The sequence below is a fragment of the Legionella shakespearei DSM 23087 genome (assembly GCF_000373765.1).
In the GTDB taxonomy this organism is placed as follows: domain Bacteria; phylum Pseudomonadota; class Gammaproteobacteria; order Legionellales; family Legionellaceae; genus Legionella; species Legionella shakespearei.
On sequence record NZ_KB892393.1, the window covers coordinates 1 to 115,343 of the forward strand.

Here is a 115,343-nt window from a genome sequence, read left to right on the forward strand (position 1 = left end):
TCCCGTATTACGGCTGGCGCCTAATACGGGCTACAAATTGGCACCATGCCACATTCAGGAGATCCTTCGCGCAAAAAGACGCGCTCAGGACGACGGGGCTCGGGTGGGCTGCATTACATCTATACATTATCACTCCATTTTTTTAGCTTTTTATGAGATAATGAACAATCTGCGGTTAGTTTTTGCACTTTAAATGATGCGGTGTATTTTTTATGAAGGCTAAAGTTATTATTGGTATGTCTGGCGGAGTGGATTCATCCGTTGCTGCCTGGTTGCTTAAAGAACAAGGCTATCAGGTTGAAGGTTTGTTCATGAAAAACTGGGAACAGGATGATGTGGATGGGTTTTGCCCCGCCGCCCAGGATCTTGCGGATGCCCAGGCAGTTTGTAATCAGTTACACATTCCTTTGCACAGCGTTAATTTTTCAGAACAATATTGGGATAGAGTCTTTGCCCACTTCCTCAGTGAATATGAAAAAGGCCGTACTCCTAATCCTGATGTGCTCTGTAATAAGGAAATTAAATTTAATGCCTTTTTAAATCATGCTTTAGAACTTGGAGCAGATTATATTGCTACAGGACATTATGCTAAAAACAAGATTGAAGGCAATGTGGGTCGTCTTTATAAAGCCAAAGACCGAGATAAAGATCAAACCTATTTTTTACATGCTGTAGAACCTGCCGCATTAGGTAAAACACTGTTCCCCATCGGTGATTACACAAAACCACAGATACGAGAGTTTGCCAGAGATTTGGGATTGGTTACCCAAGCCAAGAAAGACTCAACCGGCATTTGTTTTATTGGTGAAAAACGTTTCAAATCCTTTTTAAAGGAGTTCATTCTTGCCAAACCCGGAGATATTAAAAATACATCAGGTGAAATCATCGGCAAACATGATGGATTAATGTTTTACACCATCGGACAGCGTCAGGGATTAGGTATAGGTGGTTTACAAAACTCCTCTGACGAACCCTGGTATGTAGTAGATAAAGAGGTAGCAACCAATACTCTGGTTATAGCACAGGGAAGCCAGCATCCCATGTTGTATGCCCAGGGATTAATTTGTGGTCCAATACATTGGCTGGCTGATTGCCAGGATAATTTGCCTCTGACGTGTTATGCAAAAACACGTTACAGGCAAATGGAACAAGGCTGTATGATTTCGCCTGAAGATAAAAATCAGCATTATGTTATGTTCTCAAGCCCCCAAAGAGCAGTGACTCCAGGGCAATATGTGGTTTTTTATGATAAAAACCAATGTATAGGTGGCGCAACAATAGAACATATAATCAGATAATTGTTATACTATAAGAATAAAGTAAGTAAATATAACCCGGAGTTTAAAATGGCTGCAGTTGATATACTACCAACTACCAATGACATTTATTTTTCTGTAAGTGCTGCAGATAAAGTATCTGAGCTGATCAAAGAAGAAGATAATTTAAATCTGAATTTACGTGTATCCATCACCGGCGGTGGTTGTTCCGGATTTCAGTATGGTTTTAGCTTTGATGAAGAGATTAATGAAGATGACACTATAATTGAACAAAAGTGTTCCGATGGCAGTTCTACAGTCAAGTTACTGGTTGACTCCATGAGTTATCAATATCTTCATGATGCAGAAATAGATTACATCCAGGGAATACAAGGTGAACAATTTGTTATTCGTAACCCCAATGCCAAAACAACCTGTGGTTGTGGCTCTTCGTTTAGTATGGATGATGAGGATGATTTATAATGTGAATCAAATGAAGCCTGTAAAATGATATCGTTTCTTGCATGTGATTTCTTTTTATAAAAACACAACGGCCTGTTACCAGGCCGTTGTGTTTTTTCTACGGACTTCTGCGGGATAGAGAGTTAGTAAGGTTTAATAATCACTTTTGTTCCAACTCTAATAAAATTCTTACTCAACCAATTGGCATCGCCTGGTGTTACCCGGACGCAACCATGACTGGCATTGTAGTTTGGAACATCATAGGAACCGTGTATTGCATAATATTTACTGAAAAACATGCAATAAGGCATTGGAGCACCGCCCCTGCCTAATGGATAGCGGCTTGAACGACAGCCAGGCCCACCTTTACTGATTATTCTATAGACACCAGAGGGGGTTTTGCATCCTCTACGGACATCAGCACAATAGTGCTTCCCTCCTGAACCTCTTCCGGTACGAACTACTTTGCCATGCTCATTTATCGCTTTCCAGGACAAAGTATTGGGGTTGAAAATAAAGGTATTCCCCGCGGCATAGCCTGTATTAAAAAAGAAAGTGACCAATGAAATAAACAAAAGACGGACGACAAAATTAAAGCGAAAGTTGGACTTTTCCATAATTTTTCCTATTTCATTTCCATTACATTCATAGTCTAGACCAAAAAATGAACAAAGCAAAAAGTGGGTGATGAAATAGGAGCAGATTCGCTACGGGATTAGCTCATTGCTACTTCGATCCCGTATTACGGCTGACGCCTAATACGGGCTACGCACTGTGCTATTCCGGAGCAATTTCACCCCAATCCACGTCGTCCTGAGCGCGTCTTTTTGCGCGAAGGATCTCCTGAAAGTGGCATGGTGCCAATATTTGGAGATCCTTCGCGCAAAAAGACGCGCTCAGGACGACGTAAATCGGGTAATGGCAAGACGTACTACGGCATTTGGTTGAAAAGTCCATATCAAATTGCCCATTTATTCATCAGTTTCAAAACATTATGATTTTTTTAGAGGCAAATTAAATATTTATGTCCTACTATAATAATTGAGAACTCAAAAAAAGGATAACTCATCATGTCAAGGAAATTGCTTATTGCAACTATTGTTTTTGGTAGTACGTGTATTCCTTTTGCAGCAAATGCTGAAGCTGCTGCTAATAATCCTGCTGAAATGCCAAAGGATAGTTGGCTGAGCTCAATGACTCCTTTATTGCCTGAATTAATATGCAAAGGATTCATTCAGGATGCAGACTTGAAAAAGCGATTTGATGAAATAAAAATGACCTATGAGCAATGTGTTACTTTAATTCCTGAAAGTACCACAAAATGTCAAAATGAACTTTATGCCAATATTCCAGCAACGATTAATGCTGAAAGTGCAGCAACCTGGGGTAGATCCCTTGGCGAATGTATTGGTCGTGATTTTGCCGAAAAATATCTGGTTCCCAAGCAGTAATCAAACTCTTGGCATGAATTTTTATCTGTACAAACGTAATCCTTTGTAACCCGTATTAACGAAGCGCGTGATACGGGCTACAAATTCTGAAACCCGCATAGTACAATTATTTGAATATCCTCCCCACGATATTGCTTTATTTTAAGGCAGAAAACTCAAGCTTGCTCCTTACCATCATTAATTAAAGAAAACCGAGCCGCGACCGTGAGGAAGCGGAACAGTTACACTGACACGTACTTGATTTCCTGCACCTTACACATAGTTCTGGTTATACTGAGCTCTGTACCTCAACAAAATTTCCGCTCCTTTACAGTCGCGGCTCGGATTTGCTCTTATGAATCATTTTCGTGGAAATCCTTCGGCTCAGGATAACATGCTATGAATCTACGCTTCTTCTTTCCAATAATTAACGCCCGACTTTTTCTCAAGAAAGGCCACAAAACTTTGGTGTTGGTTTAATTCTTCTTCATCAGGTCTTAAAATTACCGGATTAGCTAAATGCAGTGCTGCAATTTCTTTGACGGTTATATTGTCTTTATTCGTAACAGTTTCAACTTCTGAAAACAGACTCGCCTGACCGCCAGTCATTGCCAAATAGACAAAGGCCAGAATTTCGGCGTCAAGAAGAGCGCCGTGTAACTGTCTGTTGGAATTGTCTATATCATAGCGCTTACATAAAGCATCCAGGCTATTACGTTGCCCTGGATGCTTGTCTCTGGCCATAACCAGGGTATCAAGAATATCACAATATTCTTCCAGCTTTTTCTGCCATTTGACGTGTTTTAATTCTGAATTAAGAAAGCCCACATCGAAGGGAGCATTATGGATGATTAATTCAGCACCACCAACAAATTGTAAAAACTCGGAAACAACATCAGCAAATAGTGGCTTATCTTTTAAAAATTCGGTACTGATGCCATGAACACGAAAAGCACCCTCATCGACTTCGCGCTGGGGATTAAGATAAACATGATAATGGTTGCCAGTTAACTTTCGGTCAATTAACTCAACACAGCCAATTTCAATAACCCTATGGCCTTGTTCGGGTCCAATACCCGTAGTTTCAGTATCTAATATAATTTGTCGCATAAATAAACCTGTATTATTCTATCATAACTCTGCTATACCCTGATTGGCCAAAGCATCAACCAAATCATTTTCAGCGTGCCCTGAGTGTCCTTTAACCCAATGCCAGCGAATTTGATGATTTGATGCCAGTTGGTCTAGTAACATCCACAGATCAGCATTTTTTACGGGTTCTTTTTTAGAGTTACGCCACCCATTTTTTTTCCAGCCTTTTAGCCAATCCATCATGCCCTGGCGCAAATATTGGGAGTCCGTATACAAATCTACTTCACAGGAGCGCTTGAGAGACTCTAGCCCCTTAATTGCCGCCATTAACTCCATTCTGTTATTCGTGGTATGCGATTCGCCGCCATGTAAGGTTTTTTCTGTGCCATTATAACGGAGCAAGACCCCCCAACCACCTGGTCCGGGGTTACCTTTACATGCTCCATCGGTGTAAATTTCAACTGTCATAAGAATAAATCGGTACAAAGTTCAACTTCAGGATCCATAGCATAACCGGAAAAGTCTGTTACGCCACCACGTTTTAACGCATCTTCATCAATAAAGAAATTACCGGTAACTTCCCTTGAGGGTTGATTGATAATCCAATGCGCTGCATCAGCCATTATTTGCGCTTTTCTGCTCGCCATGTACATTTCCCGGGGAAAATGGACTCTGATGGCATCAGTTGCAATAGTTGTTCGCGGCCATAAAGAGTTCACCGCAATCCCTGCTTCTTTAAATTCCTGTGCCAAACCTAAAGTACACATACTCATTCCGTATTTACTCATAGTGTATGCCAGATGAGGGGCAAACCAGTTTTTATCCATGTTCAGAGGTGGGGATAAGGTTAAAATATGAGGGTTGTCACTGTGCAACAGATGAGGAATTGCCGCTTGAGAGCAGGCAAAGGTAGCACGTGCATTCACTTCCTGCATCAAATCATAACGTTTCATAGGTGTATGAAGCGTATCTGTCAGATTAATTGCACTTGCATTATTAACCAGCACATCAAGCCGTCCAAAGGTTTCAATGGTCTGTGCCATGGCATTTTGAATTTGCGTCTCATCGCGCACATCAACCATTAAGGGAAGTGCTTTGCCACCTAAATTTTCAATTTCTTTCGCAACAGAGTAAATAGTTCCTTCCAGCTTTGGGTGTGGCTCGGCCGTTTTTGCAGCGATGACGATACTTGCTTTTTCAGCCGCAAATTTCAGGGCAATTTCACGCCCTATTCCCCGGCTCCCGCCAGTGATAAATAATACTTTAGTCATTTGCTCTCCTTTTGTATTGCGACAGGCACTCTGTTATTTCCTGATTTTTATTCCACCTATTTTTGATAAAAACAGGTGCATTAGTTTTCCGTATGGTGGGTAAAGCCAGGTTACAGATGATAATCGCTTTTGTACCATTACTGGTTTTAATTTTGAGAAAGTATCAAATCCTTCCTGGCCATGATATTGCCCCATGCCACTATAACCAACGCCACCAAAGGGTAAATCATCAATAGCTATATGCATCACCGTTTCATTTACAGTAAAGGCACCCGATAAAGTTCTGCTCTGTATAAAACGCTTTTCAGCCCGGTCTTCTCCAAAATAATACAAAGCCAGTGGATTGGGTCTTGAATTAATGTATTCGACAGCTTCAACCAAGGTTTTATAGGTTAGCACAGGCAAAATTGGCCCAAATAACTCTTCCTGCATTACCCTCATGTCATCCGTCACCGCAAACAGCAGATAAACCGGCAATTTTCTATTATCAGCCTCTTCTACACCATACTGGACAACTCGTGCGCCCTTATTGCGAGCATCCTGAACCATCTCAAGCAATCGTTCTCTGTGGGCAGGGGAAATAATGCTGGAATAATTATCGTTATTCATCAATTGCGGATAAAAAGTTTCAATAAAAGATTTAAACTCGGATTCAATCTTATTACCCCATCCCTCAGGAATTAATAAATAATCAGGGGCGATACACGTCTGTGCCGCATTCAGTAATTTACCCATGAATAGACGTTTGAAGTAATTGCTATTCATTGAAGAAGTTAATATTGCTGGTGATTTACCACCCAGCTCCAAAGTAACCGGAGTCAGATTCTCACTAGCTGCTTTCATGACCAACTTTCCAACAGCTGTAGATCCGGTAAACATAAGGTGCGCAAAAGGCAGAGCAGCGAATTGTTTTGAAACGTCTACATCACCATTAATAACGCAAATAAAACGCTCTAATCCCAGCGATTGGATGAATTTCTGTAATGCCAGGCCTGTATTGGTGGATAGTTCGGACATTTTAATCATGACTCGGTTGCCCGCAGCCAAAGCATAAATTGCAGGAACCAGGGCCAGATAAACAGGATAGTTCCATGGAACCATATTGCCAACAACCCCTAAAGGCTGTGGCATGACATAAGCGCTGGCTGGAAAGAATAACCAGGATACACTTCTACGTCTCCTTTTCATCCATTTTTTTGTATTTTTCAGGCAAAATCCAATTGCTTTTATCGTAGGAAAAATTTCCAGGAATAAAGTTTCATCTACTGAACGATGGGAAAAATCCTCGTTGATTGCTTCTGCAAGGTCGTAAGCTCGAGTTTGGAGCCCCTTTTTCAGAGTCTGCAAGACCTTTTTCCTGTCGCTCAAGGAAGGACAAGGATTTATTTGATATTCAATTTGCAATGCCTTAAATGGTGAATTCAGCTCCATAATCAAATCCTTATGCGGTTATCTCTTTTTCTATCTTAGACAGAGAAAATTCCTCGGCTAAAATTCCTTTTTTAACTATAGCTATGTCTGGTGCAAAATATCTGTCCTTGTCATAGGGTAAAACTTTATCCCTTAATTTGCTATAAATGGCATGTAACTTTGGTGATGTTCGCAGGGGCTGATGAAATTCCAGACCCTGGCAGGCTGCCAATAATTCAATCGCCAGGATGGTCGCTGTGTTGTCTATCATTTCATGTAAACGCCGCGCCGCATTGGTTGCCATAGAAACATGATCTTCCTGATTTGCAGAAGTAGGAAGGCTGTCTACAGAATGAGGATGAGACAGAGCTTTATTGTCGCTGGCACAAGAAGCAGCCGTTACATGGGCAATCATAAAGCCCGAATTCAAACCACCTTCTTTAACCAGAAATGCAGGCAAACCACTAAAATTCTTATCGATGAGTAAAGCAATTCGTCGCTCTGCATTGGCTCCCATTTCAGCAATCGCCAAAGCCAGATTATCTGCGGCCATGGCAATAATCTCGCCATGGAAATTTCCGCCCGATAAAATATCGCCATCCTCAGCAAAAACCAGGGGATTATCAGAAACAGCATTGGCCTCGACCTCAAGCGTTTGAGCTACAAATTGCATCTGGTGAAAAACAGCTCCCATAATTTGTGGCTGGCAGCGCAAAGCATAGGGATCCTGAACCCGGGTGCACTCACGGTGAGATTCTCTGATATCACTCTCAGCCAGCAATTCCCGGTACATTGCCGCAACCTGGGTTTGCGCGTCATGGCCGCGTGCGTGATGGATACGATGGTCAAAGGGTACATCGCTTCCGCGAGCTGCATCCACAGATAAAGATCCTGCGATAACAGCCGTCTCAAATAAATGTTCCGTAGTAAATAAAGCAGTTAACGCTAAAGCGGCTGAAACTTGTAATCCATTCAGAAGAGCAAGACCTTCTTTGGCTTCCAGTTCTACTGGCGACAAACCGGCGATAGTCAAGCCTTCATCAGCACTGATAAGTTTGCCCTGGTAACGTACCTCTCCTACCCCAAGGAGTGGTAAAGACATATGGGCTAGTGGCACCAAATCGCCAGAAGCTCCCACAGAGCCTTTGCACGGGATGCAGGGATAAACTCTGTGATTGTACAGTGCAATTAAAGCGTCAATTAATTCGAGCCTTACTCCTGAATAACCTTGAGCCAAATTATTAATTTTAAGCAATAATATTAATGCAACCACTTCATCTGAAAGCAAATCACCAGTGCCACAGGCATGAGAAAGAACAATGTTTCGCTGCAATTGCTGCAAATGCTCCGCTGAAATGGTTTGATTGGCCAGAGAGCCAAAACCGGTATTAATACCGTAAACCGTCCTTTTCTCCTGAATCACTTTCTTTACGGTCTGATGCGATGCATCAATCAAGGCAAAAGCATCATCTGAAAGTTTCAAAGGGAGTTGGCTCTTTAAAGCATATTTGATTGATTGCAGGGTCAATTGACCTGGTTCAAGTATAAAATACTCAGACATTTGTTTGCTCCTCTCCTGATTCCATTGGCAACCAAAGTGAATTCTCGGCAGCACATTGCCGAGCCAAGGCATATCCTGCGTCAGCATGACGCATTACACCTGTTGCAGGATCATTATGTAATACTCGTGATAATCGTTGTGCTGCTTTGTCAGTACCATCAGCCACAATGACTACTCCAGCGTGCTGAGAAAAGCCCATTCCAACCCCACCCCCGTGATGGATACTCACCCACGTGGCGCCGCTGGCGCAATTTAATAAGGCATTCAGTAGTGGCCAATCTGAAACCGCGTCACTGCCATCAAGCATTCCCTCCGTTTCACGGTTAGGACTGGCTACAGACCCTGAGTCCAGATGATCGCGACCAATGACTATAGGCGCTTTCACTTTGCCTTGTTTCACCATTTCATTAAAGGCCAGTGCCAGACGCGCCCTGTCTTTTAAACCTACCCAACAGATTCGTGCAGGTAAGCCCTGAAAGGCGATCTTTTCACGCGCCATATCCAGCCAGTGGTGCAGGTGTTTATCATCAGGAATAAGCTTTTTAACCATTTCATCGGTTGCATAAATGTCCTCAGGATCACCTGACAAAGCAACCCAGCGGAAAGGACCAACCCCTTCACAAAATAAAGGCCTGATGTAAGCGGGGACAAATCCTTCAAAGTCAAAGGCATTCTGTTCACCTGCTTCAAAAGCCATTTGCCTGATGTTATTGCCATAGTCAAAAACTGGAATTCCTCTCTTTTGAAATTCAAGCATAGCCTGTACCTGCACTGCCATGGATTTTTTAGCAGCTTCAACTACTTTAAGGGGAGCACTCTCTCTCATTTCTGCAGCGTGTTGCAAACTCCAGCCCAGCGGGAGGTAACCATTCAAAGGGTCGTGTGCACTGGTCTGATCTGTAACCAGCGATGGGTTTGCGCCGCGTTGAACCAACTGTGGGAAGATTTCTGCTGCATTGCCCAGAATTGCCACTGATAAAGGCTGCTTGTTTTGGCAGGACTCATCGATCCATTCTAACGCCTCATCAAGATTATCGGTATATCTATCCAGATATTTAGTGCGCAGACGCTTTTCTATACGGGTTAAATCACATTCAACAGCCAAAACGCTGGCTCCAGCCATGGTTCCCGCTAAAGTTTGGGCGCCGCCCATACCGCCTAAACCTCCGGTTAAAATCCAGCGTCCAGACAAATCACCGTTATAATGCTTTTTCGCAGCAGCAATGAAGGTTTCATAAGTACCCTGGACTATGCCTTGTGAACCAATATAAATCCAGCTCCCGGCAGTCATCTGACCGTACATCATCAAGCCTTTTTTATCCAGTTCATTGAAATGTTCCCAATTAGCCCAGCGGGGAACCAGATTTGAATTGGCAATCAAAACTCTTGGTGCGTCTTCATGAGTGGTAAAAACCCCTACCGGTTTTCCTGACTGGATTAGTAAAGTCTGATCCGCATCAAGGACTTTTAACACGTCAACGATTTTATCAAAACACTGCCAGTTTCTTGCCGCTTTGCCCAGACCACCATAAACAATCAGTGCATCGGGATCTTCAGCAACATCAGGGTTTAAATTATTACAAAGCATACGTAAAGCAGCTTCGGTCAACCAGCTTTTGGCTTGTTTTTCCGTTCCTGTATTTGCAGTAATAATGCGCTTACTCTTGTTATTATTCATCAGGAATGCTCCATGGCTAACAAATTTGGAAACATGATACACGAGAGCTGTTTCTGCGGGAATGATTATGGCCTGTGCTGGCTAATAAAAATTTAATGCATAATAAATGGGCAACGTGATATACTTAACGTAATTTGCCCCATTAACTTTCAATAAAGTGTAAAAAAACATGGATAAACATCCTAAGTCCTTGAGTATATTTTTCGCCACTGAAATGTGGGAGCGATACGGTTTTTATGTTGTTCAATCCCTATTAGCCCTTTATCTGGCCAAACATTTTGAATGGCCTGACAAGCAAATCTATGCATTGGTTGGTTCTTTTACAGCACTCACTTACCTTTCACCTCTTGTAGGTGGGTTGGTGGCAGATAAGCTCATTGGCCAGAAGCGCGCCATACTTTCTGGTGCTGTGGTCTTATTTATCAGCTATTGTTTTGTCGCATTACTGGATGGTACGTATGCATTAACTGCTGCATTGGCAGGTATAGCAGTAGGCACGGGTTTATTAAAACCTAATATCTCATCTCTATTGGGTAATGAGTATCTTACGGGATCCGCTCGCAGAGAAAGTGGCTTTACTATTTTTTACATGGGGATTACTTCGGGTATTATTTTAGGTACCACTGTACCCAGTATTTTGGGTTCTCATTTTGGCTGGGCAATATCATTCGCCAGTGCCGCAGTCGGAATGATTGTTGCATTTCTGGTCTTTTCTTATGGAATTGTCCAATTCAAAATAAAAGACTATAACCCCTTTGTTTTTCAATTTAAAAAAGTCGCTCTGGCCTTCGCCATGATTGCTTTTCTCTGGTTACTGTCCTTTTATATTCTTAATTCTCCAGGATTAGCCAACCTGATGTTCGGACTTGTAGTTCTTTTTTCAACCAGCTACATTCTCTATGCGGTTAATAAGGAAAACGCAAATCAGGCACGTCAAACGCTGGTTATTGGATTATTGTGCATTATCTCGGTAATGTTCTGGTCCTTTTACTTTCAAATGTTTATGTCGATAACGCTGTTTATTTCGAGAGTGGTGCAACCCGTATTCTACGGAATACAGTTTCCGCCCCCTTATTACATTACCATTCAAAGTATAGGAATGTTGATCATTGGCGTTATTCTGGCACGCAGAAGCTACCAACTCAATTTGGTTGAGCGCGGTCTAAGCACCGGAAAAAAATTCCTTTTATCCATGATATGCATGACGATTGCCTATGCAATTATCGCGTTTGTCAGCAGCTTTATTGATAAATCCCTTTTGCTTTCACCTTTGCTTATCATTCCTGCCTTCCTGATGATTTCATTGGCTGAACTCCTGTTGTCACCTGTAGGTTTGGCGGCAATCACTGTTCTTGCAGATAAAGACAAAGTCAGTACGATGATGGGAATATTTTTCGTTTCATTGGGTATAGGCGGATTTCTTGCCGGTAAATTGGCGGGATTAACCGCTATTCCTGAGGGTGAAACCAATATTGTGGCCTTAAAAACCCTTTATGCTACTGCTTTTACTCAACAATTAGGTATTCTCTTTATCGCCACTTTATGCTGTCTTGTTCTTTTTGCAGTAATTAAATTTTTATTGACTACGATTCCAAAGGCCGAAGAATAATATGCTTAGGCCTTTTTATATAAACCATTTGCTGATATCATTCGGCGCTTTTTGATAGAAGATTACGATACTCATGCCAGATACAAATCCAATGCTAGACAAGCTGTTAAAATCCCTCGATGATTCGCAGGCAATTGACTTGAAAGTTATTGATGTCCATAAGCAAACGACAATCACTGACTTCATGATCATAGCCTCAGGCCGTGCTTCACGTCACGTAAAAGCCATAGCACAGAAACTCATGGAAGACATGAAGTCTGCTGGCCTTGCTTCAATAAGTTCTACAGGCCTTGAAACAGGTGACTGGGCGCTTATTGATTTTGGCGATTTCATCGTCCACATCATGCTTCCTGAAAGCAGACAATTTTATAATCTGGAAGGATTGTGGGAAGAACACCTTTCTTCTTGATGAATTATGCTAAAAATTACACTCATTACTCTTGGTAATAAAATGCCCGACTGGGTTGTTCAGGGTTCGAACGATTATGCCAAGAGATTTAATGACGGCATCCAATTGAAAATAATTGAGATCCCGCTGATAAAACGTAGCAAATCATCCGATCTTAGCCGCATCATGGAAAAGGAATCCTCACTGATCAAAGAAGCCCTTCCTAACGGTGCAAGGCTTATTGCGCTGGAGATAGAAGGAAAGACCTTCAGCAGTGAACAGCTAGCAGTCAAAATCACCCAGTTGCAACAAATTTCAAGCCATCTGTGTTTTCTGATTGGCGGCCCCGAAGGCTTATCAAACGATGTACTACAACTCTGTGATGAACGCTGGTCATTATCCAAACTAACGCTTCCCCATCCTTTAGTGCGTATTATTTTATTAGAAACCTTATACAGGGCTTGGTCGATTATTAATAATCATCCGTATCATAAGTAAAAATAACTTATGTACCTTAGCCTTTCTTAAGCATCTAATCGGTTAGTAATAGGCCACCCCTACCGTCACTGCCATTAAGCTAAACTAACATGAGTTTCGGATAAGAAAGTTGTTTGAGCCAGTGTTTACCTCGAAGCCTTAGCACCATGCCAAGGCTTCGAGACAGCGCTATCGCGCTTCCTCAGCCCGAACGGCATCGAAGTAACGACAAGATCAAACAAGCTTCTTATCCGAAACTCACGTTAACTTAATGGTAGTGCCCCCTGCCTATTACATCGGCTAACGCTCACGTTTTAAGAATGCTTTGATTATATCCGGCTTACGATTTAGACCAAATTTAAATTTAATGTTATTAATGTGATTTTCAATGGTTCTCGGAGAAAGACCGAATTTTATTGCTACTTCCTTGGCAGTGTACCCAGATGAAAGCAGATGCAGACAGTCCATTTCGCGCTTTGTAAATTTAATCGACTTGCCCAGGTAATGGATAATCTGAGATTGGTTTTTTATCGTTGAGAGGTCAGGCTGAGAATCATTTAATTTTATCGAATCGCTGCTCCCTAATCTTAGCTGCATGTTTTCAGGTAAAATTATTTTATTACACTCGCCTTGAGTGATAAGTTTGTTAGCTTTGTTTTTGAAGTCAAATGAGAATTGCTCCAATATATCTATTTGATTTAGATAGAAATTTATAATTTTATGTTATAAAGAGATGAACTAAATATAAAATAGTCTATATAATTTTTATTGCCTTTTATAAGAAAAATAAAATTATCTAACCCAAAAAGATTTTTATAGTCCTTCAGTGCATGACTATAGACTTCATCATGAGCCTCCATTGCCAAATGATAATGATATTTCTCTTGCTCTAATTCATCATGTCTATAGGGAAAATTTGGAGCAACTTTATAACCGCACTTGAAATGGTGCTGATACAAGTTTTTATTGCTAATTAAAACAGATATTGATCCATCAATAAAATAACGAATTACGTCTACTCCCCATCTACAGCGTACGTAGGATATCCATAGACACAACTTCATTTCAGTAATTGTTAATTATTTATTTTGCTCAAGCCAACGGCGTAATTCTTCGTTAGTTTTGTCATGTACCGAGAGTATCTGTTCGTAAAGGGGTTCAAGCAATGTTCGATGTCCCGCTTTATAATATCGTTCCAAGTATTGGCAGGCAAAGCGCATTTTTTGAGCTCCGAGATAAGCCAGACCGCCTTTTATTTTATGTGCAATTTTTTCGACTTGCTCCCAATTATGACTTGAATATTCCTGTCTTAACTGGATAAAGTCTTGTTGCATAGACTCAGAAAGGTAACTTTCCACCAGTGTCATCAGAAATTGCTTGTCGGGGATTTGTTTCAAAGCGAGTTCTTCATCAAACAAGGGAAATGGTTCAAGAATAAAAAGTTCCTCTTCTGTGTCTGGTAAATCAGCCCCTAGTGCCACTTTGCCAGGACTGTTTCTGGTTGTGGTTTCTTCTATTATTTTTTGTATATGATCATGCAGCGTGTCAATTGGAGTTGGTTTACTTAAGACTTCATCCATTCCACTCTTGGTACATTCTTCAAGAGCAGCTTCTCTGGCGTGTCCAGTGAGTCCAATAATGGGTAATCTCGGCTTTCCAAGTTGCTGTTCCTGTTTGCGAATTCGTTGACTTAATTCATTTCCAGAAATACCGGACAAGCCAATATCGGTAATCATTAAATCAAAATTTTGACTGTGCAATAATGCCCATGCTTCCTCTCCCGTTGTAGCTGATGCAAAAGTGTAATTCTTTTGCGATAAGAGAATGCCTAAGGTTTTTAATGCAATTATATTGTCTTCAACCAATAGAAGATGAAAGGCTTTGCCAGTTGCAGCGGATGGAATATCAGATGGGTGATGTTTCCCTTCGTCTCTTGATGCTATAGGGCACACCAAATCAAAATGAAAAGTACTCCCAACTCCCTCCTTACTCATTAAGGTAATCTGACCACCTAACAGTTCCACGTAGGATTGTGCAATATGAAGTCCTAATCCGAATCCTTTGGAAATACTCTTGTATGATGGGTTTACTTTAAAAAATCGACTAAATACTTGTGATTGAACCGATTCCGGGATACCGATACCGGTGTCGGATACACTAAATTTTAGATGCGCCTGTTTCTCATCACAATGTAACGCTTCAATTTTTAAAGTGATACGACCAGATTGAGTAAATTTAATCGCATTACCCATTAAATTTAATAAAATGCGATGGATTTTATTGCGATCACTTTTAATATAACGAGGGACGTCAGGTGTAATATCTACTTTAAGTTCCAATTGTTTTAATATGGCCGCAGGTGATTCCAGGCGAATTAAATCATTAATGCATTGGTGTATATCGAAGCTTTCTGTCTTAACACCGGTTTCTCGAGGGCTTTCTACACGAATATCTTCCAAAATTTCATTAAGCATATGTAATAATTCTTCACCACTATCATGCAGCATATGTGCTTTTTCTCTGTCCTGAGCATTTTGCAGCGTTTTTTCCAAAATTTCTGATAATCCAATAACTCCTGTTAGTGGTGTTCGGATATCGTGACTCATATTGGCGATAAATTCCGTTTTTGCCTGATTTGCTGCCTCAGCCAGTTCTTTAGCTTTTTGCAATGCCTTTTCGACAGATTTCATTTGAGTAATATCTATTGTATTTCCAATAATCCCAATAAGTTTTCGATGTTCATCATATAAAGGCCTTTTTGTCGAATGGAGAAAAACCTCTTGACCGTCTGATAATTGAGCTTTTTCTTCAACTATTATTTCCTTTTGATTATTAATGACGCTTAAATCATTAATCCTGTAGCTGTCTGCAGCAGCTTTGCTAAACAATTCATAATCCGTTTTTCCAACTACCTCTTGTTCCTTTGGTGTTTTTATGACGCCCATTCTAGTCAAGCTCTCTAAACAATGCGTATTCAACCCCAGCCACACTCCATCCTTATCTTTCCAATAAACATCACTGGGGAAATTATCAAGAATACTTTTTAATTGAAAAATCATCTCAGACTGAGCCTTAATAATTTTTTCCAATTCTGAAACATCATGTTTGGAGTCCTTGTTGCCACGCATTTCGTTCATGCCTTGTTTTTTGATTCTGACTATAATTAGATTATAGAGCTATTTCCTGTCATTTTGTAAACGACAAAAAATACCACATGAGAGGGATCACATGTTAACGCCAGATGGACAATCAGCCAGAAAAATAGAAAAGGTTATGCTTCTTTCTTTATGGGCCAATGAACTGAATGAACGTTTCACTCCTAAAGATAAAAAAATGATTTTTGCAGGGTTGGGAAGGCCGACCTACCCTATCAATCAACGAACTATAAAGTCTTATTTAAATTATTGGCAGCGTTTAAATGATATATCCACTCAATGGCACTCTAATCCTGAGGCGGTATTAGATAATCCTGCTATAGACTATGGTGATCCGCGGGGAGACAAAGAACCACGAAAAATTATGGCGGAAAGAATGTCTCAATGGTATGAGACTGAAATAAAACCCGAGCATATTCTATTCACAGTTGGAGGAATCGGCGGACTCAGAGCAATTTTTGATACCTTCAATAGTCATTTTGAGGACATTCCCGGTTACAGAATCATCACGCCATTTCCTCACTACAGTGTGTATTCGAACGATCCTATGCATCAACTTCATCCTGTTCATGTCATGAATAATCCCGGATACAAACTAACTGCTCAATCAATGCGAGAAAGCATAGAGCAAGCTTATGAATTGGCCGAAGAAGACAAAGGTTACCCTCAAGCCATATTATTGTGTAACCCTTCCAATCCACTGGGAAATACGATTGATGAGGAAGAATTAGTTAAAATTGCTGCTTTACTGAGAGAATATCCCGATCTCTATCTTATTTTTGATGAGGCTTATTCCGAATTGTCTTTTAAGCCCATACCTTCATTTTTAAAAATCGCACCAGATTTACAAAAGAGAGTCATTATATTGCGCTCGGCAACTAAAGCTTTATCTGCAGCGGGTGAACGTATGGCTATTCTTTTAGTCTTTGATCCTGAAATGATGAATGAATTATTAAATAAAAATATTAATTACTTCATTCATGTTCCCCGTTCAGCACAAATCGCTTATGCAGAAACAATGGCTTCTTTTGATCATCACGAACAAAGCAGATTATCAACTTATTATGAAAAAAAGGTACTTTATGTACTTGAGCGTTTAGAAAAAATGGGAGCCAGCATGCCCGATCCCCACTATAAAGTGGAGGCCACGTTTTATGCATTGGGAGATTTTAGTGATTTATTTGGATTGCCAATGCCAAAAGAAGCACTCCAGGTGTTTCAAAAAACAGACACCGTGAAAACCGATGAGGACATGGCTTATTACTTATTGTTTAACGATGCCCTCATGATTGCACCATTATCTTATTTCGGATTGGAAAGAAACAGTGGCTATATGCGGATTACATGCAGCGCTACCGATGCTGAACTAGAAGAATTAATGAATCGGTTAGAACAACGTTTAGTGATTGCAAGACAGATTAAAAAGGAGAATTTAATCCATGTTATTAATAACCATGCGTCACAAATAAAAGATCAAGATACTCATGTCTATGAATTAGTTATTACTAAAATAGCCCCTTATTTATCATCTGAGTCTAATAGCTTCAAACTAAAAGAACAGATCAAATCTTTGACAGAAATGAGAGACTTTGTTGAGGATTGTATTAAGATTATGAAATAAACTAGTTTTATATAGCACTGTCCTGAATGGCACTTACTCAGGGGGTTTTCTATTCGTAGCCCGGTCTGCTTGCAGCCGGGAACTGACAATAGTTACAAAGCCTGAATTTTAACCAAGTCTCCATTCCCAGCTGCAAGCAGCTGACTCTTGATCACATCTTTGCCATTACCCGATCTACGTCGTCCTGAGCGCGTCTTTTGGCGCGAAGGATCTCCTGAAGCGGCATGGTGCCAATATTTGGAGATCCTTCGCGCCAAAAGACGCGCTCAGGACGACGTAGATCGGGCTGTGTAGAAGAGTTAGCTGCAAGCAAACGGGCTACAAAAGTGCCACTCAACACTGCACACGACCTCATCTTCTTTCTGACTCCAATACACCACGGAATTCTGAGATCGCACTATTAGAATGATTTGCAAGCCAATCTTCATCCAAAAAACAGGTTAAATTTTCTCTATCTATTCTTGGGTCATCCTGATGCTTGAGCCACTCATTAATAACAAAACGCTGATAAGTTGCATCAAGAGCATATACGCCATTAAGTACAGTAGTATTCAAATAGTCCGAAGCCTGTAATACAGCAGCCACCACTAAAGAACGAGTCAACTGAATGTCGTTTGCGGGTACAGACTCTCCTGTGTTATCAAAATTGACAGGAAACCCACCTCGTAACAAATGAACCGATGCGCCAAATTCAGTCTTAAATTCGATGTCATCCATAGGATCAAAAACAGTAGGCATTTGTCGATTAATCATTTGTAGGAATGACAGATACTCTTTATCCTCCGAGGAACAACTAATCAAGGTCTTGTTTCGGGTGGCTAACCTCAATTGTTCCAATTGACCTTCAGAAATATCACGACCACTGCATCCAAATATATAATCCGCAGAAGCAACAAGTGCGCTCATGTCATTTGTGAAGATAATATTTTTTGTCTTACCAATAGAGTGCTGCTGCGATGAATCAATATCATGTACGATTAATCGACATCCCAACTGCTGTAATCGATTAACTACTGCTTTGCCTATCGCCCCAAAACCAACAACACCAAAAACAAAATCATTAATATTCTCCGGTAAATAGGCATCAATTTTATTGACTACAGTCTCAGCAATCAGTGAAGACTCCAAAAATCGCTTTGCTGCACTGTTAGCTACGTCTATCACAGGAATAGGCGGAGTTCCGTGCCTTTCGCTATTGATAAATCCTGCTGTTGTTTTCTCTATTCCTATAACTTTGTAATGTTCCAGGAGCGCCAAGGGTAAATACGTGATGGCATGTCCCCCATGATCCATTACAAGGATTTGCTCTACTTGTGAATCAAGTTTCTCTACCATTTTTGCCCAGAGCCAATTGATATCCCGAATAAAGCTGTGTGAGTATTGACCCAAAGCCGTTTGCATAGAGCAAGGTTGATAGTGAACCCCTTTTTGTACCAAGGTAGAAACAACTGACTCACATTCAGAATAGCGCTTTCCTAAAATAAAAAGATTTTTAGGCTTTGCCCCCAGGTGAATTAATGCATCAACGACATTAATTGAAGTCTGCAGAGGATGATGAACATAAAAAATCGCGGTTTTACCCAATATATTTGCTTTACCTTCTTTATAGGCCCTTTCTAAAAGTGAGTCTAAAACAGGTAGTGAAATATCAGGGTATCCAACCTTACCATTAAAGTGTATAGGGTCTGCATCTTTATCCAATTCATCCTTGTTGAATACTTGCATCAATTGCACTCCAGTTATGTAGACCACTAAAAGAACCCCTATTTTAGTATATTTATTAGACATTAACAACATTTTTTAGACTTCTAATTTGCCTCCTCGGTAATTTTTTCTATAAAAACATGAAGTTGTGAATTTTTGGCCTATTGACTATTCTTAAATTAAACCAATGCCACTTCTTGCGGATTTAATGAATGAAAAAAACAGGACTCAGCGATGAGCTCAAAGAGGCTCTGCTTCAACAAATTAATGAACAAGAAAAAATTATTGAGGAGCAAAAAAATAAGATTAATCAGCTAGATACAGAAAACTTTCAGCTAAAAAATCTTATTGATAATCTCCCAGGCGATATTTATTGGAAAGACAGAGCAGGAATTTGGTCGGGTGTTAATAAAAGAGGGGCTCAAAGCCTGCAGCAAATTGGATTTATTCGTGACCGCTCTGATGTAATTGGCAAATCAGATTATCAATTATTTAGCAAAGAAACAGCCGACGAATACAGAAAGAATGATTTAGAGGTCATGAAATTAAAAACGGAAATGACACATGAAGAAATAAACCAATTACCTAATGGAGAAAAAATAATACAACTTTCTACAAAAAGACCTTTGTGGGATAAAGAAGGAAATATAGTCGGTGTTGTAGGAAATACCATTGATATTTCTTATTTAAAGAAAATTGAAGCAGAGTTAAACTCTGCGATTGCTAAAGCAGAAGCTGCAAGTCAAGCCAAAACAGAGTTTCTGGAGAACATGCGACACGACATACGTACCCCATTAACGGGTATAGTTGGTTTTGCGGATTTACTCAAAATGGAGTCAGATAATCCTCACATTAAAGAATATTCAGAAAATCTTGTAGCATCAAGCCATGCACTATTAAATCTGTTAGATGAAGTACTTGAAGCGATTCGAGTAGGCTCGGGAGAAATCCCCAAATTAAAGAAAAAATTCTGTTTTGAACAGACCTTAAATCAAGTGATTGAGCTGAATCGTGCACGAGCTTTAGAAAAAGGACTATCTTTAACCCTGCATATGGACAAATCTATACCTAAATTCGTTATAGGTGATAAAGTTCGTCTTCATAGAGTAATACTTGAGCTGGTTGCTAATGCGTTAAACTTCACTGATACCGGTTTTGTAACACTAAGCGCAGAACTTGCCAAAAAAGATGAAGGAAAACTTGTATTAAAGCTTGTCGTTGAAGACTCGGGGATTGGCATTCCCAAAGACAAACAGCAAGAAATTTACGTACAATTCAAGCGCCTTACCCCCTCTTATCAAGGTATTTACAAAGGTGCAGGCTTAGGTCTTTCGGTAGTCAAACAATTTATCGATGAGTTGGGAGGCGAGATTTATGTGGACAGTGAAGTACGACGTGGCACTACCTTTATTTGTCTCATCCCTTTACAAGAACCATTGCTTGATGATACTACAGGAATAGATGATGAAATGGATCAATCCGTTGACAGGCCGTTGGAAACAACATATGCCCAAGAAATTAAACCAAGCATTGAACCAAAACAAAGCAGCGCATTTCGTGTTTTGATCGTTGAGGATAATCAGATAGCACAAACAGTAGCGAAATCCATTCTCGCACAACTTCATTGTGATGCCGACATCGCAGACACAGGGAAAAAAGCTGTTGAACTATGGAAACATAACCAATATCAACTCATTTTAATGGATATTGGTTTGCCTGACATGGATGGTTATGAAGTGACTCATCAAATCAGACTTCAGGAATTGATCAAAAAGTCGCATTGTCCCATAATTGCTCTTACTGCTCATGCAGGGGATGAAAATAAGAAACGTTGCATTGATGCTGGAATGAATGCAGTTTTAACGAAACCGCTGACAGCAAAAAGCTGTACTGATATGCTTGAAGCGTTCATTCCAGAATATCATCAGTACCAATCCTTCAAAGCCTCCTCAGGACCTATAGAAGCCCCCTCAAAAGATGAATCTCTCTTTGACTTATCTTCTTATCCCTTACTTGATATAGAAGAAGGCATTAAAACAATGGGAACACCAGAAGTACTTGCTCAAATGCTCCAGTTTATGATTGATGAATCGCTACCTTCAGACATCCAATTAATGAAACAAGCACACGACCAAACTGACTGGGATAAAACCCAGCAACTAGCTCATAAGATAAAAGGCGGAGCTATTTACGTAGGCACTACCAAAATCAAAATGGCTTGTCAGTATTTAGAGAAATATTGGAAATCGGGACAATCTGAGTTACTCGAGCCTCTATATCAACAAATAATCACAGTTATTGATGACAGTGTTCAAGAAATTAATCGTTGGTTAAAATGCCATTAGGTGGACATTGGTTCTGTTTTCCCGGTTGCAAGCAAGCCGGGCTACGCTGAGCGCTGTTCCTCATTCATATTATTTAGGAAAGAAATCAGCGCTAATTTTAAATTTTCTTTTTAATTCAGATATATGATTTTTTCCCAAGTTTCGTTCACCATTAAGGAATTTAGAAACATTTGCTTGACCAACAAATATAGGGGCTAAATCTTTTTGATGAATATGACCAGTGGGTCGAGGATGATAACTGGCATGAACTCGAAGCCGCCTGGATGGCAGTAGGTAAGGCGCAGCGAGATGTCCCAGCTCATGTGGCTCACGAGTATTGTAGGCCGGACCGGTCATTTAACCCTTTACCTTCATTTAATGAAGAAACCCTGCCCAGAGTTCTTACTATTGATAATTACGTGACAAATTTTAAATCTTGGTACCCGCTGCCGGCTTCAACTTCTGGTGTCGGTTTTGATTTTGCATTAATTCGGCGGTGGAGGGCGGGTACGCTTGCGGCGGCGCCGGCGGCCTTGGGCGCATTGCGCGCGGAGGATGATTTGGCGGCGGTCTGCTATCTTGATGAGGTGAGAACCGCAGATCTCACGCAGTCGCGTGAATTTCTAAACTCGGCGGCAAGATCACATGGAATGCAGATGTAAGCCTCTCACTAAGGATAATTTCGGCAATATTTTTTGCCGCTGTATCCCAACCCTGTTAACTTCTTTTAATTCAATGATTGTTGCTTTGATGCCGTATGATTCAAATAAGAGCTTACAATTCGATACGCGTCATACGTATGTAAATACTCCGATGAAGAGCATCATGTTTATAGGCCAATGAAATCAGTAGCAATTGCTAAAAATGAATTTCATTTTATTTCAGCATGCCGTATCATTCAGCAGGAAGCCAGTCCCTGTCCATATCGCACACAGACTGTTTTTTTGGAATAATATGGAGTTTTATTAATGAATAAATTTTTAGCCCCTCTTTGCGCATTGCTTTTTTCGTCTTACAGTTTTGCATTTAGCTTTTCAAACCATCAGCAAGTGCCCACCGCACCTGAACCCGGGCAAATTAACAAAGACTTTTCTGGTACGTGGACAGGACCATGTCACGGAGAAGAACAAGTAACGTTCATCATTAAACAAAATGACACCCAGATTGAATTCATCGAAAATGAAGACAGTAAGTATTTATTTACCATTAACAGCTTAGAGACTCACAGTTCAACCTCTTCAGACACTCACTCTACAAAAGTTACTGATGCAATGTTATTTGATAATCTTCTATATCTGAGGTCTTATGAATTTAAGAAATCAACGATTACATTCCTTTTTAGTCTTAACGTTGCATTCACCATCGAAGACGATACCCTTACAATGATTGATGCTTTTTTGGGACCCAAATGCGTGTTCAAAAAAGCCTAAGATTTTTGCATGCAAAGCAACATTAATGTCGTATTAAAAAGGATGCCATCCACAAAAATGTGGGTGGCACCTTAAATGGAAACCATCCGTCTAGTTTATAGTCATCAAGCAAACGGGGAATAAAAAGGTGCCTATGTAATAATAATTACCTACTTCTCCTCCAGAATTACTTTATTAGGACGCAAGGCAAATCAGACCACCGTGTCGTATAAATAGTTTTGATGGTACGCATTGATCCTTGTTTACGCTCAGGACGACGAATCTGATGCTAATATAGCGGGATATGTAACAGGATTGATTGGTAAAAATATAGAATTTACGATATTATTCATCCTTTCGTATTCTCATCTATAAATTACTGTATCCGATGCGCCCGAATCAGTCGTACACAAATTATCGAGCAGACGCACATCATCAACGTTTCAGACTCAATTTACTGGTCGCAATGCTCATTATTTTGTCTTTAATCCTGATTCTGAGGTTGGCTTATTTACAAATCTCTGAATTCAAACGCTATCAGACCTTGTCGTTAAAGAATCAAATGAGTGTTATTCCTATTGCCCCTCCCCGAGGAGTTATATTGGATAGGAATGGCGTTTTGCTGGCAGAGAACATACCTGTTTATGTTTTGGAAATCATTCCTGAACACGTTAAAGACATGAAACAAACCCTGGCCAAGCTGCAAGAGCTGCTTCCATCCATTACTGATGATGATATAGAAACCTTTAATCGGGCTAAATCGCAAAGTCGTTCTTTCTTGCCTATACCCATCAAATTAAAATTAAACCAGGACGATGTCGCTACTTTTGCCATCAATCAATACCACTTTCCAGGTGTGAGCATTAAGGCACAGCTTATGCGTCATTATCCTCTCGGCGAAATGACCGCTCATGTTCTTGGTTATGTTGGAAGAATTAACATTCAAGAATTAAAACAGGTAAATCCAACCAATTATCGTGCAACTAACTTTATTGGAAAGGCGGGAGTAGAAAAATATTATGAGGATATTCTCCATGGCAAAGTAGGCTACCAAATGGTAGAAACAGACGTGAGAGGACGTACATTACGGGTAATTAACAAGTTAAATCCTCACTCTGGTGCCAAGCTTTATTTAAGTATTGACACAAGGCTTCAGGAGGCTGCTTATAAGGCGCTCGAAGGCAAACGGGGTGCTGTCGTGGTGATTAACTCCCATAACGGTGAAGTACTGGCCATGGTGAGTTCGCCAAGCTTTGACCCTAATCTGTTTGTTAGTGGTGTTAGTTCCAAGGACTATAAAATTTTATCCAATGCCTTGCAAAGGCCTCTGTTTAACCGGGCTGTTCGCGGTGTTTATCCCCCTGCATCAACGATTAAACCCTTTGTAGGTTTAGCTGGACTGGATAAAGGCTTCGTTACAACAGCCACTGAAATTTATGATTCAGGTAAATTCAAATTGCCCACTGCCAGTCACATTTACAGAGACTGGAAAAAAACAGGCCATGGACCAATGAATTTTAAACGCGCCATAACCGTGTCATGCGACATTTATTTTTATCATCTAGGCCATAAAATGGGTATTGCCAACATTGAAGACATGCTGGTTAAATTTGGCCTCGGCCAATTAACTCATGTGGATCTGCATGAAGAAGCGAATGGTGTTGTGCCCAGCGCGCGTTGGAAACGACAAACCAAAGGCGCATCCTGGTATCCTGGAGATACAGTTATATCCTCTATAGGTCAGGGATTCATGTTGGCTACTCCTTTGCAAATGGCTAATGCCACAGCATCATTGAGCCAGAAAGGTCAGCGCTTCAGGCCTCATTTACTGACAAAGACGGTTAACAGTGATAATGGAGAAGTCGAAGAATATAAACCGGTAGAAGAATATCCCGTCACCCTCAGAGATGAAGCCAATTGGGATATCGTTGCCGATGCCATGCATAGTGTACTGACCAGCAATGAAGGGACTGGTTATCGATTTGGTCGCAACCCGCCCTATCCAGTCGCCGGAAAAACCGGTACTGCACAGGTTTATAGTGGCAGACAATATGAAAAAGCACGATACGAAGACATCCCTGAAGCGCTTCGTGATAATTCATTGTTTATAGGTTTTACTCCTGTAGAAAACCCTGATATAGCCATAACTGTAGTGGTAGAAAATGACGTTGTTGCATCCACCGTTGCTCGTAAGGTGTTGGATGCGTATTATCAATTTTATCCATTAAAAGCGAAATCATGAACAGACTGCATTCAAAACCCGTATATCGTTTTACAGCCAAATCGCTTCATGTCGATCCTCCATTGCTGGCCTTATTGCTGACTTTAGTTACTTTTGGCCTGTTAATTTTATACAGTGCGTCAAATGCCAATATGGGAATGATATTCCGTCAATCTATGAGGCTGGTTATCGCTACTCTTATCATGCTGGTTCTGGCCTTTATTCCACCTCATAAATATAAAATATGGACGCCATGGATTTATGGTGCTGGCTTAGGCTTGTTGATTGCTGTAATGCTCATGGGAAAAATCGGTAAAGGAGCGCAACGATGGCTCGAACTGGGTTTGTTTCGCTTTCAACCTTCTGAAATAATGAAACTGGCCGTTCCTATGATGGCAGCGTGGTTTTTTGACCGTCAAGCCAACCCAAGCAGTATGAGATCGATGTTTATCGCTTCGCTTATTATTTTTGTGCCAGCCCTGATAATTGCCAAACAGCCCGATCTTGGGACGGGAATAATGGTAGCTGCCGCAGGTTTATGTGTAGTTTTTTTGGCGGGAATCCGTTTTAAATTTATTCTTTTACTGGTATTACTCATAGGCTTGTCCATTCCAGTGGTATGGCATGTCATGCATGATTATCAAAAGCAACGTGTTTATACTCTTATTGATCCGGAGCAGGATCCTTTAGGTTCGGGTTATCACATCATCCAGTCAAAAATTGCCATTGGTTCAGGAGGATTAATGGGTAAAGGCTGGCTGGAGGGAAGTCAATCTCATTTAAATTTCTTACCGGAACATGCCACTGACTTTATTTTTGCTGTAACTGGAGAAGAGTTTGGCTTTGCTGGTGGTTTTACAATTATAGTATTGATTGTCTTAATTTCTTTAAGGAGTTTGAGTATCGCAAGTAATGCTCAAACTACCTTTACACGATTACTTGCAGCAAGTCTGGCAATGAGTTTCTTTCTTTCGGGTTTTGTTAACATAGGGATGGTGATGGGAATAATTCCCGTAGTGGGAATCCCCCTGCCTCTGGTAAGTTACGGCGGTACGGCTATGGTAACCTTCCTTGCCAGCTTTGGTGTGTTAATGTCTATTAGTTCGCACCGGATTTTGTTTAATAGTTTGCATTAGATTTATTTTAATGTAGCGATTGGCAGGCGGGATTACGAGCGAGATATTCCCGTATTACGGCTTCGCCTAATACGGGCTACGAAGCGGTTAATCAAGTAAAGCGGCTACTGGTGCATAACTTCTTCTGTGAATAGGACATGGTCCCAATTTGATTAATGCATCCCGGTGAGCCACAGTTGGATATCCTTTATGACCCGCAAAACCATAGCCAGGATACATCACATCCATTGCCTCCATTTCTTCATCACGAAGGACTTTGGCAAGTATTGATGCGGCACTGATGGCTGGAATCAAACTGTCGCCCTGAACAATCGCTTTACAAGGAATATCAATCTCGGGAATATGAATTCCATCCACCAAAACACTCTGTGGTTTTACAGGTAAGGCCAGAATAGCTCTACGCATTGCCAACAAGGTAGCATGATGGATATTGAGTGTATCAATTTCCTCTACCTCTGCTCGACCATAAGCATAGGCATAAGCCTGTTCCTTAATCTTTAAAGAAAGCATTTTACGCTTTTTTTCAGTCAGTTTTTTAGAGTCATCAAGCCCCTCTATAGGCTCTTTGAGAATGACTGCTGCCGTAACAACTGCTCCTGCAAGCGGGCCGCGCCCTACTTCATCAACACCTGCTACCCGAATAAAATCATCTATAGCCAACACCCTGCTCCTTGTTATTATAATTTTTACGCTATCTTACAAACTCGGATAATACCTATATAAAATTGATTTATCATCCAGAAAATGCGATCATGCGTGCAAATAATTATCAAATGATACCCTTCTATGAATAAAATCCGCTGCGCAGTGATTGGTATCGGCTATCTTGGTCGATTTCATGCACAAAAATATCAACTATTACCCAATGCAGATCTGGTTGCAGTATGTGACGTGAACCCGGATACTTGTGAGAAAGTGTCACAGGAACTGAATGTCGCAGCCTATTTTGATTACCATGACCTGGTGGGTAAAGTCGATGCCGTAAGTATTGCAGCAACAACAAACAAGCATTATGAAATTGCCAAATTCTGTTTGGAGCATGGTATCCATGTTTTGATAGAGAAGCCAATCACAGAGACAGTCCTTCAGGCAGAAGAGTTAATCATGCTTGCTAAAAAGCATAATGTTAAACTGCAGGTCGGACATCTCGAACGATTTAATTCTGCACGTCTGGCTTTAGACCAATATCTTGAAACCCCTTTGTTTATTGAATCCGAGCGACTTGCGCCTTTTAATCCACGCGGAACAGATGTTAACGTGATTCTCGATTTGATGATTCATGACATAGATATCATTCAGAATATGGTTAAAAGCCCTATTACTTCTATTGAAGCTCAAGGCACGCCAATCCTTACCAAAGCCATTGATATCGCTAATGCCCGCATCACCTTTGCAAACCACTGTGTTGCAAATGTTACAGCAAGTCGCATTAGTTTTAAAACGGAACGCAAAACCAGAATTTTCCAGAATAACTCTTATATTTCAATTGATTACCACAAAAAGCAGCTTGCTGTTTTCCAAAAAGGTGATGGTGAAATGTTCCCTGGAATTCCCGATATAAAAAGAGAACATCAGGAATTTGAAAACGGAGATGCCCTGCTAGAAGAAATTAAGGCATTTTTAAGCTGTATTGAACATAACGCCACGCCGCTTGTTACAGGTGAAGAAGGACGATATGCTCTTGAAACTGCGGAGCGAATCACTTCGTTAATTAACAGTAACCTGACTGAACTCCATGCAGAAAGAATATAAACATGTAGTCATAATTGCTGGTGAAGAGTCTGGTGATATACACGCAGCGTCCCTTATAAAGCAATTAAAGTCAGCCCATCCCGATATTAAAATAAGCGGGATTGGTGGTAAGCATATGGATGCAGCGGGAGCTGAACTCATCTCTGATCTTGCTCGTTACGGGGTCACAGGGCTAACTGAAGTAGTACGCTATTTGAAAATACTTCGTGATGCCTTTCTGGCGATAAAAAAGCATTTAAACGACAGCAAGCCCGACTTACTTATTCTGGTAGATTATCCAGGATTTAACTTAAGGCTTGCAAAATACGCCAAGCAGGAATTAGGCTTAAAAATAATTTACTACATCAGCCCGCAAATCTGGGCCTGGAAGGCAAACCGTATTCATTTGATAAAGAAATGTGTTGATAGAATGGCGGTCATCCTGCCTTTCGAGAAAAACATTTATGATAAAGCAGGAGTCCCTGTCAGTTTTGTTGGCCATCCTCTGGTAGAAAAAATGGCTTCAAGCCCTGATCTTGTGACCAGTAGAAAAGCTCTTGAATTGCCTTTGAATGCGACAATAATAGCCCTTCTTCCCGGAAGCCGTACGCATGAAATTGAACGTCATATGCCAGTACTTCATGATACAGTGAAACTTCTGTTGCAAAAAAAGCCTGAACTTAAGTTCATAATACCTATAGCAGGTACTATTAATCCGCAAAAAATTAAATCGTATTTTTCAGGCACCTCTTTGCCGGTAACTTTTATTTCTGGAAAATCAATAGAATGTATGGCGGCAGCTGATTTTGTTATTGTTGCTTCAGGAACTGCATCGCTGGAATGCGCTTTGTTGGAAAAGCCAATGTGCATTATTTATAAATCATCCTTTCTAACCTATCATGCTGCCATGAAATTGATAAAGGTAAAATTTTTGGGATTATGCAACTTGCTGGTTAATAAAATGATGGTTCCCGAATTTTTGCAATATGATTGTAACGCTATTGAATTATCAAGATATATTTTAAATTTCTATCAGGATTCAACCCAGCCGCGGAAAATGATCGACCAACTCTCCGCTCTGAAAGAGTCTTTGTCATCAAATAAATCTGACTGCTCCTTGTTTGATCTTGTAGAGAGTGAATTGCCCTAAATAAATGCATAGTTTTCGCTTGAAAATCTAGATAATCAATTAACCTTCATGTACAATTAATTTTGCTTTCATTTACAAATGTAGGCAATTGGACTGTACGATTTAATTAATAATAAGGAAGTTAAGATGAATGTCATTGATACACAAGCGACTACTCAATCCACAAAACAAGAACAAGGTTTGCAGGATTTAGTATATAGTTTGGTTACCCGCTTTCTTGCTGAAAATAAAACAAAATCAATTGATGATCTTTATGACATGATATTGTCAGAAGTTGAGCCACCATTGCTACAGGCTGTTATGGAAAAACGCCGTGGCAATCAATTACAAGCAGCTAAAATGCTAGGCATAAGCCGTGGCACAATCAGAAAGAAACTACAAAGATACTTCGGTACCAAATACTTCCGCTTAACTGACGAATAAGGGAAACCTTAAAATAAAAAAGGCTCGATTTCGAGCCTTTTTTATTGAATGCTAAATCATGCTCTGTGCCGCAACAAAAGTTCCGCTTCCTGACGGTCGCGGCTCGGTTTTCGTGTGTTCGTATATACTTCATCGTGCACCGGACACCGAGCCGCGACCGTCAGGAAGCGGAACAGTTATGCTGGCGGGCTCAGGGCAACAATTAAATCTCAATTCCCGGTTACGAGCAACCGGGCTACGTCTTGGTCGGTGGTATCAATCTAATCGTAGCCCGGCCTGCTTGCCGCCGGGATCTTCGATATGAGAACTACGACAAAACCAGCAGTTTATTGACTCGGTTAACGAAATCGGCTGGATTATCCAATTGGCCGCCTTCAGCCAAAACAGCCTGTTCGAAGAGCATAACCACCCATAACTCAAATTGGCTATCATCCTGAATGTCATGCAAACGCTTGATTAGAGCGTGTTCAGGGTTAATTTCAAATATGGGTTTGCTTACTGGAACCTGCTGACCTGCGGCCTGCAGAATTCGTTGCATTTCAAGCCCCATATCCTGCTCATCGGCGATAATACAGGCTGGTGAGTCCGTCAGACGATGGGTAACAAGCACATCTTTAACCCGTTCATCCAAAACTTTTTTAATGTGATTGATCAAAGGCTCTAAAGTCTTTTCCTGCTCTTTAATTTGCTCACTGGATTCATCATCCAAATCAATTTTACCTTTGGAAATAGATTGCAGCTTTTTATCCGCAAATTCATTCATGTAACCAACCAGCCACTCATCAATCTTGTCGCTGAGCAGTAATACTTCGATACCTTTCTTCCTGAATATTTCCAAATGGGGACTGTTTTTAGCCGCGTTATAACTGGAAGCAGTAATGTAATAAATCTTGTCTTGTCCTTCTTTCATACGACTTACGTATTCTTCCAAAGAAACATCCTGCTTTTCTGAACCACTGGCAGTCGTGGCGAAACGCAATAATTTGGCAATTGCTTCTTTGTTGGCAAAATCCTCAACTGGCCCTTCTTTCAACACCAAGCCAAATTCATCCCAGAATTTCTGATAATTTTCTTTATCATCCTTACTCATTTTTTCGAGCATGGATAAAACACGTTTGGTACATGCAGCACGAATACTGTCGACCTGTTTGTTATCCTGTAAGATTTCACGTGACACGTTAAGCGGCAAATCACTGGCATCCACAATACCCTTTACGAAACGCAGGTAGCGAGGTAAAAACTGAGTAGCGTCATCCATAATGAATACGCGTTTCACATACAGTTTCAAACCATGTTTGACTTCCTGTTGCCAAAGATCGTAGGGGGCGTGCGCAGGAATATAGAGTAAAGTTATGTATTCATGCTTGCCTTCTACATGATTATGAGACCAAATCAGTGGGTCACGATAATCATGAGAAATATGCTTGTAAAGCTGTTTGTAGTCTTCATCGGAAATATCAGATTTCTGCATAGTCCATAATGCTGTAGCTTTATTTACTGTTTCAAACTCATCGGATTCTTTGCCTTCTTCTGCCGTCTTTTTCATGACTATAGGCCAGCAAATATGATCCGAGTATTTACTGATAATGCTGCGAATACGCCACTCGCTTAAGAACTCGTCATCATCGGCTTTTAAGTGCAACGTAATTTCTGTGCCGCGTGATGCTTTCTTTTCATAGCCTATAGTAAATTCGCCATCACCATTAGATTCCCAGATTACGCCTTCTTCTGGTTTTAAGCCCGCACGACGGCTTTTTACGGTAACTCTATCAGCAACTATGAAGGCAGAATAAAAGCCGACTCCGAACTGACCAATCAGTTGTGAGTCTTTTGCGCTTTCACCCGTTAGCTGGCTCATGAATTCTTTGGTTCCTGACTTGGCAATGGTTCCTAAGTTTTCTACGACTTCATCCCAACTCATGCCAATTCCATTATCTTTAATAGTAATGGTTTTTAATTTTTCATTGGTTTCAATGGTAATTTTCAAATCAGAATCATTTTCAAAAAGAGAACCATTAGAAAGAGCCAGGAATCGCAATTTATCCAGGGCATCTGAGGCATTTGAAATGAGCTCGCGGAGAAAGATCTCCTTGTTGCTATACAGCGAATGGATCACCAAATGAAGCATTTGCTTCACTTCAGTTTGAAAACCCATAGTTTGTTGCTTACTAGCCATTGACTACTCTCCTATTTCGCATTTACTTGAATATTTAGACCATATTAGGGTGGATTAGGAAATTTCAAGGGGAGAAAATAAATTTAAGTTAGTGCAATCTGACACTGAATTAACCCCCACCCACGTCGTCCTGAGCGCGTCTTTTTGCGCGAAGGACCTCCAAATACTGGCACCATGCCGCTTTCAGGAGATCCTTCGCGCAAAAAGACGCGCTCAGGACGACGTGTATCGGGGAATGTAGAAGAGTCAGCTGCTTGCAACGAGCGTAGCTCGGTCAGCTTGCAGCCGGGATCGAGCCACTACAAATCCCGGTTTGACTATTCTACACATCTCTGAGAACACAATCTGGAGTTGACTCCGACATCCGAGGGTTCCATGGGTTCAGTGTGAAAACACCGTCCCTGCCAGTATAACGGTTCCGCTTCCTGACGGTCGCGGCTCGGTTTTCGTGCGTTCGTATTGACTTCATCGTGCACCGGAAACCGAGCCGCGACCGTGAGGGAGCGGAACTTTTGTTGAGGTACAGCGTCTGATTTAGTATTGATGTACGGCACAGCCAATTCATTCTAAATCGAAGCCGGCCATAGTTAAGGTGCCTCCGGAATGGATTATGAGAACATTTCCACCAAGACCCTCGTCTTCGATATAACGCCTTGACTCATGAAATAATTTTGCTGAGTAAATGGGATCGGCTAAAATCCCCTCTTCAAGTGCCATGCGCCTTATTTCCTGCTTTATTTCCTTATTAACAGAACCGAAGGATTTTGCTGTTTTTGGATAGAAGCTGTGGCTTTGCTCAGGAATTTCACCAATCCAGCTTATTAGTTTTTTTCTATAAGTTTCTTCATCGTCAGCCAATAATAAAACATGGATTTCTGCTTGATGCTTTAAATCGGTCATACCTTTAATCAGTGCCGCAGCACTGAAACCTGTTCCGGCATCAACGAAAATATGCTGGAAGTGTAGTCCTAAATGCCGCTCATTATCTTGTATGTCATGAGCAATACTCATAGCCCCAGTCATGGCTTCTGTCACACTTGCCCCCTCTGTCACCACATATCCGGGCTCATCGAGTGTTTTGAGGTGCTTATAGGCGATTTCTTCAACTTTCGGCCATTCATCTCGATCAATCCAGATGATTTCATCCTCATGAAGAAAAAGCGAGCTTAATCTGAAATTGCCTTGAATAACCTGGTTTCTCGGTTTAAGCAAGAATGCTGTAACCTTTAATTGAAACTCTCTTGCCATTTGCAAAGCTGCAAGCAAATTATTAGATTGCGGTCCGGCAATGATTAATAAATGTTTTACTCCATTTTGCATCAAATAAGGCATCAGACTGGAATACTTACGCAATTTGGAACCGCTGATGCCACATCCCAACTCATCATCCCTTTTTACGTAACACTGTACACCCTTATTTGGGAAATGATTCAGCTTATGGACGCGGCTTGATAAGTTCCACATAAGAAAGCCTATCCGCGGATGAAGTCCAGATGATGTTCTGTAGAAGATTCGCTATTGAAACGATAACCTGATTCAGAGAAGTCTTTAAGTTGTTCAGGCTTATCTATTCTATTTTGCATCATAAATCGAGCCATCATCCCCCTGGCTTTTTTCGCATAAATTCCAATCATTTTAATTTGCTGGTTCTTGCGCTCATAAAAATTAATCGTTAAAACAGGATAATTCAGTTTTTTCTCATCAACCGCTTTAAAATATTCTGTAGAAGCCAAATTGATTAAAACAGGTTTATCATGAGATGCCAATTCTTTATTTAAAGCCTTGGTTATCGTATCTCGCCAATAAGCATATAGAGTATCACCCCTGGGATTTGTCAAATGAACACCCATTTCCAACCGGTATGGCTGAATCATATCCAGCGGTTTGAGCATGCCATACAATCCCGACAAAATAGCTAAATGACTTTGTGAAAAAGCAACATCTTCGCTACTCCATTTAATTGCCTCTAAACCTTGATAGACGTCACCCTGAAATAAAAAAAGCGCAGGATACTCGGTGGGGGCATTACCTGGTTTCAAATGAAAATTCTGATATCTGTCGTAGTTGAGTACTGCAAGGTTATGGGATAAATCCATTAAACCGGCAATCTGTTCCACAGACTTTGTTTTCATAATTTTAACCAGTTCCTCGGTTTCTTTAAGGAACATAGGCTCTGTTGTGTCACAATCCAACGGTTTTGTGTTCGTTAACAGCTTTTTAGCAGGTGATAATAGAGTGAGCATAATTATTTGTTGCCTGTAGTACCAGCAGCATTGCCAGCATTATTATTAACGGGTGTACCCGCCTTGTTACTTCCCCCCATACCAACACGGGGTCGGTGCATAAAAATAGTGATAGGATCGCTGGTAAGAAGCACTTCGCCTGCGGCATTAATCACTTGCACGGCAATGGTATGTTGTCCTCTGTAAATTCCATTTAATTGGAAAAGCGTATTAGGCTGAGGCTCACCCATGGGAGCTCCATCAAAAACCATTTGCAACATATCTCCATCCACCAGAGCAGGCTCCAGTTCTACGGCAACTACTACATAGCCCTGATTATTGCGGATGGTCGCTTCATTCAGCGGTTGCATTATAGAAACTTTAGTGTATTTGGGATCACCAGGAACCGAAGTTTTTTTCGGTTCCTGAGGAGTTACAGGAGTTTGTGATACTGGTGGTGAAAAACTTTGTGCTTCAGGAACCTCGACTTTTTTAGCACCCGAATGCGGATTATCGCTGAAATGAACCACTCCCTGACTATCAGTCCATTTGAAAATCTGCGCCTGCGATGTACTGACTAACGCCATAAGTAAAGCCGCCAACACTCGTATTTTCATCACCTTTATCCTTAAAGACTATAATACAGTTCGAACTCGTAAGGATGAGTCAAACTTCTTATTTTAGATATTTCTTCTTCTTTCATATCAATGTAATTGTTGATGAAATCCCTGCTAAATACATCACCTTGCAACAGGTATTCATGATCCGCTCTTAAATTAGCCATCGCATCTTCCAGAGAAGCACAAACTGTTGGTACATCAACCAGCTCTTCAGGTGGTAAATCGTACAAGTCTTTATCCATAGCCTGACCGGGATGAATTTTCTTCTGAATGCCGTCAAGGCCAGCCATCATCATGGCAGAAAAGGCAAGATATGGGTTAGCGGTAGGATCCGGGAAACGTACCTCTATACGGCGTGCTTTTGGATTATTCACGTGCGGAATACGAATTGCTGCAGAACGGTTACGTGCAGAATAAGCCAGTAATACAGGTGCTTCAAATCCAGGAACCAAACGTTTGTAGCTGTTAGTAGATGGATTGGTAAAGGCGTTTAATGAACGTGCATGCTTAATGATACCGCCTATGTAATATAAGGCTGTTTCAGACAAGCCTGCGTATTGGTCACCTGAGAATAAATTCTTTCCGTCTTTGGTCAGCGACTGATGACAGTGCATGCCACTTCCGTTATCCCCTACCAGTGGCTTAGGCATAAAAGTAGCTGTCTTGCCGTAGTTATGAGCCACGTTATGAATGACGTATTTTAAAATTTGTATCTCATCTGCTTTTTTGGTCAGCGTATTAAAGCGTGTCGCTACTTCACACTGGTTAGCAGTAGCCACTTCATGGTGATGCGCTTCAACAACTGTTCCCAGACTTTCTAAAGTCATGCAGATGGCAGAACGTATGTCATGAGAAGAATCAACTGGAGGAACCGGGAAATAACCGCCTTTTAATGGGGGACGATGACCTATATTTCCGCCTTCCATTTCCTTTCCGGAATTCCAGTGTGCTTCATCCGAGTCTATCTTGTAAAAAGCACCACTGATTCCTGTTTCCCATTGAACGTTGTCAAAGAGGAAAAATTCTGGTTCCGGGCCAAAGTTTACTTCATCAGCCAGGCCTGTAGATTTCAAATATGCTTCTGCGCGCTGAGCAACTGAGCGTGGGCAACGGTCGTATCCCATCATCGTTTGCGGGTCTACTACGTTGCAACGCAAAAATAGGGTATTATCCTGAAAGAACGGGTCAAACTTTAATGTATCCAAATCAGGCATCAATGCTAAATCTGACTGGTGGATTTTTTGCCATCCCTTGAAAGATGAGCCATCAATCATTTTACCATTCTCAATAAAATCATCATCAACAGCTGACACTGGAATGGTAATATGCTGCTCTTTACCGCGGATGTCGGTAAATCTCAGATCTATAAATTTTGCATCATGTTCCTTAATTGCCTCAAGCACTACATTTTTACTCATCTTTAGTCTCCAGGATAGTCCTCAGATAGTTTACCTTAAGTGACAGATGAATCCCAATAGATTACACTCTAGTTTTTAACTCTATTAAAATTAATATGGGCGCCTACCAATATCAAGCGCTAAAAAAAAATGGCAGTACCGATAAAGGAATTATCGAAGCAGATTCCGAACGGCATGCGCGTCAGCTATTACGAGAACAAGGACTGGTACCAACCCAGGTTCAAACCTTAACGCAGCAACGAACCGGTTCCTCTTCTAAAAGTAAAATTTCCGCAGCAGACCTGTCGCTGATGACAAGGCAATTAGCCACTCTTTTAGCCGCGGGCATCCCTGTTGAAGAATCATTACGCGGCGTCAGTGAACAAACCGAAAAAGACAAAGTCAGAGAGCTGATTATGGGAATTCGGGCCAAAGTGCTCGAAGGTTATGGACTTGCACAGGCCATGGCGCAATATCCCAATGCTTTTCCTGAGTTGTACCGCGCAACAGTAGGTGCCGGTGAGCAGACTGGTCGTCTTGATCTGGTATTGGAAAAATTGGCAGATTATACGGAAAATCAGCAACAAACCCGACAAAAAGTTCAGCAGGCACTTATCTACCCTATTTTGATGATTGTTGTATCAACAGCAATTATCAGCTTCCTGCTGACTTTCGTGGTACCTAAAATTATTGAAGTATTTACCAGCAGTGGCCAAACTCTTCCCGCAATGACAGAAATGCTGATTACCTTCAGCCATTTCATTAAGTCTTATGGGCTCTATACTGTAGCAGCCCTGATTCTGGCTATTATTGGCTTTAAGAAAAGTCTCAATAACATAAAGATTAAAACAGCCTGGCACCGTTTCATTCTTAAATTGCCCATAGTTTCCTATCTGGTCAGAACAATCAATGTTGCGCGCTATATACATACCTTTGGTATTTTGTTTGCCGCCGGTGTGAGTGTTCTTGAAACCATGCGGGTTTCTGCAAGTCTTGTCACCAATGTCGTCATGCGCCAGGCCTTTGATACAGCAACGCTCAGAGTGCGTGAAGGAAGCGGCATCAGTGAAGCCTTGAAAGAAACCCGTTATATAAGTCCTATGGCCATTCATTTAATCGCCAGTGGAGAAAAAAGTGGCCAGCTTTCCAGCATGATGGAACGGGCGGCCAGCCATTTGGATAATGAGGTGAAGCGGTTGATCGATACGTCTTTAACCCTGTTAGAACCTTTGGTTATTTTATTTATGGGAGCAGTTGTATTATTTATAGTTTTAGCTACATTATTACCTATCTTTTCTATGGAACAGTTAGTAGCGTAGGTTAGTGGGTTGATTTTAAATAGACGTAGCCTTGATGCAGCGACAGCGTAATCAAGGTGTTCATCCTGAAAGGCTAAAAGGCCATAGGAAAACCTTGATTACGCTGTCGCTGCATCAAGGCTACAGTTTTTTAAGCAATACCCCACTTTATGTTATAATTTATCATTTAGTTTTAAGAGGAATAAAGATGAATCGACAAAAGGGTTTTTCATTAATTGAAATCATGGTGGTTGTGGTTATTCTGGGGATTCTGGCTTCAATCGTGGTACCTAAAATTATGGGGCGTCCTGATGAAGCGCGTAAAGTGAAGGCGAAGCAAGATGTGCTGGCCATACAAAACGCACTTGACTTGTATAAGCTGGATAATGGTTCTTATCCAACCACCGATCAAGGTTTAATGGCTCTGGTTGAAAAACCGTCCAATAACCCCAGCCCCACCAATTGGAAGCAATACCTTAAATCAGTTCCTAAAGATCCTTGGGGAAGAGATTATCTTTATTTAAATCCAGGCCAGCATGGTGAAGTTGATGTGTTTACCCTGGGTGCTGAAGGGCAACCTGGTGGAACAGGAATCAATGCAGAAATTGGTAACTGGGATGACCACTAATCGCGGTTTTACCTTAATTGAAATTCTGATCGTCATTGTTATTATTGGCATAACCGTTGGTTTTGCCTTAATAGCTTTTGGCGATTTTGGTGAAAGCAAGCGTATATTATTTGCTGCTGATCAATTGGGAAATACCCTGAAACTGGCCCAACAGCAAGCGATACTGGAACACGGGACTTTGGGTCTTAAAATCGATAATACCAGCTACCAGATTTTAAAATTACACAATGCTTCAGAATGGAAACCTATATCGAACAAGGGTGTTTTTAAAGTGCATTATTTTCCTCACAATACAGTAATTACCTTGAAAACCAATAACAAGGCAAGTGTTGGAGCACCGTCTATAATCATAGGCTCATCCGGAGATATCACTCCCTTTACCCTGGACTTTGGAATCAACAAAGAAAATACCATCGTCACCCTTACCGGCAGCGCTAACGGTACATTAAACTTTATTACGGCAACTCCGAAATGATCAGAAAGCCCCAATCATCAGGTTTTACCCTAATCGAAGTACTTCTAGCCCTCGCTATTATTGCTATTGCATTGACTGCTCTTTTAAAAGCGACCGCACAAAATATTGAAAACACCCACAGGCTAAAAGAGAAAAATGTCAGCCATTGGATAGCCATACAAGGAGCTACCATGATCCAGTTAGGTCTGGTTCATGTCAATCACAGCCAAGAGTCGACACAAGCGACAACTATGTTGGGACAGCAGTGGTATTGGAGAGCAAAACTCAGTGCCACTCCTGTCAAAAAAATGCAGCAGATTACTATTTCAGTGAGCCCCCAACAATCTGGCCCATTCAGAGAAGAATTAATCGCCTTCAGGTATTTGCTATGAAACGAAGTATTGGCTTTACTTTAATAGAAATTTTGATTGCCTTAACTGTTTTTGCAATTCTGGCAACCATTACCTCCTCTTCGCTTTATTATGCATTTAATACCAGAACACGAGTTAATGCACAGGCCGAACAATTAAATACATTACAACTTGCCGTCAGCATCATTCAGCAGGATATATCGCAAACTGTAGATCGCGCTGTCAGAGGGAATGAAATGCGCTTATTTCCAGTGTTTGTTGGTCAATCTCAATATCTGGAATTTACTCGTGATGGCTCCATTAATCCGCAAAGTCTTGAAAAGCGCAGCACCCTGAAGAGAATTGCGCTGGTATGTGAAGAGGGTAAATTACTGCATCGCACCTGGAACAGTCTTGATCCTGCGAACAGAAATATTTATTCAGACAAGGAGTTAATCGGTAATTTAACGGAGTGTCATTTTAATTTTTTGAACCAGAACCTGGAAGTTCTTAACGAATGGCGTGAACAGGCAGTGACACAAAATCAACGTAAAGAACCCTTCCCTAAAGCCATACAAATTAATATAACCCTGAATGACTGGGGTAAAATGAATATGCTATTTATTATTCCCGAGGCTCTTTATGTTTCCAATTAAACAGCTAAAGGGCGGAGCGCTTCTTACAGCTCTTTTTATTATGACGCTGGTTGCGATTGTAGCCACAGCCATGAGTACCCGCTTGCAACTGGATATTTACCGCACTCGTCTGATTGTTATTCACGATAAATTATATCTTGCTTCTCAAGGAGTTACGTTTTGGGCATTTCATGAATTAAGTGAAAAAAGAAACGCCTTTACCAAAGTTAATGAACAAGGCATGGTGGATGTTTTTCCCAAGGATATGGAAACCATTTATCCGCAGGTCAAACTCTCGGGCGGTCTTTATGACTTACAGTCACGATTCAATTTAAATAATCTTGTGGACAGAAAATTTGCTTCTGTCTTTATTAACCTTATTGGACGAATATACTCTGGAATAACCAATGCGGAAAAAATGGATTTGGCTCAGGCGGTAAAGAACTGGATATCAAACTATGATTTGTCTCAGGGTAAAGACAGTTATACTTCTTATTATCTGGGACAAAATCCTGGTTATTACCCAAGCCATCAGCTCATGAAAAGTGGTTCGGAATTTCGCCTGATTAAAGAAGTTTCAGCCCCCATGTATCTTGCTTTTGAACCCTTTATTACAGCTTTGCCAGAAACGACTCCCATTAATATTAATACGGCTCCCAAGAAGCTTCTTATGTCGCTTGGGAATGGAATGAGTGAAGCCCAAGCCAATGAATTGATAATGGCTCGAGGTGAAAATGGCATTAAAAATATGAGAGATATAGGAGAGTTGATAAAAAAAATCGACTTGCCAAGCGACCAGATTACGATTGAAAGCCAATATTTTCTTAGTGTTGCTCATGCCTCCAGTGACGAGTTTAACCTGACGGTTTATACGCTGATGAAACGCAGCAAGGATAAGAAGGGAAAATTGACAGTGAGTGTTGTCAGGGAAAGTATTAATAGTTTTTAATTTAGCTTTTTTGTTTATGCACAAGCACGAAGGGGTCCGCTTGACAGACACAGACGCAATACGGGCTACAAAATCCCACTGAATCCTGGCAGGGCCTGTAGCCCGGTCTGCTTGCAGCCGGGAGCCAAGTGGCACCATGCCACTTTCAGGAGATCCTTCGCGCAAAAACACGCGCTCAGGACGACGTAGATCGAAGGACAACGTGGATCCGCCGTGAATGGCTAAGATCGCGCTCCATTTTTTGAGCAAAGGGAGTTACCAGAGAAATCCAGAACACTCAATTCCTTCTTAAAAATTGGACTTTTATTGATGTACATGATTAAATGCAACCCCATTTGATTTTACGAGGTTCATTTTGTGAAAAAGGTGATTGCAATCCTGTTAGTATCTTTGTGTGTTAGTACTGGATATGCCAGTAAACTTAGTAAATTTCTCAATAAAATGGATAACGATCAAAAGCAGCAGGCAGCACAACAGCGCCAACTAGAAGCACAGGAAATGCAACGAGATATGAATTTTGCTGATTTTTCCTTCAGATTACAGCAAAGATACACTGATAATCATGGTCAACGCTGCCGGGATTATGAATTCCGGGCACGATCTAATCCGTATAAACATGGTTATTTGACTGTATGTGATGAGCGATAATTTTAGCAATTATCTTGATCGCCTTTAATTGACATAATGTCATTACAAGGAGATCCTTCGCGCAAAAAGACGCGCTCAGGACGACGTGCTTTAATTAGGTAATCAGTGACTAATCATCAAAATCTTGTTTGGCTTCTAAAGTACCCATATCGCGGATCATTTTATCCGCGTCTTTTTTATCTTGTTCGCTTAATTTTCCCTCCAAAGCCTGCAGTTCTTTAGATGCTTCTTCGTTTTTATTTTGGGAAGAAATTTTCAACCAGGCATAGGCTTTCACCAAACTCTTATCAACACCTAATCCGGCCAGATACATGTAGCCCAATTTGGCTTGTCCTAATGCATTGCCCTGAGCTGCAGATTTACCAAACCAGAATGCGGCTTGTTGATAGTCTTTATCCACACCATTTCCGGTTAAAAGTAACTGCCCTATTTGTGCCTGAGCTTCTGGCTGTCCCTTTTCAGCTGCAGCCTGATACCAATATGCTGCTTTTCGTGGATCAGCATCCACTCCATATCCTTTAAGATAATAATAGGCAAGATAGGTTTGCGCGTTCACATGTCCGTGATTGGCAGCCTGAGAAAACCAGTAAAATGCGGCTTTATCATCAGCAGAAACTCCGCCTTGTTGTCCAGTGTACAATAAGGCCAGACTGTACTCACCCTTTTCATCACCCTGCTCTGCTGCTTTTTGATACCACTCCAATGCTTTGCTCGCATCCTTTGGAGTACCTTTACCCATCATGTATTGATAGCCCAGATTGACTTGTGCTTTACTGTAGCCCTGATCTGCGGCTTTTCTAAACCAGATAAAGGCATTTTCTTCACTGGCCTGCACGCCATCACCCGTAGCATACATCAGTCCTATATTACGTTGTGCAATGGGGTTCCCCATTTCGGCTGCTTTCATATACCATTTAAATGCTTCACGGAAGTCTTGGGCAACGCCTTTGCCAGAATCGTACATAAAACCCAAGCTTAACTGCGACATGGCATTCCCTTTTTCAGCAGATTTTAAATACCAGTCGTGTGCGTCTTTCAGATTTTCGGGTACACCGTATCCATATTGATACATACGTCCTAACAGATACATTGCTTCTTCATTACCGTCTTTTGCGGCCTGCATCAGATGCGGGTATGCTGTTGTGTAATCACCATTTTCGAAAGCGGCAAATCCGATTAATTCATCTGCAAAAACGGTATTTCCTGCTAATAATAAAACTCCTAAAATGAAACCGCGCATACCCACTCCAAAAGAGCTTCCTTAATTAAAGAGTAGAATATTAGAACAACAAAGCAAGTATGTGGGTGAATTTTCTTATAAAATCAAGGTGATCGCACTGACTTGGCTTGTATTGACGAGGAGACTTGCATAATGTCAGCTTGTTTCAAACAGGATGAGGTGAGTTCAATCCCGTATTACGCTTCGCTAATACGGGCTACGAATCTGAGTGAGATTAGAATGCAGCATTACCCGGATTAAATTCATGGGAATTAACTTGATGAGATTTGGTACCGGTAACTTGGCCAAAAAGTTTATTTTCCATAATTTTAGCTTGTCGTGTAAAAAACTCTACTTCTCTTAAATAAAAGCAGGTGTTGTGACTTTCGTTATTCAGTTTACCCAATGCTGAAAAGAATGTGCTCATTTCTCTTTTGGCTGAATCAGAACCATTAGATAGTTGTACTTTAACCATGATTGTATAAGATGGTTTTTTGTTATCCTCGGATGCTTCATTTCGTATAGAAGTTATGTCCAAAGATGGGTACTTGGTAGCAATGTCATCAACTCCGAAATTACTTTTTGCATCAGTAATCACTGCTGTAAATGTTTTTTTCTCATCATCTCTGTCTACATAAACACTTTTTATTCTTGTACCATCACCGCCAGTTAAAAATATTTGCATTATTATTCCTCGCTCCAATTAAAGAGCGCGAATTCTATGAATTAAATATGATCATGTCAATGAACAAAAGTACAGTAAGAAAGGAAACTTGGGGGATGAGGATATCAAAAATACTGCCGTAACTATATCCCATAGAAATCAGTCACGGCAAAAGAGATTCACGACAGGTTTTATAAGGCTTCGAATATAGCCGCAGCCCCCATACCTGTACCTATACACATGGTTACCATACCGTATCTGCCCTTAGTTCTTCTCAGTCCATGCAATAAGGTAGCTGTTCTGACAGTACCCGTGGCACCTAAAGGATGTCCTAAGGCAATAGCTCCACCTAATGGATTAATTTTATCTTTAGGTAAATCAAGATCTTTAATTACAGCCAAAGCCTGAGCAGCAAATGCTTCGTTAAGTTCTATCCAGTCCAGTTGGTCCATGGTAATTCCGGCTCGTTTTAGAGCAATGGGAATTGCCTTGATAGGACCTATACCCATGATTTCCGGCGGTACTCCGGCAACTGCAAAACTAAGTAAACGTCCCATGGGCTTTAAATTATATTTCTTTAACGCTTCTTCACTAGCGAGCAATGCAATACCTGCGCCATCACTGGTTTGCGAGCTGTTACCTGCGGTAACTGTTCCTCTGGCAGCAAAAACCGGTTTTAATCGGGAAATGGCTTCATATGAAGTATCTGCCCTTGGGCCTTCATCCATAGTCACCAGCTTTCTCTTTTCTATTACAGAGGAAGTCTGCAAATCAGCCTGTCTCACTGTAATTTCTATAGGACTTATTTCTTCTTTAAAATCACCACGCTCTTGAGCAGCAACTGCTTTTCTGTGACTCTCAATGGCAAATTCATCTTGTTGTTCACGAGTAATTTCCCATTGTTTTGCAACATTCTCAGCAGTTATACCCATTCCATAAGCAATGGCAATGTCTTCGTCATTGAAAATTACCGGGTTAGCTGTGTATTTGTTTCCACCTAAGGGAACCATGGACATGCTTTCAACACCGCCACCCAAGGCCAGATGCATATCCCCATTACGGATGGATGCGGCGGCCGTAGCAATACTCTGTACTCCTGAAGAGCAAAACCGGTTAATTGTCATAGCAGGAACAGATTGCGGTAAATCAGCCAGCAAGGAAGCAATACGTGCCACATTCATGCCCTGCTCTGCTTCGGGCATGGCGCAACCAATGACTACATCGCCAATTTCCTGCCAGTCCACAGACTGGTTCCTGTTAATTAAACAACGCATAGTATGCGCTAATAAATCGTCAGGTAAGGTATTTTTGAAAACACCTCTAGGTGCCTTGCCAACAGGGGTGCGCAACACATCTACAATATATACGTTAGTCATCACTGAATCTCCTCACTTAGTTGCGCAATGGTTTGCCAGTTTCTAACAAAGCATTGATCCTGGCCTGAGTTAATGGGGTGTCTGCCAATTTAATGAACGCTTCCCGTTCTAACTTCAATAACCATTGTTCATCGACCAATGTCCCCTGATTAAGATTACCGCCACACAATACTTTTGCTAATTCATTAGCAAGAAAATAATCATGCTTGGAAATAAATCCGCCTTCCAGCCAATTAACCAGACCAGCCTGCAGACGCGCATGCCCTTCTATACCAGCAATTTTAAAGGTTTTCTTTATAGGAGGCAGATAATTTGCTGCCTGCATCGCCTTCACTTTAGCCAGCGCCGCATACAAAACTTCATCAGCATGCATAATTACCGTATCAGTATGTTTTAAATACCCCATTTGCATTGCTTCGGTTGCACTGCCAGCAACCTGAGCCGTTGCAATCTGTTGAAAATAAGTCTGGATAAACAGCATTAAATCAGCTTGCTGTGCCTGATTTGCAGCTCGTATTGCCATTTCTTTACAACCACCACCAGCAGGGATTAAACCGACGCCAACTTCAACCAGTCCAGGATAAGATTCAAATGCAGCAACAACAGCATCACACTGCATCATCAGCTCGCAACCACCGCCTAGTGCTCTTCCTCGAAGTGCAGCAACCGTTGGAATGGAACTGTATTTCAAGCGCATGGCGACTTGTTGGAATTGGGCAATCATGCCGTCCAGTGCCTGCATTTTATCTTCTTGAATCAGTTTGGACACTTCACGTAAATCAGCGCCAGAGCTAAAATTGCCTGCGTCACTTTGATAAATGATAAGTCCCTGACATTGCTTTTCTGCAATTTCCAAAGCGGCAATCAATCCATCAAAAACCGACTGGCCTATAGTATTGGCTTTGCTCTTGAAATTGAGCATGGCAATATCATCTTTCAGATAGCTTAAGCAAACACCTTCGTTTTCGTAAATAATTTCAGTATGGAACGCTGGCTCTTTCAAAACGCGATCAGGGAAAAACTGACGCTTATACACCGCTAGCTTACTTCTGGCCTGATAAGCCTTTTTATGAGGAGAATAGGCACCCTCATCCGTGTAAAATGCTTTAATTTGTTCAAGCCATGCAGGCAGTTTCGCATCACTTAAAGCAGTATGAGCATTGATTGATTGATTAATAAAATCCACCATTTTACCCAAATCAGCCAATTGCCAAGTTTCAAATGGTCCTTGCATCCAACCGAATCCCCAGCGAATAGCCAAATCCACATCACGGACGTTATCTGCAATTTGTTCTAAATGATAAGCACAATAGTGGAAGAGATCACGGAAACAGGCGGCCAGGAATTTTGCCTGCTTATTTGAGGACTGAATCAGATTTTGCATACGAGATACTGGATCAGTATTCTTCATAATACTTTTCACTTCATCACTAACAGTGGCTTGTGATGGTCTGTATTCACCTGTTTTAATATCATAAACTTCAATGATTTTACCATTTTTCCTGTAAATACCCTGACCTGACTTTTGTCCCAGATGCCCTTCTTTTATCAAAGTAGTTAGCCATTCAGGCAAATTAAAACACTCATGCCATGGATCGTCTTTTAATTGTTCCTGCATGGTATGAATGACATGCTGCATGGTATCCAGACCAACCACATCCATAGTGCGGAATGTTGCCGATTTTGGTCTGCCTAATAGAGGCCCGGTTAAAGCATCCACTTCATCAAGCCCCATATCCATAGCCATGGTGTGATGCAATGTGGTTAATAGAGAAAATACTCCGATGCGATTGGCAATAAAATTGGGAGTATCTTTAGCACGTACAACCCCTTTACCCAAATGGCTGGTTAACCAGGTTTCCAGATTATCCAATAAATGAGGGGAAGTCGTTTTAGCAGGAATCAATTCCGCAAGATGCATATACCGTGGCGGATTAAAGAAATGCACACCACAGAAATTATGACGATGTTGCTCAGGCAATACATCACATAAAGAATTAATACTTAATCCAGAAGTATTACTTACCAAAACTGTTTTTTCAGACAAATAAGGGGAAATTTGTTTGTATAAATCTTCTTTCCAGTCCAGACGCTCTGCAATAGCCTCAATCACCAAATCACAGGAGGATAAATCAGCCAGGTTCTCTTTATAATTTCGCGCTTGCAATAACGCTGCGGATTGTGGTGTTGCAAGAGGAGCAGGTTTTAGTTTACCTAAATTGGCGATTGCTTTATCAATCAATCCATTAGCAGGGCCTTCTTTAGCAGCCAAGTCAAATAAAAGGGTTTCTATACCGGCATTAACACAATGCGCGGCAATTTGTGCACCCATAACACCTGCACCGAGAACTGCGACTTTCTTTATGAAAAAAGGTTCCTGCATCATTTTTCCCTCTTGTTGGTGTTGAACATAAACGATTTAGCGTACCCAGCGAATTTGTACGCCCCTAATTGTCATTCAGAACGTACAGCGAAGGCTCTGTAAATCAGTTACAAGAATCCTTCGCTGTATTCGAGATGACAAATTATGAATGTTTCTACTGCCGGCTTAAGACAAATTAAATCGTATGCCTTGAGCCAAAGGCAATTCATCGCCCCAGTTAATGGTGTTGGTTTGCCGACGCATGTATGCCTTCCAGGAATCAGAACCAGACTCTCGTCCGCCACCCGTTTCCTTTTCGCCACCAAATGCCCCGCCTATTTCAGCACCTGAAGTACCTATGTTGATGTTAGCTATACCACAGTCGCTTCCACAAGCGCTTAAGAAACGCTCAGCACTTTTCAAATTTTGAGTAAACAGTGCGGAAGACAGACCTTGAGGCACACCATTCTGAAGTTCAATTGCTTCGTCCAGAGTAGTATAGGTCATGACATACAGTATAGGAGCAAAAGTTTCTTCCTGAACAATATCCCAATGGTTTTTAACGTCACAAACCAGAGTGGGTTGAACAAAAGAACCCTCACCTTTTATGACATCGCCGCCAAATACGATTTGACCACCCGCTTCTTTAATACGAACGACAGCTTTTTTAAACTGTTCAACAGCAGCATCGTCAATTAAAGGACCCATCAAATTACGGCTGTCCAAAGGATCGCCAATGGTAACTTGCTCATAGGCATGTTGCAGTCTTTTAACTACATCTTTGTATTTAGACTCATGTACGAATAATCGGCGTGTTGTCGTACAACGTTGGCCAGCGGTACCAACTGCACCAAAAACGATTCCGGGAATTGCCAGATGAAGGTCAGCAGATTCATCTAAGATAATCGCATTGTTCCCACCAAGTTCCAGAATGGTTTTACCAAGTCGTGCTGCAACCTGCGCCGCAACCTTTTTCCCAACAGCTGTTGAACCGGTAAAGGAAATTAAAGGGATGCGCGCATCGTTAACCATGGCTTCAACCACATCATGAGAATCAGGAATAAACAGGCTGAAAATCTCAGGGCAATCATTTGCCTTAAGCACCTGATTACAAATGTGTTGTACGGCTACAGCACAAAGAGGTGTCTTGGCAGATGGTTTCCAAATAGTAACGTTTCCACAAATAGCGGCTAAAAAAGCATTCCATGCCCATACAGCTACTGGAAAGTTGAAAGCCGAAATAACACCAATAATTCCATAAGGATGCCATTGCTCATACATTCTATGATTAGGGCGTTCCGAATGCATGGAATTACCATAAAGCATACGTGACTGACCTACCGCAAAATCGGCAATATCAATCATTTCCTGCACTTCACCATCACCTTCCTGTTTGGATTTCCCCATTTCCATTGAAACAAGGCTGCCCAAACTGTCTTTCTGTTCCCTTAATGCCTGACCAATCTGACGGATAATCTCTCCGCGTTTGGGAGCTGGAACCTTCTTCCAGGCTTGTGCCGCCTGCTCTGCACGACTCATGATATTCTGATAATCATTCATAGTACAGGTCGCAACTTCCGCCAGTTTGTCTCCATTAGCAGGACAAAAAGACTCTAGACGATGTGTATAAAGTTCACTTTGCCAGCCCTGACCGCTAAAAGCACCAGGATTAACTGACTGAATATTGAGTCGATTTAATAATTCCATCAGTAACTCCTATGCGTAATAACGTCCAAAGCGATTTTCCAGAACCTGTGACAGTTGGAATTTTTCCTGCAGTACAAGGCCTTTGTATTCATTCGCCTGTCCCAAGACCAGATCAACAACAGCGCAGACGCCTGATGCAGTGCTGACCTGGATAGCAGACCATTCCAGACCACGGATTACTTCAGGGTATATTTTTTTCACATAACTCTTTTCTGTGAGAACGCCTTGCTTAATCCCTTCAATAGTTACATAAACGATAACAATATCCTGATACGTTTTAGGAATAGCATTTTCAAGAATACGCTTTAAAGTGCCGCGGTCTTCATTGAGTCGTAAATCATTCATCAATAAACGCATTTTTTCGCAGTGACCAGGATAACGCATGGTTTTATAATTCATGGACTGTACTTTGCCAGAATAAAGTTCACCAAGACTTCCCAAACCGCCAGAAGTGTTAAACGCTTCGTATTCACAGCCATCTATTTGAATGGATTCCAAACCTTCAAGCGGAGCCATGACAACAGCTTTGCCCCCTTCAATTCCATAACAAGGATTACCGTATTCGTTGATTACGCCATCAGTAGACCAGGTTAATGAATAATGAAGCGCGTTACTAGCTCTTTGTGGCAGCGCGCCAACACGTAATTTGGCATGATGGCATTGCTCAAATTCCTGCATCAGGCTGTTAGCAGCAATACTGATAAAGCCAGGAGCCAATCCGCATTGTGGAACAAAAGCAGTTTCTGCGTGCGCTGCAATTTCTTTAACCGCATCAGTAACAGAAGTATCTTCAGTCAAATCGAAATAATGCGCCCTGGCGGCTTTGGCAGCCTGAGCAACATGAGTGTTCAGAAAATATGGAAGACTGGAAATAACCGCTACTATATTGTGTTTTTCCAGATATGATTGAGTGGATTGTTCGTCTTTAACATCCAATGCAACCGTTTTAATTTCAGGCAATGCAGCTAATAGTCGTGTCACATCAGCGCCATTAAACTCCACATCTGCCAAATGAACCTGATAGGAACCACTTTCTGCCAATAAACATGCAATCAAGCTACCTATCTTCCCAGCACCAGTAATCATTACATTGTACATACAATCAATCCCTCTCCGTTGTAAAACCAGATTATCCTACACAAAATATTGCTGATTGAATAGCTGGTATGAAGAAAAACGCCATGATAAGATTAAATATTTCACGGTAATTATAAAAATAAACCACCGCACTTGACCTCTAACTCGTAGTCATTTATCTTAACACTTTAATCTATATTGATTAGTCGATGAAGCCTGCATACTTAGTCAACCCTGCCCTGTTAAATACCTCTGCCAGATCAGGCTATTTCATTTATATTTTCATGTTTTTATCCGGCTTGACAGGAACTCTTGGTTTTGCCCCGTTTCATATGCCTGGCTTGACTATTATAAGCCTCGCGCTGTTATTTTCTGTTTTGATGAACGCATCATTGCGTCAGGCTTTTTATCTTGGCTTTACTTACGGTTTAGGCTATTTCGGCTTTGGCGTATCCTGGGTTATTATCAGTATCCATGATTATGGCCAATTAAATTATTTTCTCGCGGGAATAGCCACCTTGGCATTCATTTTTTATCTTGCCTTATTCCCTGCTCTTTTATCCTGGTCTTTCAAGCGATTATCAGTTGATTGCAACAGATTATTCACTGTTCTTCTGTTTGGTTCCTTGTGGTGCCTGAGCGAATACATTCGCTCATTTTTATTTACCGGTTTTCCCTGGCTATTGATTGGTACATCACAAATAGATACGCCACTAAAATACCTAGCTCCGATTGTTGGGAATTATGGGCTGAGTTTATTATGTGCCATGCTGGCTGCTTTACTGGCTTTGGCAGTCAGAGAGCAAGCACTCAGGCGGATTTATTTTCTTGGTGCTTTTGTCCTTATCATGCTCCTCCCAACAGCCGGCAAATACGTTCACTGGACTAAAGTAAGTCCTGAACCTGTATCATTAGGCGTTATTCAAGGTAATCTTTCCATGCGTGACAAATGGGATGAATCATTGTTCTGGAAGCTGTTAAAATATTATGAAATCAATACTAAAAAGTTGCTCGGCAAACAATTAATCATCTTACCTGAATCTGCAATTCCTTTGCCGGCTAATTACCTTGAAGAATATCTGGACAATTTAAATCAGCATGCCCGACAGGCCAAAAGTTCTCTTATACTGGGTATATTGCAGCCCACCAATGAGAGTGAAACCACTTATTACAATTCCATCATCAGCCTGGGTTTGGCGGCAGGAGAACATGTAAAACGTCGTCTGGTTCCTTTTGGTGAATACATACCTCAACCTTTCGTTGCGATAAACCGCTGGATGAATTTGCCTGAGCCTAATATTTTGCCCGGTAAAGCTGATCAGGAATTAATGACCATTGATAATCACCCTATTGCCAGCCTCATCTGTTATGAAATAGCTTACCCTAATCTGGTACGATTACAGATGCCTGCAGCTCAATGGATAGTATCTATAAGTGATAATGGCTGGTTTGGCCGTTCGCTGGCGAGTTATCAGCAACTGCAAATGGCGCAAATGGTTTCCTTACTGACTGGAAGGTATCAGGTCGTGGCAAATAATGACGGCTTGTCTTCGGTAATCAATGAGCATGGAGAGATTATTGATAGCCTGCCGCCATTTAGTGCGGGAATCCTGGAAAGTAAAATATATCCGGCAGAAGGCACAACACCCTGGGTATACTGGAGTGAATATCCAACTATGATTTTTTGCCTGTTGATAGTGTTTGGTATTCTCATGTTGCGAAGTTCGAAACCCAAACACCCCACGGATTTGTAGCCCAGTCTGCTTGCAGTCGGGATCAAATTGGCACCATACCACTTTTTAGGAGATCATAGATCGTAGAGTCAGGTTGTAGCCCGTATTAGGCGCCAGCCGTAATACGGGAATGAATTCACTGCCACTTCGAACCCGTATTACGGCTGGCGCCTAATACGGGCTACAAACCGGTGAAAACCTGTTTTATGTCCCGGTTGCAAGCAACCGGGCTACGATGAGATTGTGCCAGTTTGATTTAAAACAACACAAAATAATAGCCTTTTTATCCTGAAAATCCAGAAATGTCGGTAGAACCTATTGCTGGCGACGACAAGAGGGGGTATCCTAAGCGCTTTACAGTCACTAAAAAAAATAGCCTATGGATAACACCTATAATCCCAAAGATGTTGAAGAACAAGCTCAACAATATTGGCATAAAAAACAATCGTTTAATGTTACTGAAGATTTAAACAAAGAGAAATTTTATTGCCTGTCCATGTTCCCTTACCCAAGTGGAACCTTGCACATGGGTCATGTTCGAAATTACACCCTGGGTGATGTAATAGCGCGTTATCAACGTTCCTTAGGCAAGAACGTATTACAGCCTATAGGCTGGGATGCTTTCGGTTTACCTGCTGAAAATGCAGCAATAAAAAATGGAATCCCCCCTGCTGAGTGGACCAAAAAAAATATTGCAGCGATGAAAGAGCAATTTTTACGTTTGGGTAATGCTTATGACTGGAAACGTGAAATAACAACCTGTGATCCGGAATATTATCGCTGGGAACAATGGTTTTTTATCCGCCTGTTTGAAAAAGGCATGGTTTACAAGAAAAATGCGGTGGTTAACTGGGATCCTGTTGATCAGACAGTGCTCGCGAATGAACAGGTCGTTGATGGTCGTGGCTGGCGTTCAGGCGCTTTGGTTGAACGAAAAGAAATTTCCCAATGGTTTATCAAAATTACCTCGTATGCAGATGAATTACTCAACTCATTAGATACTCTTGATGAGTGGCCTGCTCAAGTCAAGCTGATGCAGCGAAACTGGATAGGACGCTCTATTGGTACTGAAGTCTTTTTCAATGTACCCAATTATTCCAAACGCTTAAAAATTTATACTACGCGCCCTGACACCTTAATGGGGGCAACCTATCTTGCTGTAGCCACAGATCACCCTTTGGCTAAAGAAGCCGCGTTACATAATAAAGAAGTAAAAGAGTTTCTCGATAGTTGCCAGGGAACAAAAATGGCTGAAGCTGAACTCGCGACCATGGAAAAGCGTGGTATCGATACAGGCATGAAAGCAATTCATCCTATTACTGGTGAGGAACTTCCTGTATGGGCGGCTAATTTCGTTTTAATGCAATACGGTTCTGGTGCAGTTATGTCAGTACCCGCTCACGATCAGCGTGATTGGGAATTTGCACAAAAGTATCATTTACCTGTCAAAGAAGTGATCAAGCCTGAAGGTAAGGAACATGATTTAAGCCAATCTGCCTATACAGGTGAAGGTGTGCTGATTAACTCAGGCCAATTCGACACATTGCATTCCAGCAAGGCTGTTGAAGCCATAACTCATTTTCTTGAAGAGCGTGACGCAGGTAAGGCGACTATTAATTATCGCTTACGCGACTGGGGAGTATCTCGACAACGCTATTGGGGAACACCAATACCAATGATTCTTTGTGAAGACTGTGGTGTTGTTCCAGTTCCCGAGGAAGAACTGCCTGTTACTTTACCAGAAAATGTAAATTTCACAGGTTCTGGCTCACCGCTCGCCCAATGCAGCGAGTTTGTGAATGTTTCATGTCCCAAATGTGGTCAGGATGCAACTCGCGAAACAGATACCTTTGATACCTTTATCGAATCATCCTGGTATTATGCCCGTTTTGCCTGCAAAGGACAGGAAAATGCCATGCTTGATGACCGCGCCAAGTATTGGACGCCAGTAGATCAATACATTGGTGGAATCGAACATGCGGTAATGCATTTGCTTTATGCACGCTTCTTCCATAAATTGATGCGTGATGAAGGCCTGGTTAATTCTGACGAACCGTTCAAAGCCCTTCTGACACAGGGAATGGTACTGAAAGATGGCCATAAAATGTCAAAATCTGTAGGAAATGTTGTTGATCCTAACCATCTTATAGACACTTATGGCGCAGACACTGCTCGTTTATTCGTGATGTTTGCAGCACCGCCCGAGCAATCATTGGAATGGTCTGATACCGCCGTTGAGGGCGCTCATCGCTTCCTCAAGCGTGTATGGGCATTCACTCATCAGCATCTCGAACTGCTCATTGATATCAATGATATGATTTTAAGTGGTAATGCTTCTATTGATTGGCAACAGACTGAAAGCAGGCTGAAAAAGTCCCGCCATGTCGTCCACCAGATCCTGGCACAGGCATCTCATGATTATGAAAGAAATCAGTTTAATACTGTTGTTTCCGGGGCAATGAAATTATTCAATGAGATATCAGGTTATACAATAGAAACTGAAGATGACAAATTCTTCATCCATTCAAGCATGAGTATTCTTCTTCGCTTGCTGGCGCCTATCACGCCTCATATTTGCCATTATTTGTGGCAGCAATCAGGATTTGAAAAAGCGATTATTGATGCACCTTGGCCGAAAGTGGATAAAGGTGCATTAAAGACAGATGAAGTTGACTTTGTTGTTCAGGTTAATGGCAAACTCCGAGCGCAATTTACAGCCAGTGTTGACGCCTCTGAAGATGAACTCATAGCAATGTCTCAAGAACATGCCAAGGATTTTCTCGTTGGTTTATCAATTAAAAAGGCTATTGTAGTTGCCCACCGCCAATTGATTAATCTGGTTGCGGGTTAGGGTCTGTTTCCCGCATGACGCTGACGCGAATGCGGGCTACATTTAATGGGTGCCAAATTATGAATCGTCAGCATTCCTTTATGCATTATAAACTCTTAGCCCTTTTATTACCTTTATTGTTAACTGCATGTGGCTTTCATTTGCGTGGCATCAATGATTTACCCGAATGGCTTGATAATGTCGCAATCATCTCAAAGGATGATTCCAATAAGGAACTCGTAAGCAAATTAAAATCCTTACTTGAAGGTTATAAGATTGATGTAAATCCCGATCCCGCACGTGCCCAGTATTGGCTAATCATTCACGACTCAAGCGTGCGGCAACAAATCATCAGCATTGGTGCGAGTACGAATCCACGTCAATACCAGTTAATTATGGTGACTCAATTCTCTCTGCAAACACCAAAAGGGCAAGTGCTAAAACCACCTCGAAGAGTGTCGGTCAGTCGTCAATTGACAGTAAACAATGATAGAATTCTTGGTTCGAATAATGAAGAGAATATTTTAATCGGTGAAATGCGTCAGGATACAGTTATCCAAATCGTGAACAGACTGAATCGTCCCTGAATGAGGGAGAAAAAGGCAGATCATGCAAATTAAACATCAGGCATTGGCACAGCATATTCAAAGAAAATCATATCCGCTTTATGTTTTAATTGGGCAGGATAATTATCTTATTGAAGATTCTTTAAATATAATCAAATCTTCGCTCAAGAGTTCTCGTGATTGTGATGAAAAAGTGATATCGCTGCAATCTGCTGAAGATTGGAATGCCATTACGGATGAGGCAAACAGCTATTCCCTCTTTTCTGAAACAGTGTTGTTGAATACGATTTATGACAAGAAAACCCTGGATGCGACTGGAAAGAAGGTATTGTCAGAATATCTTAAAGCAGTAAATTCTCGTTGTTGTATTATTCTCCGGGCACCGAATATTCCAGCCAAGCAATTGATGTGGCTAGCTCATCATGAAGAGGTATTGCTCGTTGTTGCCTACCCACTAAATGCTGATGCTATGAAAAGCTGGATATCCGGTCAGTTTAAAAAGAATCAGCTAAATGCTCAGCCGCAGATAACAGATCTTATTTATCAATACACCCAAGGTAATATGTTGGCGTGTGCACAGGTAATAGAAAAGATAGCTTTAAGTAACCCTCCGCAGAGCCAAATTAATACGCAGCAAGCCATGGAACACCTGTCTGACCAGTGTGACCATTCTCTTTTTGAATTGGCAAATGCCTGTTTACTCAATCAGCCAGACAAAGCCATTCAAATACTGAGACAAGCGGTGAACAATAAGACGGAACCAACTCTTGCTTTATGGATGCTGACTCAAGAAGCCAGAACTCTGTTACAGTTGTCGTATCTGATACAACAAAATGTTGATATTAAAACGGCCAGTAGCCAATTAAAGATATGGCCTCAGCGTCTCAATCTGTATCAAGCATCTGTGAGACGTTTAAATAGCGCCGTGTTACAAGAAATACTCCTTTATTGCCAAATCGTTGATCAACAAATTAAATCCAGTTTAAATGGACAAATGTGGCATGCACTGGAAAAAATAGCTTTGTCATTGTGTCTTGGCAGTTATTTGGGGGAGCCATGCGCCGATTAGCCTTTTTTGGCGGAACCTTTAATCCAGTACACAATGGCCATATTGAGACGTGCAAAGCCATTCAATCGTGCTTTAATTTTGATGAGCTATCGTTTATTCCCTGCAAATCGCCTGTGTTAAAAGAAGAGCCTGTCGTAACACCAGAACAACGTGTTGCGATGCTGGAGCTTGCTATAAAGGGAAACCCTTCGTTTTCCATCGATTTGCGTGAAATAGAGAGGGACACTCCTTCTTATATGTCTGAAACTCTCGAAAGCCTGCGTGCGGAACATCAAGAGGATTCTCTTACTCTGATTATGGGATATGATGCATTTCTCTCTTTGCCCTATTGGCATAATTGGAAAAAGATCCTCACTCTGGCCAATTTATTAGTAATCAATCGTGATGAGTATGCTGAGTCTCCTGTTCCCGTAGCTGTTAAAGAACTATTGGAACGATGCCAGGTTACAGATAAAGAACGATTATTACGCAGCAAAGCAAATGCAATTTATTTTTTTGATGCCGGGAATTATGAAATATCGTCTACAAGGATTCGTAACGAATTGCAGCAAGGTACGCTAACTGATGGGAATATACCCCACGAGGTGTATGAATATATTAAAGCGCAACGCTTGTATCAATAGCTCGTCATGCATCTACCCTCAGAAGATTATGCTCACTGCAATCCTCAGAAAATTATGCTCACTGCAATTAAGTTAATATGACTATGGAATTCCGCCGTTCAGCGGCTTGTCCGCGGAATCCAGAGATCTCGCTCCGAACATAGTTTCCTGGATCCCGCGGACAAGCCGCGGGACGGCGGAGTATCGAAATGGCTACGAGGGTTATGCCTTTCCCGGATTCACGTCGTAGAATGGTGTAGATTTTGAGACAATATTGTTCCGTTGTTCAAATTTCGTAGCCCGTATTAGGCGATAGCCGTAATACGGGAAATGATCCTGTATTACGCTTCGCTAATACAGGCTACAAACTGTTCCGCTTCCTAACGGTCGCGGCTCGGTTTCTGGTGCACGATGAAGTCAATGCGAACACACGAAAACCGAGCCGCGACCGTTAGGAAGCGGAATTTTTTGTTGCGGCACAGATCCGTATTTAGTGCGTAGCCCGGTCTGCTTACAGCCGGGATCGAAGTGGCACAATTCCCGGCTGCGAGCAGACCGGGCTACAAATTGTGCTAATATATTTTGCAGGTGTATCAAGGTTCCTGTTTTCTTGTTATTCAGAGGCTATTACTGTATCGATAATATTTTCGCTTTTATCTACGGTTTTTACCTGTTTAATAAATTCGGGTAAATGCGCATAGAGTAAAGAAACTACCGGGTCAAAGCGGGCATATAGTTTGGATTCCTGAGAATATTTTTCATAAGGCAGTGACGTCATTTTCACCGCGACCATGATCAAAGCCACAATAAACACACCGCGCAAAAAGCCAAAGCCCATTCCTAAAGTTCTGTCTGTACCGCTTAAGCCGGCACGCTTTAATATAAAACTCAGTATGGCATTGATTACCCCACCGACAAACAAAGTAGCAAAAAGGATAATAACAAAGGCTATTGCGGTACGGGCTGATTGCTCCTGAACGTAGGATTGTAACCACGGATCAAGGCTTTGGGAATAATTCATTCCCAGCCATATCGCTAAAATCCAGACGCATAAAGCAACCAGCTCTTTGACAAACCCACGAAATAAGCCTGTAAGTACTGATAATCCAATGACAGCTACTATGGCTATATCAACCCATTGCAATTGCATGATTAACTAACTCCGGTGTTCACCACAAAACCATTCAACTGCATGGCGCTGGCTAATTGAGTTTTTAATTTTACAACATCATTTCGGCTTGGAGAGTGACCAACATAAACTTTATAAACAGAGCCCTGACGGCTTGGTGCTTTCATATAATTTGCTTTATAGCCCTTGCCGCGCAGGCGAGTAACCAATGCCTGAGCATTTGATATTTGTGAAAAAGAAGCCAACTGTACGGCATAAATATCCTTTTTAAGAACAGGTTTTACTGCTGGCTTGATTTGAGCTTTGGCAACAGTTTTGGCAGCCTTCAAAACAGGTTTTTGTTTTGCAGCAATAACAGGTGCATGTTTTACCGGTTTTGCTGCTGCAACTGTAAGCACCTTTTTAGCAGTAGTTTTTGCTGCCTGGTTTAATGCCAACTGTACGGGAGCAGCCTTAATCTCAGCATGTTCATGCGCTACAGCTACCGCTCTTTCGCCAGTGATCAGATCTGATTTGACAGGCTCTGCCCTTGCAAGCTCTGGTAACTGGTTTTCACCTGATACTGGTGCAATATTTACCTTAGCTACTTTAATTGTTCTGAATAATTCTTTTTCATCAGTCATGACCACATCAGGAGGAAGTGGTTTTGCGGGCAATTTCACATTGACGCTTAAATTATTTTCCAGATTCTGGTTGGATTTTTTCATCACCGCGGGGGCGAAAATAGCGCCCAAAGAAATGATTACGGCCAAGCCGATCAGACGGTGCTTGAGTTTTTCATCCATTACAAGTTTCATTGATTCTCCTTCTGCTCCAATATTTTATGATGGGCAGCCATTACATGACCAACCGTAAAAAATGACCCGTAAACAACAATTAAGTCGCCACTCTTAGCCTGATTTACTGCGCTTTCAAATGCAGCAAGCGGGCTATTATAACAAAGTTCAACACAAGTTTCTGCATCTCTGAAAACTGACAAGAGCAGTTCCTTATCAGAGGCACGTTTATTATCTAATTGTGCAGGATACCATCGGTCAACACAATCCTTTAAAGGAAAAATTAACCCAAAAAGATCTTTATCTTTTAAGGCCGAAAAAACCGCATGAACAGTATTTTTGCCATCAAGGCTTTTAATAGTTCGCGCAAGCAGTCTGGCTGATTGAGCATTATGAGATACATCGAATAACACATTAATATCTCCCCTCTTCAGCTGTAATCTTCCCGGGATAAAAATCGACTGCATGGCCTTTTTGATGTCTTCCTGAGATATCGGCAATTCATTAGCAAGAAGGATTGTCGCAGCAATTGCCGCAGATGCCGATTTAAGCTGTATGGATGGTTTGGGTAATTCATCAAACTGTGTTTTTAGAAACTTGAAGTCCCAGCAAGTCCCTCTATCATTCACATAGATATCTTTATCAAAATAATAAGCAGAAGTGTTCAGATTGTTTGCTACCTCAACAATACTTGCCGGAGGATTTATATCAGCATAAATAAAGGGCTTTCCTTCCCGTAGTATCCCGGCCTTTTCAAAACCAATAGCTTCCAGAGTATCACCCAGATAATCCTGATGATCAAAATCTATAGTGGTAATAATAGCCAGATCGGCATCAACTATGTTAGTAGCATCAAGACGCCCTCCCAAACCTACTTCAAGAATAATCACATCCGGCTTCTGTTGTTTAAAATGCAATAGCGCAGCCAAAGTAGCCATTTCAAAATAAGTAAGAATAACATCACCGCGCGTCTCCTCGATGGTGGAAAACAAATGGCACAGTTCGTCATCTGATACAGGAGTTAAATTAATTTTTATGCGTTCATTAAAACGAATCAGGTGTGGCGAGGTGTAAGAGGCAGTTTTATAGCCCGCCTGATGATAAAGGGTTCCCAGTGCTGTTACTGTAGAGCCTTTGCCATTGGTTCCGGCTACGGTAATTACTTTACATGAGGGGGTATTAACCCCCAAGTTTCGGGCTACTTCAAGTACACGAGTCAATTCCAGTTGTATTTCCTGAGTATGTCTGGATTCCAAATGATGTAACCATTGGTCCAGATTCCATTTACTCGATACTTTGTACAAAAGGATTCTCCGCGCCTTTGTAAGTCAGTTTGGATACTAACTCAGAAATGGTTGAACGAAGATGCTTACGCTCAACTATCATATCAATGTGACCATGCTCCAACAGGAACTCACTACGCTGGAAACCTTCAGGCAAAGTTTGTCTAACTGTTTGCTCAATGACTCTTGGGCCTGCGAAACCAATTAAGGCATTCGGCTCGGCGATAATCACATCACCCAGGCTTGCAAAGCTGGCGGAAACCCCACCCATAGTCGGATCAGTCAGTACTACTATAAAAGGCAGCCCGCTTTCAGCAAACTTGGCCAAAGCGGCAGAGGTTTTTGCCATTTGCATTAAAGAAAAAAGACCTTCCTGCATTCTGGCGCCACCACTGGCAGTAAAACAGATGTAGGCTCGCTTTTCTTCGGTGGCAACCTTGATAGCCCGAACAAATTTTTCACCAACAGTGGCTCCCATGGAACCACCCATGAAGTTGAACTCAAAAGAGCTTACAACTACTGGCAGCTGATTTAAATGACCTTTCACCACGACCAGAGCCTCTTTCTCTCCAGTCGCCTTTTGTGCCTGCGATATCCTGTCTTTATATTTTTTGGAGTCGCGGAATTTTAATCGGTCCTGTGGTTCCAGAGCAGAAGCAATTTCTTCTTGTCCGGCTTCATCCAGAAACTGACCAATCCTGACGCGCGCAGACACACGATGATGAAAGTTACAGGATGGGCATACCATAAAATTCTTTGCCAGCTCAGTACTGTAAAGAACCTCATTGCATCCCAGGCATTTAACCCACAAACCTTCTGGAACCCCTTTTTTTTGCGAGGTTTCAGTTCTTATAATCGAAGGTAACAGTTTTTTAAGCCAGCTCATAAATTAGGAACCTATATATAAAGTCGATCAATATTATACACAGAAAAAATAATAATCTTAAATATACCTGAAAGACAGCCCTCACTCAATATTAAAATCAAAATGCCTAAAAATGTAACACATTCATTTTATTAAGCAAATTTCCCCATTTTTTAAAAAAATATGCTATCAGAGCTAAAGTTTTTTCCAGATTTTCCGATAACAGAGTTGGGTACGGTGAATTCACAAAAGAAAAAAGAATTTACTGAACGATAAATGTCCCAAACCAGGGATTCAGGTCTGAGGAGACTATAATCATGGCTCAAGTAATTAATACCAACGTGGCGTCGCTAACAGCCCAACGTAATTTGGGAGTTTCAAGTAATGCGATGCAGACATCCATACAAAGATTATCATCCAGTTTACGTATTAACAGTGCGAAAGACGATGCTGCAGGTTTGGCAATTTCTCAACGTATGACTGCTCAAATCCGTGGTATGAACATGGCAGTACGAAATGCTAACGACGGTGTTTCACTGGCACAGGTTGCTGAAGGTGCGATGCAGGAAACTACTAACATTCTGCAACGTATGCGTGAATTGTCAGTACAGGCTGCTAACTCAACCAACAACTCTTCTGACCGTGCATCCATACAAAGTGAAGTATCACAATTGCAAAAAGAATTAAACCGTATTTCTACTGATACTGAGTTCAACGGCCAAAGAATTCTTGATGGTTCATTTTCTAATGCAAGTTTCCAGGTAGGTGCTAATGCGAACCAAACTATTACTTTCAGTATTGGTAGCGTTAAAGCCTCTTCAATTGGTGGTATCGCTACAGCTACAGGAACCAGTGTAAGTAACAACGTAGCTGCAGATATTACAATTGCCATCGGTGGAGGAACTGCAACTACTATCAACTCTTCAGCAGGCTTCGCTGGAGCACTTAATGGTCAGGAAGGTAATTCTGCTTACGCTAAAGCAGCTGCAATTAATGATGCGGGTGTTCCAGGTCTTTCTGTGAGAGCCAGCACTAGTGGAACTCAAACTCTTGTTACACCAATAGGTGGAAACCCTGGTGATACCTATGATTTGACAATAAATAACGTAAATATTTTTTCAGGACAGGACGTGTCAACTGCCCTCAGTACCTCTGCCTTGCGTGACGCAATTAACGGCGTATCACCACAAACGGGAGTAATTGCCAGCTTAAACGGTAATGATTTAACTCTGTCAGCTGCAGATGGCCGTACAATCACTGTAGTAGAAGGCACATTAAAAAGTATTAGTGCTGCTGCTGGTACTTTTGAAAACCCCTTATTTGGCCAACTTGAAATCAGTGCTACAAATACCATTAACATCGGTGGTACTGTCGCAGATGTGGGTTTAAACGCAGCTATAGCAAGAGACACTATTGGTGTGGATTCAGTAGATGTCAGTACAATTGATGGTGCTAACGAAGCTATCAAGAGAATTGACGCTGCTTTGGATACTGTAAACGCCAACCGTGCTGACATGGGAGCCTTGCAAAACCGATTTGATTCTACAATCGCTAACTTACAGAACGTATCAGACAACCTGTCAGCTGCACGCAGCCGAATTCAGGATGCTGACTACGCTGCTGAAATGGCGAATCTGACCAAGAACCAAATCCTGCAACAAGCTGGTACAGCAATGCTGGCACAAGCGAACAGCATGCCACAATCTGTACTGTCTTTATTAGGTAGATAATAGGATGTGACGATCGAAATGCGGCCTTAAGCCGCATTTCGGTTTTATACCCCGCAATATCAGGGTAAAGGAGTATAAAATGAATATTGAATCTGTTCCATCGGTGAATAAAACGGTACAGAATGACTCGGTAAAACTACCCGATGAGCCGATTAAACTTGAAAAAAGCAGCCCATTGTCTGATTCATCTCTTGATGAGGAAACAAAACAAGCACTGGATCATGCAACAGGTTTACTGCAGACTATAGTAACGGATAAAATTTCTGATAAAGTAATACGTAAAATGCCTTCGGATGAATATTTGCATTTATTAAGTTTGCTTGATGAAATAATCAGTGGTTCTATAGATAAGCACGTTTAATAAATGGACTTATTAAATTTTAATTGCATTATCAGCCAGATTGACACAGATAAGGACGACTATGAGTTTATCAGCGCCAGGTGTAGGTTCCGGACTTGATGTAAAAGCAATGGTTGACGCTTTGGTTAAAGCAGAAATTACACCCATACAATTGCGTCAGGACAAGCGCCTGCTCAGTGTGAATACAGAACTATCCGCCGTAGGACAATTGAAAAGCACTCTGGCTACACTGCAAACCACCCTTACAAAATTATCTGACATAAAGCAATTTTACACGATGAAGTTCTCAGTCAGCGATCCTGATTATTTTTCTACAACTGTATCACCACAAGCAGTGAAAGGTACCTATCAAATAGAGGTAGAGCAACTGGCGCAGCAGCACACACTGGCAAGTGATTATCTTACTAATACTGGCAGTGGTACCCTGACTATTGATTTTGGTACTTATGAAAACAACAATACAACTTTTACTCCAAATGCATCTGCAACCTCAGTTTCTGTAACAATTGCCCCAGGCAGCGACAGTCTGGTTGCGGTGCGTGATGCAATCAATAATAAAAATGCAGGCGTTACCGCAAGCATAGTAAAGGATAGCCAAGGTTCAAGGCTGACCATTGCCTCATCAAAAACCGGTGAAAATTATGCCATGAGAATCAGTGGTGATATTACTGCATTGAATTACGATGCAACAGCCCCTTCTAACGTCATGACAGAAACGATTGCAGCTCAGGACAGTATCGTAAAAATAAATGGCCTTACCTTAAAGCAAAATTCCAATCAACTTGAAGAAGCCATAGCAGGGGTAACGCTGAATTTAAAAAAAGCAGCAGGCGCGAATGAAACTAAAATTATTACCTTAACGGTTGATGATAATAAAGAACAATTAACAGGACTTATTAATGATTTCATCAAACAGTACAATGATTCAATGACCTTCTTAACTAATTTGACTGGTTATAATCAGGAAACAAAGCAAAGCGGTGTCTTTCAGGGTGATCCGCAATTTAGAAATTTGAAATTAAACCTTAATAAGTGGGCTACCTCTCCCCTGTCAACCAACAGCCCGATCAAATCATTGGCTGATTTGGGTATAGTAACGAATAAACAAACAGGATTACTTGAAGTAAAACAGGATCAATACAAAAAAGCATTGGATAATAATTACGCCAGCATAGGCGCACTCTTTGCGAAAACGGCAAGTGCCACCGATTCAGACATCAGGGTAAAATCGGTTGGAGCTAATGTAAAAGCGGGATCATACAATGTTGAATTAAGCGAATTTACTCCAGGGGTCAGCATGTCTGGTATGATTGGTGGCGCTTCTGCAACATCACCTGATGGATTCACCCTCACCGGAAGTGGTGATCTTGGCGGTTTATCAATAAATGTTTTGTCTGGAACAACCGGAAGCCGAGGTCAAATCACAGTCAATGACGGTATCGCCGTACAGATGAATTCCTTTCTTGATAATTACATGAAAACAAAAGGTGATCTTGATCAAAGGGCAACTCAGTTAGACAAGCAGATGAAAATGTTGGGCAGAGATCAGGAAGCGCTTGACTTGCGAAGCAAAAAAATTGAAGCCCGTTATTTAGCACAGTTTACTGCGCTGGATACCTTAATTTCAAGCTTACAAAACACCAGTGGTTTCCTGACCCAGCAACTCGCTAATTTACCGCAATTTAAATCAAAGTGAGACCCCTTTCATGAAAAATCCATACACACAAGCATCGAACCAGTACAAATCAATTGAATTGCAAACACGTATTGATACAGCGTCTCCACATGAGCTTATTGAGTTATTGCTTCAAGGAGCACGTACTCATATTGCAACGGCTCAGGGTAATATTCAAAGAAATCAGATAAAAGAAAAAGGCGAGCATATTGGTAAAGCTTTGAGTATTATTGAAGGTTTAAAAATGAGTTTAAACCACGAGCAAGGCGGTAGCATCGCTGAAAATTTGCTTAAATTATACGATTATATCCAGCATATTTTACTGAAAGCCAATTTGAATAATGACGAAGATTTGCTGGCTCAATCTAATTTGCTCCTTGCCGAAATACATCAAGCCTGGCAGTCGATAAATATCAGTTCTGAACAGTCTGGGAATACTTAAAATACGATCAGGCATCACACGCCCCATGCCCCAACAAAAATTCCGCTCCCTCACGGTCGCGGCTCGGTTTTCGTGCTCTCGTATTTACTTCATCGTGCACCGAAAACCGAGCCGCGACCGTGAGGAAGCGGAACAGTTATACTGGCACCATGCCGCTTTCGGGAGATCCTTCGCGCAAAAAGACGCGCTCAGGACGACGTGCCGCTATTTCAATGTCATCTAAAATTAATCCCATCAAAATGTAAAGTAATTTTCCACATTGCCGTTAAAACAGATACCACGAATAAAAATTGAGACCATTATGAAAAAAATTATGATATCAATAATAAGTGTAATGTCTCTGATGCTTGGTTCACAGTTAGCCTTTGCATATCAAAGATATGGAGAAACCCTATGCAATCAGCCTGATTACTTTTGCATGAAGGTAAAACAAGGGGAAAGTTGGGAAGGGCTTTTTCCCAATGTAGAAGAACGAGATATAGTAAGACGTATCAACCGCATGAATATCAGACTGAAACAGGGTATGACCATTGCTGTGCCTAAAAATATAGACAGGCTTACCATTTATGATGTCTCCCCTTTCCCCCGTTATATCGAATCAGATGGTGAGAAAACGATTTATGTCAGCCAAAAGAAACTGGCATGGGGAGCTTATGATGAAGATGGTGAACTTCTTTGGTGGGGTCCCATATCATCTGGCGTAGGAAAATGCAACGTTGCCGGAGGTTGTGGCACACCTACAGGCTCATTCAGAATCATCCGCAAACAGGATATAGAATGCGTTTCTACTGTTTTTCCAAGAAGAGCCAATGGTGAAAACGGAGGTGCACTCATGCCATATTGCATGCATTTCTTCAGAGGCTTTGCCTTACATGGTAGCTACGAAGTGCCTGGATACAGGGCAAGTCATGGCTGTGTCCGTATGTTTATTGAAGACGCACGCTGGCTGAATGAGGAGTTTATTGATGTGCCAGGAGGCGGTATGAAAGGAACTCGAGTAATACTGGATTCTCCAGATGATCCTAATGAGCGTTAAGGAAAAACGCAAAGAAATCGCGCTTATAGACAAATTATAAACAAGGTGTTAATATTTTAATTGGTGAAATTTAGCTATTTATATGTTATCGTGCGCGTTGACTTTGTGACTAAATAAACTGCATTTTGACTTACGGCCAAGATACAAGAAGGTGTTATTGTATAAGGGCCTATTTTTTTGTCAAAAATTCCCGCAAAGCAAATGGTGCAGTTAAAATCTGGAGATTTAAAAAATAATGGCTCATTATAATACACAGTCCAACACAGCGCAGGCAGAAAGCAGCAAATCATTTATGCCCTGGATGGTATGGGGATTAGGTTGTCTCTTTTATTTTTATGAATGTCTGTTACAAGTTTCCCCCAGTGTAATGAGCAATGAGTTAATGAGGGATTTCTCTGTCACCAGCCAGACTTTAGGTATTTTGTCAGGCATTTATTTTTATTCTTATGCCGCCATGCAATTGCCGGGTGGTGTGCTAATGGATCATTTTGGTCCCCATCGACTGTTAACTATCGCAACCATTGTGTGTGCCGTGAGTACTATCGCTTTTGGTATGACTGATAATTTCTTTATGGCCTGCGTTGCGCGCCTGATGATAGGCTTTGGTTCCGCTTTCGCTGCAGTCGGCACAATGAAACTGGCAGCCAACTGGTTTCCGGCTCAGCGTTTTGCTTTATTGACCGGATTAATGGTTACTATAGGTATGATGGGAGCAATAGGTGGAGAAGCACCACTGGCCTTATTGATTGACGGTTTTGGCTGGCGTCACAGTATGATCATCATGGGTAGCATAGGCCTGTTACTGGCTGCGCTGATAACTCTGATTGCTCGGGATGCCCCAAAAAATTACGTTGCACCAAAACACCAGCACCCTCTTGAGGAAGAAGAAAAACTCTGGCCCAGTCTTACGGCTTTAATAAAGAACAAACAGTTATGGCTGGTCGCGACTTATGGCGGTCTGATGTACATGGCAACTCCTGTCTTTTGCGGCCTTTGGGGTGTTCCCTTTTTGATGGATAAAATGCTGTTAAGTAAAGCTATGGCAGCTAACTTCATTTCCTTAGTCTTTGTTGGTTGGGCTATAGCCAGCCCCTTGTGGGGAATATTTTCCAATCGCATAGGATTGAGAAAACCCCCTATGTACATAGGCTGTATTGGTGCTCTGGTTTGCTCCACTGTCTTTATTTTCGTGCCTATCAGCTCCCCATTTGTCATGGAGTTCCTGCTTTTTGCTTTTGGTATTTTTTCAGCAGGATTCTTACCCGCATTTTCTGTTGCAAAAGAATTATGTAATAAGAAGTATGTAGCAACCGGTTTGAGTTTCATGAATATGATGAATATGGTGGGCATTGCCTTGGCCCAACCATTGATTGGCTTTATTCTGGATAGAATGTGGCAGGGAGAACTCGAGGGTACCGTAAGAGTGTATCCTTTAAGTGCTTATCATACCGCTCTTGGCATTCTTCCGCTCGGTATGCTGGTTGCTCTGCTTATTTTACCTAAAATAAAAGAAACCTATTGCCAAAGCGTACATTAATGAAATAATACCCCGTTTTAAAAGTAGAATTATTATGGCTAAAAAATTATTTATCAAAACGAATGGCTGCCAGATGAATGAATACGATTCATCCAAAATGGCGGAAGTGCTTAACGAGTCACACGGGCTTATTAAAACAGACCAGCTTGAAGAGGCAGATGTAATTCTTCTCAATACCTGTTCCATACGTGAAAAAGCACAGGAAAAGGTCTTTTCCCAACTTGGCCAATGGCGTGAGTACAAAGCGAAAAATCCGCATGTAGTTATAGGTGTAGGTGGTTGCGTGGCCAGTCAGGAAGGTGCTGATATTATTAAAAGAGCACCATACGTTGATATCGTTTTTGGTCCCCAAACCTTACACAGACTCCCTGCCCTGCTCAATGAACGGCTTGAAAAGAAAAAATCGGTAGTTGACATCAGCTTTCCCGAAATTGAAAAATTTGACCATCTTCCAGCCCCAAGAGCTGAAGGCCCGACTGCTTTCGTATCAATAATGGAAGGTTGCAGCAAATACTGCAGTTTCTGCGTGGTTCCTTACACTCGCGGTGAAGAAATAAGCAGACCTTTTGATGACGTGCTTGCTGAGTGTTATCAACTGGCCGCACAAGGGGTACGAGAAGTTAATTTATTAGGCCAGAACGTTAATGATTATCGCGGCACTATGGAAAATGGCGAAACGGCTGATTTAGCCTTGCTGATTCATTATCTTGCCGCTATAGATGGCATAGGCAGAATTCGCTTTACGACCTCTCACCCATTGGCATTTTCAGATAATCTGATTAATGCTTATGCCGAAGTACCAGAGCTTGCGAATCATCTGCACTTACCGGTACAAAGTGGATCTGACCGTATTTTGGGTTTAATGAAGCGCGGCTATACTGCTTTGGAATTTAAATCGAAAATCAGAAAATTGCGTAAAGTTCGTCCTGATATTCGTTTATCCACTGACATCATTGTTGGTTTTCCTGGCGAAACAGATAAAGATTTCCAGGATACTATGGATTTGGTTCATGAAATTGGCTTTGATACTTCATTCAGCTTTATCTATAGCCCAAGGCCAGGAACCCCAGCTGCCAATCTGATTGATGACACACCTTTAGAAGTCAAAAAACAACGCCTGCAGATTCTGCAAAACAGATTGCTGATGAATGCCTCCCGATACAGTCAATCAATGATAGGTACAACGCAAAGAATCCTGGTTACAGGACAATCCAAGAAAGACAGTAACCAATTGGCAGGACGCACTGAATGCAACCGAGTGGTCAATTTTGATGGTGCACCGCATTTGACAGGCCAATTTGTAACCGTACAAATCAGCGATGCCTTGCCTAACTCCCTGAGAGGCCGCTTACTTGAAGATGAGATGCAACCCGCCTGATGACAGAACTTATTCAAAAACAAATCACCGTTCCCCGCGAGTACCACAGTCAACGTGTTGACAGCGTACTCGCCCAATTATTGCCTGAATATTCACGCTCGCAAATTACCAACTGGATTAAATCCGGTGCTGTTACCATGAATCAAAAAGCATGTAAACCTAAGGATAAAGCCTTAGGTGGCGATCTGATTGAACTGAATGCTGAATTGACGAAAGTGGATGGCGATTTTAACCAATGCAATCCTGAAGACATTCCACTCGATGTCATTTTTGAAGATAATGAAGTTCTGGTTTTAAATAAGCCTGCCGGTCTGGTCGTACACCCTGGGGCAGGTAACAGGGAACACACTCTGGTTAATGCCCTCTTGCATCATGCGCCACAATTACAACATCTGCCCAGAGCAGGTATAATTCATCGTCTGGATAAGGACACAACAGGTTTACTTATTGTTGCCAAATCACTGACCGCCCATACTTCATTGATTCGTCAAATGCAGGCTCGCGATATTCAGCGCAATTACATCACGCTGGTGCTGGGGCATGTCATTTCCGGAGGTACTATAGATACTGGTTTTGGCAGACATCCGAGAAATCGTTTGAAAATGGCCGTAACAGGGCAAGGAAGACAGGCTATTACCCATTACATGGTAAACAGGCAATATCAGGACTATACCCTGCTTGATGTAAGTCTTATGACGGGAAGAACCCATCAGATAAGAGTGCATATGGCGCATATTAATCACCCCGTAGTGGGTGACCCATTGTATAACGGACGCATGAGAATACCCGTTCACGCCAGCGATGAGTTAAGAACCTTGATCCAGCAATTTAAACGTCAGGCACTTCATGCCTGTTCCATTACTTTTTATCATCCAAAAACTGATGAAGAGTTGACATTTGAAGCTCCCTTGCCTGATGATTTCAAATTACTTCTTAACACTCTGGATGAGCATTATGAGTACTAAATCAGCCAACTGGCCTGCTCCTGCAAACGTAAGTGCAGTAACTACAACCCGAGTCCAGGGATTTAGCCAAGCTCCTTATGATCAAAATAATCTTGGCTTGCATGTAGGTGATAATGACCTGCATGTAATGAAAAACAGACAGCAATTATCTGAATTACTAAATCTGCCCGCAGAACCCATCTGGCTGGAGCAGACACACAGCACTACCTGTATAATCGCTGAAAAGGAAAGCAACCGAAATGCTGATGCGGCTGTAACCCGCTCTTTTTTACACCCATTGGTTATCATGACTGCTGATTGCCTCCCTATCATGTTATGCAACAAACAGGGAGATGAAATTGCAGCCATTCATGCTGGATGGAGGGGGTTATGCAACGGGATTGTAGAAAATACACTGAGCAAAATGGACTCGAATCCCTCAGAGCTTCTGGCATGGATAGGCCCTGCCATATGCGGCAAATGCTATGAAGTCGGGGAAGAAATGTATTCCGCATTTACCAGCAAGTACCCACAAAGCAACCGCTCCTTCAAACCAGTACAATCCAAATGGATGGCTAATTTGCCTGAAATTGCGGAGATGGTGCTGAATTTACAGGGGGTAAACGCTGTTTATCAATCAGATTTATGCACTTTTGAATTAAAAAATCAATTCTATTCCTATCGGAGAGAGCCACAAACGGGTAGAATAGGCACTTTAATTTGGTTCAATAATCAACCTCAGGATTAATCATATGATGACTCGTATAAAATTATTCATAGGTACCCTGCTCTTTATAGCAGGTTCTTTTGCATTTGCTGCTGAGCAAGCACAAATGCCCAGCTTGTCCCCTGTTTTAAAAAACATTATGCCAGCTATCGTTAACATTGCAGTTCAGGGATACATGCCTGATGCTGTGATTCCTGGTGCTACTGGTGATGATGAGGAAGCGGAAAACAAACAACCATCAAGAACCCCGCAAAAAGGACGTAAATTCGAAAGTATTGGTTCAGGTGTTATCATTGATCCCAAAAATGGAGTGATTATCACTAATGACCATGTTATCCGTAATGCCAACCTGATTACGGTGACATTGCAGGATGGCAGACGTTTAAAAGCTCGCTTAATTGGTGGCGACAGCGAAACAGATCTTGCTGTTCTGAAAATTGATGCTAAAAATCTTAAGTCGCTGGTGATTGGTGACTCTGATAAACTGGAAGTGGGGGATTTTGTCGTAGCAATAGGAAACCCCTTTGGCTTAAACAGCTTTGGTAACAGTCAATCAGCAACTTTTGGTATCGTCAGTGCATTAAAACGCAGTGATTTGAATATTGAGGGTGTAGAAAACTTTATCCAGACTGATGCGGCAATCAACCCAGGTAACTCAGGTGGTGCTCTGGTGAATACCAAAGGCGAACTGATTGGTATCAACACAGCAATTATATCTCCTTACGGCGGTAACGTAGGTATAGGCTTCGCTATTCCTATCAACATGGCAAAAGATGTAACCCAGCAAATTATTAAATTTGGCTCCATCCATCGTGGATTAATGGGTATTTTTGTACAGCACCTGACACCAGAATTAGCACAGTCAATGGGATATCCTGAAGACTTGCAAGGTGCGTTGGTTTCTCAGGTTAATGAAAATTCTCCAGCTGAACTTGCAGGTTTGAAAGCAGGAGACATTATCACCCAGATTAATGACACCAAGATCTTACAGGCAACCCAGGTCAAAACAACAATCAGCCTGTTGCGTGTTGGTGCTACTGTCAGTATTAAAATTTTACGTGATAACAAGCCATTAACTCTGAATGCTGAAGTTACTGACATTAAAAAGCACGAACAAAAATTACAGTCCAACAATCCTTTCCTTTATGGCCTGGCTTTACGTACTTTCGAACAGGAATCACCTCCTCATGGTAATGTAGTTGGTGTACAGGTAGTCGGTGCAACTGAAAACAGTGCGGGCTGGAGAGCAGGCTTAAGACCTGGTGATATCATTATCTCTGCGAATAAGACTGAAGTTAAAGATGTAAAATCCTTGCAAAATATTGCCCAGGCTAAAAAGCAGCAATTGTTAGTACAGGTTTTACGTGGTGCAGGCGCACTGTATATTCTGATTATCTAGTAATCTTAAATGTCATCAGCTCACGCTGGTGACATTCTCTCCCATTAAAATAGACGTAGCCTTGATTTCGCTATCGCTGCATCAAGGCTCCAGTTTTATATATTTTTAATCAGCCCAGCTGTAAATCTAATATATACTATGAATTAATAGTGCCATTCGACAAAAGCATAAAATGCCACGTAAATACGACCTGAACATAATTTACAGAGAAGATGCAGGACATCTTGGTGACAAGATTGATTATGCCTGGTCTGTATATCAGGCCGTCGAACCTGTCGCAGGTGAAGTAGATACTAATGAATCAGAAGCAAAGAAGAAAGCTGCATTGATGTTTTTGATTTATGCATTGGATATACAAGATAGTGCTTTGGATTCTGATCGTTTAAACCATCTATTACGGCAATTAATAGACGAAAGGCAACTACATAAGACCATTAATCCAGAATACATTCCCGGAAAGTCCCCCTCTCATCTGCCCTTTTCGCCCCAAAAAACTGTGCCTCTGCAAACCACAAGACATGGTAAATCAAAGCAAGCCAGGGTAAAAAAGGGAATAAAAACTAAAGAAATTCTGGATGTTCATGATGATTCCAAAAAAGAGGACCAGACAGGAGGTTTATTTATCACTTCCGCTGTAGAACGTGCTCAGTATCGAGTAAACATCCATCAAGGATTGTTTAAAAAGAATGGTGTACTTTTTGACACCCACAAAATGATATCCCATGGCAAACCTGGTTTTGCATCATTCACTCTCAATGCTAATGGCGAACTGTCCGTTTTTAGTCATTTGAACAAACGAGATGGCTTCACTCATGCAACGATGAATGCTGGCGCGCCAATTGTGGCTGCAGGTGAAATAAAAATTGAGAATGGCCAGTTAAAAGCGATAACCACTTACAGCGGCCACTATCAACCGTCACTGTTTAATGTGTACCGGCTATTAGAGTATTTTTCCCAGCATAATGTGGATATCAGCCACGCAGTAGTCATTACCTTCCAAAATCCTTCACTCTATCTTCCTGGAATAGAATCTCATATTTATTATATAAATAATGTCGCTGATGGCTACAGGACACCCGCTTCACAAATTTATAATGGCATAAATGAATTGATTTCTACTTGTATTAAAAAATTACAGCCCTCTCCTATTGATAAATTGAAAACCAAATTACCCAAGTCAGAGCTGACGAAACAAAGAGTCCTTTTGCATGAACGGCTACAGCATGAGCTTTTAGAATTTCAAAATAATTTAAAGAGCAATTTATCCCCTTTTGAATTGCACTACAGACTCGTTGAACTGGAAGGTATTATTTCCCGATATGAAGAACAAAATAACGCTTTATCTCAGGAATACGGCAAACAAAGATCTAAAAACCACCTGGCCAATACCCTGTTATCACAAAAAAAAGAGATAGATGATTTTAAAACAGGGAAAAAAGCGGATGATGCAGATCATCAAAAAATGCAGAGTATGAAGAAGATATATTGATGAATTTTTAATTAATGTAGCCTTGATTACACTAAGGTGGCATGGTCTGACTCCCTCGCCCGCGAAAGGAGTTTATTAATAATCATATTTTTATCGCGGGAGAGGGCTGGGGAGAGGATTAAGATCGATATTCGCCCTCTCCCTAACCCTCTCCCGCGTTCAACTGCAGTTCTATACACGAATTTCTAGCGCGGGCGAGGGGACTGACCGTGCCGTTTGCGTCTTCTGAGCCTTATCCTGACGGGGCACCCTCCTCCCGAAGAGGGGCACTTGCTAAGATCATCCTGTTTATTTGCCTCCTTTTTACAGGGCTAAAATAGGAGAGAAGCACTTACAGCGATAACGAAATCAAGGCTAGGTTTTGAATTATTTAAGTATTGAAGAGTATCACTTGCAGGTAAAATTTATAAAAAAACACAAAACCTACTTGACATTAACCCGCGAAAAAGACAAAATCACGCCTCGTTGTGGCTATGTAGCTCAGCCGGTTAGAGCGCGGCACTCATAATGCTGAGGTCGGTGGTTCGAGTCCACCTATAGCCACCACTTAAATACATCACTTCCCTGTTTTCACATTAGATATCCTTGATTCTTAAACAAAAATCGTTGAATTGAACAATAACTTTCTTTTTATACCTTTTTATGACCATGATTAACCAGAAGCATAAAAATCCTTAAGTTAGTTGCCAAAAAAGCTATGGTAAGACGTTAAATTTGGTTATTATGTTTGTACCCATTACTTTACGGTTTTTAAATGCGCTCAATAGTATTTTTACTTTTAGCCCTGATTTGGTCCTCGCTGATTCATGCTAATGACGTCAATATTTCAACCGTAACCAAAAATGGTACTACCGTATTTTACCTGCAGGCAGGTGCCTTTAATTTAGAAAAAGACGCGCAATCGCGCCAGAAAGAACTTTCAGCCCTTGTAGAACAAACTGTTGAAATTAAAAATCTTGCAGACAAGCATCTGTACCTCGTACAGATTGGCCCTATAAATGACTATCAGACTGCCCGTGCCTTAAAAGACAAGTTATCGCAGAATACAGACAAAAAAACCTTCAAACAAAGCAGCACGTCACAGTCTTCCCTGAGCATCAGTCAGCCCCCCACTAATGCTGACCAGACTCTTGCTCCCTCCAGCAAATTATGGAATTTAAGAAATGCTGACATACGTGCGGTTATAGCCGAAGTGTCACGGGTTACAGGTAAAAATTTTGTGATTGATCCCAGAGTTCAGGGCAAAATATCCATCATTTCATCCACCCCATTATCCAACCGCGAACTCTATCAGGTATTTCTGTCAGTACTGCAAGTGTCAGGCTATGCCGCAATTCCTAATGGCGAAATTATAAAAATCATCCCTAATATAGATGCTAAAACTCAATCGCCCGATTTACTGAGCGGCATGAGAAATCAGCCCAAAGGCGATGACATGATGGTGGCTGTAATTCCTGTTCATTATGTTCCTGCAGAACAACTGGTTCCTGTTTTAAGGCCATTGATGCCACAGTGGAGCAGTGTTTCTGCTTATGCGCCCTCCAACATGCTCATCATGTCAGGACGTGCCAATAACATTAAAAGCCTGGCAGACATTATCAAGCAAGTAGACAGTTCCAATGCTAATGGCATTGATATAGTACCGCTTCATCATGCTCTTGCCATGGATGTGGCTAATACGCTGAAGGATTTGGTAAAAACACAGCCGAGCATAGGTAGCCGAACGCAAATTACCATTGCAGCAGATGATCGTTCCAATTCTTTATTAGTCAGTGGTAATAAAACAGACAGGATCAGACTGAGAATGTTAATCCTTAAGCTGGACAAAGAAAGTTCCGCGGGGCTTAATTCAAATACTCAGGTAGTTTATTTAAATTATTTAAGGGCTGAAGATTTGGTACCTATTCTTGCCGGTATTGCCCAGGCGAATTTTAGTGGTAATGTTGGAACAACCATTGGAACAATCACACGCCCTGCTCTAGACAGCACTAATCCTGCATCAAGCCTTGCAACCGGCAGTTCCTCTGATACACAAGGAAGTTCCCCGTTAATGTCTTCACCGGCAGTAAACAGTTCAGCTGCGACAGCGAATACAACATCAGCCAGCACACAGAATGAAGGTTCAACGAAACCAACAGTACAAATCATTGGAGAACCCAATACGAACTCTATCATTATTAATGCCCCTGCATCGATAATACGCATTCTAAAAACAGTTATTGCCCAGCTGGATATCAAGCCGGCACAGTTACTCATTGAAGCTCTGGTAGCTGAAGTAGATCAAAATGATGTGAATAGCCTTGGCATCGAATGGGGTACCGATCAGCAAAGAGGAAATCCACGTGATTTTCGCCCAGGCTTTGCTATTATCAACAGCAAAACCAAAATAGATGATTTCCAGGCTCAGATTTATGCTCTGGCACGCCAGCAAAAAGCGAACATTTTATCCACGCCATCTGTTGTCGTTTTAGATAATCGACAGGCTAAAATACTGGTAGGTAAACAAGTATCCGTAGCATCTACAAGCTATCCCAATAACGCAGGCGGCACCACTACAGCCAGCCCTTACACTACATTTAACCGCGTTAATGTGGCACTGCACCTTTACGTTCGCCCACAGATTACGCGCGGTCAGGGAATTCAGATGCAAATTGATCAGGGGAACGATACTCTTGACCCTGCAAGTACAGTGGACAGTGTGAATAACCCTACTTTCAAGATCAGCAGTATTGTTACCTCCGTGCATGTAGAAAGTGGCGACATTGTGGTTTTAGGAGGTCTTACTCAAGACAGTATAGGAAATGACAATAATCGTTTGCCTATATTGGGTGATATTCCTGGGGTGGGACGGCTGTTCCAGCACAATATCCGCAGTCGGGACAAACGGGTACTTATGGTCTTTATCAAACCGATTATTCTCCATAATGAAAGGGATAATCTGCAGGTTACCGGCCAAAAATACAATGACATACGTCAATATCAGCTGGATTGGCTGCGCTCTCAGGAAGAATTTGAACAGTCGAATAGTGAAACTGCGTTACCGCCTTTAACGCAAGGCAGTTTACCTATTCCATTCAGTGGGCCGCCTCAGCAACAAAAATTACCAATGACTAAATAAAGCTATGGATAACGACGACAAAGTACTGAAGCTTCCTTACAGTTTTGCCAAGAACAATGGACTGGTCATTGGTGACATTAAAAATGAAAAAGCGCTTGTTTATCACCTGGCCAGCACGTCACTCCAGGCTCTTGCTGAGGTAAAGCGAATAGTACAATGTGAATTGGATACCAAACAGGTTGATGAAACAACTTTTCAACAGCATCTTGCGCAGATTTATCAGTCCAAATCATCCATTCTGGATGCGGCGGAAGGAATGGAAGACGATATGGATCTTTCCATGCTCGCCAGTCAATTACCCGTTAGCGAAGACTTATTGGAAAATCAGGATGATGCACCAATTATTCGCTTACTCAATGCCTTATTTACTCAAGCCATCAAATTTAAGGCATCAGATATCCATATAGAAACTTACGAAGACAGGGTTTTGGTTCGTAATCGTATTGATGGCGTATTGCAGGAAGTACTGGAAATTCAACGTGCTATAGCACCGCTTGTCATATCCAGGGTTAAGGTTATGGCAAAACTAGATATTGCTGAAAAGCGTATTCCTCAGGATGGACGTATCTCTTTGCGTATAGGCGGACATAATATTGACGTGCGTGTTTCCACTCTTCCTTCCAATCACGGAGAACGTGTGGTTTTGAGGATATTGGATAAGCAGGCAGCTCAGTTGGATTTAAATTTGTTAGGTATGCCACAATCTACTTTAAAAGCTATGCGACAGATGATTGCAGAACCCCATGGAATTATTCTGGTTACAGGTCCTACAGGGTCAGGTAAAACAACGTCTTTATACGCCATGCTTACAGAATTGAATCAGGTGACACGGAATATTCTGACTATTGAAGACCCTATAGAATATGATTTAGCAGGTATTGGACAAACCCAGGTCAATACTAAAGTGCAGATGACCTTCGCCAAAGGATTAAGGGCTATTCTCAGGCAAGACCCTGATGTGGTCATGATAGGAGAAATTCGTGATCTTGAAACGGCTGAAATTGCCGTTCAGGCCAGTTTGACAGGCCATTTGGTCCTATCAACCTTGCATACCAACAGTGCCCTCGGCGCTCTGAACCGTCTCAGAGATATGGGCGTTGAATCCTTTTTAATGTCTTCCAGTATCGTAGGTTTGATTGCCCAGCGTCTGGTCAGAAGACTATGTCCGCATTGTAAAATTCCACATCAACTTCGTGATGACGAGTTAGAACTGATGGGAGTTAAACCAGGAACTGATATATCTCAGGTTTATGAGCCTAAAGGTTGTGAGTTATGTAATAACCTGGGCTTTCGCGGTAGAACGGGTATTTATGAGCTTATTGGCATTGATGAAACACTCAGAGGTATGATTCATAGAAATGATGACATACAGACTCTGGAAAATTATCTGCGCCCCACTACTCCCAGTATTCGTGAGGATGGATTTAAACGGGTGCTGGCGGGTGATACGTCACTTTCGGAAATTCTGCGTGTGACGAGTCAAAATTAATTTGATGGATGCTTCGAGACGGGGTTACCACCCCTCCTCAGCACGAACGGGCCGGTGAGTAGGATGGGCTAAGAAAACCCTTATTTTGAGTTCACATCAGTCCTGAATAACACCCTAATCTTTTTGGCACTCGCACAATCCGTTCGTGCTGAGGAGGCGCGGCTTTTTTGCGCCGTCTCGAAGCATGGGCACAGACTTTTGCTCTGAGCATGCTTCGAGACGGGGTTACCACCCCTCCTCAGCACGAACGGGCCGGTGCGTGGGATGGGATAATAAAACCCTTATTTTGAGTTCACATGGGTTCTGAATAACACCGTACCTTTTTGCCCTCGCACAATCCGTTCGTGCTGAGGAGGCGCGGCTTTTTGCGCCGTCTCGAAGCATTGTCACAGATTTTTTGCCTTGGTGCCTGCTTCGAGACGGGGTTACCACTCCTCCTCAGCACGAACGGGTCGGTGGGTGGGATGGGATAATAAAACCTTTATTTCGAATTCACATCAGTTCTGAATAACACAGTAGCTTTTTTTTGCACTCGCACAATCCGTTCGTGCTGAGGAGGCGCGGCTTTTTGCGCCGTCTCGAAGCATTGGCACAAACTTTTTGCCTTGGTGCCTGCTTCGAGACGGGGTTACCGTCTTCTCAGCACGAACGGTTCAGGAGATTTAGTCAAGACTTCGGTTGTCTAACGAGCGTCAGTTCCCGGCTGCAAGCAGACCGGGCTACGAGCCGGTGCCGTGGCCGGATTAAGGTTGTGCCCCTAACCAAACTCTATGCTTTGCCCATGAGTGACCTGATAAAGAACTGACTTCACTTTAAAGCGCACGTCCTTACTCAGGCTGTTTGCTACAGTCAGATAAAGAAAACCATCCATATGAAAGACATGCGCTTTGCTGCCTCCAAAAGTCGGAATGTTTTGGACGACAACAAATTTGCCATCTTTCCATTGATACAATGGCGACTCCAAATCTGTTTTAGGATTAGTGCGTCCGCCTGTTATGTGGTTCATACGAAAAAGATAATGCTCATTATCTAAAGTAAAATAGGCAAAACTGCGGCCACCCTGCCCCTCCAGTTTTTGATACGGAGTGAATAACTTGCCATCCCAGACATAAATTGCTGAATCAGTACTGATATTTGCAAAGGCCAGATAATGCTTCTGATCAATAGTAAAATAATCAAAATCGCGTCCGCCATTTCCCTTAAACTGCTGATAAGTCACAAACCGGGTCCCATCCCACCGGTAAAGAGTAGACTGATTTAAATGATCTGCAAAAGCGAGAAATACCGTACCATTCAAAGTGAAGGACTTGAATGAATATCCCCAGGAAGATGGAATGATTTGAAAAGGAATAAACTGTTTGCCATTCCATTCATAAATCATCGATTGGGTTTGTGCAGGATCAGGCTTTTTATCGGGGTTGACCACTCCATTGGCGATTGCCAGAAAGTGTCTTTTTCCTATATTAAAATAATAAATCTGTTTCGCAGCAAAAGTATAAAATTGTTGTACCGGATAGAAAAAACGACCATCCCAGCGATACAGCATGGAATAAGTATGATGATTAAACGGAGGTTTTGGACCCGAGTTAACAGAAGGTATTGCAAGATAAGAATTACCCTCCATGGTAAAATAGGTAGCCCCTTCATTGCCATGTCCAGGTATACGTTGATACTCCACAAATTTCTCGTTTTTCCTTTTCAAAAGAACTACGTCCACATCCGCATCACCACCATTCATAGAAGCAGGAGTATCGGGTATGTCTTTGGCAAGCTGGGCTATAGCAATATAATGCTCTTCATTGATGGTGAATGGAGTCAATTCACGGGCTCCAGAAGTATCAAAATACTGGTCGGGAGTCAGCAATTGGCCTGCAAAGGTGAGCCCAGGGAAGCAAAGCTGAATTATTATTACAGCACCATATAGAAATTTCATAAGCATATCCAATATTTGCTAAGGATTGACCCTGCTATTTAATATCGTAATAATAGAAGTCATTCAGGATTAAGTAATCGTTCAGGGACGTTAGCCAATGAAAAATCATACCCTAGTTGTTTTCATAATGCTATGCACTTTATTGTTCAGTGCTGCAGTTAATAGTACTGATCAAACAACAGGTTATAGCACTCCTCCCCAGTTTATGGATCTGTATTTTGACTTCACTGGCAAAGAGGAAAGTGATTTTCCCAAAGGTCAAAAAACCATAGCTGATTATTTAATTCAATCAGAAAAGGATAAATACAAAGCCGATAACGGTCCCTTAATTATGTTCCTTGATTCGTCAGTTTATATTTATGATCAAAACCGTAAATTGCTCTATTCAAAACTTATGCGAACCAACAGGGCGTCAGGTTTTTTCGAAATGACGGCTATATCCCATATAGGTCCGGCTTTGTCTTATCTGGCCAAGGTAAAACAAAATGGCGATCCCGCATGGAAAACAGGCATGGCTGACTTGCTCGAAAGCATTAAAGCAGTGAGAGCACTTAATGCCCAGGCGGAGAATAACTGGCTGGATCAGGCTAATATCAAAGCCTGGCAACCTCATAAAGATCAAATAAGGGCAATGATAGATTATGCTTTATCTATGGCTGGTAATTATATTGTTTCTGTACAAAACGGTGCTGCTTTTGATTTGAGTTCTGTGCAGCAAAACTTTTTAAACGGGAATGCAGAATACCCTATACCCTATAATTCCGTCATGGTAGCCACCTTCATGCTCACCGCCATGCAAAGTATGTCTGCAATTCATGATGATTTGGCTAATTTGAGCATTGACTGGCCGCATGCCAAAGTACTTGTCCGAAACCAGGCGGGTTCTAATGTTTCTTCAGGCCTGACTACTGGTACCAATTGGATGGTACCCTTTTTAAATGCCTTGTCTAACAACCAGATTCCTGCTGACCGAATTCTTATTACCCCCTATGCCCAGGTGCAGGCAGATGTTGGGAAAGATCCCTTATCTGAAGCGTCCTATCAATATTATACCAATGCAGTTTGGGGCAGCATTTACAATCGCAGCAAAATTTCTCAGGCCGTATTTACAGATTTGGAAACCATATACCTGCCCGATCGACCGGCTATCCCCGGAGATTATGCTTACAGTAAAGCATCTGATGTAAATGATTTTATGGTACGGTTAAAACATTCACTCCAGGATCCACGTGAAATGTTATCCAATACAGTTGGTTTTTGGATGGCGGGAGAAATGCAAAATAAAAATTGGGATGTTACTAAAGTTGCACTTCCCGGGCTGACGACAGGATTTCCAGAAGGGATAAACGCTTATCCAACGGAGAATCCACCTATTAAAAATGCAACTCAATAGAATCTAGTGTGTTGTAGCCCGTATTAGGCGTCAGCCGTAATACGGGATCGAAGTGGCAATAAACTTATTTCCCGTATTACGGCTGACGCCTAATACGGGCTACGAAACTGCCTCTTTCCCGGATTCACGTCAAACACCTGTCAATTACTGCGTTGATGCAGGCTTATTCAATGCCATTTCCAAATCCGAGATATCCTCCATAATCATCCTCTTCTTCATCAAACTTGAATATTCCATCATGTGCTGTTGGTGTGAAGACACTGTTTGGTTCCAATGTAGCTCTTAAACCTTCGAATTGCTCGAGCAGATCAGCCAGATCTGGCCTCTGACTCATAATAAGCTGACACATATTTTCAAAAATGATTTTTAATTCACGGTGACACCCGGGTTTTGGATCGAGTTTGTAAAACAGATTATTAAAGGCCGGTGCACAAGCCTCATCATACTTGTCCCTACCGTGATCCAGTTGACGGTAACCCCATAAAAACATCAAAGTACGCCCCATGGCATAAATATCTGTTTTTTCTGTTTTGTCATTGAACGTGCTATAACATTCAGGTGCAGCATAGGGAGGCGAGCCCATTTTGGCATTCGCATCAGAATATTCCTTTCTTTTAATAAACCCGAAATCAATTATATAAATTTCAAATTGAGAACCGTTTTTATAAACGAGAATATTATCTGGCTTAATGTCTCTGTGTACATATCCCAAATCATGAACTTGCTCCTTTAAGGCTGTTAATAAAGCAATGGACAGGTCAAGCCGCTCCTGCAAAGTAAGTTCATTATCTTCAATCATTTTTAATAATTGAACGCCAGGCAGCTCTCTCATGATCATGTATGTTTTATTATCAACCTGAACCATGGGTTTAGCATGAAAAATTTCCGGTTTATCATGTAAACGGTGCCAGGTGTCTGAGCGTTGCATAGCCTCGGCTTCGCTTACCATGAGTTTCAAATGCTCTGCAGTTTTTTCTCTGATATTTTGTTCTTTGACTAATCTGATTCGACCTTCCTGGCGTTTCTTTACTAATAATTTGCCGTCATTATCAAAGGATAAGGTGTAACGGCAACGATAGTATTTGCCGTATGTACCTTCGTCATTAAATACTTCGTTATCGATCACTTCATAACGCACGCGTGGCCCAGGAATTCCATCACGAGGTTTGTCTGAACTGAAATGCTTGATAATTCTGAAGCCCAGTTTTAATTCGTCATGCTCACCAACAGCCCAGAGCCTGGTATCATCGTCTTTTTTCAGGAGTTTTGCCAATGCAATTTTTGCATCGTCATTCAGATTATCAAAGTCATTAATATCTATCATTCAGGAATACTCTACATCAAAATGTTTGGAAGAATTTTAGGCAACAAAGTTTCGATTATACATTTGGAATTCAGTATAGGCAAATAAAGATCTTGGCGTTTTAATTTGGTTCACTATATAAAAACTGTAGCCTTGATTAAACTCCGCTGCATCAAGGCTACGATTTATTCAGAAACTTTGCGCCAGCTTGTGCCTTGCGCTCCGTCTTCCAGTTCAATACCCTGGCTTAGTAATTCTGCTCTGATTTCATCGGCTCTTGACCAATTTTTGTCAGCACGCGCCTGCAGGCGTTCTGCAATAAGTTGCTCAATGGTAGCCTTGTCTTCGTCAGCCAGGCCTGATTGTAAGAATGAAGCTGGATTTTCCTGTAAAACACCTAATATAGAGCCTAAGTGTTTCAAAGTTGCTGCCAAAGCAGGTGAATTATTTTTGTTTACTTCATGGCTTAGCTGGAATAACACGGACAAAGCTACAGGAGTATTAAAATCATCATTCATCGCGTCGTTAAACTGATTTAACCAATACTCATCCATTCCATCTATTTCAGCAGGAGAAACATCTTTAATAGACTGATAGAGTCGGGTCAATGCCTTTTTCGCATTAGACAAATTCTCTTCAGAATAATTTAAGGGACTGCGATAATGGCTGCTTAAGAGAAAATAGCGAATCACCTCAGGATGATGCTCTTTTAATACATCAGCAATAGTGTAGAAATTGCCAGTTGATTTCGCCATCTTTTCGCCATTGATTTGCAACATACCAGCATGCAGCCAGTAATTGGCAAAGGTTTTACCTGAAGCAGCTTCACTTTGCGCAATTTCATTTTCATGATGTGGAAACTGTAGATCAAGACCACCACCATGAATATCAAATTGCTCCCCTAACTCATGCATGGCCATAGCGGAACATTCTATATGCCAGCCAGGACGTCCATCGCCCCAGGGAGAAGGCCAGCTAGGTTCATTGGCTTTGGCCTTTTTCCATAAAACGAAATCCAGCGGCGAACGCTTTTCCTTGACGATTTCGATACGAGAGCCTGATATCAGGCCTTCAATATCTTTATTGGATAATTTGCCGTATTCAGGAAACGAATCAACCTGATAGCACACATCGCCATTATCACTGACATAAGCATTGCCCTTATCCAACAAGCGCTCTATCAGGCGAATAATGGTATCCACATGCCCCGTTGCTCTGGGCTCTATGTCTGGAGGCAGAATATTCAATGCTCTGGTATCTTCGTTCATTGCATCAATGTAACGGGCAGTTAACTCATCGATTGATATGCCCCGCTCATTTGCCCGAGCGATAATTTTGTCGTCAATATCAGTGATGTTGCGGACATAAGTTACATCAAAGCCTTGGGAACGTAAAAAGCGGACAATCACATCAAAGGCAACCATAGAGCGACCATGGCCTAAATGGCAGTGGTCATAAACCGTAATTCCGCACACATACATTCCCACTTTTCCGGGCTTAATCGTAACAAACGGTTCTTTCTTTCTGGTTAATGAATTGTATAAATGTAACATGTCTGCCCCTTAGCTCACTTTTCCCCAAGTATCTTTCAAGTCGACCACGCGATGGAAAGCCTGTACTTTGCCAGCTTCAACCTTATTCACGCAATAATAGCCTATGCGTTCGAACTGAAACACTTCACCCTCGGCCTGTTCCGCCATGGATGGCTCACAGAATCCTTGTTGGGTTTGTAACGAATCATGATTTAAAAACTGGAGAAAATCTTCTTCCCGCGCAGGATTTGCATCATGGAATAATCTGTCGTATTGATAAACAGTTACCGGATAAGCCTCTGCGCAAGAGACCCAGTGAATGACCCCTTTGACCTTACGATCTTCAGGATTTTTGCCTAAAGTGTTTTCATCATAAGTACAACGAAGTTCGACTACTTCACCTTTATCATCATGAATTACTTCATGGCATTTAATCACATAGGAGTGACGCAAGCGCACTTCAGCTCCGGGTGAAAGACGGAAGTATTTTTTCGGCGGATCTTCCATAAAGTCAGAACGTTCGATATAAACTTCACGTGAAAAAGGTAATTCCCTGCTTCCAGAATCGGGATCCTGAGGATTAAAATTGGCTTTTATCCATTCTACTTTCCCTTCAGGATAGTTTTCGATTACTACTTTGACAGGATCCATAACGCAGAGCGCCCTTTTCGCTGTCCTGTTAAATTCAGCGCGTACACACTCCTCTAACAAAGACATATCAATTACAGAATCGCTGCGCGAAATACCTATCATGTCACAAAACTGACGGATGGCTGCAGGCGGATACCCTCTTTTGCGCATGCCTCGTAAAGTAGGCAGACGTGGATCATCCCAGCCGTTTACTATGTTTTTTTCAACCAATTCACGTAATTTACGTTTAGAAGTTACGGTATGTGATAAATTCAAACGGGCAAATTCTGTTTGCACCGGTTTGGCAGGTAAAGGCAGATTATCGACCAGCCAGTCATACAAAGGCCTGTGATCCTGAAATTCCAGAGTACAGAGCGAATGAGTAATTTTTTCCAATGCATCAGATATAGGATGGGCATAATCATACATGGGATAAATGCACCAGGCATCACCGGTACGCTGATGATGAGCATGGCGGATACGGTACAAAACAGGATCTCTCATGTTGATATTGCCTGATTTCATATCGATTTTTGCGCGCAACACATGAGTTCCGTCAGCAAACTCCCCTGCCTTCATCCGGGTAAATATATCAAGGCTTTCTTCTACTGGCCTGTTTCTGTAAGGACTCTCGCGACCAGGCTCTTGCAAGGTACCTCTGTAAGCACGTATTTCTTCCATAGACAGGCTGTCTACATAAGCCATATCTTTTTTAATCAAGTGCACGGCTAAATCATACAATTCCTGATAATAATCAGAAGAATGGGTCATATCGCACCATTCAAAACCAAGCCATTTCACATCGTCTATGATGGCATTAACGTACTCTTCCTCTTCTTTGATCGGGTTGGTATCGTCAAAGCGTAAAAAACATTTACCGTTAAATTCTTCTGCCAAACCAAAATTCAGGCAAATGGATTTGGCATGCCCCACATGCAAGTATCCATTAGGTTCGGGGGGAAAACGGGTCGCTACTGATTGATGCTTACCGCTGGCTAATTCGTCAGTAATAAGTTGTCTGATAAAATGTGAGCGTTTTTCAATTAAGTCTGTCATGCTTTATTTCCATTGTTATCCATTGCCTTGCGCATGGAACTGATTAAAGCCCCACCTGCGTGCAGCGCGTTTTTATTTGATTCATGTGCTTCTAAAATCTCGGAGATTAAAGCGGCACCAACAATAACTCCATCCGCAAAACTCGCTACATCAGAAGCCATTTCTGCTGTTTTGATGCCAAAGCCCACCATCAGCGGTAATTTCGTTTGCGCTTTACGTTGTTCGTATTGAGCCTTCAGAGAGGCAATGTTGAGTGCATCAGAACCGGTAACTCCCTTGAGGGATACATAATACAAATATCCATCAGCATACTGATTAATCAAGTCCATGCGGTCTGCAGAAGTGGTTGGGGAGCACAGATAAATACTCTGTAACCCATGCTTCTGCCACACTCTGTACACGCCTGCACCTTCTTCTGGTGGTAAATCCACCAGGATGGTACCATCTACCCCGGCTTCTACTGCGTGCTGGGCAAAAAGATCATAACCGTATTGCTCTATAGGATTCAAATACCCCATAACCACTACGGGAGTGTTTTGGTCTTGCTCACGGAATTCCTTAACCATGTTTAACACATCATGGCAGGTAATCGAGTGTGCCAGTGCACGTTCCATTGCATGCTGAATCACAGGGCCTTCTGCCATAGGATCAGAAAAAGGAATACCAAGCTCCAGAATATCAGCGCCAGAATCAACCAGTTCATGCATCAAGGCAACAGTCATTTTAGGATGAGGATCACCTGCTGTAATATAAGGGCTCAGCATTTTTTTATTATTGGCTTTTAGTTTTGCCAGAGTTTTATCAATACGGTTCATAATGTACCTGAAATTCCAGTTGTTTATTTAAACATTAATGTTATCTATAGCTGCGACGGTGTGCATGTCTTTATCGCCCCGTCCAGACAAGTTCACAATAATGCATTGATCTTCAGTCATGGTTTTAGCCAGTTTCATTGCATAAGCCAAGGCATGGCTGGATTCAAGGGCGGGAATAATACCTTCCACACGGGTTAACGTTCTGAAAGCACTTAAGGCCTCATCATCGTTTATAGCCTGATAACTTACCCGCCCTGTATCTTTCAGATAAGCGTGTTCTGGCCCTACTCCTGGATAATCAAGACCTGCTGAAACGGAATGGGTATCTTTGATTTGTCCATTCTCATCACAAAGCAAATAGGTGCGATTACCGTGTAACACGCCTGGTTTTCCTGCTATAAGCGATGCTGAATGTTCACCTGTTTCCAGTCCCTTACCGCCTGCTTCAACACCATAAATGGCAACCGACTGATCGTTTAAAAACGGATAAAATAAACCAATAGCATTAGAGCCGCCACCTACGCAGGCAACAAGAGCATCAGGGAGCCTGCCGGTTTTTTCCAGGCATTGTGCTTTCGCTTCTTCACCAATAATAGCCTGGAAATCCCTGACCATTTGCGGGTAAGGATGAGGGCCTGCAACAGTACCTATAATATAAAAGGTATCATCAACATGGCTTACCCAATCTCTCATTGCTTCATTCAAAGCATCTTTAAGCGTTTTGGATCCGGAAGTAACAGGAACCACTTCAGCACCCAAAAGTTTCATGCGATAGACATTACTTGATTGGCGCTTTATATCTTCTGAACCCATATAAACAACGCATTCAAACCCAAGTTTCGCAGCGACTGTAGCGGAAGCAACACCATGTTGTCCGGCACCTGTTTCGGCAATAATTCGGGTTTTGCCCATACGTTTGGCCAACAAGGCTTGCCCAACGGTATTATTAACCTTGTGAGCCCCAGTATGGTTTAAATCTTCCCTTTTGAGATAGATTTGTGCACCGCCAACATGCTTGCTTAACCGTTCGGCATGGTACAAAGGATTAGGGCGACCCACATAATCTTTTAATTCCGCACGCAGCTCTGCGATAAAATCAGGGTCAGTACGATATTTACTGTAAGCTTGCTCCAATTGATTTAATGCATACATCAAGGTATCTGCTACAAAAACACCGCCATAAGGGCCAAAATGCCCATGTTCATCTGGTAGTTCTTTTTTACTCATTCTGTCCCCACAATGCTTTTGTAAATTGACTCATTTTAAAATGGTCTTTTATCCCCGGAGAAGCTTCAATGCCACTGCATACATCCACTGCATAAGGTTTGCAAGTCCTTACCGCTTCGTTCAGATTTAGCTGGTTCAAACCACCGGCCAGAATATATGGATGCTTTCTCTTTTCAGGAATAATGTGCCAATCAAATGTTAATCCCGTCCCACCTCTCATGTTTCCCGAAGCGGTATCCAACAGTATAGCCCGAGCTTCAGAAAATTCATTATCCATCTGAATAATCTGCTCTTTGCTTTCCGGATGAATAGCCTTGATATAAGGAATTTTAAACTGCTTACAAAACTCAGGCGATTCATCACCATGGAACTGTAATAAAGTCACTGGCAATTCAGCAATTATTTGTTGAACAAATTCCTGGTCCGGATTAACCAGAACAGCGGTTGCAGCAACAAAAGGCGATAATCCATCAAGTAATGCTTTGGCGTGATCTATAGATACATTACGAGAACTTTTTGCATAAAAAATTAACCCAATAGCATCTGCACCCAAAGCTACGGCATGCGCTACATCTTCCTTACGTGTCATACCGCACATTTTGACTCGTATACGAGAGGGATGCAATTATTTCTCCCACAGAAATAAGGGGCCAGGGTTATTCTGCAATACAGAAAACTCCGGCGGGTACCCTACCTGAATCAGGTATAATCCATAGGACGGTGCCGTTTCTGCACCCAGTTTCCTGTCTTTTGCCTTAAGTACTTCTTCGACCCAGGAAACAGGATGCTTACCTGAACCAACAGCAATCAAAACACCGGCGATATTTCGCACCATGTGATGCAGGAAGGCATTGGCAGTAATGTCAATGACAACCAAGTCACCAGTCCGGGTTACCTGTATTTGATGTATGTTCCGCATAGGGGTTCGGGATTGGCATTCCACTGACCGAAAAGAAGTAAAATCATTTTCCCCCAATAAAAGCTGCGCGCCCTGGTGCATCAGACGATGATCCAGCTGTCTGTACTGCCAGGTGACATTGCTGCGCAACAAGGCAGGACGAATGGCGCCATTATAAATCACATAACGGTAACGTCTGCTGATGGCAGAATAACGGGCATGAAACTCTTCCTTCATTTCTTTGCCCCATTTCACGCATACGTCTTTAGGCAAAAAGGAATTTGCCCCATGAATCCAGGCTCTTATGCTTCGTTCTTTTTCACAATCAAAATGGATAACCTGATTTGTCGCATGAACTCCAGTGTCTGTCCTGCCGGCACAAACTACTGAGATAGTACTGTCAGCTACTTTCGATAAAGCGTGTTCAACTACCTGTTGAACTGTATGCAGCCCCGTCTGTGCCTGCCAGCCATGATATTGGCTACCATCGTATTCGACCACTAAGGCAATACGCATTCAATATTCCCGATAAAAAGGCCAATGTATAATACCCTATTTATTTTGTCCATAGGCTCTGTTTACATTTCTACTGTTTTGGCTAAACCGCAGGCCGGAAAAATCATACATTAAGGCTTATTTGTCCTTAATCTGATCCAATAAACCCCTGGCTTCTTCCTTTTGTTCCTCAGTACCGAACTCCAGTACCTCATCCAGCGAATGGCGTGCAGACTCAAAATCATCCATGCCAATGTACGTTTTGGCCAGATCCAGCAAAGTCTTTAATGCCTTGGTACTCTTCAAAGGATTAGCCGGTTCATTTAGAGTATCCAAATCGGAGTTCGCAGCTGTTTCATCTATATCAATGGTATCTTTAGCAATAATATTATCCTGCTCGGATTCAGCGAAGAAATCAGTAATGGATTGATCCAGATCCGTATCGTAATTTACGTCTTCAGGAGTTTCGGGCTGGCTGTCCTCAATCTCTGTCAGTTGCTCATCAGCTGAAGAATCATCGAAGTTTATTCCATCGAACTGTTCTGGTTCAGCTGGTACTTCTTTGTCTGCTTTCTCATCCTTTAACGGCTCATCCTGCGGAGAGACGAAATCCAGAGCATCATCAGCTTCGTTACTGTCCTCTACTTTCTCAGTTTCTGCAGCAGGTTTCTTTTGGATTAAGTCAAGCAATCCACTCTCAAATTCAAGCATGTCATGTTCAACAGGCTCTTCATCCCCTGGTTTTGTGATAGAAGGTTCATCCTCTTCAGTAACTACAGAACTGAGTATTGATAGAGGCCTTTCGGGATGTTGCGGGGTTTCATGTTTCATTTCTAAAGGCTTGTCTTCTACGGGAGCCTTAAATTCCGGAATATCGATGTCCTGACTTTTTTCAGTAATTAAAGAACTATCATCAATTATCGGCTGTTCTTCTGATTCTGGCACAACCGGTTCTTCAATATTCGTTTCTTCTTTTGGGCTCTCCTCAACAGCCGGCTCTTCAGGAATATGGATTACCGTGGACTCAACATCAGTTTCTTTCTTTTTCTTAGTGGCTTTTTTAGCTGACTTGCCCGTCATTTCTGAAACTTCAGCTTGTGTTTCGTCCTTTACCAATGCAGCCTCCTGAACAGTCTCTTCAACATCCTGTTTAGCGCTGACACGGATGTCTGCGGTTGGAATGGGCTCTTCCTGTTCAGATGATGATTTTATTGGGGCAAAATCACTAATCATCTGTGTTTTTGTGGAAACATCTTCAACCGGAGGTATTACAGGCTTCATCAGAGCGGTGGATGATTCCTGCCCTTCCTTGCTATCTATTGAATAAGGATCTTGACTTTCTTTTTGGCGAAGCTTGAAGTACCAGTAGGCAAAACCTCCGCCTCCTGCCGCCAACAGCAATAAAAGTATTAAAGGTAAATAACTGGAAGAAGAACCCTCAGAAGTTGCAGAACTGGCCTGAGATGCCGCTGCCAGTCGCTGTTTCATCAGAACTTCCATCTGATGACGCATCGCTTCCAAATCTTTATCACGTTTTATCAATTGCTGTTGTAAGGTCTTGTTTTGTTCCTGCAACAGGCGTAATTGTTCCATTAACAAAGCATTAGATTCCCGTACCGATTCTACTGCCGCTGCAGTTATAGAAAGCTCCGCTTTCATACGCGCGTCTTGTTCGCTGTTCTGTGGTTTTTGATTCTGTATTTGCGGCTGAGTTCCTGTAGTCACAGGAACTGCGGCATTAGTCGAGATCAACTGCTGATGTATGTGATCCGAAACAGCAGACTGCATAGTCAACTTGGGTATGCTCGATACGTCGTTATTCTGGGGTACTGGCTGAGCAGGAGGCGTATTATTGCTTTGCCCGGTCATGTAGGGAGGATTCAACACATGATTGATTGCTGTCTTTTCATTCCATGCCTTATCATGCGCCATGGCCTCTTCCGTAGCCAAATCTGCAGGCACCTGCATGATTTCTTCTGTGGAGGGAATATTAAGGCGCACGCCTACTTTTAATCCGTTTAAGTTACCGTCTTTAAAGGCTTCCGGATTCGCACCAACGATTGCCAGGACTACCTGAGGAAGTATTACTGCAGAAGTTTTGTATCTTTGCGCTATCTGCCACACATTCTCATTGGTGATTGTAGGACCGTAAGTCGTCTTTTTCTTACCGTCGTTCTTGGTCACAGGATTATGCTCTACGGTGCTGACAATAGCCTTGTCGATAACACCAGGCTCATTAGAATAATGATTTACTTTTTTATAATGGGTGGTACTGCTTTGAGCTATTGTAGTTGTCAGTTGGTAACCCGGCGGATCCAGCAAGACTGTATAGGCTTTATATAGTTGTCCTGTTGGCCAGGTCAAATCAACAACCAGCTCCATATAGGGCTCTGTCATTCGTTCAACCGATTGAACTTTGATAACAAATTTACCCTTCTCGTTTTTTTCAATTTTAAAATTCAACAGAGAAAGAACTGCTGCACGATCCATCCCTATTTGTTCAAAATTTTCAGGATCCGCTATGCCAACTTTGATACCAGGAATGGGCGTACTTCTGACATCAATTAGTTCTATTTCTGCAAGGAATGGCTGATTAAGAGATGATTTGACTGTCATCTCACCTAAGCCTAGCGCATAAAGAGACATAGGCATGCTCAAGGCGAATAGTGCCGCATGCAAAACAGTTTTTTTCAATCAGAGCTCCATGCACCCAATTATAGGCAGGATTGTTTTATTATTATTATAAAAATTAACATTATCCAACTCTCTATTCAATAAGGGTGCTCATTAAATCTTTAATAATCATTAAGTTATGGCTAAATATAAATCACAAAAGCTTTAATTAAAGCAAATTCGGCGAGCAGTATGGTTAATAATCCCTGTGCTATGCTTTATTTACCACATCGCCAAAAGGCAATCTGCAAAGGACTTGCTATGTATCGGTATATCGTCTGGTTCATTACCACACTGTTTGTCGTATATGCCTTTTGCCTGAATACCGCTTCAGCTGTATTTTCCCAATCAATTAAAATGTCACTCCATGCAACTGATTTCAGTATCTCATTAGCCATGAGCGCCTTTATCCTTGCCTTTGCCTGCATGCAGATACCTGCTGGCTTCTTACTGGACAAATTTAATCCGCGTTATGTAGTAAGTTCAGCCGTTATTTTGCTTGCATTGGGAAATGTGCTTTTATCCTATGCCGATTCGTTAATCCTGTTGGCTACGGCTAATTTTCTTCAGGGAGTCGGAGCCTCTTTTGCCTTTGTTTCAGCAGCTGTTCTTATTTCACAATGGTTTGCCGAAAAGCAGTTTCCCATATTATTTGGACTTACCCAGGCTGTTTCCTGCATTCTCGCTGCGGTTATCCATTATTCATTTACTATTGCCTTAACCCATTACAGTTGGAATGAAATTTACCGCGTTCTATCCTTGGTTGGCCTGTCTGTATTTGTGTTGTCATTAACGTTCATCAGTTCACCGCCTAACAAAAAGCATTCAGCTAATGTCTCTCTGCCTGCATCCTTGGCTCTGGTTTTTCAAAACCGACAAATTCTTCTTTGCTCTTTGGCTGCGGCAACGTCCTTTGGTGTGCTGCTGACCTATGCCGGGTTTTGGTATTTTACAATTCAGACTTATTATTCAGTAGCTAATCTGCAATCAGTTGTCATCAGTGGCGCGATTTTTCTAGGGATTGGTTTTGGAACGCCTCTGCTTGGCTGGGTTTCTAATAAAGTAAAATCACGAGTCATGATCATTCATGTCACTTTGTGTCTGGGGACTATGGCACTTATCGCTGGAATTTACCTTCCTCATTTTAATGTAAATACATTGATTTTTATAAAAATAATTTCATTTCTAATCGGATTTTTTCTTTCTGGATCCATGCTTTTTTATACTATGGTTAATGAGTTATCAACTGATGCGACACGAGGAGTAAGCATCAGCGTATTAAATACTGCTGTCTTTCTGTTTAATACCCTGATGATTTTTATGCCCTATCTTTTTATAACTGCCCAATCAAACAATTACTTTACTTATCTATGGATATTGCCCTTTTTCATCCTGATTTCGATTTTATCGCTTTACTTTATCAAAGACAGCTATTCACCAAAGTGACAGGAGTTATTACATGAATGATAAAACTGCATACAGAGGCGCCCTCTTCTATTTTAAAGACACCGCAACTATGAATAATGTTCCTGTTAACAAAAAGAATAGTAAAGAGGAAGAGTGTCACTATGTATATATAGAAGATGGTCTGTTGATTATTGAATCGGGCAAAATTGTAGCGGTGGGTGATTACGAACAGTTAAAAGCCAGCCTTGCAGAAATAAAACTCATAGATTATCAGGGAAAACTGATTACCCCAGGCTTTATCGATACGCATCAGCATGCCACCCAGAGCGCTATTGTTGCTGCATATGGTGAAAAGCTTTTGCACTGGTTAGAAGACTATGTTTTTCCCGGAGAAAGCGTTTATGTTGATGATGAAACTGCTACAAAAGATTTAAATTTTTTCCTGGATCAGCTTGTTAGAAACGGGACTACTACTGCAGTGTCTTATGGGCCGCTGTTTTACAGTGCTTCAGATATTTTCTTTGAAGAACTTAAAAGAAGAAATATGCGCTTTATAACCGGCAATGTTCTCATGGATATTAATTCTCCAGATAACCTTAAACTCTCGGTGGAGCAAAATTACGATAACTGCAAACAACTTATTGAAAAGTGGCATAATACCAGACGTCTTTCTTATTGTATTTCACCAAGATTTGCTCTTGCTTGTTCAGAACAAATGCTGGAACTCTGCGGCACCTTGAAAAAGGAAAATCCCGATTGCTACATTCAGACTCATCTTGATGAAAACATTAATGAAGTAGCTGAGGTGAAAAAGCTCTATCCCTGGAGTAAACATTATATGGATGTATACGACCGTTTTGGTCTGGTCACGGATAGAAGCGTTTTTGGCCATTGTATTCATACTACCGATGAGGAATTAAAGCTGTTCAAAAAGTCTGGAGCCATTATGTCATGGTGTCCTTTGAGTAATAATTTTCTGGGTAGCGGCTTGTTTGATTTTGGCAGAACACGAAAATATACAGATAAAATTACTTTAGGAACGGATTGGGGGGCTGGAAATTGCCTTTCCATGTTTGCTGTACTGGACGATGCTTATAAAGTTTCCATGCTTAACAGCGTAAAATTACCCAGTATGACCCGCTGGTATATGGCGACTTATGGTGCCGCCAAGGCCTTGCAGCTCGATGACAAGATTGGAACATTCAAGCCAGGAATGGAAGCTGATTTTATCGTGATTGATGCCGATGCTACACCTTATTTAAAATACCGAAGAGAAAAAGTGAACGATATTTTTGAGCTTTTATTTATCTTAATGACCTTGGGTTCTGAGGAAAACATAAAGGCTACTTATATTTATGGAGAGGCGGCATATATAAACGGGATTTAGCTCAGAGTGTAACCCGTATTAGGCGCCAGTCGTAATACGGGAAATCTTGCCACTGCGATCCTGTATTACGCTTCGCTAATACAGGCTACGGAATTGTGCCAATTACAGGTCTGTAGCCCGTATTAGCGAAGCGTAATACGGGATCGAGTCCTGGCTCGTCCACGCATCTTTTCCATTTCCCGATCCACGTCGAAGGGGGTACCTATTCCCTCCCGATCGCGGCCCGGTTTTCTTAATTTACTCAGGCACTGAGCGCTCTTCATCAAAGAAGGTGACTTGACCTGTTTTGATGTTGTGTATCCCGGCAATAATCCCTACTTTTTTGTTTTTTACCAATTCACGCAGGATGGGACTTCTGGCCTGAATGTCTTGCACCACATGTAAGGCATTATTTCGGGCTATGGTGTCTACAAGTTTTGGATCAGCACAGTTTTTTACACCAAGTTCTTTCATGCTGGGTTCTACAACTGGTTCGATTTTATGTAATACATCAGTCAAATGCCCCATTTCTACCCCACTACAGGCTCCGGCAACAGCACCGCATGAAGTATGAGCCAATACTACTACAAGACGCGAGCCTACTACTTTAGTGGCAAACTCCATACTTCCGAGGATGTCATCGTTTACTACATTACCCGCAACCCGCAGAGTGAATAAATCAGCAAGACCCTGATCAAAAAAGAATTCAGGAATACTGCGTGAATCCATACAATTGAGCACTACTGCAAAAGGAAATTGTCCATAAGAAGATTGTTTTGCCTGCTGGAGGTAATCTCGAGACAATTGCTTATTCGTTAAAAAGCGTTGATTCCCCTCTTTCAAACGAATCAAGGCCTGTTTCGGTGTCATCTCCTGTTGCTTTGATTGGCTCAATGTTTCTCCAAGAAGAATTGTTTCCGTATCTGCCGCATAAGAACAATTCAGCAAGGAACACAAAAGACTGCCTGATAAAACAACCATCTGTAACAATGCACGATACATAAGAAAACTCCTTTTATTATGTTTATTTATCATAACGTTAAACTATTTATGCTGGTAAAGGAAGGATTTTTAAAATCGTCTAATGAATACTCAACTATAATTTAAGATATCCTACAGTTTTGTCGAGGCCGATATGAACAGGGAAGTCGAAGTGATTGAAATATACCTTATGGATATTAGCAAAGAGGAAAAATGCAAGCGGCTCAATGACTTCTTGCTGGATTGTTTTAATGAGATGGAAGCGCAAGATGAAAACATGCGTCCCGAAGTGCATCATAACGCTGCCAAAGCGTATCAACTGGCAAAAAATTATTTACGTGAATTAGAAGATACTTAGTGCAGTGCTCTATTGCATTAGCATGACCCATAATTCATAATTCATGCGATTAGGTTTTATGAGGTCGTTATGTCAGCATCATTGATTGATGGGAAGGCTCTGGCTACTCTGCGCAGAAATGAGTTAAAGCAATGTGTACACCAGCACATACAAGAAGGCAAACGCGCACCAGGACTTGCGGTTGTATTAATAGGTAATGATCCGGCCTCAGCAATTTATGTGCATAATAAGCGCAAAGCATGTGAAGAAGTAGGCATCACGTCGCATTCTTATGACTTACCGGCTGAAACTTCTCAGGAAGAGTTACTGCACCTGGTCAGCGAATTAAATGATTCGTCACTGATTGACGGTATACTCATCCAACTCCCCTTGCCTAAGCATATTAATGAACGAACAGTCATAGAGCATATTAAACCTGAAAAGGATGTCGATGGCTTTCATCCCTATAATTTAGGCCGGCTCGCGCAAAGAAATCCTTTATTAAGGCCTTGTACTCCCTTAGGCGTGATGAATTTGCTGCAGCATTACCAACTGGATGTAAAAAGGAAACATGCCGTCGTCATCGGGGCGTCAAATATCGTAGGCAGGCCGATGAGTCTGGAGTTGTTGCTTGCAGGAGCTACTGTTACTGTCTGTCACAAATTCACTCAAAACCTGCAGCAGATGGTGGGTATAGCTGACTTTGTCGTAGTAGCTACGGGAAAAAAGGATGTAATCGATGTTGATTGGTTGCGTGAGCATCAGGTTGTCATTGATGTAGGAATGCACAGACTGGAAGATGGCAGTATTCGCGGTGATGTTGATTTTAAAAAGGCAGTTAATAAAGTAGCATGGATTACCCCTGTTCCAGGAGGCGTTGGTCCAATGACTATAGTGACCTTGCTGGAAAATACAATGATGGCTGCAACTCAATTGAATGGATGAAATTATTTATCCAGTTCATCCCAATCAAATTCGCCGCTTAGCTCATCAAAATCGTCTTTAAACTCATCACGCAAACGTTTACGTTCGAGCCTGTCTTCTAACATACGTTTGATTCGTTTTCGATGAGTCGTGTCTTCCATATCATCTTCTTCATAATTGTAATCAGAAAATGACTGGTCCTCATATTCCTCATGCAACCCCATTTCAAGCTCCTTTTTTTGCCTGTTATGCAAAGTATAGTGCACAATTTTAAAATAGGCATAGTGAAGCCAACATAATGGGTATATACTTCATCAATCCCTATTTACCAGTACTTTTTATGCTGAGCTACCAACACGGATATCATGCAGGAAACTTTGCCGATGTCATCAAACACCTGACGCTAACGCGTCTCCTGAATTATCTGAAACTTAAAGATAAGCCTTTATTTTATCTGGAAACCCATTCCGGTAAAGGAATATACGATTTAAGGGACAAACAGGCAGAAAAAACTGGCGAATACAAACAGGGAATACAATTAATCTGGCCTGACAGAAAGCAATTACCGGCAGAATTTAAAGAGTATTTCGAGACGATTAAATTTTTAAATCAGGACGAAGGTTTAAGATACTATCCTGGCTCCCCATTTTTCGCAATAAATGCCTTACGGATGCAAGACAGATTGTATTTGTGTGAGCTTCATCCTGCAGAGTTTGATGCTCTGGATGAAATGGCTCATTACAATAAGAAAGTACATCTGAGTAATAATGATGGTATCCACAGTATGAAAGCGTTGGTGCCACCACCTGAAAAAAGAGGATTAATCTTTATTGATCCTTCCTTTGAACGTAAAGAAGAATACAAAGAAATCCCGCTTGCAATAAAACAGGCTTTTGCCAAATTTTCAACCGGTGTGTATTGCCTCTGGTATCCGGTTGTAAACCGTAAACTGACTGAGCAGCTCATTCGTGGAATGAAAAGCATTCCCTCTAAAAATGCCCTGAGAATCGAATTTAATCTGACCCTGGCACCAAAAGATGGGATGACAGGTTGTGGTTTATGGATTATCAATCCTCCTTATACTTTGGAAGCTGAAATGAAATCTGTTATGACGGCATTGAGAAGCTACTTCAACCCGGGCGTATCTTCCTTCATTCTCGAATCAGAAACTGGTCAAGGTGCTGAGAAATAAATGACTGTTTACCCGATTCCTGCATTTACCGATAACTATATCTGGGCGATCATTGATGCAAAGGCCGCAGTATTTGATTGTGTTGACCCGGGGGATGCAGCGCCTGTTATTCACTTTGCCCGCCAAAATCAGCTAAACCTCAGGACTATACTGTTAACGCACCATCACCATGATCATATTGGCGGTGTAAAAGATCTGGTGAACGCCTACCCTGCGTGCCAGATATATGGGCCTGATGATGCACGCATTGCCAATATGACGCATGTTGTACAGGAACATCAGATTATTCAGGTGGGTAACTGCCGTTTTCGCATACTGTTTAATCCTGGCCATACTTCCAGCCATATCAGCTATTACGAACCCGAACAGGAGTGGTTGTTTTGCGGTGATACTTTATTTTCAGCCGGTTGTGGCAGAGTATTTGATGGAACCATAGAACAGTTACATCGCTCCATGCTGCTGTTTAAAGATTTGCCTCGAACGACAAAAGTATTTCCTGCACACGAATACACGCGGCAAAACCTCAGGTTTGCCCATACTGTAGAACCAGGAAATCAGGTTATAAGCCAATATCTTAAAAAGCTGGAAACACCAGCCTGCTCGCTTCCCTCAACCATGGATTTGGAATTATCAATCAATCCGTTTTTGCGCACAGACCAAGAGGAAGTAATCGCTTATGCACTTAGAAACGGCGCGTTGACAAGTAATTCTCTGGATGTGTTTACAGAGCTGAGAAACAAAAAAAATACATTTCAATAAGAATCCGGAAACTCATGACAAAATACTCATGGAGTTCTAATTTGGCTCTCTTTGGATCTTTGAGGGTCAAGAAGGTTTAATACTTTGTCAAATTTTAGTAGACTGTTAAACCCTCTATATTCACAGGCAATACTATTGAAATCTAAGTTATTCATAATAAAAATTTTTTTATTTTGCTGCTTGATCTTTAATGGCATTTCTAATGCATCAATTGCTAGTGAAGCACCTGATGTCTGGGATGTATTGCGTAGTGAATTTATGATAAGTCATGAAGTCAATCGTCCTGAGGTCCAGGAACAAATCCGATGGTTAGCTGCTCACCCCAGTTATCTGCAGAAAGTGAGTCGTCAGTCAGAACCTTACATTTATCACATCGTTGGTGAAATTAAAAGACGTCATCTTCCTGGCGAACTGGCCTTGCTGCCGATGATAGAAAGTGCTTATGATCCTTTTGCCTATTCAGGAGTAGGTGCCGCAGGCCTATGGCAATTAATGCCGGGGACCGGAACCGATTTAGGCTTGAAGCAGGATTGGTGGTTTGATGGCAGACGCAGTATCAGACCGTCTACAGATGCGGCCTTAAATTACCTGGTTTATCTGAACAGATTCTTTGAGGGTAATTGGATACTGGCAATAGCTGCCTATGACGCAGGAGAAGGTACTGTATCCCGTTCGATTAAATCGACGACTCGCCCTAGTCGTGCTGTAGATTTCTGGAATATCCCTCTTCCGGCAGAAACAAAAGCATACATTCCACGCTTGTTGGCTTTGGCAGAAGTTATAAATAATCCTGCTCGTTATAAAATTGATTTACCCAATATCCCTTATTTGCCTTATTTTGAGGAAGTAAATATTGGCAGCCAAATTGATTTAAATCATGCAGCAAAGCTTGCAGGTATCAGTTACAAAGAGTTAATTAAGTTAAATCCCGGCTATAATCGATGGACAACAGCGCCTTACAAGCCCTTTAAATTATTAATCCCTGCTGAAAAAGTACAACGCTTTAACTTAAACCTGTCGAATGTACCAGAGGAAGATCGGATTAGCTTCACCAAGCATCAGGTAAAACATGGGGATAGCCTTGATACTATAGCGACAAAATATCACACCACCGTGAGTTTAATTAAACAATTAAACCAGCTTAAAACGAATCATGTGAAGCCCAACCAGTCCATTTTAATTCCTAACAGTAAAAATACCTCTGTCGTGGCCAAAAGCGAGACGCCAAAGATGACAGCTTCAGCAGCGCCGGTATCAGCAACACCGCTGTTAAAACCATTAACTGCGGCAAGAAATCACCGCGTCATTCACATAGTGCAAAATAACGAAAACTACAAAAAAATTCAGCAAACCTATGGCGTCAGCGCAAAAGACATTCAGCTGTGGAATAAACTGGATATAAATAAGCCTTTACGAAAAGGCCAGCAACTCATCATATGGAAACGGGTAAAAGAACCCATCCAATATGTGGTAAAATCTGGCGACAGTCTGAGCGCTATAGCCAGACTTCATCAAACTAAAGTTCACAAGATTCTTGAATTAAATCCCTCGCTAAAGGGCAGAGCGTTGCAGCCGGGGCAAAAAATATTGATAGGATAGATTCATCAAGAATCCTGGCAGAATGTGTAGCCCGGTCTGCTTGCAGCCGGGATGGCAAGAACGCTGCGGGGAAAAATCTTGTGCCAATGCTTCGAGACGGCGCAAAAAAGCCGCGCCTCCTCAGCACGAACGGATTGTGCGAGTGCGAAAAAAATTATGGTGTTATTCAGAATTCATTGTAAACTCAAAATAAGGTTTTAGTTAGCTCATCCCACTCACCGACCCATTCGTGCTGAGGAGGGGTGGGAACCCCGTCTCGAAGCAGGCACCAAGGCAAAAAGTTTGTGCCAATGCTTCGAGACGGCGCAAAAAAGCCGCGCCTCCTCAGCACGAACGGATTGTGCGGAGGTAAAAAGTTGCATTCCTATCCAAAACTCACATTATTTTAAGTTTATTTTGATTTTCCGGTACGAAGCTTGCAGGAGAGTGCCAAAACTTGTGTTATACTGTTATTAACTTATTAATAATTTAAATAATATGAAATTACTGTTTGATTTTTTCCCCATAGTCTTATTTTTTATCGCGTATAAATTTTTCGATATTTATACTGCTACTGCTGTTGCCATGGCTGCATCTTTAAGTCAGGTCGCTTTTTATCGCTTGAAATTTCAGCATTATGAGAAAATGCATATAATAAGTCTGGCAATCATTATGGTGCTTGGCGGTGCCACTTTGTTTTTCCATAATCCCTTGTTTATCAAATGGAAGCCTACAGGAGTATACTGGTTATCTGCTATAGTCTTTTTTGGCTCCAGCTATATTGGCTCGAAACCTCTGATTCAACGAATGATGGAAGCTAAAGTTAAACTTGCTCCAAGAGTCTGGCATAGGCTCAATATGGGCTGGTCTCTGTTTTTTATTTTGATGGGCGCATTAAATCTTTACATTGCTTATTATTATGATACAAATGCATGGGTTAACTTTAAATTGTTTGGCGGAGTCGGATTTACTTTACTGTTTGTATTAATACAAGCATTCTATCTGACAAAACACATGGATGAAGGCGAACTCGAGAAGCAATAATAACTGAATCTGCATCCAAAAGATCAGCAGGAGCACTAATGAGACTATTACTTGTTGAAGATGATGAACTACTTGGTGATGCTGTAAAAACTGGTTTAACGCAATTTGGTTATATTGTTGACTGGCTTAAAGATGGTGAAGCAGCACGTGCCGCACTAAAATCTGAATCCTTTGAGTTAATCATTCTCGACTTGGGGCTACCCAAAATGTCGGGTCTTGCCCTGTTGCAGAGTATCAGACATGATGGGAACCCTACTCCAGTTATCATCCTCACAGCCCGTGAATCTATAGAAGACAGAGTTAAGGGACTGGATAGCGGTGCTGACGATTACTTGATTAAACCTTTTGATTTAAATGAATTAAGTGCACGTATCAGAGCTTTGGTAAGACGTTCTCAAGGCCGTGCAGACTCTGTTCTGCAATACAGGAACATTACTCTTGACCCGGCGGCTCACTCCGTTTTGGTTGATGACGTAGTGGTTAATGTGCCACGCAGGGAATTCGCTTTATTGCAGAAATTACTGGAAAACAGCGGACAGGTATTATCTCGCGAACAGTTAATGCAAAGTATTTATGGCTGGGAGGAAGACGTTGACAGTAATGCGTTGGAAGTCCATATCCATAATTTACGTAAAAAACTTAACGCCAACTTTATTCGCACCATTCGTGGTGTTGGATATATGGCTGAAAAAAATGATGGTGTCATTGCATCGTGAAATCTTCTATAAGAAAATTTCTATTAATTAATCTTCTTTTAGCCATTACGATTACTACATCATTAACCGCCATAGGTAACTATTATCTGGATCAGAAAGACATTCAGGATCACCTTGATACCTTAATGGCTATCTCTGCCCTATCCTACCAGGCTTTATTAGGCGATGATTTACACCAAAGACCTTTAACCAAAATTCAGGATGCTCTGGAAACCATTCCACAAAAAATTAATGCTTATTATCAAAAGCGCTATTTAAATGATGAATCTCCTGAAAACTATCTCGATAAATTTAACTTTCAGGTATGGACTAACGGTGGCAAATTATTGCTTCATTCATCTACGGCACCCAAAATACCACTCACGTCAGAAATTGATGGCTTTAGTGATAAAACACTGGCAAATCAGGATTGGCGCGTTTTTACTACTTATAACGATAAGGCTGGAGTCCGCACTGTGTTAGCGGAACGTTATGATACGCGAAATGAATTGGGACATAGAATTGCCCAGGATGATTTGTACATCATGCTATTGACCTTTCCTTTATCAGGCTTATTGATCTGGATTATCATCGGACGAGGGTTGGATAGCCTTGATAAAGTTGCTGAAGAGGTTGCCAACAGAGCGCCGACTCACCTCGAACCGGTAGATTTGCAAGAGGTTCCAGAAGAAATTAAGCCTGTGATTGATGAACTTAACAAGTTGTTTTATCGTCTTAAAGAAGGCTTTGAACGTGAAAAGCGTTTCGCTGCTGATGCAGCCCATGAACTGCGTACACCGTTGGCGGCATTGAAAGCACAAGCACAGGTTGCCCTTAATTCAAATGACATAGAAGAAAAGAATCAGGCGCTGCAAAAGCTAATCGCCAGTGTGAACCGCAGTACTCATATAGTTCAACAGTTATTGACCATGAGTCGATTAGTCCCTGAAGCGACCAGCATTCAAGATGAAGATGAAGTCAATTTAGGCAAATTGGCGCGGGAAATATTGGCCATGCTGGCCCCTTCCGCTCTGGAGAAACATATTGAACTGGAGTTTGAAAGTGATGATAAAATTCCTAAAATATACGGCAATCCAACGGCATTGGGAATTTTGATCCGTAATCTTGTTGATAATGCCATTCGTTACTGCAATAACAATGGACGTGTTATTGTTCGTTTGTTACAGCAAAACGATGAATTGGTTCTTGAAGTCGGCGATAATGGTCCAGGCATTCCACCCGAATTACAGGCTCGCGTTTTTGAACGCTTTTTCAGAGTGTTAGGGAATAAAAGCCCGGGAAGTGGTCTGGGGCTAGCCATAGTACAACAAATCTGCGAACTGCATGGCGGCCGGATAACTCTTGATTCACCAAAAGAAGGAACAGGCCTTATTGTAAGGGTTTTCTTACCATTAAGAACCGAATCATAATATTAAATGTAGCCTTGATGGAGTGATCCTCACCTATTCAGTAACACTCAGATCGATGCAGAATCGCCTTCCCCTCTCCGGGGGAAGGTGCCCGACAGGGCGGATGGGGGGATCAAAAGGAGTCTTTTATCAATAAGGCATGTTGTTTTGAGCTTTTACGTTTCATGAGTGTTTTTTTTGATCCCCCCACCCGCCCTGTCGGGCACCCTCCCCCGGAGGTGGAGGGGCTACTTACGAAGATCATCCTGTTTATTTGCATCCTTTTTACAGGGTTAAAATAGGTGAGGAGCACTCAGAACGACAGCGTAATCAAGGCTACGGTTAATATATTAGAACCCCATGAATTGTTGTCTATCGCGAAGACAAAAGCTGTAGTGCTTCGCGTATTAATTGTTCGCAGCTTTTGATTCCATCGTCAATTTTATTCACTACTTTCAACGCTTCTTGTGGTTTATATCCTAAAGCCTCTAAAGCGCTTATTGCTTCATCCTGGCTGTTACGAATTAAAGGGCTTTGTCTGTGTGACGATTCGGCTGCTGCCTCGCCAAATTGTTTAATGCTGTCGCGCATTTCAACAACCAAACGCTCCGCCGTTTTCTTGCCTATGCCAGGTAATTTAGTCAATAAGGCTGCATTTTCCTGGTGGATGCATTGGATGAATTCATCAGGAGAAATACTGGAAAGAATGGCCATAGCCATTTTAGGCCCTACACCATTGACTTTGATTAATGCTCTGAATAAGGCTCTTTCCTGCTTGTCCAGAAAGCCATAAAGCAATAAGGCATCTTCACGGACTACAGTATGAATGTGCAGGCCAACAGGCTTATTATGGCTTTCTAATTGGAAGAAAGTATTTAATGAAGTTTCAACATCATAACCCACCCCATTCACATCAAGCACTAACCTTCCGGGTTGATGTTTATCAACAATAGTGCCATTTAACCAACCGATCATCGCGTTCTCCTTCCCCTGCTGTATCCTTGTTTTCCTGCCAAAGAAGCCAGGCCATTGCGCATATGGCTATGACAAATAGCTATGGCCAAAGCGTCCGCAGCATCATTTTGTGGTGAACTGTTAAGCATCAGCAAATGAACAACCATGTGATTCACCTGATCTTTTTCAGCAGCGCCATACCCCACAACCGTCTGCTTCACCTGACGCGCAGAGTATTCACTTACCTTGATACGGTGTGAAGCCGCTGCGACCATTGCAACACCACGCGCCTGGCCTAATTTCAAAGCAGAATTAGGATTCTGATGCATAAAGACTTGCTCAATAGCTACTTCGTCGGGCGAGTAATGATCCATCAATTCACAGATGCCGTCATATATCTGTAATAATTTGGCACTTAACTCCGCATCTGGCGAAGTACGGATACACCCACTGTCTATGTATTCAATTTTACGGTTTGTTTCTTTTATCAAACCGTATCCGGTAATCCGTGAACCTGGGTCTATCCCTAAGATAATAGTCATTAATTCATTGATTCTAATAAGCTTTCAGAAAATTCTGCATTATAATAAACTTCCTGAACATCATCCAAATCCTCAAGCATATCGATGAGTTTGATTAATGAGTCCGCAGTTTCATCATCGACCGCAATCAAAGTCTGGGCACGCATGGTCAAATGCGATTGTTCTACAGCAAGACCTGCATCCTGTAATGCATTTAAAACAGCATGATAAGATTCTACGGGAGTAATGATTTCAATTTGGTCTTCATCCACCGAAACATCAGAAGCGCCAGCATCTATAGCAACTTCCATCACCTGATCTTCAGATTGGCCAGCGGTCATCAGGATTTCACCCTGATTAGAGAACAAATAGGATACAGAGCCATCAGTCCCCAGATTACCACCATTTTTTGTAAAGGCATGGCGCACGTCAGAAACAGTTCTGTTTTTATTGTCAGACAGGCAATCAACCAAAACAGCAATTCCACCTGGACCATAACCTTCATAGCGCATAGCAACCATAGCATCTCCATCCAGGCCGCCGACTCCGCGCTTCACTGCATTGTCTATGGTATCGCGTTTCATGTTGTTGCTCAGAGCCTTTTTTACCGCATCACGCAGCCGAGGATTTGTTGACTCATCACCGCCGCCCATGCGGGCAGCTACTGTAATTTCACGAATTAATTTGGTAAATATTTTCCCGCGTTTGGCATCTTGAACCCCCTTACGGAATTTTATATTTGCCCACTTACTATGACCTGCCATCACATCACCTCATACTCAATTTGTAATTACCCCAATTATACCTTGCTCCCGCATTAAAAAGAACGCCCTAAACCCATTTCGCACTCGACAATTTTAAGTTTTATAGACTATGCTAGCCAGATCCGCGAAATTTTTTAAAGGAGATGAACAGTGTATTTGCAAGGATTTGGTAATTATCATCACAGTGAGGCAGTAGCTGGTGCCTTACCTAATAATCAAAATTCACCACAGCACTGTAATTTAGGTCTTTATGCCGAACAATTAAGCGGTACTGCCTTTACTCGGCCCCGACATAATAATCTTCACAGCTGGCTTTACAGGATTCTTCCTTCCGTGGCTCAGGGCAGTTATTATCCATACGAAAAAATGATAAGCCATCCTTATCATAAAGAACAATCACCCAATCCATTACGCTGGTCTCCTGTGTATTCGAGTTCACAAATTGAATGTACTTTTGTTGATGGATTATTTCATGTGGCAGGAACAGAAACAGTTCAAGCCTATACTTATGCATGCAATCATTCCATGACCCATCAGTATTTTGCCAATAATGATGGGGAAATGCTTTTTGTGCCTTATCATGGGGAAATTAATTTGCACACTGAATTCGGAAAGCTCAACCTTTGTCCTGGCACAATTGCAGTGATTCCTCGCGGAGTGAAATTCAGAGTAGAAGTAATTGGGAAAGAAGCTAAAGGCTATCTGTGTGAAAACAGCGGTAATCCCTTAACCTTGCCCCAGCTTGGGCCAATAGGTGCTAATGGATTGGCGAATCCCCGTCATTTTAATTATCCGGTAGCATCATTCGAAAAAACCAGTGCTGAGTGTACTATAGTCTGCAAACACCAAAACAAATTATGGTTTTCTGTCAGCGATCATTCTCCCTTGAATGTTGTTGCATGGCATGGCAATTATGCACCTTACAGTTACGATCTCTCGCTGTTTAATACGATTAATACCGTAAGCTTTGATCATCCGGATCCGTCTATATTTACCGTACTTACATCAGAAAGCGATACTCCGGGAGTCGCCAATCTGGATTTTGTTATTTTCCCCCCCAGATGGATGGTAGCGGAACATACATTCAGACCTCCTTATTTTCATCGCAATTACATGAACGAGTTAATGGGTCTAATACGAGGTGAGTACGATGCCAAAAAAGAGGGTTTTACTCCGGGCGGTATCAGTATCCATAATTGCATGATACCTCATGGCCCTGATCACAACTCTTATGAAAAGGCTGCGGAAAAGGAATTAAAGCCTGAATATTACGATGCCCTGGCATTTATGTTTGAAACCAGAGGACTATGGCAAGTGACAGAACAGGCAAGGCATAATCCTGCTTTTCAGGGGGATTATATTAATTGCTGGAAGGGTTTTAAAGCTAATTTTAAGGGGTAGTGTAACCAGTTCCCGTCGTCCTGAGCGCGTCTTTTTGCGCGAAGGATCTCCTAATACTGGCACCGTGCCGCTTTTCGGGAGATCCTTCGCGCAAAAAGACGCGCTCAGGACGACGTAGTTCTACGACATGGTTCTACAATGTGGTTTTGGGAATGGGTAGCCCGGTTGCTTGCAACCGGGCTACGAAAGGTTTAGAACAGATCTTCCTGGGTTAAGCCTACTCGTTCCAATAGCGATCTCAGAGTCTTCAAAGCCTCAACCTGAATCTGTCGCACTCGTTCACGAGTTAAATCAATTTCTTTACCTACATCTTCCAGAGTCGCCTTTTCAAAGCCTCTCAGCCCAAAGCGTCTTGCAATCACTTGCTGCTGATTTTCTGTTAGCTTGTCTAACAGAGACTCTATATGCAAACGCAGATTTTCATTCGTTAATAATTCAGCAGGATTAACGCTGTTTTCATCTGCTATGGTATCCAAAAGTGATTTGGTTTCATCATAACCGATTGGCGTATCAACCGAGGTGATTTTGTCATTTAGCCCCAGAAGCTTTTGTACGTCCTCCAAGGGTTTATCAACCATTTCGGCAATTTCTTCCGGAGAAGGCTCGTGATCCAGCTTTTGGGTTAATTGGCGCGCCGCACGCAGGTATACATTAAGCTCTTTGACCACATGAATTGGCAAACGAATAGTTCTCGTCTGGTTCATAATAGCCCGTTCTATGGTTTGGCGTATCCACCAGGTGGCATAAGTTGAAAATCTGAAGCCGCGTTTGGGATCAAATTTTTCTACAGATTTCATCAAGCCCAGATTGCCCTCTTCAATCAAATCAAGTAAGGGCAAGCCACGATTCAGATAACGGCGGGAAATTTTAACGACCAGGCGCAAATTGGATTCGATCATTTTTTTACGTGCAGCCACATCACCCTTAAGGGCAAGTGTCGCGTAATGAACTTCCTCCTCAGCACTCAGCAATGGCGAAAACCCGATTTCACTCAAATAAAGTTGGGTCGCATCCATAGCCTTAGCTATATTCTTGCCTCGATGGAAAGAAGGAAAGGCAACATCATCAGCGAAATCAGGAAAGTCACCGAGCTCTTCATCTTCTGATTTGTCGACAACCGAATCCATATCTTCTTCGATTAATAACGATTCATCATCAGGCTCAGCCCATTCTTCATCCTTGATTTCAGTCTCTTTAATTGGCTCGTCTTCCTCATGCATTGTATCACCTATAATGTTTAGCCTGCCGTTAAAGGTTTCAAGTGGTGTCATCTTTTCTGTTTTAGATCATCAGATTAAATACCAACCACCCACTCTTTCCCAACATGTCTATTGTTGCTATAACTACAAGTTATATGTCAACCTTTTTGTAGATAATTCAATGGATTGACTGGTATACCTGCCTTTCTGATCTCAAAATGAACACCCCAGTACTTTCTTTCTATGACTCCGGCTTCCGCAATAACCTGCCCAGAACTCACTCGCTGCCCTTCTGTAACCAGATTCCTTGCATTGTTACCATAAGCTGTTAAATATTCATTATTATGCTTGATAATAATCAGATTACCATATCCTGCCAGACCACTTCCAGCATAAGCCACCACACCACTGGATGATGCCCTGACTTTGTCCCCTTTCTTACATGCAATATTTATGCCTTTTTTACCCTGAGATGGGATAAATGACGCAACCACCTGTCCATTTACCGGCCATAACCATCCACCGGATGAATGTCGCGAAAAGATTGGAGAATGAATGATTGGTTGTTTCACTCGCGGAGCCGGACGGGAATAATGTGGCGTATAAACACGGCGTGGAGCGGCAGATCGGCGCGGCAAACCTTGTACATTAAGAACTTGCCCAACTCGCAGGGAGTAAGGTGGCCGCAAATGGTTCAACTGGGCCAGACGCCTGAAATCAGTATCATAGCGGAATGCAATGGCGTAAAGCGTTTCACCACGTCGGACAATATGGTTGTTTTGATTTCTGGAATAAGGCTGCCACTTTAATTCAGAAACAGGCGCTAATTGACTTCTTGTCCCGCAAGCGGCAAGAATTAGCACCAGAAGGAGGCAAAAAAGTCTTTTGCATAAAGTCAGCATGGTTACATACTCAAATTTAATAAATTAATACTGCAAACCAGTCTCACATACTCAGATAATAACATTTAATCAAGAACATTAAATCCATTAAGCCAGGTAGATAACTGATCAAAAATTTTATAATGGGTCATGTCCAAATGAAGTGGGGTAATGGAAACATAGCCCGAATTAACAGCATGAAAATCCGTTCCTGGCCCTGCGTCCGCCTCCAATCCAGGAGGACCAACCCAATAAATAGGTCTGCCACGCGGATCATATTCTTTTACCATGGGCTCGGCACCATGACGGGTTCCAAGGCGCGTCACCTGTAAGCCCTTAATTTTTTCCAGTGGTAAATTAGGTACGTTTATATTGAGGATTGTTTGCGATGGTAATTTATTACGGCTTAATTTCACTACCAATTGCTTTGCAATCACTGCTGCCGTCTGATAATTCAGATTGTGTTCACCAACCATGGAAACAGCTATAGCTGGCAACCCCAGATAGCGACCTTCCATTGCCGCAGCCACAGTACCTGAATAGAGGACATCATCACCCAAATTGGCGCCTTCATTAATTCCTGACACCACAATATCAATAACGGGTTCTAAAAACCCGGTTAATGCCAAATGCACACAATCCGTAGGAGTGCCTTCAACGCTGTAATAGCCATTATCGAGTTGCTTTACTCTTAAAGGGTCTCTCAAGGTCAGGGAATTACTCGCGCCACTACGGTTTCTGTCCGGTGCAACGACATTGACTTCCGCTATAGTAGCTAATTCAGTTGCTAACACTTTGATTCCAGGAGCAGTTACTCCATCATCATTACTAACTAATATTCTCATCATTAACTCTCTGGTGATTCCAGCCATTTTACGACAGCTAAATAATCCACTAAATCCAGTTCATTTTGTTTCAAGGCTTTCTTTAATTCTTCATTAGAACCGTCAGTTTTTAATTTGCTTCGCTGATCTGCAATGGTTTGCTGAATGGCCAGAATTTTGTTACCAAAGCCTTGTGGACTGTACTGTAACTGATAGGCAAGACTGGTTAAACGACTATTAAGCTCGCCAAGCTGGGCACAGGTTGCCCCTTCTGGTTGTTGATTGGGGCAGGCTTTTATCGCCTGTTGCAATTCTTTTATATTGTTTCGGTAATACTGCTCATCTTTCTGATTGCAGGACGTTAATCCGAGGATCATTAACCCTAGCACCAAGTACTTATTCATTCACACCCTCTTGATGTAGACTACAAAAAACCGATATTATCACCAGTCAAGAAGTAACGCTATCTTATGAGAAGACCATATGCTTGATTTCAGATTGAATCGTGATCCACAAACCGGTGAGCTGTACATTGAAACATCACTAAGTGGAAAACCTTTACTCACCACCCCTCAATTAAATAAAGGCACCGCTTTCACTCAGGAAGAAAGAAAAGATTTTGGCTTATTAGGAAAATTGCCAAACCGTGTAGAAACCATAGATGAACAGGTAAAACGCGCTTACCTGCAATATTCCAGTTACACCACACGATTACAACAAAATATTTATCTGAATAATTTGCACGACAAAAATCAGATTCTTTTTTATAAACTGCTAAGCCGTCATTTGGGAGAAATGTTACCTACTATTTATACTCCAATTGTAGGAACAGCAGTAAAACGTTTCAGCCATGAATACCGCCAGCCTCGTGGTCTTTACATAGCCCATTCGGATAAAAACCAGATTGAAGAAATCATTGCTAACCGCTCCAATCCGGAAATTGATCTTATAGTAGTAACTGATGGTGAAGGAGTTTTGGGTATTGGCGATCAAGGGATAGGTGGAATGGATATTCCGGTTGCTAAACTCATGGTGTACAGCCTCTGTGGCGGAATTGATCCTACACGCACCCTTCCCGTTTTTCTGGATGTTGGAACGAATAACCAGGATTTACTCAATGATCCTATGTATCTCGGTTGCCGTCATCCGCGTATTCAAAACGCAGATTACGATGAATTTATTCTGGCCTTTGTTACGGAAATACATAAACAATTCCCCAATGCCTTTTTACACTGGGAAGATTTTGGACGAGGCAATGCCAGACGTTTGCTTGACCAGTATCAGGATGAATTATGTACTTTTAATGATGACATTCAGGGAACAGGAGCTGTAACACTTTCTGCATTACTGGCAGCTTGTGATGTAACCGGCACTCCGTTAAAAGATCATCGTATCGTTGTGTTTGGAGCAGGTTCTGCGGGCACGGGTATCAGCGATCAAATCGTTGATGCTATGGTCAGAGAAGGACTTTCTCCAAAAGAGGCTTATCAGCGATTCTGGCTTATTGACAGACAAGGCTTGCTACTCGAAAGCGATCAGGATTTGACTGATGCGCAAAAACCTTATGCACGATCATCTAAAGAGATTAAAGCATGGGCTATTAATGAAAAGCAGCATCCATCACTTACTGATACGGTACGTCATGTGAAACCCACTATTTTAATTGGCTGTTCGGCCCAGACTGGTGCCTTTTCACAAGATATCATTGAAACCATGGCAGTCACTTGCGAGCGCCCTATTATTTTCCCACTGTCTAATCCTGATGAAAAGTGCGAGGCACAACCGGCTGATATTCTGCACTGGACTCAGGGACGCGCCTTGATTGCAACGGGTACGGCATTCCCTGCTGTTGAATATCAAAACCGTATGGTTGAGATAGCTCAATGCAATAATGCCTTGGTCTTTCCCGGTATTGGTTTAGGCGTTTTGGCAGTCAGCGCCACTCGTTTGACTAAAGACATGATTTTGGCGTCTGCCGAAGCATTATGTCAGTTTGCTCCGAGTAAAAAAGACAGCTTTTTACCTCTATTGCCTTCTCTGGATAATGCACAAACGGTTGCCAAGTCTATTGCGGTTGCAGTGGCTCGTTGTGCTATTGAATCAGGTTATGCACAAACGAATCAGGATAAGGATTTAGAACAACTGATAGAAGATATGTTTTGGGAGCCACGATACTTGCCTTTCAGGAAGGGAATGGTTGAGTAAACCAGAAAATGGCACAGTGCCGTAGCCCGGTCTGCTTGCAGCCGGGATAAACCATGTACAGTAAAGGCAGAACCACATCACCTTCCAGTACCCGTCGTCCTGAGCGCGTCTTTTTGCGCGAAGGATCTCCAAATATCAGCACCATGCCGCTTTCAGGAGATCCTTCGCGCAAAAAGACGCGCTCAGGACGACGTGAATCCGAAAATTGCGTCAGTTTCTTCTACTGTGTTTCAAAATTCACCGTAACTTTTTGAACCGTGCCCCCTTTGTCCTCCCAGGGACGTGCATATTTGAATACCATATCGGTTTTGGCCGGATAGGTTTTTCCCTTGTTCAGGGTAAAAGTAAACAACATCTTTCCTCCCGCGCCAATTAATTTATTATTGGGCTTTTGATATTGACTGCCTGAGAGCGTTAATAGCCCTTTATCAAAGGAAACAACCTTCCATTGGTATCCTGTTGTAGGATTGGCATTCAGTGATACAGTAAAATTCTTGTTGTTGGAATTTACATCGATTGATACATCATCCGCATGAGCCATTAGCGAGTACCCAAAAAGTAAAGCCAGGAGTAAAATAAATTTTTGCATAGTGATCCTTAGTCAGTTCTGGTAAACCGAGCCGCGACCGTGAGGGAGCGGAACAGTTGGATGATGGCACAATTTATTCGTATTACCAACTGTTCCGCTCCCTCACGGTCGCGGCTCGGTTTTCTTTGCCGGTAACAGCTATTTAATAAGGATTTCGATTCGCATTAATCTGTTTCAAAATACCGCCATCAAACATCAATTGATACTGAAACTCTGCCGGAGATTTTTGATAGATCCAGGTTTCTATATACGTAGTACTAACTCCTATCTGATAACCAAATTCATTGAAAACAGGCACTGCTTGTTCGAATATCTGTTTATCCAGAGGCTCTCCGCATTTAGACAATACAGTGTAGGCGCTGTCTCCCTCATAAACCAGCTTCTCACCACATCGCATAGCATAAACATTGGGAAGCAATAGAGTAAACAAAATCAGAGCCAGTGTATACCGTATCAACATTCCATTCTCCAACCAGACATCATGCTTAAAGTGTAGCACTTTGAAGTAGAATTATTCATCCCAATCGTCCCTTTCCTTATCGGATTCGGGCAAGAAACCACCTACCTGAGCGTCCCACATGGATTTATACAAACCATTTTTTGCCACCAACTCTTCATGAGTACCATCCTCAACAATCTTGCCTTGTTCAAAGACCAAAATTCTATCCATATGCAGCAAAGTAGATAATCTATGGGCAATGACTATGGTCGTTTTGGACTCCATTAACTGCCACAAAGAATTTTGGATGGCTTCTTCTGTCAGCGAATCCAGTTGTGAGGTTGCCTCATCAAGAATCAATATCTTTTCTTTTTTGAGAATAGCTCTGGCTATGGCGATCCGCTGCCTTTGACCTCCTGATAATTTAATCCCTCGTTCGCCAACCATAGTTTCGTAACCTTCAGGTAAAAGAGCGATAAAATCATCACAACAGGCCTGTTTGGATGCCCAAATCACTTCTTCATCGGTCGCATCAGGCTTACCGTAACGAATATTTTCCATTAAAGTACGATGAAACAAGGTAGTATCCTGTGGGATCATACTGATAGAAGATCGCAAAGAATCCTGAGTGACCTGACTGATGTTCTGGCCATCAATCAAAATCCGTCCCAATTCCACATTAAACAGACGCAAAATTAAATGGATAAAGGTGGTTTTACCGCTTCCTGAAAAGCCAACAAGACCTACTTTTTGGTTTGGCTTGATGGTTATCGATTTATTTTCGAAAACCTTTTTGCCTTTATTATAATGGAAGGTAACGTTTTCAAACTCAATTTTACCTTCGGTAACCTTCAGTGGTTTTGCTCCAGGAATGTCCTGGACATCAATGGGAGCGCTGAGCAACTCAATTGCCTGACGTGCTATACCGATCTCACGGTAAAAATCAGCCATGGCATGGCAGAGGTACCAGATTTGGGTCATGATGGCAAAAGATACATTAAAGATGAACACCAAATCACCAGTGGTAATCATTCCACGCTGCCAGAAAGACAGGAGTAAATACACCATGGTCACAAGCATTATGGTGACGGGAATATCCAGATATAAGCGAAATATGTTCATATAAATCATTAATCGCTTGTTACTGTTTCGCTCCTTTTCCTGACTTTTACCTACATAAGCCAACTCATCACGAGATCTGGCGAATAATTTCACCGCACCCGAATTACTTAAACTGTCTACTATTTTTCCGCTTAACGCACTTTTATCCTCAGCATTTTCTATAGAATATTTATCTACTTTTTTTGATAATTTATAACTGATAAATAACTGCACTATAATCCAGGTCAATAACACAATGGCGAACCAGTAATTGATAGTGCACATTAAAATCAAGGCAACAATAATGGATGAAAATGCAGCAATCGCATACCAGGTAATAATCATAAAAATAGAATCAAGGGCACGAGGCAAATCATTCACCTTATTTGCCAGGCTTCCCGCCATTTGATTAGAGAAATAGCGATATGATTGCCTGGTTAAATAGCCTAATACAGACATTCTGACATCAGCCTGAAATCTGGGAATTACATAACCCTGCCACCAGTTTTCCAATCTTAGAATCAACAGCAAAGTAATCCATGCGCCACCGCCAAGCCACAAGGCAGGCGCTACTGCTGCGAAAATATTTCCTCCTGCTGTATGAGCTCCCAGAGCATCGACAATCATTTTCAGAGAATAAGGAATGGCATTATTTTCCAGCACCATGGTAATAGGAGCTAAAAAAAAGACCGTAAAGGCCAGACGTTGCTTTTTTATAAAATGCCAGAAAAAGCGTCCCAGTTTTTTAGGAAGTACCACCTCTTGTTCTTGATCATTATTCATAAAATTACCTGTTAATGTCTGTCTGCTTAAGAGAAGTAACACCTACTTCCAAATCAAATGCCGAGCTATGTATAAGATAATTATAGTGAAGATCTTTAAAAATGGTTTTTAAGGAGCACGGCACATCGTTCAATATGCCCAATTTGTGCTACTATAAAATATATAAAGAGATTATATCTTGCCATATCAAAAACCTATGCGAGGGATTCAATGAGTGAACAATCAACCATGCCGCCAGAATTTTTTGCTGAGCTGACCTGGTTTAAAACGGGTGATGCATTATATCCTTATGCTAATACAGATGATGAGGATCAGGATTTTAAAATCAGGATTAATGATTTTCCTGAAGAGCCTCTGTATACCCTGATTAAAGATAGCAAAGTCCTGTGCAGCTTTAATGATTGGCCCCAACAATGGATCATTGAAGATAAATAATCGGATAATATCGGGTTCCTGTTCCACTTTCATATCTCTTAATTCCAATGTATTACGTTGCCATAACCCATTAGAACAAATCAAAGACAAAAATATCTTTTTTTGTGCTATATTTTTAATAAATACTACTGA

101 protein-coding genes and 1 tRNA gene are annotated in these 115,343 nt (G+C 41.7%); 54 read left to right on the top strand and 48 right to left on the bottom strand.

Annotated elements, in window-relative coordinates; translation table 11 throughout:
* The first annotated feature begins 212 nt into the window (after positions 1–212).
* Together mnmA and erpA are read left to right on the top strand one after the other, a co-directional pair.
* The gene (gene mnmA / locus B094_RS0105695) at positions 213–1,298 is read left to right on the top strand and encodes a tRNA 2-thiouridine(34) synthase MnmA (protein WP_018576839.1); all 1,086 of its coding nucleotides are present in this window, start codon (positions 213–215) and stop codon (positions 1,296–1,298) included.
* 48 nt (positions 1,299–1,346) lie between these two features.
* A complete protein-coding gene (erpA, locus tag B094_RS0105700) occupies positions 1,347–1,739 on the top strand; it encodes an iron-sulfur cluster insertion protein ErpA (protein ID WP_018576840.1) in 393 nt (130 codons plus the stop codon).
* 122 nt (positions 1,740–1,861) lie between these two features.
* Here erpA and B094_RS0105705 read toward each other — a convergent pair whose 3' ends face one another.
* Positions 1,862–2,335: a L,D-transpeptidase gene (locus B094_RS0105705; RefSeq protein ID WP_018576841.1), complete on the bottom strand. Its 474-nt coding sequence runs from the start codon at positions 2,333–2,335 to the stop codon at positions 1,862–1,864.
* 453 nt (positions 2,336–2,788) lie between these two features.
* On the opposite strand from B094_RS0105705, the gene B094_RS0105710 reads away from it, so the two are divergent.
* Positions 2,789–3,169 carry a hypothetical protein gene (locus B094_RS0105710; protein WP_018576842.1) on the top strand — a complete coding sequence of 127 codons (381 nt, stop codon included), beginning with the start codon at positions 2,789–2,791 and terminating at the stop codon, positions 3,167–3,169.
* Between the two features lie 384 nt (positions 3,170–3,553).
* Here the strand turns inward: B094_RS0105710 and dnaQ are convergent, their stop codons facing one another.
* From dnaQ to hutU, 6 genes are read right to left on the bottom strand one after another with little or no spacing between them, the layout of a single operon-like run.
* Positions 3,554–4,258: a DNA polymerase III subunit epsilon gene (dnaQ, locus tag B094_RS0105715; protein ID WP_018576843.1), complete on the bottom strand. Its 705-nt coding sequence runs from the start codon at positions 4,256–4,258 to the stop codon at positions 3,554–3,556.
* Between the two features lie 21 nt (positions 4,259–4,279).
* Positions 4,280–4,708: a ribonuclease HI gene (gene rnhA / locus B094_RS0105720; protein ID WP_018576844.1), complete on the bottom strand. Its 429-nt coding sequence runs from the start codon at positions 4,706–4,708 to the stop codon at positions 4,280–4,282.
* Positions 4,705–5,511 carry an SDR family oxidoreductase gene (locus tag B094_RS0105725; protein ID WP_018576845.1) on the bottom strand — a complete coding sequence of 269 codons (807 nt, stop codon included), beginning with the start codon at positions 5,509–5,511 and terminating at the stop codon, positions 4,705–4,707. Before B094_RS0105725 ends, rnhA begins: the two co-directional genes overlap by 4 nt.
* 33 nt (positions 5,512–5,544) lie before the next feature.
* A complete protein-coding gene (locus B094_RS0105730) occupies positions 5,545–6,942 on the bottom strand; it encodes a coniferyl aldehyde dehydrogenase (protein ID WP_018576846.1) in 1,398 nt (465 codons plus the stop codon).
* A 10-nt stretch (positions 6,943–6,952) separates the two neighbouring features.
* The gene (hutH, locus tag B094_RS0105735; RefSeq protein ID WP_018576847.1) at positions 6,953–8,482 is read right to left on the bottom strand and encodes a histidine ammonia-lyase; all 1,530 of its coding nucleotides are present in this window, start codon (positions 8,480–8,482) and stop codon (positions 6,953–6,955) included.
* Positions 8,475–10,160: a urocanate hydratase gene (gene hutU / locus B094_RS0105740; protein ID WP_018576848.1), complete on the bottom strand. Its 1,686-nt coding sequence runs from the start codon at positions 10,158–10,160 to the stop codon at positions 8,475–8,477. Before hutU ends, hutH begins: the two co-directional genes overlap by 8 nt.
* Before the next feature lie 169 nt (positions 10,161–10,329).
* On the opposite strand from hutU, the gene B094_RS0105750 reads away from it, so the two are divergent.
* The 3 genes from B094_RS0105750 to rlmH all read left to right on the top strand — a co-directional run bounded on the left by B094_RS0105750 (position 10,330) and on the right by rlmH (position 12,655).
* On the top strand, positions 10,330–11,769 hold the full coding sequence (locus B094_RS0105750) for a peptide MFS transporter (RefSeq protein WP_018576850.1): 1,440 nt from the start codon (positions 10,330–10,332) through the stop codon (positions 11,767–11,769).
* A 73-nt stretch (positions 11,770–11,842) separates the two neighbouring features.
* The gene (gene rsfS, locus B094_RS0105755; protein ID WP_018576851.1) at positions 11,843–12,178 is read left to right on the top strand and encodes a ribosome silencing factor; all 336 of its coding nucleotides are present in this window, start codon (positions 11,843–11,845) and stop codon (positions 12,176–12,178) included.
* Positions 12,179–12,184: 6 nt separating this feature from the next.
* A complete protein-coding gene (gene rlmH / locus B094_RS0105760) occupies positions 12,185–12,655 on the top strand; it encodes a 23S rRNA (pseudouridine(1915)-N(3))-methyltransferase RlmH (RefSeq protein ID WP_018576852.1) in 471 nt (156 codons plus the stop codon).
* 279 nt (positions 12,656–12,934) lie between these two features.
* On the opposite strand, the gene B094_RS17700 is transcribed toward rlmH, so the two are convergent.
* Entirely contained in the window at positions 12,935–13,231 is a 297-nt protein-coding gene (locus B094_RS17700) for a helix-turn-helix transcriptional regulator (RefSeq protein WP_428829128.1), read from the bottom strand.
* A 482-nt stretch (positions 13,232–13,713) separates the two neighbouring features.
* Complete coding sequence (locus B094_RS15790) at positions 13,714–15,771, bottom strand: PAS domain-containing hybrid sensor histidine kinase/response regulator (protein WP_155823662.1); 2,058 nt, start codon at positions 15,769–15,771, stop codon at positions 13,714–13,716.
* A gap of 91 nt (positions 15,772–15,862) precedes the next feature.
* On the opposite strand from B094_RS15790, the gene B094_RS0105780 reads away from it, so the two are divergent.
* Positions 15,863–17,410, top strand: coding sequence for a pyridoxal phosphate-dependent aminotransferase (locus tag B094_RS0105780; RefSeq protein ID WP_018576856.1), 1,548 nt, complete (start codon positions 15,863–15,865; stop codon positions 17,408–17,410).
* 351 nt (positions 17,411–17,761) lie between these two features.
* Here B094_RS0105780 and B094_RS15795 read toward each other — a convergent pair whose 3' ends face one another.
* On the bottom strand, positions 17,762–19,198 hold the full coding sequence (locus B094_RS15795) for an NAD(P)-dependent oxidoreductase (RefSeq protein WP_162263932.1): 1,437 nt from the start codon (positions 19,196–19,198) through the stop codon (positions 17,762–17,764).
* A gap of 128 nt (positions 19,199–19,326) precedes the next feature.
* On the opposite strand from B094_RS15795, the gene B094_RS0105795 reads away from it, so the two are divergent.
* Positions 19,327–21,459: a response regulator gene (locus B094_RS0105795; RefSeq protein WP_018576859.1), complete on the top strand. Its 2,133-nt coding sequence runs from the start codon at positions 19,327–19,329 to the stop codon at positions 21,457–21,459.
* Positions 21,460–21,528: 69 nt separating this feature from the next.
* On the opposite strand, the gene B094_RS17485 is transcribed toward B094_RS0105795, so the two are convergent.
* Positions 21,529–21,795 carry a hypothetical protein gene (locus tag B094_RS17485; protein WP_018576860.1) on the bottom strand — a complete coding sequence of 89 codons (267 nt, stop codon included), beginning with the start codon at positions 21,793–21,795 and terminating at the stop codon, positions 21,529–21,531.
* Positions 21,796–22,406: 611 nt separating this feature from the next.
* Between B094_RS17485 and B094_RS0105815 the strand changes: the two genes are divergently transcribed.
* From B094_RS0105815 to rodA, 3 genes are all read left to right on the top strand, one after another.
* Positions 22,407–22,868, top strand: a complete 462-nt coding sequence (locus B094_RS0105815) for a hypothetical protein (protein WP_018576863.1) — start codon at positions 22,407–22,409, stop codon at positions 22,866–22,868.
* Between the two features lie 367 nt (positions 22,869–23,235).
* Positions 23,236–25,089, top strand: coding sequence for a penicillin-binding protein 2 (gene mrdA, locus B094_RS0105820; RefSeq protein ID WP_026253903.1), 1,854 nt, complete (start codon positions 23,236–23,238; stop codon positions 25,087–25,089).
* Positions 25,086–26,204 (top strand): rod shape-determining protein RodA, encoded by a 1,119-nt coding sequence (gene rodA, locus B094_RS0105825; RefSeq protein WP_018576865.1) that lies wholly within the window; start codon positions 25,086–25,088, stop codon positions 26,202–26,204. The genes mrdA and rodA overlap by 4 nt, the downstream gene beginning before the upstream one ends.
* 87 nt (positions 26,205–26,291) lie before the next feature.
* On the opposite strand, the gene rnhB is transcribed toward rodA, so the two are convergent.
* Positions 26,292–26,846 (bottom strand): ribonuclease HII, encoded by a 555-nt coding sequence (rnhB, locus tag B094_RS0105830; protein WP_040524056.1) that lies wholly within the window; start codon positions 26,844–26,846, stop codon positions 26,292–26,294.
* A gap of 144 nt (positions 26,847–26,990) precedes the next feature.
* Between rnhB and B094_RS0105835 the strand changes: the two genes are divergently transcribed.
* The 3 genes from B094_RS0105835 (at position 26,991) to B094_RS0105845 (ending at position 29,508) form a co-directional block, all read left to right on the top strand.
* Positions 26,991–27,956 carry a Gfo/Idh/MocA family protein gene (locus B094_RS0105835; RefSeq protein WP_018576867.1) on the top strand — a complete coding sequence of 322 codons (966 nt, stop codon included), beginning with the start codon at positions 26,991–26,993 and terminating at the stop codon, positions 27,954–27,956.
* A complete protein-coding gene (gene lpxB / locus B094_RS0105840; RefSeq protein WP_018576868.1) occupies positions 27,940–29,085 on the top strand; it encodes a lipid-A-disaccharide synthase in 1,146 nt (381 codons plus the stop codon). Before B094_RS0105835 ends, lpxB begins: the two co-directional genes overlap by 17 nt.
* 126 nt (positions 29,086–29,211) lie before the next feature.
* A complete protein-coding gene (locus tag B094_RS0105845; protein WP_018576869.1) occupies positions 29,212–29,508 on the top strand; it encodes a helix-turn-helix domain-containing protein in 297 nt (98 codons plus the stop codon).
* Between the two features lie 307 nt (positions 29,509–29,815).
* On the opposite strand, the gene htpG is transcribed toward B094_RS0105845, so the two are convergent.
* The 5 genes from htpG to glnA form a co-directional block, all read right to left on the bottom strand.
* Complete coding sequence (gene htpG, locus B094_RS0105850; RefSeq protein WP_018576870.1) at positions 29,816–31,684, bottom strand: molecular chaperone HtpG; 1,869 nt, start codon at positions 31,682–31,684, stop codon at positions 29,816–29,818.
* A gap of 561 nt (positions 31,685–32,245) precedes the next feature.
* On the bottom strand, positions 32,246–33,148 hold the full coding sequence (locus B094_RS0105855) for a pyridoxal-phosphate dependent enzyme (protein ID WP_018576871.1): 903 nt from the start codon (positions 33,146–33,148) through the stop codon (positions 32,246–32,248).
* A gap of 8 nt (positions 33,149–33,156) precedes the next feature.
* The gene (yaaA, locus tag B094_RS0105860; protein ID WP_018576872.1) at positions 33,157–33,927 is read right to left on the bottom strand and encodes a peroxide stress protein YaaA; all 771 of its coding nucleotides are present in this window, start codon (positions 33,925–33,927) and stop codon (positions 33,157–33,159) included.
* A gap of 2 nt (positions 33,928–33,929) precedes the next feature.
* Positions 33,930–34,523 carry a DUF4124 domain-containing protein gene (locus B094_RS0105865; protein WP_018576873.1) on the bottom strand — a complete coding sequence of 198 codons (594 nt, stop codon included), beginning with the start codon at positions 34,521–34,523 and terminating at the stop codon, positions 33,930–33,932.
* Positions 34,524–34,534: 11 nt separating this feature from the next.
* On the bottom strand, positions 34,535–35,944 hold the full coding sequence (glnA, locus tag B094_RS0105870; protein ID WP_018576874.1) for a type I glutamate--ammonia ligase: 1,410 nt from the start codon (positions 35,942–35,944) through the stop codon (positions 34,535–34,537).
* A gap of 95 nt (positions 35,945–36,039) precedes the next feature.
* Here glnA and lspF point away from each other — a divergent pair, with 95 nt between their 5' ends.
* The 7 genes from lspF to B094_RS0105905 all read left to right on the top strand — a co-directional run bounded on the left by lspF (position 36,040) and on the right by B094_RS0105905 (position 40,885).
* Complete coding sequence (gene lspF / locus B094_RS0105875) at positions 36,040–37,242, top strand: GspF family T2SS innner membrane protein variant LspF (RefSeq protein ID WP_018576875.1); 1,203 nt, start codon at positions 36,040–36,042, stop codon at positions 37,240–37,242.
* 187 nt (positions 37,243–37,429) lie between these two features.
* Positions 37,430–37,849 (top strand): GspG family T2SS major pseudopilin variant LspG, encoded by a 420-nt coding sequence (gene lspG, locus B094_RS0105880; protein WP_026253904.1) that lies wholly within the window; start codon positions 37,430–37,432, stop codon positions 37,847–37,849.
* Positions 37,839–38,324, top strand: coding sequence for a GspH family T2SS minor pseudopilin variant LspH (lspH, locus tag B094_RS0105885; RefSeq protein WP_018576877.1), 486 nt, complete (start codon positions 37,839–37,841; stop codon positions 38,322–38,324). The genes lspG and lspH overlap by 11 nt, the downstream gene beginning before the upstream one ends.
* Complete coding sequence (gene lspI, locus B094_RS0105890; protein ID WP_018576878.1) at positions 38,321–38,695, top strand: GspI family T2SS minor pseudopilin variant LspI; 375 nt, start codon at positions 38,321–38,323, stop codon at positions 38,693–38,695. The genes lspH and lspI overlap by 4 nt, the downstream gene beginning before the upstream one ends.
* Positions 38,692–39,309 carry a GspJ family T2SS minor pseudopilin variant LspJ gene (gene lspJ / locus B094_RS0105895; protein ID WP_018576879.1) on the top strand — a complete coding sequence of 206 codons (618 nt, stop codon included), beginning with the start codon at positions 38,692–38,694 and terminating at the stop codon, positions 39,307–39,309. Before lspI ends, lspJ begins: the two co-directional genes overlap by 4 nt.
* On the top strand, positions 39,296–40,237 hold the full coding sequence (gspK, locus tag B094_RS0105900) for a type II secretion system minor pseudopilin GspK (RefSeq protein WP_018576880.1): 942 nt from the start codon (positions 39,296–39,298) through the stop codon (positions 40,235–40,237). The genes lspJ and gspK overlap by 14 nt, the downstream gene beginning before the upstream one ends.
* Before the next feature lie 357 nt (positions 40,238–40,594).
* Positions 40,595–40,885 (top strand): hypothetical protein, encoded by a 291-nt coding sequence (locus tag B094_RS0105905; protein WP_018576881.1) that lies wholly within the window; start codon positions 40,595–40,597, stop codon positions 40,883–40,885.
* A 109-nt stretch (positions 40,886–40,994) separates the two neighbouring features.
* On the opposite strand, the gene B094_RS0105910 is transcribed toward B094_RS0105905, so the two are convergent.
* The 6 genes from B094_RS0105910 to B094_RS0105935 form a co-directional block, all read right to left on the bottom strand.
* Positions 40,995–42,125: a tetratricopeptide repeat protein gene (locus B094_RS0105910; protein WP_018576882.1), complete on the bottom strand. Its 1,131-nt coding sequence runs from the start codon at positions 42,123–42,125 to the stop codon at positions 40,995–40,997.
* Positions 42,126–42,339: 214 nt separating this feature from the next.
* Positions 42,340–42,789 carry a hypothetical protein gene (locus B094_RS0105915; RefSeq protein ID WP_018576883.1) on the bottom strand — a complete coding sequence of 150 codons (450 nt, stop codon included), beginning with the start codon at positions 42,787–42,789 and terminating at the stop codon, positions 42,340–42,342.
* Positions 42,790–42,959: 170 nt separating this feature from the next.
* Positions 42,960–44,144: an acetyl-CoA C-acyltransferase gene (locus tag B094_RS0105920; RefSeq protein ID WP_018576884.1), complete on the bottom strand. Its 1,185-nt coding sequence runs from the start codon at positions 44,142–44,144 to the stop codon at positions 42,960–42,962.
* 16 nt (positions 44,145–44,160) lie between these two features.
* On the bottom strand, positions 44,161–46,527 hold the full coding sequence (locus B094_RS0105925) for a 3-hydroxyacyl-CoA dehydrogenase NAD-binding domain-containing protein (protein ID WP_026253905.1): 2,367 nt from the start codon (positions 46,525–46,527) through the stop codon (positions 44,161–44,163).
* 165 nt (positions 46,528–46,692) lie between these two features.
* Entirely contained in the window at positions 46,693–48,213 is a 1,521-nt protein-coding gene (gene amaB, locus B094_RS0105930) for an L-piperidine-6-carboxylate dehydrogenase (protein ID WP_018576886.1), read from the bottom strand.
* 9 nt (positions 48,214–48,222) lie between these two features.
* On the bottom strand, positions 48,223–49,311 hold the full coding sequence (locus tag B094_RS0105935; protein ID WP_018576887.1) for a saccharopine dehydrogenase family protein: 1,089 nt from the start codon (positions 49,309–49,311) through the stop codon (positions 48,223–48,225).
* 188 nt (positions 49,312–49,499) lie between these two features.
* On the opposite strand from B094_RS0105935, the gene lnt reads away from it, so the two are divergent.
* The 5 genes from lnt to nadD all read left to right on the top strand — a co-directional run bounded on the left by lnt (position 49,500) and on the right by nadD (position 56,111).
* Positions 49,500–51,044 (top strand): apolipoprotein N-acyltransferase, encoded by a 1,545-nt coding sequence (lnt, locus tag B094_RS0105940; protein ID WP_018576888.1) that lies wholly within the window; start codon positions 49,500–49,502, stop codon positions 51,042–51,044.
* Positions 51,045–51,402: 358 nt separating this feature from the next.
* The gene (gene leuS / locus B094_RS0105945) at positions 51,403–53,874 is read left to right on the top strand and encodes a leucine--tRNA ligase (RefSeq protein ID WP_018576889.1); all 2,472 of its coding nucleotides are present in this window, start codon (positions 51,403–51,405) and stop codon (positions 53,872–53,874) included.
* 80 nt (positions 53,875–53,954) lie between these two features.
* Positions 53,955–54,440: an LPS-assembly lipoprotein LptE gene (locus tag B094_RS0105950; protein WP_237762288.1), complete on the top strand. Its 486-nt coding sequence runs from the start codon at positions 53,955–53,957 to the stop codon at positions 54,438–54,440.
* Between the two features lie 22 nt (positions 54,441–54,462).
* A complete protein-coding gene (holA, locus tag B094_RS0105955; protein ID WP_018576891.1) occupies positions 54,463–55,488 on the top strand; it encodes a DNA polymerase III subunit delta in 1,026 nt (341 codons plus the stop codon).
* Complete coding sequence (nadD, locus tag B094_RS0105960) at positions 55,476–56,111, top strand: nicotinate-nucleotide adenylyltransferase (protein ID WP_018576892.1); 636 nt, start codon at positions 55,476–55,478, stop codon at positions 56,109–56,111. Before holA ends, nadD begins: the two co-directional genes overlap by 13 nt.
* A 592-nt stretch (positions 56,112–56,703) precedes the next feature.
* Here the strand turns inward: nadD and B094_RS0105965 are convergent.
* Genes B094_RS0105965 through accD form a run of 4 tightly spaced genes read right to left on the bottom strand, consistent with a single transcriptional unit; the run spans position 56,704 to position 60,164 of the window.
* Positions 56,704–57,240: a CvpA family protein gene (locus B094_RS0105965; protein WP_018576893.1), complete on the bottom strand. Its 537-nt coding sequence runs from the start codon at positions 57,238–57,240 to the stop codon at positions 56,704–56,706.
* A 2-nt stretch (positions 57,241–57,242) separates the two neighbouring features.
* The gene (locus tag B094_RS0105970) at positions 57,243–58,016 is read right to left on the bottom strand and encodes an SPOR domain-containing protein (protein WP_018576894.1); all 774 of its coding nucleotides are present in this window, start codon (positions 58,014–58,016) and stop codon (positions 57,243–57,245) included.
* Positions 58,013–59,299 carry a bifunctional tetrahydrofolate synthase/dihydrofolate synthase gene (gene folC / locus B094_RS0105975; RefSeq protein ID WP_018576895.1) on the bottom strand — a complete coding sequence of 429 codons (1,287 nt, stop codon included), beginning with the start codon at positions 59,297–59,299 and terminating at the stop codon, positions 58,013–58,015. The genes B094_RS0105970 and folC overlap by 4 nt, the downstream gene beginning before the upstream one ends.
* The gene (gene accD, locus B094_RS0105980) at positions 59,280–60,164 is read right to left on the bottom strand and encodes an acetyl-CoA carboxylase, carboxyltransferase subunit beta (protein WP_018576896.1); all 885 of its coding nucleotides are present in this window, start codon (positions 60,162–60,164) and stop codon (positions 59,280–59,282) included. The genes folC and accD overlap by 20 nt, the downstream gene beginning before the upstream one ends.
* 296 nt (positions 60,165–60,460) lie before the next feature.
* Between accD and B094_RS0105985 the strand changes: the two genes are divergently transcribed.
* The 14 genes from B094_RS0105985 (at position 60,461) to lspE (ending at position 77,468) form a co-directional block, all read left to right on the top strand.
* Positions 60,461–61,873, top strand: coding sequence for a flagellin N-terminal helical domain-containing protein (locus B094_RS0105985; protein ID WP_018576897.1), 1,413 nt, complete (start codon positions 60,461–60,463; stop codon positions 61,871–61,873).
* 79 nt (positions 61,874–61,952) lie between these two features.
* A complete protein-coding gene (locus B094_RS0105990) occupies positions 61,953–62,234 on the top strand; it encodes a hypothetical protein (protein ID WP_018576898.1) in 282 nt (93 codons plus the stop codon).
* Positions 62,235–62,295: 61 nt separating this feature from the next.
* Positions 62,296–63,930 carry a flagellar filament capping protein FliD gene (gene fliD, locus B094_RS0105995; protein ID WP_018576899.1) on the top strand — a complete coding sequence of 545 codons (1,635 nt, stop codon included), beginning with the start codon at positions 62,296–62,298 and terminating at the stop codon, positions 63,928–63,930.
* A 10-nt stretch (positions 63,931–63,940) separates the two neighbouring features.
* Positions 63,941–64,351, top strand: coding sequence for a flagellar export chaperone FliS (fliS, locus tag B094_RS0106000; protein WP_018576900.1), 411 nt, complete (start codon positions 63,941–63,943; stop codon positions 64,349–64,351).
* Positions 64,352–64,652: 301 nt separating this feature from the next.
* The gene (locus tag B094_RS0106005) at positions 64,653–65,387 is read left to right on the top strand and encodes a L,D-transpeptidase (RefSeq protein WP_018576901.1); all 735 of its coding nucleotides are present in this window, start codon (positions 64,653–64,655) and stop codon (positions 65,385–65,387) included.
* A gap of 235 nt (positions 65,388–65,622) precedes the next feature.
* Complete coding sequence (locus tag B094_RS0106010) at positions 65,623–66,924, top strand: MFS transporter (protein WP_018576902.1); 1,302 nt, start codon at positions 65,623–65,625, stop codon at positions 66,922–66,924.
* A 34-nt stretch (positions 66,925–66,958) separates the two neighbouring features.
* Positions 66,959–68,302: a tRNA (N6-isopentenyl adenosine(37)-C2)-methylthiotransferase MiaB gene (miaB, locus tag B094_RS0106015; protein WP_018576903.1), complete on the top strand. Its 1,344-nt coding sequence runs from the start codon at positions 66,959–66,961 to the stop codon at positions 68,300–68,302.
* Positions 68,302–69,267, top strand: coding sequence for a 23S rRNA pseudouridine(1911/1915/1917) synthase RluD (gene rluD, locus B094_RS0106020; RefSeq protein ID WP_018576904.1), 966 nt, complete (start codon positions 68,302–68,304; stop codon positions 69,265–69,267). The genes miaB and rluD overlap by 1 nt, the downstream gene beginning before the upstream one ends.
* Positions 69,257–69,994 (top strand): peptidoglycan editing factor PgeF, encoded by a 738-nt coding sequence (pgeF, locus tag B094_RS0106025; RefSeq protein WP_018576905.1) that lies wholly within the window; start codon positions 69,257–69,259, stop codon positions 69,992–69,994. Before rluD ends, pgeF begins: the two co-directional genes overlap by 11 nt.
* 4 nt (positions 69,995–69,998) lie before the next feature.
* Positions 69,999–71,372: a Do family serine endopeptidase gene (locus B094_RS0106030; RefSeq protein WP_018576906.1), complete on the top strand. Its 1,374-nt coding sequence runs from the start codon at positions 69,999–70,001 to the stop codon at positions 71,370–71,372.
* 172 nt (positions 71,373–71,544) lie between these two features.
* Positions 71,545–72,861, top strand: a complete 1,317-nt coding sequence (locus B094_RS16440) for a hypothetical protein (RefSeq protein WP_018576907.1) — start codon at positions 71,545–71,547, stop codon at positions 72,859–72,861.
* A 469-nt stretch (positions 72,862–73,330) separates the two neighbouring features.
* Positions 73,331–73,407: transfer RNA gene (locus tag B094_RS0106040), tRNA-Met, on the top strand.
* A 208-nt stretch (positions 73,408–73,615) separates the two neighbouring features.
* Positions 73,616–75,979 (top strand): GspD family T2SS secretin variant LspD, encoded by a 2,364-nt coding sequence (gene lspD / locus B094_RS0106045; RefSeq protein WP_018576908.1) that lies wholly within the window; start codon positions 73,616–73,618, stop codon positions 75,977–75,979.
* Between the two features lie 4 nt (positions 75,980–75,983).
* Positions 75,984–77,468, top strand: a complete 1,485-nt coding sequence (gene lspE / locus B094_RS0106050; protein ID WP_018576909.1) for a GspE family T2SS ATPase variant LspE — start codon at positions 75,984–75,986, stop codon at positions 77,466–77,468.
* 757 nt (positions 77,469–78,225) lie between these two features.
* Here the strand turns inward: lspE and B094_RS0106055 are convergent.
* Positions 78,226–79,401: a hypothetical protein gene (locus B094_RS0106055; protein WP_018576910.1), complete on the bottom strand. Its 1,176-nt coding sequence runs from the start codon at positions 79,399–79,401 to the stop codon at positions 78,226–78,228.
* Between the two features lie 97 nt (positions 79,402–79,498).
* On the opposite strand from B094_RS0106055, the gene B094_RS0106060 reads away from it, so the two are divergent.
* The gene (locus B094_RS0106060) at positions 79,499–80,794 is read left to right on the top strand and encodes a DUF5624 domain-containing protein (RefSeq protein ID WP_018576911.1); all 1,296 of its coding nucleotides are present in this window, start codon (positions 79,499–79,501) and stop codon (positions 80,792–80,794) included.
* A 163-nt stretch (positions 80,795–80,957) separates the two neighbouring features.
* On the opposite strand, the gene B094_RS0106065 is transcribed toward B094_RS0106060, so the two are convergent.
* The 8 genes from B094_RS0106065 to B094_RS0106100 all read right to left on the bottom strand — a co-directional run bounded on the left by B094_RS0106065 (position 80,958) and on the right by B094_RS0106100 (position 91,444).
* Entirely contained in the window at positions 80,958–82,118 is a 1,161-nt protein-coding gene (locus B094_RS0106065; protein WP_018576912.1) for a protein kinase domain-containing protein, read from the bottom strand.
* 164 nt (positions 82,119–82,282) lie between these two features.
* The gene (gene cysS / locus B094_RS0106070) at positions 82,283–83,650 is read right to left on the bottom strand and encodes a cysteine--tRNA ligase (protein WP_018576913.1); all 1,368 of its coding nucleotides are present in this window, start codon (positions 83,648–83,650) and stop codon (positions 82,283–82,285) included.
* Positions 83,651–83,659: 9 nt separating this feature from the next.
* Positions 83,660–85,315 carry a glutamine--tRNA ligase/YqeY domain fusion protein gene (locus B094_RS0106075; protein WP_018576914.1) on the bottom strand — a complete coding sequence of 552 codons (1,656 nt, stop codon included), beginning with the start codon at positions 85,313–85,315 and terminating at the stop codon, positions 83,660–83,662.
* Positions 85,312–86,130, bottom strand: a complete 819-nt coding sequence (gene trpA, locus B094_RS0106080; protein WP_018576915.1) for a tryptophan synthase subunit alpha — start codon at positions 86,128–86,130, stop codon at positions 85,312–85,314. Before trpA ends, B094_RS0106075 begins: the two co-directional genes overlap by 4 nt.
* Before the next feature lie 27 nt (positions 86,131–86,157).
* Positions 86,158–87,357: a tryptophan synthase subunit beta gene (trpB, locus tag B094_RS0106085; RefSeq protein WP_018576916.1), complete on the bottom strand. Its 1,200-nt coding sequence runs from the start codon at positions 87,355–87,357 to the stop codon at positions 86,158–86,160.
* Complete coding sequence (locus B094_RS0106090) at positions 87,350–87,982, bottom strand: phosphoribosylanthranilate isomerase (RefSeq protein ID WP_026253906.1); 633 nt, start codon at positions 87,980–87,982, stop codon at positions 87,350–87,352. Before B094_RS0106090 ends, trpB begins: the two co-directional genes overlap by 8 nt.
* A complete protein-coding gene (truA, locus tag B094_RS0106095) occupies positions 87,983–88,771 on the bottom strand; it encodes a tRNA pseudouridine(38-40) synthase TruA (RefSeq protein ID WP_018576918.1) in 789 nt (262 codons plus the stop codon).
* Positions 88,772–88,888: 117 nt separating this feature from the next.
* Entirely contained in the window at positions 88,889–91,444 is a 2,556-nt protein-coding gene (locus B094_RS0106100) for a motility hub landmark protein FimV (protein WP_018576919.1), read from the bottom strand.
* Positions 91,445–91,684: 240 nt separating this feature from the next.
* Here B094_RS0106100 and B094_RS0106105 point away from each other — a divergent pair, with 240 nt between their 5' ends.
* Together B094_RS0106105 and guaD are read left to right on the top strand one after the other, a co-directional pair.
* Positions 91,685–92,869, top strand: coding sequence for an MFS transporter (locus tag B094_RS0106105; protein ID WP_162263945.1), 1,185 nt, complete (start codon positions 91,685–91,687; stop codon positions 92,867–92,869).
* A gap of 13 nt (positions 92,870–92,882) precedes the next feature.
* Positions 92,883–94,217 (top strand): guanine deaminase, encoded by a 1,335-nt coding sequence (gene guaD / locus B094_RS0106110; protein WP_018576921.1) that lies wholly within the window; start codon positions 92,883–92,885, stop codon positions 94,215–94,217.
* A gap of 237 nt (positions 94,218–94,454) precedes the next feature.
* Here guaD and B094_RS0106115 read toward each other — a convergent pair whose 3' ends face one another.
* Positions 94,455–95,198: a carbonic anhydrase family protein gene (locus B094_RS0106115; protein WP_018576922.1), complete on the bottom strand. Its 744-nt coding sequence runs from the start codon at positions 95,196–95,198 to the stop codon at positions 94,455–94,457.
* Positions 95,199–95,331: 133 nt separating this feature from the next.
* Here B094_RS0106115 and B094_RS0106120 point away from each other — a divergent pair, with 133 nt between their 5' ends.
* A complete protein-coding gene (locus tag B094_RS0106120) occupies positions 95,332–95,535 on the top strand; it encodes a hypothetical protein (protein WP_026253907.1) in 204 nt (67 codons plus the stop codon).
* A 69-nt stretch (positions 95,536–95,604) separates the two neighbouring features.
* On the top strand, positions 95,605–96,459 hold the full coding sequence (gene folD, locus B094_RS0106125; RefSeq protein ID WP_018576924.1) for a bifunctional methylenetetrahydrofolate dehydrogenase/methenyltetrahydrofolate cyclohydrolase FolD: 855 nt from the start codon (positions 95,605–95,607) through the stop codon (positions 96,457–96,459).
* Positions 96,460–96,461: 2 nt separating this feature from the next.
* Here the strand turns inward: folD and B094_RS0106130 are convergent, their stop codons facing one another.
* Positions 96,462–96,662: a PA3496 family putative envelope integrity protein gene (locus B094_RS0106130; RefSeq protein ID WP_018576925.1), complete on the bottom strand. Its 201-nt coding sequence runs from the start codon at positions 96,660–96,662 to the stop codon at positions 96,462–96,464.
* 116 nt (positions 96,663–96,778) lie between these two features.
* Here B094_RS0106130 and B094_RS0106135 point away from each other — a divergent pair, with 116 nt between their 5' ends.
* From B094_RS0106135 to B094_RS0106160, 6 genes are all read left to right on the top strand, one after another.
* A complete protein-coding gene (locus B094_RS0106135) occupies positions 96,779–97,630 on the top strand; it encodes a 23S rRNA (adenine(2030)-N(6))-methyltransferase RlmJ (protein ID WP_026253908.1) in 852 nt (283 codons plus the stop codon).
* Positions 97,631–98,389 carry a hydroxyacylglutathione hydrolase gene (gene gloB, locus B094_RS0106140; RefSeq protein ID WP_018576927.1) on the top strand — a complete coding sequence of 253 codons (759 nt, stop codon included), beginning with the start codon at positions 97,631–97,633 and terminating at the stop codon, positions 98,387–98,389.
* A 135-nt stretch (positions 98,390–98,524) separates the two neighbouring features.
* Positions 98,525–99,988, top strand: a complete 1,464-nt coding sequence (locus B094_RS0106145; RefSeq protein ID WP_018576928.1) for a lytic transglycosylase — start codon at positions 98,525–98,527, stop codon at positions 99,986–99,988.
* A 477-nt stretch (positions 99,989–100,465) separates the two neighbouring features.
* A complete protein-coding gene (locus tag B094_RS0106150; RefSeq protein ID WP_018576929.1) occupies positions 100,466–101,011 on the top strand; it encodes a septation protein A in 546 nt (181 codons plus the stop codon).
* Between the two features lie 38 nt (positions 101,012–101,049).
* Positions 101,050–101,727, top strand: a complete 678-nt coding sequence (locus B094_RS0106155; RefSeq protein ID WP_018576930.1) for a response regulator — start codon at positions 101,050–101,052, stop codon at positions 101,725–101,727.
* Entirely contained in the window at positions 101,724–103,136 is a 1,413-nt protein-coding gene (locus B094_RS0106160) for an ATP-binding protein (protein ID WP_018576931.1), read from the top strand. The genes B094_RS0106155 and B094_RS0106160 overlap by 4 nt, the downstream gene beginning before the upstream one ends.
* Positions 103,137–103,487: 351 nt before the next feature.
* Here the strand turns inward: B094_RS0106160 and ruvA are convergent, their stop codons facing one another.
* From ruvA to B094_RS0106175, 3 genes are read right to left on the bottom strand one after another with little or no spacing between them, the layout of a single operon-like run.
* Complete coding sequence (gene ruvA, locus B094_RS0106165; RefSeq protein ID WP_018576932.1) at positions 103,488–104,090, bottom strand: Holliday junction branch migration protein RuvA; 603 nt, start codon at positions 104,088–104,090, stop codon at positions 103,488–103,490.
* Positions 104,087–104,611 carry a crossover junction endodeoxyribonuclease RuvC gene (gene ruvC / locus B094_RS0106170; protein ID WP_018576933.1) on the bottom strand — a complete coding sequence of 175 codons (525 nt, stop codon included), beginning with the start codon at positions 104,609–104,611 and terminating at the stop codon, positions 104,087–104,089. Before ruvC ends, ruvA begins: the two co-directional genes overlap by 4 nt.
* The gene (locus B094_RS0106175; RefSeq protein ID WP_018576934.1) at positions 104,611–105,354 is read right to left on the bottom strand and encodes a YebC/PmpR family DNA-binding transcriptional regulator; all 744 of its coding nucleotides are present in this window, start codon (positions 105,352–105,354) and stop codon (positions 104,611–104,613) included. Before B094_RS0106175 ends, ruvC begins: the two co-directional genes overlap by 1 nt.
* A gap of 150 nt (positions 105,355–105,504) precedes the next feature.
* Between B094_RS0106175 and hmgA the strand changes: the two genes are divergently transcribed.
* Entirely contained in the window at positions 105,505–106,755 is a 1,251-nt protein-coding gene (gene hmgA, locus B094_RS0106180) for a homogentisate 1,2-dioxygenase (RefSeq protein ID WP_018576935.1), read from the top strand.
* A gap of 191 nt (positions 106,756–106,946) precedes the next feature.
* Here hmgA and rpoS read toward each other — a convergent pair whose 3' ends face one another.
* From rpoS to B094_RS0106200, 4 genes are all read right to left on the bottom strand, one after another.
* Positions 106,947–107,975 (bottom strand): RNA polymerase sigma factor RpoS, encoded by a 1,029-nt coding sequence (rpoS, locus tag B094_RS0106185; RefSeq protein WP_018576936.1) that lies wholly within the window; start codon positions 107,973–107,975, stop codon positions 106,947–106,949.
* A gap of 137 nt (positions 107,976–108,112) precedes the next feature.
* Positions 108,113–108,856 carry a peptidoglycan DD-metalloendopeptidase family protein gene (locus B094_RS0106190; protein WP_018576937.1) on the bottom strand — a complete coding sequence of 248 codons (744 nt, stop codon included), beginning with the start codon at positions 108,854–108,856 and terminating at the stop codon, positions 108,113–108,115.
* Positions 108,857–108,921: 65 nt separating this feature from the next.
* Positions 108,922–109,680: a 5'/3'-nucleotidase SurE gene (gene surE, locus B094_RS0106195; RefSeq protein WP_026253909.1), complete on the bottom strand. Its 759-nt coding sequence runs from the start codon at positions 109,678–109,680 to the stop codon at positions 108,922–108,924.
* Between the two features lie 2 nt (positions 109,681–109,682).
* Positions 109,683–110,063 carry a hypothetical protein gene (locus B094_RS0106200; RefSeq protein WP_018576939.1) on the bottom strand — a complete coding sequence of 127 codons (381 nt, stop codon included), beginning with the start codon at positions 110,061–110,063 and terminating at the stop codon, positions 109,683–109,685.
* Positions 110,064–110,142: 79 nt separating this feature from the next.
* Here B094_RS0106200 and B094_RS0106205 point away from each other — a divergent pair, with 79 nt between their 5' ends.
* Complete coding sequence (locus B094_RS0106205; RefSeq protein ID WP_018576940.1) at positions 110,143–111,864, top strand: NAD-dependent malic enzyme; 1,722 nt, start codon at positions 110,143–110,145, stop codon at positions 111,862–111,864.
* 220 nt (positions 111,865–112,084) lie between these two features.
* Here the strand turns inward: B094_RS0106205 and B094_RS0106210 are convergent, their stop codons facing one another.
* From B094_RS0106210 to B094_RS0106220, 3 genes are all read right to left on the bottom strand, one after another.
* Positions 112,085–112,453: a protease inhibitor I42 family protein gene (locus B094_RS0106210; protein ID WP_018576941.1), complete on the bottom strand. Its 369-nt coding sequence runs from the start codon at positions 112,451–112,453 to the stop codon at positions 112,085–112,087.
* Between the two features lie 142 nt (positions 112,454–112,595).
* Positions 112,596–112,913, bottom strand: coding sequence for a DUF2845 domain-containing protein (locus tag B094_RS0106215; RefSeq protein ID WP_018576942.1), 318 nt, complete (start codon positions 112,911–112,913; stop codon positions 112,596–112,598).
* 51 nt (positions 112,914–112,964) lie between these two features.
* Positions 112,965–114,776 (bottom strand): ABC transporter ATP-binding protein, encoded by a 1,812-nt coding sequence (locus B094_RS0106220; protein ID WP_018576943.1) that lies wholly within the window; start codon positions 114,774–114,776, stop codon positions 112,965–112,967.
* A gap of 210 nt (positions 114,777–114,986) precedes the next feature.
* On the opposite strand from B094_RS0106220, the gene B094_RS0106225 reads away from it, so the two are divergent.
* Positions 114,987–115,211 carry a hypothetical protein gene (locus B094_RS0106225; protein WP_018576944.1) on the top strand — a complete coding sequence of 75 codons (225 nt, stop codon included), beginning with the start codon at positions 114,987–114,989 and terminating at the stop codon, positions 115,209–115,211.
* The last annotated feature ends 132 nt before the right edge of the window (positions 115,212–115,343 follow it).

What these genes read in the sequence shown, in the direction of transcription:
- mnmA (WP_018576839.1), top strand. Translation starts at nt 213, where the DNA reads ATGAAGGCTAAAGTTATTATTGGTATGTCTGGCGGAGTGGATTCATCC.
- erpA (WP_018576840.1), top strand. Translation starts at nt 1,347, where the DNA reads ATGGCTGCAGTTGATATACTACCAACTACCAATGACATTTATTTTTCT.
- B094_RS0105705 (WP_018576841.1), bottom strand. Translation starts at nt 2,335, where the DNA reads ATGGAAAAGTCCAACTTTCGCTTTAATTTTGTCGTCCGTCTTTTGTTT.
- B094_RS0105710 (WP_018576842.1), top strand. Translation starts at nt 2,789, where the DNA reads ATGTCAAGGAAATTGCTTATTGCAACTATTGTTTTTGGTAGTACGTGT.
- dnaQ (WP_018576843.1), bottom strand. Translation starts at nt 4,258, where the DNA reads ATGCGACAAATTATATTAGATACTGAAACTACGGGTATTGGACCCGAA.
- rnhA (WP_018576844.1), bottom strand. Translation starts at nt 4,708, where the DNA reads ATGACAGTTGAAATTTACACCGATGGAGCATGTAAAGGTAACCCCGGA.
- B094_RS0105725 (WP_018576845.1), bottom strand. Translation starts at nt 5,511, where the DNA reads ATGACTAAAGTATTATTTATCACTGGCGGGAGCCGGGGAATAGGGCGT.
- B094_RS0105730 (WP_018576846.1), bottom strand. Translation starts at nt 6,942, where the DNA reads ATGGAGCTGAATTCACCATTTAAGGCATTGCAAATTGAATATCAAATA.
- hutH (WP_018576847.1), bottom strand. Translation starts at nt 8,482, where the DNA reads ATGTCTGAGTATTTTATACTTGAACCAGGTCAATTGACCCTGCAATCA.
- hutU (WP_018576848.1), bottom strand. Translation starts at nt 10,160, where the DNA reads ATGAATAATAACAAGAGTAAGCGCATTATTACTGCAAATACAGGAACG.
- B094_RS0105750 (WP_018576850.1), top strand. Translation starts at nt 10,330, where the DNA reads ATGGATAAACATCCTAAGTCCTTGAGTATATTTTTCGCCACTGAAATG.
- rsfS (WP_018576851.1), top strand. Translation starts at nt 11,843, where the DNA reads ATGCCAGATACAAATCCAATGCTAGACAAGCTGTTAAAATCCCTCGAT.
- rlmH (WP_018576852.1), top strand. Translation starts at nt 12,185, where the DNA reads ATGCTAAAAATTACACTCATTACTCTTGGTAATAAAATGCCCGACTGG.
- B094_RS17700 (WP_428829128.1), bottom strand. Translation starts at nt 13,231, where the DNA reads ATGCAGCTAAGATTAGGGAGCAGCGATTCGATAAAATTAAATGATTCT.
- B094_RS15790 (WP_155823662.1), bottom strand. Translation starts at nt 15,771, where the DNA reads ATGAACGAAATGCGTGGCAACAAGGACTCCAAACATGATGTTTCAGAA.
- B094_RS0105780 (WP_018576856.1), top strand. Translation starts at nt 15,863, where the DNA reads ATGTTAACGCCAGATGGACAATCAGCCAGAAAAATAGAAAAGGTTATG.
- B094_RS15795 (WP_162263932.1), bottom strand. Translation starts at nt 19,198, where the DNA reads ATGTCTAATAAATATACTAAAATAGGGGTTCTTTTAGTGGTCTACATA.
- B094_RS0105795 (WP_018576859.1), top strand. Translation starts at nt 19,327, where the DNA reads ATGAAAAAAACAGGACTCAGCGATGAGCTCAAAGAGGCTCTGCTTCAA.
- B094_RS17485 (WP_018576860.1), bottom strand. Translation starts at nt 21,795, where the DNA reads ATGACCGGTCCGGCCTACAATACTCGTGAGCCACATGAGCTGGGACAT.
- B094_RS0105815 (WP_018576863.1), top strand. Translation starts at nt 22,407, where the DNA reads ATGAATAAATTTTTAGCCCCTCTTTGCGCATTGCTTTTTTCGTCTTAC.
- mrdA (WP_026253903.1), top strand. Translation starts at nt 23,236, where the DNA reads ATGCGCCCGAATCAGTCGTACACAAATTATCGAGCAGACGCACATCAT.
- rodA (WP_018576865.1), top strand. Translation starts at nt 25,086, where the DNA reads ATGAACAGACTGCATTCAAAACCCGTATATCGTTTTACAGCCAAATCG.
- B094_RS0105835 (WP_018576867.1), top strand. Translation starts at nt 26,991, where the DNA reads ATGAATAAAATCCGCTGCGCAGTGATTGGTATCGGCTATCTTGGTCGA.
- lpxB (WP_018576868.1), top strand. Translation starts at nt 27,940, where the DNA reads ATGCAGAAAGAATATAAACATGTAGTCATAATTGCTGGTGAAGAGTCT.
- B094_RS0105845 (WP_018576869.1), top strand. Translation starts at nt 29,212, where the DNA reads ATGAATGTCATTGATACACAAGCGACTACTCAATCCACAAAACAAGAA.
- htpG (WP_018576870.1), bottom strand. Translation starts at nt 31,684, where the DNA reads ATGGCTAGTAAGCAACAAACTATGGGTTTTCAAACTGAAGTGAAGCAA.
- B094_RS0105855 (WP_018576871.1), bottom strand. Translation starts at nt 33,148, where the DNA reads ATGTGGAACTTATCAAGCCGCGTCCATAAGCTGAATCATTTCCCAAAT.
- yaaA (WP_018576872.1), bottom strand. Translation starts at nt 33,927, where the DNA reads ATGCTCACTCTATTATCACCTGCTAAAAAGCTGTTAACGAACACAAAA.
- B094_RS0105865 (WP_018576873.1), bottom strand. Translation starts at nt 34,523, where the DNA reads ATGAAAATACGAGTGTTGGCGGCTTTACTTATGGCGTTAGTCAGTACA.
- glnA (WP_018576874.1), bottom strand. Translation starts at nt 35,944, where the DNA reads ATGAGTAAAAATGTAGTGCTTGAGGCAATTAAGGAACATGATGCAAAA.
- lspF (WP_018576875.1), top strand. Translation starts at nt 36,040, where the DNA reads ATGGGCGCCTACCAATATCAAGCGCTAAAAAAAAATGGCAGTACCGAT.
- lspG (WP_026253904.1), top strand. Translation starts at nt 37,430, where the DNA reads ATGAATCGACAAAAGGGTTTTTCATTAATTGAAATCATGGTGGTTGTG.
- lspH (WP_018576877.1), top strand. Translation starts at nt 37,839, where the DNA reads ATGACCACTAATCGCGGTTTTACCTTAATTGAAATTCTGATCGTCATT.
- lspI (WP_018576878.1), top strand. Translation starts at nt 38,321, where the DNA reads ATGATCAGAAAGCCCCAATCATCAGGTTTTACCCTAATCGAAGTACTT.
- lspJ (WP_018576879.1), top strand. Translation starts at nt 38,692, where the DNA reads ATGAAACGAAGTATTGGCTTTACTTTAATAGAAATTTTGATTGCCTTA.
- gspK (WP_018576880.1), top strand. Translation starts at nt 39,296, where the DNA reads ATGTTTCCAATTAAACAGCTAAAGGGCGGAGCGCTTCTTACAGCTCTT.
- B094_RS0105910 (WP_018576882.1), bottom strand. Translation starts at nt 42,125, where the DNA reads ATGCGCGGTTTCATTTTAGGAGTTTTATTATTAGCAGGAAATACCGTT.
- B094_RS0105915 (WP_018576883.1), bottom strand. Translation starts at nt 42,789, where the DNA reads ATGCAAATATTTTTAACTGGCGGTGATGGTACAAGAATAAAAAGTGTT.
- B094_RS0105920 (WP_018576884.1), bottom strand. Translation starts at nt 44,144, where the DNA reads ATGACTAACGTATATATTGTAGATGTGTTGCGCACCCCTGTTGGCAAG.
- B094_RS0105925 (WP_026253905.1), bottom strand. Translation starts at nt 46,527, where the DNA reads ATGCAGGAACCTTTTTTCATAAAGAAAGTCGCAGTTCTCGGTGCAGGT.
- amaB (WP_018576886.1), bottom strand. Translation starts at nt 48,213, where the DNA reads ATGGAATTATTAAATCGACTCAATATTCAGTCAGTTAATCCTGGTGCT.
- B094_RS0105935 (WP_018576887.1), bottom strand. Translation starts at nt 49,311, where the DNA reads ATGTACAATGTAATGATTACTGGTGCTGGGAAGATAGGTAGCTTGATT.
- lnt (WP_018576888.1), top strand. Translation starts at nt 49,500, where the DNA reads ATGAAGCCTGCATACTTAGTCAACCCTGCCCTGTTAAATACCTCTGCC.
- leuS (WP_018576889.1), top strand. Translation starts at nt 51,403, where the DNA reads ATGGATAACACCTATAATCCCAAAGATGTTGAAGAACAAGCTCAACAA.
- B094_RS0105950 (WP_237762288.1), top strand. Translation starts at nt 53,955, where the DNA reads ATGCATTATAAACTCTTAGCCCTTTTATTACCTTTATTGTTAACTGCA.
- holA (WP_018576891.1), top strand. Translation starts at nt 54,463, where the DNA reads ATGCAAATTAAACATCAGGCATTGGCACAGCATATTCAAAGAAAATCA.
- nadD (WP_018576892.1), top strand. Translation starts at nt 55,476, where the DNA reads ATGCGCCGATTAGCCTTTTTTGGCGGAACCTTTAATCCAGTACACAAT.
- B094_RS0105965 (WP_018576893.1), bottom strand. Translation starts at nt 57,240, where the DNA reads ATGCAATTGCAATGGGTTGATATAGCCATAGTAGCTGTCATTGGATTA.
- B094_RS0105970 (WP_018576894.1), bottom strand. Translation starts at nt 58,016, where the DNA reads ATGAAACTTGTAATGGATGAAAAACTCAAGCACCGTCTGATCGGCTTG.
- accD (WP_018576896.1), bottom strand. Translation starts at nt 60,164, where the DNA reads ATGAGCTGGCTTAAAAAACTGTTACCTTCGATTATAAGAACTGAAACC.
- B094_RS0105985 (WP_018576897.1), top strand. Translation starts at nt 60,461, where the DNA reads ATGGCTCAAGTAATTAATACCAACGTGGCGTCGCTAACAGCCCAACGT.
- B094_RS0105990 (WP_018576898.1), top strand. Translation starts at nt 61,953, where the DNA reads ATGAATATTGAATCTGTTCCATCGGTGAATAAAACGGTACAGAATGAC.
- fliD (WP_018576899.1), top strand. Translation starts at nt 62,296, where the DNA reads ATGAGTTTATCAGCGCCAGGTGTAGGTTCCGGACTTGATGTAAAAGCA.
- fliS (WP_018576900.1), top strand. Translation starts at nt 63,941, where the DNA reads ATGAAAAATCCATACACACAAGCATCGAACCAGTACAAATCAATTGAA.
- B094_RS0106005 (WP_018576901.1), top strand. Translation starts at nt 64,653, where the DNA reads ATGAAAAAAATTATGATATCAATAATAAGTGTAATGTCTCTGATGCTT.
- B094_RS0106010 (WP_018576902.1), top strand. Translation starts at nt 65,623, where the DNA reads ATGGCTCATTATAATACACAGTCCAACACAGCGCAGGCAGAAAGCAGC.
- miaB (WP_018576903.1), top strand. Translation starts at nt 66,959, where the DNA reads ATGGCTAAAAAATTATTTATCAAAACGAATGGCTGCCAGATGAATGAA.
- rluD (WP_018576904.1), top strand. Translation starts at nt 68,302, where the DNA reads ATGACAGAACTTATTCAAAAACAAATCACCGTTCCCCGCGAGTACCAC.
- pgeF (WP_018576905.1), top strand. Translation starts at nt 69,257, where the DNA reads ATGAGTACTAAATCAGCCAACTGGCCTGCTCCTGCAAACGTAAGTGCA.
- B094_RS0106030 (WP_018576906.1), top strand. Translation starts at nt 69,999, where the DNA reads ATGATGACTCGTATAAAATTATTCATAGGTACCCTGCTCTTTATAGCA.
- B094_RS16440 (WP_018576907.1), top strand. Translation starts at nt 71,545, where the DNA reads ATGCCACGTAAATACGACCTGAACATAATTTACAGAGAAGATGCAGGA.
- lspD (WP_018576908.1), top strand. Translation starts at nt 73,616, where the DNA reads ATGCGCTCAATAGTATTTTTACTTTTAGCCCTGATTTGGTCCTCGCTG.
- lspE (WP_018576909.1), top strand. Translation starts at nt 75,984, where the DNA reads ATGGATAACGACGACAAAGTACTGAAGCTTCCTTACAGTTTTGCCAAG.
- B094_RS0106055 (WP_018576910.1), bottom strand. Translation starts at nt 79,401, where the DNA reads ATGAAATTTCTATATGGTGCTGTAATAATAATTCAGCTTTGCTTCCCT.
- B094_RS0106060 (WP_018576911.1), top strand. Translation starts at nt 79,499, where the DNA reads ATGAAAAATCATACCCTAGTTGTTTTCATAATGCTATGCACTTTATTG.
- B094_RS0106065 (WP_018576912.1), bottom strand. Translation starts at nt 82,118, where the DNA reads ATGATAGATATTAATGACTTTGATAATCTGAATGACGATGCAAAAATT.
- cysS (WP_018576913.1), bottom strand. Translation starts at nt 83,650, where the DNA reads ATGTTACATTTATACAATTCATTAACCAGAAAGAAAGAACCGTTTGTT.
- B094_RS0106075 (WP_018576914.1), bottom strand. Translation starts at nt 85,315, where the DNA reads ATGACAGACTTAATTGAAAAACGCTCACATTTTATCAGACAACTTATT.
- trpA (WP_018576915.1), bottom strand. Translation starts at nt 86,130, where the DNA reads ATGAACCGTATTGATAAAACTCTGGCAAAACTAAAAGCCAATAATAAA.
- trpB (WP_018576916.1), bottom strand. Translation starts at nt 87,357, where the DNA reads ATGAGTAAAAAAGAACTACCAGATGAACATGGGCATTTTGGCCCTTAT.
- truA (WP_018576918.1), bottom strand. Translation starts at nt 88,771, where the DNA reads ATGCGTATTGCCTTAGTGGTCGAATACGATGGTAGCCAATATCATGGC.
- B094_RS0106105 (WP_162263945.1), top strand. Translation starts at nt 91,685, where the DNA reads ATGTATCGGTATATCGTCTGGTTCATTACCACACTGTTTGTCGTATAT.
- guaD (WP_018576921.1), top strand. Translation starts at nt 92,883, where the DNA reads ATGAATGATAAAACTGCATACAGAGGCGCCCTCTTCTATTTTAAAGAC.
- B094_RS0106115 (WP_018576922.1), bottom strand. Translation starts at nt 95,198, where the DNA reads ATGTATCGTGCATTGTTACAGATGGTTGTTTTATCAGGCAGTCTTTTG.
- B094_RS0106120 (WP_026253907.1), top strand. Translation starts at nt 95,332, where the DNA reads ATGAACAGGGAAGTCGAAGTGATTGAAATATACCTTATGGATATTAGC.
- folD (WP_018576924.1), top strand. Translation starts at nt 95,605, where the DNA reads ATGTCAGCATCATTGATTGATGGGAAGGCTCTGGCTACTCTGCGCAGA.
- B094_RS0106130 (WP_018576925.1), bottom strand. Translation starts at nt 96,662, where the DNA reads ATGGGGTTGCATGAGGAATATGAGGACCAGTCATTTTCTGATTACAAT.
- B094_RS0106135 (WP_026253908.1), top strand. Translation starts at nt 96,779, where the DNA reads ATGCTGAGCTACCAACACGGATATCATGCAGGAAACTTTGCCGATGTC.
- gloB (WP_018576927.1), top strand. Translation starts at nt 97,631, where the DNA reads ATGACTGTTTACCCGATTCCTGCATTTACCGATAACTATATCTGGGCG.
- B094_RS0106150 (WP_018576929.1), top strand. Translation starts at nt 100,466, where the DNA reads ATGAAATTACTGTTTGATTTTTTCCCCATAGTCTTATTTTTTATCGCG.
- B094_RS0106155 (WP_018576930.1), top strand. Translation starts at nt 101,050, where the DNA reads ATGAGACTATTACTTGTTGAAGATGATGAACTACTTGGTGATGCTGTA.
- ruvA (WP_018576932.1), bottom strand. Translation starts at nt 104,090, where the DNA reads ATGATCGGTTGGTTAAATGGCACTATTGTTGATAAACATCAACCCGGA.
- ruvC (WP_018576933.1), bottom strand. Translation starts at nt 104,611, where the DNA reads ATGACTATTATCTTAGGGATAGACCCAGGTTCACGGATTACCGGATAC.
- B094_RS0106175 (WP_018576934.1), bottom strand. Translation starts at nt 105,354, where the DNA reads ATGGCAGGTCATAGTAAGTGGGCAAATATAAAATTCCGTAAGGGGGTT.
- rpoS (WP_018576936.1), bottom strand. Translation starts at nt 107,975, where the DNA reads ATGCATGAGGAAGACGAGCCAATTAAAGAGACTGAAATCAAGGATGAA.
- B094_RS0106190 (WP_018576937.1), bottom strand. Translation starts at nt 108,856, where the DNA reads ATGCTGACTTTATGCAAAAGACTTTTTTGCCTCCTTCTGGTGCTAATT.
- surE (WP_026253909.1), bottom strand. Translation starts at nt 109,680, where the DNA reads ATGAGAATATTAGTTAGTAATGATGATGGAGTAACTGCTCCTGGAATC.
- B094_RS0106200 (WP_018576939.1), bottom strand. Translation starts at nt 110,063, where the DNA reads ATGAATAAGTACTTGGTGCTAGGGTTAATGATCCTCGGATTAACGTCC.
- B094_RS0106205 (WP_018576940.1), top strand. Translation starts at nt 110,143, where the DNA reads ATGCTTGATTTCAGATTGAATCGTGATCCACAAACCGGTGAGCTGTAC.
- B094_RS0106210 (WP_018576941.1), bottom strand. Translation starts at nt 112,453, where the DNA reads ATGCAAAAATTTATTTTACTCCTGGCTTTACTTTTTGGGTACTCGCTA.
- B094_RS0106215 (WP_018576942.1), bottom strand. Translation starts at nt 112,913, where the DNA reads ATGTTGATACGGTATACACTGGCTCTGATTTTGTTTACTCTATTGCTT.
- B094_RS0106220 (WP_018576943.1), bottom strand. Translation starts at nt 114,776, where the DNA reads ATGAATAATGATCAAGAACAAGAGGTGGTACTTCCTAAAAAACTGGGA.
- B094_RS0106225 (WP_018576944.1), top strand. Translation starts at nt 114,987, where the DNA reads ATGAGTGAACAATCAACCATGCCGCCAGAATTTTTTGCTGAGCTGACC.